At 62.6% G+C, this 113,113-nt stretch carries 105 protein-coding genes and 1 riboswitch (1 of these 106 cut by a window edge); of the genes, 56 read left to right on the forward strand and 49 right to left on the reverse strand.

The features are described 5' to 3' along the window. Positions 1-69: 69 nt before the first annotated feature. Positions 70-1,086: a tryptophan--tRNA ligase gene (gene trpS / locus J7392_RS07580; protein ID WP_209217007.1), complete on the reverse strand. Its 1,017-nt coding sequence runs from the start codon at positions 1,084-1,086 to the stop codon at positions 70-72. Between the two features lie 75 nt (positions 1,087-1,161). Between trpS and J7392_RS07585 the strand changes: the two genes are divergently transcribed. Then, entirely contained in the window at positions 1,162-1,848 is a 687-nt protein-coding gene (locus J7392_RS07585) for a rhomboid family intramembrane serine protease (RefSeq protein ID WP_209217008.1), read from the forward strand. Here J7392_RS07585 and murJ read toward each other — a convergent pair. From murJ to J7392_RS07605, 4 genes are all read right to left on the reverse strand, one after another. Further along, the gene (murJ, locus tag J7392_RS07590; RefSeq protein ID WP_209217009.1) at positions 1,845-3,386 is read right to left on the reverse strand and encodes a murein biosynthesis integral membrane protein MurJ; all 1,542 of its coding nucleotides are present in this window, start codon (positions 3,384-3,386) and stop codon (positions 1,845-1,847) included. The genes J7392_RS07585 and murJ overlap by 4 nt on opposite strands. 109 nt (positions 3,387-3,495) lie before the next feature. Further along, entirely contained in the window at positions 3,496-4,047 is a 552-nt protein-coding gene (locus J7392_RS07595; protein ID WP_247744501.1) for a CHAP domain-containing protein, read from the reverse strand. A gap of 124 nt (positions 4,048-4,171) precedes the next feature. Beyond that, complete coding sequence (locus J7392_RS07600) at positions 4,172-7,054, reverse strand: [protein-PII] uridylyltransferase (RefSeq protein WP_247744502.1); 2,883 nt, start codon at positions 7,052-7,054, stop codon at positions 4,172-4,174. Continuing rightward, complete coding sequence (locus J7392_RS07605; RefSeq protein ID WP_067265323.1) at positions 6,954-8,135, reverse strand: penicillin-binding protein activator; 1,182 nt, start codon at positions 8,133-8,135, stop codon at positions 6,954-6,956. The genes J7392_RS07600 and J7392_RS07605 overlap by 101 nt, the downstream gene beginning before the upstream one ends. Before the next feature lie 87 nt (positions 8,136-8,222). On the opposite strand from J7392_RS07605, the gene rsmI reads away from it, so the two are divergent. The 4 genes from rsmI (at position 8,223) to J7392_RS07625 (ending at position 11,456) form a co-directional block, all read left to right on the forward strand. Further along, positions 8,223-9,080 carry a 16S rRNA (cytidine(1402)-2'-O)-methyltransferase gene (gene rsmI / locus J7392_RS07610; protein WP_209217010.1) on the forward strand — a complete coding sequence of 286 codons (858 nt, stop codon included), beginning with the start codon at positions 8,223-8,225 and terminating at the stop codon, positions 9,078-9,080. 22 nt (positions 9,081-9,102) lie between these two features. Next, a complete protein-coding gene (locus J7392_RS07615; protein ID WP_209217011.1) occupies positions 9,103-9,501 on the forward strand; it encodes a YraN family protein in 399 nt (132 codons plus the stop codon). Between the two features lie 105 nt (positions 9,502-9,606). Then, positions 9,607-10,542 carry a glutathione synthase gene (gshB, locus tag J7392_RS07620; protein ID WP_209217012.1) on the forward strand — a complete coding sequence of 312 codons (936 nt, stop codon included), beginning with the start codon at positions 9,607-9,609 and terminating at the stop codon, positions 10,540-10,542. Then, on the forward strand, positions 10,539-11,456 hold the full coding sequence (locus J7392_RS07625; protein ID WP_348540691.1) for an alpha/beta hydrolase: 918 nt from the start codon (positions 10,539-10,541) through the stop codon (positions 11,454-11,456). Before gshB ends, J7392_RS07625 begins: the two co-directional genes overlap by 4 nt. Here the strand turns inward: J7392_RS07625 and J7392_RS07630 are convergent. From J7392_RS07630 to cobU, 3 genes are all read right to left on the reverse strand, one after another. Beyond that, a complete protein-coding gene (locus tag J7392_RS07630; protein ID WP_209217013.1) occupies positions 11,419-12,936 on the reverse strand; it encodes a YifB family Mg chelatase-like AAA ATPase in 1,518 nt (505 codons plus the stop codon). The genes J7392_RS07625 and J7392_RS07630 overlap by 38 nt on opposite strands. 72 nt (positions 12,937-13,008) lie before the next feature. Beyond that, complete coding sequence (locus J7392_RS07635) at positions 13,009-13,590, reverse strand: histidine phosphatase family protein (RefSeq protein ID WP_209217014.1); 582 nt, start codon at positions 13,588-13,590, stop codon at positions 13,009-13,011. Further along, positions 13,587-14,108, reverse strand: coding sequence for a bifunctional adenosylcobinamide kinase/adenosylcobinamide-phosphate guanylyltransferase (gene cobU / locus J7392_RS07640; RefSeq protein WP_209217015.1), 522 nt, complete (start codon positions 14,106-14,108; stop codon positions 13,587-13,589). The genes J7392_RS07635 and cobU overlap by 4 nt, the downstream gene beginning before the upstream one ends. A gap of 98 nt (positions 14,109-14,206) precedes the next feature. Between cobU and J7392_RS07645 the strand changes: the two genes are divergently transcribed. The 5 genes from J7392_RS07645 to J7392_RS07665 all read left to right on the forward strand — a co-directional run bounded on the left by J7392_RS07645 (position 14,207) and on the right by J7392_RS07665 (position 19,920). Continuing rightward, complete coding sequence (locus J7392_RS07645; protein WP_067265311.1) at positions 14,207-15,085, forward strand: RNA polymerase factor sigma-32; 879 nt, start codon at positions 14,207-14,209, stop codon at positions 15,083-15,085. Between the two features lie 81 nt (positions 15,086-15,166). Then, on the forward strand, positions 15,167-16,360 hold the full coding sequence (gene coaBC, locus J7392_RS07650; RefSeq protein ID WP_209217016.1) for a bifunctional phosphopantothenoylcysteine decarboxylase/phosphopantothenate--cysteine ligase CoaBC: 1,194 nt from the start codon (positions 15,167-15,169) through the stop codon (positions 16,358-16,360). Positions 16,361-16,369: 9 nt separating this feature from the next. Continuing rightward, a complete protein-coding gene (gene dut / locus J7392_RS07655; protein WP_209217017.1) occupies positions 16,370-16,822 on the forward strand; it encodes a dUTP diphosphatase in 453 nt (150 codons plus the stop codon). Next, positions 16,822-17,859, forward strand: coding sequence for a molybdopterin-synthase adenylyltransferase MoeB (moeB, locus tag J7392_RS07660; protein ID WP_209217018.1), 1,038 nt, complete (start codon positions 16,822-16,824; stop codon positions 17,857-17,859). The genes dut and moeB overlap by 1 nt, the downstream gene beginning before the upstream one ends. Positions 17,860-17,907: 48 nt before the next feature. Continuing rightward, positions 17,908-19,920: a M3 family metallopeptidase gene (locus tag J7392_RS07665; RefSeq protein WP_209217019.1), complete on the forward strand. Its 2,013-nt coding sequence runs from the start codon at positions 17,908-17,910 to the stop codon at positions 19,918-19,920. A 19-nt stretch (positions 19,921-19,939) separates the two neighbouring features. Here the strand turns inward: J7392_RS07665 and J7392_RS07670 are convergent, their stop codons facing one another. From J7392_RS07670 to J7392_RS07695, 6 genes are all read right to left on the reverse strand, one after another. Then, positions 19,940-20,878, reverse strand: coding sequence for a glyoxylate/hydroxypyruvate reductase A (locus J7392_RS07670; protein WP_209217020.1), 939 nt, complete (start codon positions 20,876-20,878; stop codon positions 19,940-19,942). 3 nt (positions 20,879-20,881) lie between these two features. Further along, the gene (gene rodA, locus J7392_RS07675; protein ID WP_209217021.1) at positions 20,882-22,021 is read right to left on the reverse strand and encodes a rod shape-determining protein RodA; all 1,140 of its coding nucleotides are present in this window, start codon (positions 22,019-22,021) and stop codon (positions 20,882-20,884) included. Then, the gene (gene mrdA, locus J7392_RS07680; protein ID WP_209217022.1) at positions 22,018-23,967 is read right to left on the reverse strand and encodes a penicillin-binding protein 2; all 1,950 of its coding nucleotides are present in this window, start codon (positions 23,965-23,967) and stop codon (positions 22,018-22,020) included. Before mrdA ends, rodA begins: the two co-directional genes overlap by 4 nt. 15 nt (positions 23,968-23,982) lie before the next feature. Then, entirely contained in the window at positions 23,983-24,522 is a 540-nt protein-coding gene (locus tag J7392_RS07685; protein ID WP_209217023.1) for a rod shape-determining protein MreD, read from the reverse strand. Next, complete coding sequence (gene mreC / locus J7392_RS07690; RefSeq protein WP_209217024.1) at positions 24,519-25,421, reverse strand: rod shape-determining protein MreC; 903 nt, start codon at positions 25,419-25,421, stop codon at positions 24,519-24,521. Before mreC ends, J7392_RS07685 begins: the two co-directional genes overlap by 4 nt. 71 nt (positions 25,422-25,492) lie before the next feature. Then, positions 25,493-26,539 carry a rod shape-determining protein gene (locus J7392_RS07695; protein WP_040700660.1) on the reverse strand — a complete coding sequence of 349 codons (1,047 nt, stop codon included), beginning with the start codon at positions 26,537-26,539 and terminating at the stop codon, positions 25,493-25,495. Between the two features lie 189 nt (positions 26,540-26,728). Between J7392_RS07695 and J7392_RS07700 the strand changes: the two genes are divergently transcribed. Continuing rightward, the gene (locus J7392_RS07700) at positions 26,729-27,310 is read left to right on the forward strand and encodes a VOC family protein (protein WP_209217025.1); all 582 of its coding nucleotides are present in this window, start codon (positions 26,729-26,731) and stop codon (positions 27,308-27,310) included. Between the two features lie 221 nt (positions 27,311-27,531). Here the strand turns inward: J7392_RS07700 and J7392_RS07705 are convergent, their stop codons facing one another. Then, positions 27,532-29,100 carry a 2-isopropylmalate synthase gene (locus J7392_RS07705; protein ID WP_209217026.1) on the reverse strand — a complete coding sequence of 523 codons (1,569 nt, stop codon included), beginning with the start codon at positions 29,098-29,100 and terminating at the stop codon, positions 27,532-27,534. A 296-nt stretch (positions 29,101-29,396) separates the two neighbouring features. Between J7392_RS07705 and J7392_RS07710 the strand changes: the two genes are divergently transcribed. Together J7392_RS07710 and J7392_RS07715 are read left to right on the forward strand one after the other, a co-directional pair. Further along, a complete protein-coding gene (locus J7392_RS07710; protein WP_209217027.1) occupies positions 29,397-30,065 on the forward strand; it encodes an SDR family NAD(P)-dependent oxidoreductase in 669 nt (222 codons plus the stop codon). Next, the gene (locus J7392_RS07715) at positions 30,059-31,588 is read left to right on the forward strand and encodes a cryptochrome/photolyase family protein (protein ID WP_209217028.1); all 1,530 of its coding nucleotides are present in this window, start codon (positions 30,059-30,061) and stop codon (positions 31,586-31,588) included. The genes J7392_RS07710 and J7392_RS07715 overlap by 7 nt, the downstream gene beginning before the upstream one ends. On the opposite strand, the gene J7392_RS07720 is transcribed toward J7392_RS07715, so the two are convergent. Next, the gene (locus tag J7392_RS07720) at positions 31,585-33,015 is read right to left on the reverse strand and encodes a nitrilase-related carbon-nitrogen hydrolase (RefSeq protein WP_209217029.1); all 1,431 of its coding nucleotides are present in this window, start codon (positions 33,013-33,015) and stop codon (positions 31,585-31,587) included. The genes J7392_RS07715 and J7392_RS07720 overlap by 4 nt on opposite strands. Before the next feature lie 205 nt (positions 33,016-33,220). Between J7392_RS07720 and J7392_RS07725 the strand changes: the two genes are divergently transcribed. Together J7392_RS07725 and gltX are read left to right on the forward strand one after the other, a co-directional pair. Continuing rightward, positions 33,221-34,765, forward strand: coding sequence for a 2-isopropylmalate synthase (locus J7392_RS07725; protein WP_209217030.1), 1,545 nt, complete (start codon positions 33,221-33,223; stop codon positions 34,763-34,765). A gap of 65 nt (positions 34,766-34,830) precedes the next feature. Then, positions 34,831-36,168 carry a glutamate--tRNA ligase gene (gene gltX, locus J7392_RS07730; RefSeq protein WP_209217031.1) on the forward strand — a complete coding sequence of 446 codons (1,338 nt, stop codon included), beginning with the start codon at positions 34,831-34,833 and terminating at the stop codon, positions 36,166-36,168. Positions 36,169-36,273: 105 nt separating this feature from the next. Here the strand turns inward: gltX and J7392_RS07735 are convergent, their stop codons facing one another. Next, positions 36,274-36,864: a gamma-glutamylcyclotransferase family protein gene (locus tag J7392_RS07735; RefSeq protein ID WP_209217032.1), complete on the reverse strand. Its 591-nt coding sequence runs from the start codon at positions 36,862-36,864 to the stop codon at positions 36,274-36,276. A 98-nt stretch (positions 36,865-36,962) separates the two neighbouring features. Next, a riboswitch (glycine riboswitch) is annotated at positions 36,963-37,049 on the forward strand. 149 nt (positions 37,050-37,198) lie between these two features. On the opposite strand from J7392_RS07735, the gene gcvT reads away from it, so the two are divergent. From gcvT to gcvP, 3 genes are all read left to right on the forward strand, one after another. Beyond that, on the forward strand, positions 37,199-38,332 hold the full coding sequence (gene gcvT / locus J7392_RS07740) for a glycine cleavage system aminomethyltransferase GcvT (protein WP_209217033.1): 1,134 nt from the start codon (positions 37,199-37,201) through the stop codon (positions 38,330-38,332). 21 nt (positions 38,333-38,353) lie between these two features. Beyond that, positions 38,354-38,713, forward strand: coding sequence for a glycine cleavage system protein GcvH (gcvH, locus tag J7392_RS07745; protein ID WP_209217034.1), 360 nt, complete (start codon positions 38,354-38,356; stop codon positions 38,711-38,713). A gap of 107 nt (positions 38,714-38,820) precedes the next feature. After that, positions 38,821-41,667 (forward strand): aminomethyl-transferring glycine dehydrogenase, encoded by a 2,847-nt coding sequence (gene gcvP / locus J7392_RS07750; protein ID WP_209217035.1) that lies wholly within the window; start codon positions 38,821-38,823, stop codon positions 41,665-41,667. A gap of 34 nt (positions 41,668-41,701) precedes the next feature. On the opposite strand, the gene J7392_RS07755 is transcribed toward gcvP, so the two are convergent. Together J7392_RS07755 and J7392_RS07760 are read right to left on the reverse strand one after the other, a co-directional pair. Continuing rightward, complete coding sequence (locus J7392_RS07755; RefSeq protein WP_209217036.1) at positions 41,702-44,233, reverse strand: FtsX-like permease family protein; 2,532 nt, start codon at positions 44,231-44,233, stop codon at positions 41,702-41,704. Continuing rightward, positions 44,230-44,898, reverse strand: coding sequence for an ATP-binding cassette domain-containing protein (locus tag J7392_RS07760; RefSeq protein ID WP_209217037.1), 669 nt, complete (start codon positions 44,896-44,898; stop codon positions 44,230-44,232). The genes J7392_RS07755 and J7392_RS07760 overlap by 4 nt, the downstream gene beginning before the upstream one ends. A 50-nt stretch (positions 44,899-44,948) precedes the next feature. Between J7392_RS07760 and J7392_RS07765 the strand changes: the two genes are divergently transcribed. Continuing rightward, positions 44,949-45,605, forward strand: a complete 657-nt coding sequence (locus J7392_RS07765) for an arylesterase (RefSeq protein WP_209217038.1) — start codon at positions 44,949-44,951, stop codon at positions 45,603-45,605. 49 nt (positions 45,606-45,654) lie between these two features. On the opposite strand, the gene J7392_RS07770 is transcribed toward J7392_RS07765, so the two are convergent. Beyond that, positions 45,655-45,861 (reverse strand): cold-shock protein, encoded by a 207-nt coding sequence (locus J7392_RS07770; protein WP_209217039.1) that lies wholly within the window; start codon positions 45,859-45,861, stop codon positions 45,655-45,657. A 331-nt stretch (positions 45,862-46,192) separates the two neighbouring features. On the opposite strand from J7392_RS07770, the gene J7392_RS07775 reads away from it, so the two are divergent. Then, on the forward strand, positions 46,193-47,524 hold the full coding sequence (locus J7392_RS07775; protein ID WP_209217040.1) for an NAD(P)-dependent oxidoreductase: 1,332 nt from the start codon (positions 46,193-46,195) through the stop codon (positions 47,522-47,524). A gap of 25 nt (positions 47,525-47,549) precedes the next feature. Next, positions 47,550-48,863, forward strand: a complete 1,314-nt coding sequence (preA, locus tag J7392_RS07780; RefSeq protein ID WP_209217041.1) for an NAD-dependent dihydropyrimidine dehydrogenase subunit PreA — start codon at positions 47,550-47,552, stop codon at positions 48,861-48,863. Positions 48,864-48,887: 24 nt separating this feature from the next. Here preA and J7392_RS07785 read toward each other — a convergent pair whose 3' ends face one another. Both J7392_RS07785 and J7392_RS07790 read right to left on the reverse strand, forming a co-directional pair. Beyond that, the gene (locus J7392_RS07785) at positions 48,888-49,100 is read right to left on the reverse strand and encodes a hypothetical protein (protein ID WP_209217042.1); all 213 of its coding nucleotides are present in this window, start codon (positions 49,098-49,100) and stop codon (positions 48,888-48,890) included. 99 nt (positions 49,101-49,199) lie between these two features. Next, complete coding sequence (locus J7392_RS07790; protein ID WP_209217043.1) at positions 49,200-49,838, reverse strand: TetR family transcriptional regulator C-terminal domain-containing protein; 639 nt, start codon at positions 49,836-49,838, stop codon at positions 49,200-49,202. Between the two features lie 156 nt (positions 49,839-49,994). Between J7392_RS07790 and J7392_RS07795 the strand changes: the two genes are divergently transcribed. From J7392_RS07795 to J7392_RS07820, 6 genes are all read left to right on the forward strand, one after another. Beyond that, on the forward strand, positions 49,995-51,245 hold the full coding sequence (locus tag J7392_RS07795; RefSeq protein WP_209217044.1) for a Zn-dependent hydrolase: 1,251 nt from the start codon (positions 49,995-49,997) through the stop codon (positions 51,243-51,245). Between the two features lie 72 nt (positions 51,246-51,317). Next, positions 51,318-52,778 (forward strand): dihydropyrimidinase, encoded by a 1,461-nt coding sequence (gene hydA, locus J7392_RS07800; RefSeq protein WP_209217045.1) that lies wholly within the window; start codon positions 51,318-51,320, stop codon positions 52,776-52,778. A 74-nt stretch (positions 52,779-52,852) separates the two neighbouring features. Further along, complete coding sequence (locus J7392_RS07805; RefSeq protein WP_209217046.1) at positions 52,853-53,638, forward strand: ABC transporter ATP-binding protein; 786 nt, start codon at positions 52,853-52,855, stop codon at positions 53,636-53,638. Next, positions 53,638-54,498: an ABC transporter permease gene (locus J7392_RS07810; protein WP_209217047.1), complete on the forward strand. Its 861-nt coding sequence runs from the start codon at positions 53,638-53,640 to the stop codon at positions 54,496-54,498. The genes J7392_RS07805 and J7392_RS07810 overlap by 1 nt, the downstream gene beginning before the upstream one ends. Then, entirely contained in the window at positions 54,498-55,337 is an 840-nt protein-coding gene (locus J7392_RS07815; protein WP_209217292.1) for an ABC transporter permease, read from the forward strand. Before J7392_RS07810 ends, J7392_RS07815 begins: the two co-directional genes overlap by 1 nt. A 27-nt stretch (positions 55,338-55,364) precedes the next feature. Next, positions 55,365-56,345, forward strand: a complete 981-nt coding sequence (locus tag J7392_RS07820; protein WP_209217048.1) for an ABC transporter substrate-binding protein — start codon at positions 55,365-55,367, stop codon at positions 56,343-56,345. Positions 56,346-56,588: 243 nt separating this feature from the next. Here J7392_RS07820 and J7392_RS07825 read toward each other — a convergent pair whose 3' ends face one another. Together J7392_RS07825 and J7392_RS07830 are read right to left on the reverse strand one after the other, a co-directional pair. Continuing rightward, positions 56,589-57,140 (reverse strand): L,D-transpeptidase, encoded by a 552-nt coding sequence (locus J7392_RS07825; RefSeq protein ID WP_067265327.1) that lies wholly within the window; start codon positions 57,138-57,140, stop codon positions 56,589-56,591. 141 nt (positions 57,141-57,281) lie between these two features. Beyond that, entirely contained in the window at positions 57,282-57,488 is a 207-nt protein-coding gene (locus J7392_RS07830) for a cold-shock protein (RefSeq protein WP_067265226.1), read from the reverse strand. A gap of 374 nt (positions 57,489-57,862) precedes the next feature. Here J7392_RS07830 and J7392_RS07835 point away from each other — a divergent pair, with 374 nt between their 5' ends. Further along, the gene (locus J7392_RS07835) at positions 57,863-58,840 is read left to right on the forward strand and encodes a response regulator (RefSeq protein ID WP_231886370.1); all 978 of its coding nucleotides are present in this window, start codon (positions 57,863-57,865) and stop codon (positions 58,838-58,840) included. Positions 58,841-59,121: 281 nt separating this feature from the next. On the opposite strand, the gene ettA is transcribed toward J7392_RS07835, so the two are convergent. Further along, complete coding sequence (ettA, locus tag J7392_RS07840; protein WP_209217049.1) at positions 59,122-60,777, reverse strand: energy-dependent translational throttle protein EttA; 1,656 nt, start codon at positions 60,775-60,777, stop codon at positions 59,122-59,124. Between the two features lie 353 nt (positions 60,778-61,130). Between ettA and J7392_RS07845 the strand changes: the two genes are divergently transcribed. From J7392_RS07845 to J7392_RS07855, 3 genes are all read left to right on the forward strand, one after another. Next, complete coding sequence (locus tag J7392_RS07845) at positions 61,131-61,568, forward strand: universal stress protein (RefSeq protein WP_067265219.1); 438 nt, start codon at positions 61,131-61,133, stop codon at positions 61,566-61,568. A gap of 11 nt (positions 61,569-61,579) precedes the next feature. Beyond that, positions 61,580-63,127 (forward strand): alanine/glycine:cation symporter family protein, encoded by a 1,548-nt coding sequence (locus J7392_RS07850; RefSeq protein ID WP_209217050.1) that lies wholly within the window; start codon positions 61,580-61,582, stop codon positions 63,125-63,127. An 82-nt stretch (positions 63,128-63,209) separates the two neighbouring features. Beyond that, positions 63,210-63,803, forward strand: coding sequence for a nicotinate-nucleotide adenylyltransferase (locus J7392_RS07855; RefSeq protein WP_209217293.1), 594 nt, complete (start codon positions 63,210-63,212; stop codon positions 63,801-63,803). Here J7392_RS07855 and J7392_RS07860 read toward each other — a convergent pair. Continuing rightward, the gene (locus J7392_RS07860) at positions 63,795-64,628 is read right to left on the reverse strand and encodes a DMT family transporter (protein ID WP_209217051.1); all 834 of its coding nucleotides are present in this window, start codon (positions 64,626-64,628) and stop codon (positions 63,795-63,797) included. The genes J7392_RS07855 and J7392_RS07860 overlap by 9 nt on opposite strands. Before the next feature lie 100 nt (positions 64,629-64,728). On the opposite strand from J7392_RS07860, the gene dacB reads away from it, so the two are divergent. Next, complete coding sequence (gene dacB / locus J7392_RS07865) at positions 64,729-66,342, forward strand: D-alanyl-D-alanine carboxypeptidase/D-alanyl-D-alanine-endopeptidase (protein WP_247744503.1); 1,614 nt, start codon at positions 64,729-64,731, stop codon at positions 66,340-66,342. Positions 66,343-66,349: 7 nt separating this feature from the next. On the opposite strand, the gene J7392_RS07870 is transcribed toward dacB, so the two are convergent. Next, positions 66,350-66,772, reverse strand: coding sequence for a tellurite resistance TerB family protein (locus J7392_RS07870; RefSeq protein ID WP_067268129.1), 423 nt, complete (start codon positions 66,770-66,772; stop codon positions 66,350-66,352). A gap of 122 nt (positions 66,773-66,894) precedes the next feature. On the opposite strand from J7392_RS07870, the gene J7392_RS07875 reads away from it, so the two are divergent. The 3 genes from J7392_RS07875 (at position 66,895) to J7392_RS07885 (ending at position 71,386) form a co-directional block, all read left to right on the forward strand. Next, a complete protein-coding gene (locus J7392_RS07875; RefSeq protein WP_209217052.1) occupies positions 66,895-68,475 on the forward strand; it encodes a lysine--tRNA ligase in 1,581 nt (526 codons plus the stop codon). A 60-nt stretch (positions 68,476-68,535) separates the two neighbouring features. After that, positions 68,536-68,949 carry a DUF4864 domain-containing protein gene (locus J7392_RS07880; protein WP_209217053.1) on the forward strand — a complete coding sequence of 138 codons (414 nt, stop codon included), beginning with the start codon at positions 68,536-68,538 and terminating at the stop codon, positions 68,947-68,949. A gap of 148 nt (positions 68,950-69,097) precedes the next feature. After that, entirely contained in the window at positions 69,098-71,386 is a 2,289-nt protein-coding gene (locus tag J7392_RS07885; RefSeq protein WP_209217054.1) for a glycosyl hydrolase family 28-related protein, read from the forward strand. A 59-nt stretch (positions 71,387-71,445) separates the two neighbouring features. On the opposite strand, the gene J7392_RS07890 is transcribed toward J7392_RS07885, so the two are convergent. Both J7392_RS07890 and J7392_RS07895 read right to left on the reverse strand, forming a co-directional pair. Beyond that, positions 71,446-72,117, reverse strand: a complete 672-nt coding sequence (locus J7392_RS07890; protein WP_209217055.1) for a hypothetical protein — start codon at positions 72,115-72,117, stop codon at positions 71,446-71,448. Between the two features lie 128 nt (positions 72,118-72,245). Beyond that, positions 72,246-72,431 (reverse strand): PLDc N-terminal domain-containing protein, encoded by a 186-nt coding sequence (locus tag J7392_RS07895; RefSeq protein WP_067268122.1) that lies wholly within the window; start codon positions 72,429-72,431, stop codon positions 72,246-72,248. Between the two features lie 181 nt (positions 72,432-72,612). Here J7392_RS07895 and J7392_RS07900 point away from each other — a divergent pair, with 181 nt between their 5' ends. Next, complete coding sequence (locus J7392_RS07900) at positions 72,613-72,969, forward strand: PRC-barrel domain-containing protein (RefSeq protein ID WP_209217056.1); 357 nt, start codon at positions 72,613-72,615, stop codon at positions 72,967-72,969. Between the two features lie 233 nt (positions 72,970-73,202). Next, on the forward strand, positions 73,203-73,472 hold the full coding sequence (locus J7392_RS07905) for a GlsB/YeaQ/YmgE family stress response membrane protein (protein WP_209217057.1): 270 nt from the start codon (positions 73,203-73,205) through the stop codon (positions 73,470-73,472). Positions 73,473-73,532: 60 nt separating this feature from the next. On the opposite strand, the gene uvrB is transcribed toward J7392_RS07905, so the two are convergent. Both uvrB and J7392_RS07915 read right to left on the reverse strand, forming a co-directional pair. After that, positions 73,533-75,737, reverse strand: a complete 2,205-nt coding sequence (gene uvrB / locus J7392_RS07910; protein ID WP_280634603.1) for an excinuclease ABC subunit UvrB — start codon at positions 75,735-75,737, stop codon at positions 73,533-73,535. Between the two features lie 87 nt (positions 75,738-75,824). Continuing rightward, positions 75,825-76,109, reverse strand: a complete 285-nt coding sequence (locus J7392_RS07915) for an antifreeze protein (RefSeq protein ID WP_209217058.1) — start codon at positions 76,107-76,109, stop codon at positions 75,825-75,827. 141 nt (positions 76,110-76,250) lie between these two features. Between J7392_RS07915 and J7392_RS07920 the strand changes: the two genes are divergently transcribed. Further along, complete coding sequence (locus tag J7392_RS07920; RefSeq protein ID WP_067268114.1) at positions 76,251-76,562, forward strand: ETC complex I subunit; 312 nt, start codon at positions 76,251-76,253, stop codon at positions 76,560-76,562. A gap of 463 nt (positions 76,563-77,025) precedes the next feature. Then, complete coding sequence (gene map / locus J7392_RS07925) at positions 77,026-77,775, forward strand: type I methionyl aminopeptidase (RefSeq protein ID WP_209217059.1); 750 nt, start codon at positions 77,026-77,028, stop codon at positions 77,773-77,775. 185 nt (positions 77,776-77,960) lie between these two features. Here the strand turns inward: map and J7392_RS24435 are convergent, their stop codons facing one another. The 4 genes from J7392_RS24435 to J7392_RS07945 all read right to left on the reverse strand — a co-directional run bounded on the left by J7392_RS24435 (position 77,961) and on the right by J7392_RS07945 (position 80,111). Continuing rightward, complete coding sequence (locus J7392_RS24435) at positions 77,961-78,146, reverse strand: ferric reductase-like transmembrane domain-containing protein (protein WP_348540692.1); 186 nt, start codon at positions 78,144-78,146, stop codon at positions 77,961-77,963. Between the two features lie 162 nt (positions 78,147-78,308). After that, on the reverse strand, positions 78,309-79,166 hold the full coding sequence (locus J7392_RS07935; RefSeq protein ID WP_209217060.1) for an NAD(P)H-binding protein: 858 nt from the start codon (positions 79,164-79,166) through the stop codon (positions 78,309-78,311). A 63-nt stretch (positions 79,167-79,229) separates the two neighbouring features. Continuing rightward, on the reverse strand, positions 79,230-79,640 hold the full coding sequence (locus J7392_RS07940) for a nuclear transport factor 2 family protein (RefSeq protein WP_209217061.1): 411 nt from the start codon (positions 79,638-79,640) through the stop codon (positions 79,230-79,232). Between the two features lie 186 nt (positions 79,641-79,826). Continuing rightward, on the reverse strand, positions 79,827-80,111 hold the full coding sequence (locus tag J7392_RS07945; RefSeq protein ID WP_209217062.1) for a DUF2218 domain-containing protein: 285 nt from the start codon (positions 80,109-80,111) through the stop codon (positions 79,827-79,829). A gap of 95 nt (positions 80,112-80,206) precedes the next feature. Between J7392_RS07945 and J7392_RS07950 the strand changes: the two genes are divergently transcribed. Next, positions 80,207-81,091 carry a LysR family transcriptional regulator gene (locus tag J7392_RS07950; RefSeq protein WP_209217063.1) on the forward strand — a complete coding sequence of 295 codons (885 nt, stop codon included), beginning with the start codon at positions 80,207-80,209 and terminating at the stop codon, positions 81,089-81,091. A 4-nt stretch (positions 81,092-81,095) separates the two neighbouring features. Here the strand turns inward: J7392_RS07950 and J7392_RS07955 are convergent, their stop codons facing one another. Further along, complete coding sequence (locus tag J7392_RS07955; RefSeq protein WP_209217064.1) at positions 81,096-82,001, reverse strand: bestrophin family ion channel; 906 nt, start codon at positions 81,999-82,001, stop codon at positions 81,096-81,098. A gap of 40 nt (positions 82,002-82,041) precedes the next feature. Further along, on the reverse strand, positions 82,042-82,911 hold the full coding sequence (locus tag J7392_RS07960) for a LysR substrate-binding domain-containing protein (RefSeq protein WP_209217065.1): 870 nt from the start codon (positions 82,909-82,911) through the stop codon (positions 82,042-82,044). Positions 82,912-83,073: 162 nt separating this feature from the next. Here J7392_RS07960 and J7392_RS07965 point away from each other — a divergent pair, with 162 nt between their 5' ends. Continuing rightward, a complete protein-coding gene (locus J7392_RS07965; RefSeq protein ID WP_348540696.1) occupies positions 83,074-84,192 on the forward strand; it encodes an S-(hydroxymethyl)glutathione dehydrogenase/class III alcohol dehydrogenase in 1,119 nt (372 codons plus the stop codon). Positions 84,193-84,259: 67 nt separating this feature from the next. On the opposite strand, the gene tcuB is transcribed toward J7392_RS07965, so the two are convergent. Genes tcuB through J7392_RS07980 form a run of 3 tightly spaced genes read right to left on the reverse strand, consistent with a single transcriptional unit; the run spans position 84,260 to position 87,379 of the window. Beyond that, positions 84,260-85,327 (reverse strand): tricarballylate utilization 4Fe-4S protein TcuB, encoded by a 1,068-nt coding sequence (gene tcuB, locus J7392_RS07970; RefSeq protein WP_209217066.1) that lies wholly within the window; start codon positions 85,325-85,327, stop codon positions 84,260-84,262. Beyond that, complete coding sequence (tcuA, locus tag J7392_RS07975; protein WP_209217067.1) at positions 85,317-86,702, reverse strand: FAD-dependent tricarballylate dehydrogenase TcuA; 1,386 nt, start codon at positions 86,700-86,702, stop codon at positions 85,317-85,319. Before tcuA ends, tcuB begins: the two co-directional genes overlap by 11 nt. Continuing rightward, positions 86,699-87,379, reverse strand: a complete 681-nt coding sequence (locus tag J7392_RS07980; RefSeq protein ID WP_209217068.1) for a GntR family transcriptional regulator — start codon at positions 87,377-87,379, stop codon at positions 86,699-86,701. Before J7392_RS07980 ends, tcuA begins: the two co-directional genes overlap by 4 nt. A gap of 89 nt (positions 87,380-87,468) precedes the next feature. On the opposite strand from J7392_RS07980, the gene J7392_RS07985 reads away from it, so the two are divergent. Beyond that, positions 87,469-88,515: an AbrB family transcriptional regulator gene (locus J7392_RS07985; protein WP_209217069.1), complete on the forward strand. Its 1,047-nt coding sequence runs from the start codon at positions 87,469-87,471 to the stop codon at positions 88,513-88,515. Here J7392_RS07985 and J7392_RS07990 read toward each other — a convergent pair. From J7392_RS07990 to J7392_RS08015, 6 genes are all read right to left on the reverse strand, one after another. Further along, the gene (locus J7392_RS07990; RefSeq protein WP_209217070.1) at positions 88,490-89,464 is read right to left on the reverse strand and encodes a D-2-hydroxyacid dehydrogenase family protein; all 975 of its coding nucleotides are present in this window, start codon (positions 89,462-89,464) and stop codon (positions 88,490-88,492) included. The two genes, J7392_RS07985 and J7392_RS07990, sit on opposite strands and share 26 nt — an antisense overlap. A gap of 9 nt (positions 89,465-89,473) precedes the next feature. Next, entirely contained in the window at positions 89,474-89,629 is a 156-nt protein-coding gene (locus J7392_RS07995; RefSeq protein ID WP_209217309.1) for a hypothetical protein, read from the reverse strand. A 10-nt stretch (positions 89,630-89,639) separates the two neighbouring features. Next, positions 89,640-90,455 (reverse strand): universal stress protein, encoded by an 816-nt coding sequence (locus tag J7392_RS08000; protein WP_209217071.1) that lies wholly within the window; start codon positions 90,453-90,455, stop codon positions 89,640-89,642. A gap of 1 nt (position 90,456) precedes the next feature. Further along, positions 90,457-91,545 carry a 4-oxalomesaconate tautomerase gene (locus J7392_RS08005; protein ID WP_209217072.1) on the reverse strand — a complete coding sequence of 363 codons (1,089 nt, stop codon included), beginning with the start codon at positions 91,543-91,545 and terminating at the stop codon, positions 90,457-90,459. 11 nt (positions 91,546-91,556) lie between these two features. Beyond that, complete coding sequence (locus J7392_RS08010; RefSeq protein WP_209217073.1) at positions 91,557-93,587, reverse strand: tripartite tricarboxylate transporter permease; 2,031 nt, start codon at positions 93,585-93,587, stop codon at positions 91,557-91,559. 73 nt (positions 93,588-93,660) lie between these two features. Continuing rightward, positions 93,661-94,737 carry a tricarboxylate transporter gene (locus tag J7392_RS08015; RefSeq protein WP_209217074.1) on the reverse strand — a complete coding sequence of 359 codons (1,077 nt, stop codon included), beginning with the start codon at positions 94,735-94,737 and terminating at the stop codon, positions 93,661-93,663. A gap of 149 nt (positions 94,738-94,886) precedes the next feature. Between J7392_RS08015 and J7392_RS08020 the strand changes: the two genes are divergently transcribed. The 6 genes from J7392_RS08020 (at position 94,887) to J7392_RS08045 (ending at position 103,473) form a co-directional block, all read left to right on the forward strand. Further along, entirely contained in the window at positions 94,887-95,558 is a 672-nt protein-coding gene (locus tag J7392_RS08020; protein ID WP_209217075.1) for a response regulator transcription factor, read from the forward strand. Next, the gene (locus J7392_RS08025; RefSeq protein WP_209217076.1) at positions 95,555-96,925 is read left to right on the forward strand and encodes a sensor histidine kinase; all 1,371 of its coding nucleotides are present in this window, start codon (positions 95,555-95,557) and stop codon (positions 96,923-96,925) included. Before J7392_RS08020 ends, J7392_RS08025 begins: the two co-directional genes overlap by 4 nt. Positions 96,926-97,539: 614 nt before the next feature. Continuing rightward, positions 97,540-98,670 carry an efflux RND transporter periplasmic adaptor subunit gene (locus J7392_RS08030; RefSeq protein ID WP_247744505.1) on the forward strand — a complete coding sequence of 377 codons (1,131 nt, stop codon included), beginning with the start codon at positions 97,540-97,542 and terminating at the stop codon, positions 98,668-98,670. Continuing rightward, positions 98,667-101,756, forward strand: a complete 3,090-nt coding sequence (locus J7392_RS08035; protein ID WP_209217078.1) for an efflux RND transporter permease subunit — start codon at positions 98,667-98,669, stop codon at positions 101,754-101,756. Before J7392_RS08030 ends, J7392_RS08035 begins: the two co-directional genes overlap by 4 nt. A 219-nt stretch (positions 101,757-101,975) precedes the next feature. Beyond that, a complete protein-coding gene (locus J7392_RS08040) occupies positions 101,976-102,299 on the forward strand; it encodes an RcnB family protein (RefSeq protein WP_209217079.1) in 324 nt (107 codons plus the stop codon). A 595-nt stretch (positions 102,300-102,894) separates the two neighbouring features. Continuing rightward, on the forward strand, positions 102,895-103,473 hold the full coding sequence (locus J7392_RS08045; RefSeq protein ID WP_209217080.1) for a YceI family protein: 579 nt from the start codon (positions 102,895-102,897) through the stop codon (positions 103,471-103,473). A 75-nt stretch (positions 103,474-103,548) separates the two neighbouring features. Here the strand turns inward: J7392_RS08045 and J7392_RS08050 are convergent, their stop codons facing one another. After that, the gene (locus J7392_RS08050; protein WP_209217081.1) at positions 103,549-104,730 is read right to left on the reverse strand and encodes a cytochrome b/b6 domain-containing protein; all 1,182 of its coding nucleotides are present in this window, start codon (positions 104,728-104,730) and stop codon (positions 103,549-103,551) included. 494 nt (positions 104,731-105,224) lie between these two features. On the opposite strand from J7392_RS08050, the gene J7392_RS08055 reads away from it, so the two are divergent. The 5 genes from J7392_RS08055 to J7392_RS08075 all read left to right on the forward strand — a co-directional run bounded on the left by J7392_RS08055 (position 105,225) and on the right by J7392_RS08075 (position 107,702). Beyond that, entirely contained in the window at positions 105,225-105,884 is a 660-nt protein-coding gene (locus J7392_RS08055) for a TetR/AcrR family transcriptional regulator (protein ID WP_209217082.1), read from the forward strand. Then, complete coding sequence (locus J7392_RS08060; RefSeq protein WP_209217083.1) at positions 105,881-106,303, forward strand: SRPBCC family protein; 423 nt, start codon at positions 105,881-105,883, stop codon at positions 106,301-106,303. Before J7392_RS08055 ends, J7392_RS08060 begins: the two co-directional genes overlap by 4 nt. Positions 106,304-106,371: 68 nt before the next feature. After that, positions 106,372-106,635, forward strand: coding sequence for a VOC family protein (locus J7392_RS24195; protein WP_348540693.1), 264 nt, complete (start codon positions 106,372-106,374; stop codon positions 106,633-106,635). 211 nt (positions 106,636-106,846) lie between these two features. Beyond that, the gene (locus J7392_RS08070; RefSeq protein ID WP_209217084.1) at positions 106,847-107,383 is read left to right on the forward strand and encodes a hypothetical protein; all 537 of its coding nucleotides are present in this window, start codon (positions 106,847-106,849) and stop codon (positions 107,381-107,383) included. Further along, a complete protein-coding gene (locus tag J7392_RS08075) occupies positions 107,376-107,702 on the forward strand; it encodes a hypothetical protein (RefSeq protein ID WP_209217085.1) in 327 nt (108 codons plus the stop codon). Before J7392_RS08070 ends, J7392_RS08075 begins: the two co-directional genes overlap by 8 nt. A 311-nt stretch (positions 107,703-108,013) precedes the next feature. Here J7392_RS08075 and J7392_RS08080 read toward each other — a convergent pair whose 3' ends face one another. Together J7392_RS08080 and J7392_RS08085 are read right to left on the reverse strand one after the other, a co-directional pair. Then, positions 108,014-109,270, reverse strand: a complete 1,257-nt coding sequence (locus tag J7392_RS08080; RefSeq protein ID WP_209217086.1) for a glycerate kinase — start codon at positions 109,268-109,270, stop codon at positions 108,014-108,016. 8 nt (positions 109,271-109,278) lie between these two features. Beyond that, positions 109,279-110,409, reverse strand: a complete 1,131-nt coding sequence (locus tag J7392_RS08085) for a tartrate dehydrogenase (protein WP_209217087.1) — start codon at positions 110,407-110,409, stop codon at positions 109,279-109,281. Positions 110,410-110,516: 107 nt separating this feature from the next. On the opposite strand from J7392_RS08085, the gene J7392_RS08090 reads away from it, so the two are divergent. The 3 genes from J7392_RS08090 to J7392_RS08100 form a co-directional block, all read left to right on the forward strand. Further along, complete coding sequence (locus J7392_RS08090) at positions 110,517-111,431, forward strand: LysR family transcriptional regulator (RefSeq protein ID WP_247744506.1); 915 nt, start codon at positions 110,517-110,519, stop codon at positions 111,429-111,431. A gap of 80 nt (positions 111,432-111,511) precedes the next feature. Then, a complete protein-coding gene (locus J7392_RS08095; RefSeq protein WP_247744507.1) occupies positions 111,512-112,519 on the forward strand; it encodes a TAXI family TRAP transporter solute-binding subunit in 1,008 nt (335 codons plus the stop codon). 95 nt (positions 112,520-112,614) lie between these two features. Continuing rightward, positions 112,615-113,113: the 5' portion of a TRAP transporter permease gene (locus J7392_RS08100; protein WP_209217088.1), read on the forward strand. It continues 1,700 nt past the right edge of the window; 499 of the gene's 2,199 nt are visible here — the first part of the coding sequence; its start codon is at positions 112,615-112,617; its stop codon lies off the right edge, out of view.

Genomic DNA, 113,113 nt, shown 5'->3' on the forward strand with positions numbered 1-113,113 from the left:
TCGTGGGCTCGGAGATGTGTATAAGAGACAGGCCCTAGCGCCTTTGGGGGGCGCTAGGGGTTTTGGTGGTTAGCCGACCATGCCGACGATCTCATAGGTGCGTTTGAGGATCGGGGCGGTGATCTCGCGCGCCTGTTCCGCGCCGCGGGCGAGGATGCGGTCGATCTCGGCCGGGTCGGCCATCAGGCGCTGCATTTCGGCGGTGATCGGGCCCATTCTGGAGACGGCCAGCTCCGCCAGCGCAGGCTTGAAGGTGCCGAATTGCTGGCCGCCGACCTCCGCCAGCACCTGATCGACCGATTGGTCGCTGAGGGCGGCGTAGATATTGACGAGGTTGCGCGCCTCGGGACGGTCCTTCAGGCCCTCGGCCTCGGACGGGAGGGCGTCGGGGTCGGTTTTCGCCTTGCGGAACTTCTTGGCGATCGTGTCGGCATCGTCGGTCAGGTTGATGCGGCTCGCGGGCGAGGGGTCGGACTTCGACATCTTCTTGGACCCGTCGCGCAGGGACATGACGCGGGTGGCCGCGCCTTCGATCACCGGTTCGGTGAGCGGGAAGAAATCGACACCGTAGTCGTGGTTGAACTTCGCGGCGATGTCGCGGGTCAGCTCTAAGTGCTGTTTCTGGTCCTCGCCCACCGGCACATGGGTGGCGTGGTAGATCAGGATGTCGGCGGCCATCAGCGCGGGGTAGGCGAAAAGCCCCAGCGAGGCGGCTTCGGCGTTTTTGCCGGCCTTGTCCTTCCACTGGGTCATGCGGCCCATCCAGCCCATGCGCGCGACGCAGTTGAAGACCCAAGCCAGCTGCGCGTGCTCAGGCACTTGGCTTTGATTGATCAGGATGGATTTTTCGGGGTCGATGCCCGAGGCGATGAAACCGGCGCAGAGCTCGCGTGTGCTTTTCTTCAGGTCCGCCGGGTCTTGCCAGACCGTGATCGCATGCAGGTCCACCATGCAGTAGATCGATTGCACGCCCTTTTCCTGCGCATCGGCGAACCGTTTCAGCGCGCCGAGGTAGTTGCCCAAATGCAGGTCGCCCGAGGGCTGAATGCCGGAAAACACGCGCGGGGTGAATTGGGTCTCGGACATCTGGAGGCACCTCTGGGCTGGAAAGTCTTGCGCGGCAGGCTTACTTCTGGCCGCGAACCCCGTCAAGGAGCGCCCATGCAAGACCCAGACCTCCAGCCCCCCGTGAACCCGTTGCCGCCCGCGGTTGTCATTCTGTTTCTGGCCATCGCCGGGGTCGAGGTGGTGCTCTCTCTGGCCGAGGCCGGGCTGGTGGGTGGCCCCGCTGCCGTAGGCTGGCGACTGGCGCTGGTGCGCGACTTTGGCTTCTCGGGGCTGATTTTTGACGCGATGATTGGCGCAGGCCAGTACCCGATCGAACATATCTGGCGGGTGGTGACTTACCCCTTCATCCATCTGGGCTTTACCCATGCGATCTTTGCCGTGGTGCTGCTATTGGCTCTGGGCAAGATGGTGGCCGAGGCGATGGGGCAATTGGCGTTTGTGGTGATCTTCGTGCTGTCGGGCATTGGCGGGGCGCTGGTTTACGGGGCGCTGTTGAACGATCCGGTTTGGCTCGCCGGGGCCTATCCCAATGTTTACGGGCTGATCGGCGGCTATAGTTTCGTGATGTGGCGGCGGCTGCTGGGTTCGGGCGGGCCGCAGTATCAGGCCTTTACGCTGATCGCGCTGCTGATGGGGTTGCAACTGTTCTGGGGAATCTTTTTCGAGACTGGTTTTCTCTGGGTGGCGGAGCTCGCCGGGTTTATCTGTGGTTTCGGGCTGAGCTTTCTTGTCGCGCCCGGGGAATGGGCGCGACTGCGGGCGCGGTTGCAGCAGCGTTAACCGCGCCGCATTGCCGATTTGAACTCCGACAGGCGGAATGCGCCGATCAGCTGGCCGACACCGAAGTAGCTGACCGCAGCGATGATAAGCAGCAGCACCAGCGCCAGCCCGCGCCACCACGGCAGGCCAAGCATCGGTTGCAGCGCGGCATTGCCCAGCCAGAGCGCGCCGCCCATGGCGGCGGAGGCGATGAGGATGCGCCAGATGCGTTTGTGAAACCGCGCGTCGAATTTAACGGCGTCGCCAAAGCGCCGCGCGCCGATGGCGAGGCATGCAAACATCGTCCAGCCTGCCAGCGTCGTGGCGACCGCCGGGGCGATCCAGCCGATGAAGGGGGCAAGGCCGATGGCGAGCGCCGCGTTCACCACCATGGCGATCAAGGCGAAATGGAAGGGGCGGCGGGTGTCTTCGCGCGCGAAATAGACCGGTTGCAAGATTTTTTGCAGCACGAAGGAGGGCAGGCCGAGGCCGTAAACCATTACCGCCGTGGCAATCGCGGCGGTGTCATCGACGCCCGAGGCGCCGCGCTCGAACAGCACGGTGACCAGTGCGAAGGGGATCACGATCAGCGCGACCGCCGAGGGGATCGTCAGTGCCAGCGAAATCTCGGCGGCGCGGCTGAGCGCGGTTTGCGCGCCTGCGTCGTCTCCGGCCCGCAGGCGGCGCGACAGGTCGGGCAGCAGCACGATGCCCACGGCGATGCCCACCACGCCCAAGGGAAGTTGATAGAGCCGGTCGGCGGCGAAGAGCCATGAGACGGCCTTGTCATATTGGCTGGCCACCAATTGCCCGACCACGAGGTTGATCTGCATCACGCCCGAGGCCAGCGCGGCGGGCAGGGCGATGACGATCATCGCGCGCATGTCGGGGGTCCAGCGCGGGCGGGAGGGGCGCAGCGGGAAACCCGCTTGGGCCGCGGCGCGCCATGTCAGCGCCAGCTGTGCCACACCGGCGACGGGGATCGACCAGATCAGCCAAAGCGCCACTTCGCCCCCGGTGAGCGCGGCGAAGGTCATGGCGGCGATGACGAAGATGTTCAGCAGCACCGGTGCTGCGGCGGCCACGGCAAAGCGTCCGGTGGCGTTGAGGATGCCCGAGAACAGCGCCGACAGCGACATGCAGAGGATATAGGGAAAGGCGATGCGGCCAAAGGCGACCGTCAAGTCGAAGCGCGGGTCTCCGACGAAACCTTCGGCTGTCAGCCAGACCAGACCGGGCATGAAGATCATGCCCAAAGCGGTCAGCGCCAGCACCACCAGCGATAGGCCGTTGAAGGCATCGCGGGCGAATGTCCCGGCGCCTTCCTCGCCCTCCAGCTTTTTGGCGAACATCGGCACGAAGGCCGCATTGAACGCGCCTTCGGCAAAGAAGCGGCGGAACATGTTGGGCAGGCGGAAGGCGGCAACGAAAGCGTCCATGACCGGGCCGGGGCCAATGAGCGACAGCAGCAGCACTTCGCGCAGGAAGCCGAGCACGCGGCTCAGCAGGGTCCAGACCCCGACAGTGAAAAAGCCGGACATAAGACGGATAGGTTTCATCGCAGGAGCCTTAAATTGCGCTGCGGTGATCCCTAGCGCGGGCGTTCACCCGGTGCAATCGCGGTGAGCGGCAGGAAATGCCTTGCCACCCGCCGGGGCAAGGCGGCGCTTATCCCCCCGTGGGGTAGATGAACCCATTGATCGGATAGGTGCTGCCAAAGGCGCCCGGCTGGCTTTCCAAGCGGACGGCGGACCAGTCGTTGTCGTCGGAGACGTCGATCACCGCCATTTTGAGCGAAACCTCGTTGCGCTTCCAATTGGCGTGATCCACCCGGATTTCGCGGGGTGAGACGATATCGGAAACCACAGCGATATGGCCCATCGGCATGGAGCGGGTGGCGCTGAAGGCCATCACAGCACCGACGACGGGATCATCGCCGCGCGGGTAAAGCCCCTTGGCCTTGCCCCACCATGTTTCCGCATTGCCGCGAATCTGGATGCCGCTGACATTGCGGGCGAAGGGCACGCACCAAACGCGCTGGCCCTTGGCGCGCATGTCTGTGGCGGTCTGCACGGCCATGAAATGCCGCTGCGGGTCGATGCCGCCGAAATCATAGGTCTGCGGGATGTCAGGCGCTTTGGCGCAGGCTGCCGTGAGAAGAAGTGTGGCGCAAAGGGCCATCAGGCCCCGGTTCGGCAGTGCGGCGCGTGTCACGCTCATATGTCCCTCATTCATGGAATCCCGTCTCAGCGACGGGTTGAAGAGATTTTGAGGATCTGATGCGCAAAGCAAAGCGGCCAAAGAGCGGGTGGCGAAAACCCGCCGATGAGGCGGAGGCGGGGGGCTAGCCCTCCGCCCGCTCCACCCCTGCGGCAATCGCTTCGCGCAGGCGTTTCTCCAAGGTGCGCTGCTTGGCCTCGGTATAGTATTTCAGCCCGAACATATCCTTGACGTAGAAGGTATCGACCACCTGTTCGCCATAGGTCGCAATCACCGCATTGGCGATATAGACATTAGAGGCCGCCAAGGTGCGCGTCAGGTCATAGAGCAGACCGGGCCGGTCGCGGGTGTCGACCTCGATGATCGTGTAGATTTCCGACCCTTCGTTGTCGAAGGTGATATGCGTGGGCACTTTGAAGGCGCGTTCGCGTTTCTTGACCTTATCGCGGGATTTCAGCGCATCGCGGGCAACGATCTCGCCGCGCAGGGTCTTGAGGATCATCTCGCGCAGCCGCGGCAGGCGGCTGGCCTCATAGGGTTGATCTTCGCTGTCTTGAATCCAGAAAGCGTCGGTGACGAAACCGTCCTTCGTGGTGTAGCTGCGCGCATCCACCACATTGGCGCCGACCAGCGCCAGCGCCCCGGCGAGCCGGGCAAAGATGCCGGGGTGATCGGCCATGACGAAACAGGCCCGCGTCGCGCCGCGGTCTTCGTCGGGGTGCAGATCAATGCGAATATCGTCATTGCCGATGTCGCGCAGCAGTTCCGCAAAGGCGATATGGGCGGTGACATGCAGACCCTGCCAATAGGGCGGATAATGGCGGGCCGTCTCACGCTGGAGACGTTTGCGCGGCCAATCGGAGAGCGCGGCGCGCAGGGCTTTCTTGGCCTCCGCGCCCCGGTTTTCACGGTTTAGGTCTTCGAGCCCGGTTTCCAGCGCCCGCTCGGTCTGGCGATAGAGCGCGCGGATCAGCACCGCTTTCCAGTTGTTCCATGTATTCGGCCCGACGCCACGAATGTCGCAGACCGTCAACACGCAAAGCAGGTCGAGCCGTTTGACCGTCTGCACCGCCTTGGCAAAATCGCGCACTGTGCGCGGATCGGCGATGTCGCGTTTCTGGGCCATGTCGGACATCAGCAGGTGATAGCGCACCAGCCATTCCACCGTATCGACCTCATCGCGTTTCAGCCCCAGCCGCGGTCCAATGCGCCGCGCCAGTTTCGCGCCGATGATGGAATGATCCTCGGGCCGCCCCTTGCCGATGTCATGCAGCAGCAGCGCGACATAGAGCACCTTGCGGTTCACCCCGCGTTTCAGGATCGAGGAGGCAACGGGCAGTTCCTCTTCCAGCTCGCCCTTCTCGATCCGGGCGAGGTTGGCGATACATTGGATGGTGTGTTCGTCCACCGTGTAGGAATGATACATGTTGAACTGCATCATTGCGACGATCGGCTCGAACTCAGGGATGAAGGCGCCCAAGACGCCCAATTCGTTCATCCGCCGCAGGGAGCGTTCGGGGTTACCATGCTTCAGCAGCAGATCGAGGAAGATGCGCCGCGCCTCGGGTGTGCGGCGCATGTCGTCGTCGATCAGCGCGAGGTTGGCCTTGATCAGACGCATAGCATCGGGGTGGATCAACATTCCCGTGCGCAGGGCCTCTTCGAAGATGCGCAACAGGTTCAGCTTGTCTTGTAGAAACTCCTCGTCGTCCTTCACCGCGATGCGGTTGTGAACCACCTGAAACCCCTCGCGGATTTTCGGGCGGCGGCGGAAGATGCGTTCCAGCAGCGGTTCGGCCTTCATATGGGACGCTTCAAGCCCGCTGACGAAGATGCGCGTCAGATCCCCCACCGCGGTGGCATGGCGGAAATAGGCCTGCATGAAGATCTCGACGCCCCGCCGGCCGCCGATGTCCTGATAGCCCATGGCTTGGGCGACCTGCACCTGCATGTCGAAGGTCAGCTGTTCCGTCGCGCGCCCGGCAATCAGGTGGAGGTGCCCCCGCACGGCCCAGAGAAAGGCCTCGGCCTCGCGGAAGGTGTCATATTCATCGGCACGGAAAACGCCCAGATCGACCAGATCCGCGACCCGGTCCACGTCATGGATGAATTTGGCGATCCAGAACAACGAATGCAGATCGCGCAGCCCGCCTTTGCCTTCCTTGACGTTGGGCTCGACCATATAGCGCTCACCCTGTTTCAGGTGGCGATTGTCGCGCTCCTCCAGTTTCGCTTCGATGAAATCCTTTCCCGCGCCTGAGAAAAGTTCGTTCTTGAGCCGTTCGGAAAGCTCTTGCGCAAGGGACACATCGCCGTCGATGAAACGGTTTTCCAGCAGGGCGGTCTGAATGGTGAAATCATCCGCTCCCAGCCGCAGGCAGTCTTCTATCGTGCGGGTGGCGTGGCCGACCTTCAGCTTCAGATCCCACAGGATATAGAGCATCGATTCGATCACGCTCTCCGACCATGCGGTGGCCTTGTAGGGAATGAGGAACAGCAGATCGACATCGGAAAAGGGCGCCATCTCTCCCCGGCCATAGCCGCCGACGCCAATCATGGCGAGCCGTTCACCCTCGGTCGGGTTCGGGTTGGGGTGCAGCACCTGCGTGGCAATCTGCAAGACGCAGCGCAGCAGTTGGTCGGTGAGATAGGTGTAGGAAGAGGTCATCGCCCGGGCATCGAAGGGCGATTCAGCAAAGCCCGCCGCGATGGCTTTGCGGCCCGCCTGCTGGGCTTCTTGGATCAGGGGAACGATCTCGGCCCTGAGGGCCGCGCCCTCCAGCGTGCTGTCGCGCTGGGAAAGGGCCTGCCAGATGGCTGTGTCGTCAAAGATTTGCTCGGGCGCGCAAATCAGGCGCGGGTGTCGACGCGCGCCTGATGTTGTTGTCGGTTTCGCGAGGTCCAATTCAGAAACCAGCCCCGCCAAAGCCGCGCGGTGCCGGGTCGAGCACGACGACGCGGTTGTCGCGGATCGTGGCCACGGCCAGCGCACGTTCGTTGGTGCCATCGCGCCGCAGGCGGAAGATGCCGCTGGCGCCTTGGAAGCCCGCCCCTTGGGTCAGCGCGGCCCCGGAAAGCGCGTTGGATTTGCCGCCCTTCACCAAGGAGCCGATCGCCGCGATCCCGTCAAAGGCCAGCCCGGCCAGAGGGTGCGGATCACTGCCATAGGCCGCGGTGTAACGGTTCGAGAAGGCACCGCTCGCCGCCGTGTCGGGCAGGGCGAACCAGCCGCCCTGAACGCCGGGCAGTTCCAGCGTTTGGGCGGGGATGTCCCAACGGGTCAGACCGACATATTGTGTGGTCGCCGATTGGATGCCGGCCTCGGGCAGAAGCTGCGCGAAAAGCGGCAGGGCACTGGCCGAGGAGGTGGTGAGGAAGAGCGCATTGGCGCCGCTGCCTTCGATGGTTGCTTTGACGCGCGGCACGGCGGCCACGACCGACTCTTGGCTCAGCGCGTAATCGACGGTGCCTGCCAGCGTCGCGCCATTGGCGCTGATCGCCTGAACGATCGCGTCACGGCCCAACTGTCCGGCAAGGTCCTGACCATGCAGCACGACCATTTTGTCTTTGCCGTTGCGCTTGGCAAAGCTCACCAACCGGTTGGCGGTATTGGCAAAGGTCGGCCCGAGCACGAAAACATTGCCACCCGCGATGGTCGGGTTGTTCGAGAAGGAGATCACGTTGACCCCGGAGGAGGCCACGGCCACCCCAGCCGCATTGGCCGCTTCGCCGTAAACCGGGCCGAGGATGATCTTAGCCCCTTCATTCACCGCCTGCGCAGCGACGGATGCGGCTGTGCTGGCATTGCCCGCGGTGCCATAAACGCGCAGGTCGATCTGGACGCCATCCAGATCGCGCATCGCAAGGCGCGCGGCGTTTTCGAGGTTCTTGGCCAGCAACTCATCACTGGCCGTGCCGCCCCGCGGAACCAAGAGCGCCACGGGGACGGGGGCCGCAGGGTCGATGCGCGGGCCGCCGGAATTGGCGCCGCCCGTGGCGACAGGCTGACAGGCCGCCAGCAGGACCGCGAAGAGCGGCAGCAAGAGCAGGTGCATCTTCTTGCGGATGGCGCGGAAACAGGCAATCATTTGTATTCACTCCCCGGTGGTGGCAAGACGACGATGGTCGCCGGAACATGGCCGCGATCATAGTGACTGCGAAAGGCGGGTCCAGCGTTGAAATTTGACAAGACAGAGCTAGCCCCGGGACTTTATTTCGTGGGCGTCCCCATCGGCACCGCACGCGATATCACCCTGCGCGCGCTCGACACGCTGGCCTCGGCAGATCTGCTGGCGGCAGAGGACACGCGCAGCCTGCGGCGGCTGATGGAAATTCATGGGGTGCCGCTTGATGGACGCAAGGTGCTGGCGCTGCACGATCACAGCGGCACATCGGTGCAAGAGCGGCTGATCGCGGCCATCCGCGAGGGCAAATCAGTCGCCTATGCGTCGGAGGCGGGCATGCCGCTGATCGCCGATCCGGGGTTTGAATTAAGCCGCGCCGCGGCCGAAGCGGGCGTGATGCAGACCTGCGCGCCGGGACCATCGGCCGTGCTGACCGCGCTGGCCTTGGGCGCCCTGCCGACGGATGCATTTTTCTTTGCGGGTTTCCTGCCCAATAGTAAATCGGCACGCATCGCGGCGCTGGAAAAGCTGCGCGACGTGCCGGGGACACTAGTTTTCTACGAATCGCCCAAACGGCTCGGCGCCATGCTGCGCGATGCGGCAACGGCATTGGGCGCGGGGCGCAAAGCGGCAATGTGCCGGGAGTTGACCAAGAAATTCGAAGAGATCCAGCGCGATACCCTAGAAAACCTCGCCGGGCTTTATCAAGCGAAGGCACCGAAAGGCGAAGTGGTCGTGCTGATTGATCGCAGCCGTTCAGACTCTGTTAATCACCTTGACCTAGAAACAGATTTGCAACGGGCGCTTACAGATATGTCGATGCGTGACGCTGTCGATTTGGTGGCGCAGGCCCATGGCCTGCCGCGGCGGCAGGTCTATCAAGCGGCATTGGCGCTCGGCAAAGGTTAGAACACGGGTCGGAGCAATGAAAATGGCGCAGGGTGATACGGGGATACGAACTGCGACCAAGCGCCAACGGGGGCGCATGGCCTATCACGCTGGGATTGCTGCCGAGAACCGCATCGCGCAAGACTATGAAAGGCGCGGTTTTGCCATCGCGCGCCGCCGTTGGCGCGGCCGCGCTGGTGAAATTGATTTGATCCTGCGCGATGGGGCTGCCTTAATCTTTGTCGAGGTGAAACAAAGCCGTAGTTTCGCACGGGCCGCCGAAAGCCTTTCGGCCCGACAGATGCAGCGCATCTACCGCTCCGCCGAGGAATTTCTTGCTGGCGAACCTGCAGGAAGCCTGACCGAGGTGCGCTTTGACGTGGCGCTTGTCGATGGGCAGGGGGCCACCGAAATCATCGAAAACGCCTTTGGCCACGGCTGACCCATTGCGCATAGGCCCCTGCTGCGCCATCTAAGAAGCGATCCCGAAAGCCTGCACCGTCGGTCCGGGTCGGATCACGACAAAGGTAAGCAGCGGGGGACGCCGATGAAAATCGCCTTTCAAATGGACCCGATCGGGGACGTGAACATCAATGCCGACAGCAGCTTTCGGCTGGCCGAAGAGGCGCAGGCGCGGGGGCATGAGCTGTTCTTCTACACGCCCGATCATCTGGCGTACCAAGAAGGGCGGATCACTGCGCGGGGCTATGACTTTACCGTGCAGCGCGTGCAGGGCGATCATGCCCGGTTCGGAGAAGAGCGCGAGGTCGATTTGGCGGATTTCGACGTGGTCTGGCTGCGCCAGGACCCGCCTTTCGACATGCATTACATCACCTCGACCCACCTGCTGGACCGGCTGAAAGAAACCACCTTAGTGGTCAACGATCCCTTTTGGGTCCGCAATTACCCCGAAAAACTTCTGGTTCTCGACTTCCCCGATCTGACGCCGCCCACCACGATTGCGCGCGACCTTTCGACCATCAAAGCCTTCAAGGCGAAGCATGGCGATGTGATTCTGAAACCCCTTTACGGCAATGGCGGGGCCGGTGTGTTCCGGCTGGACGCCAATGACCGCAACCTCACCTCGCTGCATGAATTGTTCACCGGCTTCTCGCGTGAGCCGCTCATCGTTCAGAAATTCCTGCCTGCCGTGTCCAAGGGTGACAAGCGCGTCATCCTCGTGGACGGGGAGCCGGTGGGCGCGATCAACCGCGTCCCGGCGGAGGGCGAGACACGGTCGAACATGCATGTCGGCGGGCGGCCTGAGAAGGTCGGGCTGACCGAGCGCGATCTGGAGATCTGTGCGGCCATCGGGCCATTGCTCAAAGAAAAGGGCCAAATCTTTGTCGGGATCGATGTGATCGGCGATTATCTGACCGAGATTAACGTGACCTCTCCCACCGGCATTCAAGAGCTGGAACGGTTCGATGGCGAGAATATCGCCGGAAAAATCTGGGAGGCGATTGAGGCCAAGCGCGGGTGAGCCTGCGCCAGCATCTTCTGAACCGCTACCTGCGTCTGACAGAGAAACCTTTGCTGGCGCATGCAAACCCGCAGTTCCTGCGGGCCACGATGGAGATGCAGGCGCGGCTCTTTTTCAAAGGGCCGCGCGAGGTGCATGCAGAATGGCGTGATCTGCCGGGGGCGGGATCGGCGCTTTGGCTTACGCCGCCGCAGGCCTCCCAAGGGCGTGTGATCCTCTACGTCCATGGCGGCGGGTTCGTCTTTGGCAGCCCGGAGACGCACCGGGCGATGGTCGCGCGCCTAACCCTGCTGACCGGCGCGCGGGCGGTGCTGCCGCGCTATGCACGCGTGCCGGAAGCGGCCTTTCCCAAACCTGCGCAAGACATCCGCGCGGCGTGGGATGCGCTGAGTCAAATGGGCTTCGCCGCGAGGGACATCGTGATTGGCGGCGACAGCGCGGGCGGCGCGCTGGTTTTCGATCTTATGGCGCAGCTTTGTCGCGAGGGGGCGGCGCTGCCTGCTGGCGCCTTTGGGCTTTCCCCATTGTTGGACCTGACGTTTTCCGGCCCGAGTTTCACGCAGAATGCCGAAAGCGACGTGTTGTTGCCCGCCGCCCGCGCGACGGAAATGGCGCGGCTCTATCTTCAGGGGCAGGATGCGGAGAGCCCCCGGGCGAGTCCCATTCTCGCCGATTTCAAAGGCGCACCGCCCGTCTGGCTCACCGTAAGTGACAGCGAAATCCTGCGCGATGACAGCCGCCGATTGGCGGCCCGTCTGCGCGAAGCGGGCGTGTCGACCAGTTTGCAGGAGCTCCATGACCTGCCGCATGTCTGGCCGCTGTTTCAGAACCACCTACCCGAGGCGCGGCAGAGCCTTGCGGCCCTCGCCGATTGGATCAATGCCCTGCTGCCGGATCGGGCAGGCGAAAGCTGATCGCCTCGGCCATATGGGGGCGGCGGACCTCGGGTTCCCCCGCAAGATCGGCGATGGTGCGCGCGACACGCATGACCCGGTGATACCCGCGCGCCGACAGGGAAAACCGTTCTGCTGCGCGCAGAAGCAGCGTGCGTGCTTCGGCATCCGGGCTGACGACAGTTTCAAGCAAGTCACCCGCCGCATCGGCATTGGCCGAAATCCCGTCATGCGGCGCGTAGCGCGTGGATTGAAGCGCCCGCGCGGCGGCGACCCTTGCTGCGACCTCGGCCGAGGTCTCACCGTTGGCGGGCAGGTTGAGATCGCTGTAGCTGACGGGCGGCACGTCGACGCGTAGGTCGAACCGGTCCATCAGCGGGCCGGAGATGCGGCCGAGATAGTCTTCGCCGCAGGCCGGGGCACGGGCGCAGGCGCGGGCCGGGTCGGGCAGGTAGCCGCATTTGCAGGGGTTCGCCGCCGCGACGAGCATGAAGCGGCAAGGGTATTTCACATGGGCATTGGCCCGCGCGATCATGACCTCGCCAGTCTCGATCGGTTGACGCAGGGTTTCGAGGACCGTGCGGTTGAACTCGGGGAACTCATCCATGAACAGCACGCCGTTATGGGCGAGAGATGCTTCCCCCGGTCGCGCTTGCCGACCGCCTCCGATGATCGCGGCCATAGAGGCCGTGTGATGTGGCTCGCGAAAGGGACGGCTGCGGGAAATGCCGCCCTCATCCAGCAGCCCGGCGAGGGAGTGGATCATCGAGGTCTCAAGCGCCTCGGATGCCGTCAGCGGCGGTAGGATGCCGGGCAGCCGCGCGGCCAACATGGATTTCCCCGACCCCGGCGTGCCGACCAGCATCAGGTGATGCCGCCCGGCGGCGGCGATCTCCAACGCGCGTTTGGCGCGTTCTTGGCCTTTGACCTCGCGCAGGTCGCGGCCCGGCAATGTGAGGGGCACCTCGCCCGGCTCGGCGGGGATGATCGGCACTTGCCCAGTGTAATGGCGCACCACGTCGCCCAGATTGGCGGCGGCGATGACCTGTGTCTTGCCCACCCAGGCGGCCTCCGCCCCCGACCCTGCGGGGCAGAGCAAGCTGCGGTCCTCGGCGGCGGCGGCCATGGCGGCGGGCAGGGCGCCGACCACGGGCATCAGTGTCCCGTCGAGCGAAAGCTCCCCCAAGGCCACCACATTCTGGGTGATGTCATCCGGCAGGATATCCAGCGCTGAGAGCAGTGCCAGCGCGATGGGCAGGTCGAAATGGCTGCCTTCCTTGGGCAGGTCGGCGGGGGAGAGATTGACGGTGATGCGTTTGGACGGCAGCGCGATGGCCAAGGCGCTGAGCGCCGTGCGCACCCGGTCGCGGGCTTCCGACACGGCCTTGTCCGCTAGCCCCACGATGGAAAAGCCCGGCAGCCCGGCGGTGACCGCGCATTGCACCTCGACGATGCGCGCGTCGACCCCTTGAAATGCGACCGTATAGGCCCGCGACACCATTACCCCTGCTCCGTCTTGCTATGGTTAATCGGTAGGCAAGACGGGTTTAGGAATGGTTAACGGCGCTGTGGGTCAGGGCGTGTGATTGATCCCTTCGACCCGCCATTGGCCGTTGTCGTGGGACAGATGCGTCACCGAGAGGTTGTCGATCTTATGGGCCATCGCCTCCAGCGGGCCGCCGCCTTGGGCCTGCTGCACCTGCGTGAGGATCACGCCGAAATGGGCCACGGCGATCACATGGGCATTGGGGTGGGCCGCGTTGATCCGTGCTACAACTCGGTCGACGCGCGCCTTGGTCTGGTTCCAGCTTTCGCCCTCGGGGGCCATGACATCGCCGGGGGTCTCCCAATAGGCGCGGCTGAGGTCCGGGTCACGCGCGGCGACTTCGGAGAAATGCAGCCCGTCCCAAGCGCCGAAATGCAGCTCGCGCAGCTCATGCTCATGGGGCAGGCGGCGGCGGGAGGGCTGGGCCAGCGCATCCGCCGTATGCACAGCGCGGATCAGGTCCGAGGAGACAAGCAGCGCCTCATCCGGCAGATGCAGATTCAACCGCGCCAGTCGGGGCGCATCGGAAAGGTCCGCCGGGACATCGCGCCAGCCGACGAAGTTCTTCTCATGGGTCGGGCCGTGGCGCACCCAGTGCCAAATGGTCATGGCATCTCCCCTTTCAGCAGTTGCGGCAGGCCGACGACGACCTGCACCACCGTATCCGCCTCGGCGGCCAAGGCGATGTTAAGCCGCCCCTGCGCCTCGCGGAATTGGCGGGCAATGGCGTTCTCGGGCACGATCCCTTGGCCGACCTCGTTCGAGACCACGACCCAATGCGCGGCACAGCCCCGCAGAGCCTGCAAAAGCTGCGTCTGCGCGGCCTCCAGATCGCTGCCTTCCATCAGGTGATTGCTCAGCCACATGGTCGCGCAGTCGATCAGCACGATTTCGCCGGCGGGCAGTTTCGCCAGCGGTTCGGTCAGATCGAGCGGGCATTCGACGGTGCGCCACCCCGCATCGCGCCTTGCTTGATGCTTGTTCACGCGTTCTTGAACTTCGTCATCCCAGATGCGACCGGTGGCGAGGTAAGTCTTTGACATGCCGCTGGAATTTACGAGGGCCTCTGCCCATTCCGACTTGCCCGAGGCCGCCCCGCCTAGGGCAAAGGTAGTTCTAGGCAACATCTTCTCACCAAATATTTGAACCAAATGGCATGTCTCTGCGTATCTCCACCAAAGGCCCATCACAAGGTGCGCCGCGCATTTCTCAAGGGGGATACCAAATGTCATTGCAGACCGCTCGCGAATTTTCACTCACCCGCACCGCAATGAAGGCCGAATTGCTCGATGCCGAGACGGAGTTGGAATTGGCCTATGCGTGGCGCGATCACCGGGATGAGGCAGCGTTGCACCGTTTGATCACTGCTTACATGCGTCTGGCGATTTCGATGGCCGGCAAGTTCAAGCGCTACGGCGCGCCGATGAACGACCTGATTCAAGAGGCCGGTCTGGGCCTGATGAAGGCCGCCGACAAATTTGACCCCGACCGCGGTGTGCGTTTCTCGACCTATGCGGTTTGGTGGATCAAGGCGAGCATTCAGGACCATGTGATGCGCAATTGGTCAATGGTGCGGACGGGGTCGACCTCCTCTCAGAAATCGCTTTTCTTCAACATGCGCCGCGTGCAGGCTCGGTTGGAGCGTGAGGCCACGGCCATGGGCGAGACGCTGGACAAGCACCAGCTGCGCCAGATGATCTCGACCGAGATCGGCGTGCCGCTGCATGATGTCGAGATGATGGAAGGCCGTCTGTCGGGGTCGGATTACTCTCTGAACGCCACGCAGAGCGCCGAGGATGAGGGCCGCGAGTGGATCGAAGCGCTGGCTGATGAAAGCGCGCAGGCGGCGGAGCGTGTCGAGGAAGAGCATGACACGGCGCAGCTGCGGAACTGGTTGCTGGCGGCAATGCAGGGCCTGTCCGAGCGTGAGCAATTCATCGTGCGCGAACGTAAACTGCGGGATCCTGCGCGAACTTTGGAAAGCCTTGGCGATGAACTCAGCCTCAGCAAAGAGCGGGTCCGCCAGCTTGAGGCCGCGGCCTTTGGCAAGATGCGCAAGTCGCTTGAGATGCAATCGCGTGAGGTCTTTGCCTTTCTGGCCTGACCCCGCATCGCGATCCCTTCCGGGGCTGGCAGATTTCCCCGCCCCGGATTAAGGTCTCCCCAACGCAAACGGGGGGTCTTTATGCTGTCGGGCAAACATATTCTGCTGATCATCGGCGGCGGCATTGCCGCCTATAAATCCCTTGATCTGATCCGGCGTCTGCGCGAGCGTGGAGCCAAGGTGACACCGGTGCTGACCCGCGCGGGCGAAGAGTTCGTCACCCCGCTTTCCGTATCCGCCCTGACCGGCGTGAAGGTCTTTCGCGATCTTTTCGACCTCGGCGATGAGGCCGAGATGGGCCATATCCAACTTAGCCGCGCGGCGGACCTTTTGGTGGTCGCCCCCGCCACGGCAGACCTGATGGCCAAGATGGCGCAGGGGGCGGCGAATGATCTGGCATCGACCTTGCTTTTGGCCACCGATACACCAGTGCTGCTGGCACCTGCGATGAACGTGCGGATGTGGCAGCACCCCGCGACGCAGCGCAACATCGCCACCCTGCGCGGCGATGGCATCGCCATGGTCGGACCGAACGACGGTGATATGGCCTGCGGTGAATACGGGCCGGGACGGATGGCCGAACCGCTTGAGATTGTCGCGGCAGTCGAGGCGCGGCTGGGGCAGGGGCCGCTTGCGGGCAAGCGCATCCTCGTCACCTCGGGCCCCACCCATGAGCCGATCGACCCGGTGCGCTATATCGCCAACCGCTCTTCCGGGGCGCAGGGCACGGCCATCGCGCGGGCGCTGGCGGTTCTGGGGGCTGAGGTCGTCTTTGTCACCGGCCCCGCCGAAGTCGCCCCGCCCGAGGGCGTCGAGGTGGTGCCGGTGCAAACGGCGCAAGAGATGATGCAGGCGGTAGAGGCTGCTCTGCCCGTCGATGCCGCCGTCTTTGCCGCCGCGGTGGCCGATTGGCACGTGCAGGGGGCAGGGGACCGAAAGCTGAAGAAATCGAAAGACGGGCTGCCCAGCCTGTCTTTCGCGGAAAACCCCGACATCCTGAAAACCGTCAGCCAGCGCGGCGACGGCCGCCCGCCGCTCGTCGTGGGCTTCGCCGCCGAGACTGACGACGTGCTGGCCCATGCCACCGCGAAACGCGCGCGCAAGGGCTGTGACTGGATCGTCGCTAATGACGTCTCCCCCGCCACCGGCATCATGGGCGGGCGCGAGAATGCCGTGACACTGATCACCGAGGCCGGGGCGGAGGATTGGCCGCGCATGGGCAAGGATGCCGTGGCCGCCCGTCTGGCCGAACGTATCGCCGCAGCACTTGCCTGAGGGGGCGCTATGACCACTATCAAACTCTGCTGGGCCGATGGCGCGGACCGCAGCCTGCCATTGCCCGCCTATGAAAGCGCCGGGGCGGCGGGGGCGGACCTGCGGGCCAATCTGCCCGGCGGCGCTGTCACACTGGCCCCCGGCGCGCGGGCGCTGATCTCCACCGGGTTGCAGATGGCGATCCCGCAGGGGTTCGAGGTGCAGATCCGCCCGCGCTCGGGTCTCGCGCTGAAGCATGGGATCACCCTGATCAACAGCCCCGGCACCATCGACAGCGATTATCGCGGCGTGGTGGGGGTGATCATGGGCAATATGGGGGCGGAGGCCTTCACCGTCGAACATGGCATGCGCATCGCGCAGATGGTCGTGGCTCCGGTGGTGCAGACGGGCTTCGAGCTGGCCGCGCGCCTTGATGAGACCCCGCGCGGCGCGGGCGGGTTTGGCTCGACGGGGGCGCGGTGATGCTGGCTGTTTTGATTATCGCGGCGGCGCTTTGGTTCGGCGGCGGCTTCCTTGGCCTGCCGCGCGGGCTGCGCGCGGGGCTGATCGGGCTGATGTATCTGGCGCTGGTCGCGCTGCATCTGCTGTTTCCGGCCACCCATCCGCTGCGGCTCGCCACCGGCGGCAGCGCCGCGCCTTGGCTGCTCTTGGGCGGTTTCGTCGTGCTGGTGTTGCTCTACCGGCAGGGGCTGGCGACCCTGCGCGCGCGCGCCACGCCGGACGCGCCGACCGAAGCCCCCACCGCGGGACGTTTTTCGGAGAGTGAGTTGAACCGCTACGCCCGGCACATCGTTTTGCGCGAGGTCGGCGGCCCCGGGCAGAAGGCGCTGAAGAACGCGAAGGTGCTCGTCATCGGCGCGGGCGGCCTCGGCGCGCCGGTGCTGCAGTACCTCGCCGCGGCGGGCGTGGGCTCCATCGGGGTGATCGACGACGACGCGGTCGAAAACGCCAACCTGCAACGGCAGGTGATCCACAAGGACAAAGCCATCGGCACGCCCAAGGTCTTTTCCGCGCAGGCCGAGATGCTGGCGCAGAACCCCCATGTCACCGTCCGCCCCTACCACCGCCGCCTGACCGATGAGATCGCCGAGGAACTCGTGGCCGACTATGACCTCGTGCTCGACGGGACCGACAATTTTGACACCCGCTACCGCGTGAACGCGGCCTGCGTCGCGACGGCCACGCCGCTCATCTCGGGCGCGCTCAGCCAGTGGGAGGGGCAGCTCAGCGTCTTTGACCCCGCCCGCGGCGCGCCTTGTTATCGCTGTATCTTCCCCGAGGCGCCGGCCGCGGGTCTGGCACCATCCTGCGCCGAGGCCGGGGTGATCGGGCCGCTGCCCGGCGTGATCGGCACGATGATGGCGCTGGAGGCGGTGAAGCTCATCACCGGGGCGGGCAGCGTGCTGCGCGGCGAGATGATGATCTATGACGGGCTCTATGGCGAGACCCGCAAGATCGGCCTCAAACGCCGCGCGGGCTGCGAAACCTGCGGCGGGTGATTGCAAGTCACCCCGGCGCGCCCCATCTTGGGCGCAAAGGAGACCTGCATGACAAACCCGCTTCTGACCGAATGGGAGACTCCCTTCGGCATCGCCCCCTTTGACCGCATTTCCGACGATGATTTCGCCCCCGCTTTGGAGGAGGCGCTCACCGCCCACCGGGCCGAGATCGACGCCATCGCCGACAATCCCGAGGCCCCCAGCTTCGCCAATACCATCGAGGCGCTGGAATCCTCCGGCGCGGCGCTCGACAAGGTTCTGAGCGTCTTCTTCACCGTGGCAGGCGCGGACAGCAACCCGGCACGCGAGGCGTTGCAGCGCGACTTCTCGCCCAAGCTCGCCGCGCATCAATCGGCGATCTCGGGCAACACGAAGCTCTTCGCCCGCATCAATGCCGTTTGGGAGGGGCGCGGCAGGCTCGACCTCAGCGAGGAACAGGCCCGCGTGCTGATGCTGACGCACCGTGGCTTCGTCCGCTCAGGCGCTGCGCTGACGGGGTCGGAGGCCGAGCGCATGAAGGAGATCAAGGCGCGGTTGGCTGTGCTGGGCACTCAGTTCACCCAGAACCTGTTGGCGGATGAGCGTGACTGGTTCATGCGGCTGTCCGAGGACGATCTGACCGGCCTGCCAGATTTCGTGATCGTCTCCGCCCGTGCCGCGGGCGAAGAAAAGGGCGCGCAAGGCCCGGTGGTCACGCTCTCGCGCTCGCTCATCACGCCCTTCCTGCAATTTTCGGACCGGCGCGACCTGCGCGAAAAGGCGTTCCGCGCGTGGGAAGCCCGCGGGGCGAACGGCGGCGAGACCGACAACCGCGAGATCGCGGCGGAGACGCTGGCCCTTCGCAAGGAGCGCGCCGAACTCCTCGGTTACGACAATTTCGCCGCCTACAAACTGGAAACCGAGATGGCGAAGACCCCGCAAGCCGTGCGCGACTTGCTGATGTCAGTCTGGAAACCGGCCAAGGCGCAGGCCGACGCCGATGCCGAGGTGCTGACCGCGCTGATGAGCGAGGACGGCGTGAACGGGGCGCTGGAACCTTGGGACTGGCGCTACTACGCCGAGAAGCGGCGCGCGGCGGAGCATGACCTCGATGAGGCGGCACTAAAACCCTATTTCCAGCTCGCCCGGATGATCGACGCGGCCTTCGACTGTGCCAATCGGTTGTTCGGGCTGGAGTTCGCAGCCCTCGACGCGCCCCTCTACCATCCCGATTGCCGGGCGTGGGAAGTGACGCGGGACGGCCAGCATGTAGCGGTCTTCATCGGCGATTATTTCGCGCGCGGCTCGAAACGGTCGGGCGCGTGGTGCTCGGCGATGCGCGCGCAGGCGAAGTTCCCGCGCGAACAGGCGCCCGTGGTGATCAACGTCTGCAACTTCGCCAAGGGCGATCCGGCGCTACTGTCCTACGACGATGCGCGCACGTTGTTTCACGAGTTCGGCCATGCCCTGCACCAGATGCTCTCGGACGTAACCTATGAAAGCGTCAGCGGCACCTCGGTGGCGCGCGACTTCGTGGAGTTGCCGAGCCAGCTTTTTGAGCACTGGTTGGACCAGCCCGAGGTGCTGCAGAAATTCGCCACCCATGCCCGCACGGGCGAGGCGATGCCGCGTGAGATGCTCGACAAGGTGCTGGCCGCCGCGACCTTCGACATGGGGTTCCAGACAGTGGAATATATCGCCTCCGCCCTTGTCGATCTGGAGTTCCACGACGGCGAACCGCCTGCCGATCCGATGGCGAAACAGGCCGAGGTGCTCAGCAGCATCGGCATGCCGCAGGCGATCCGCATGCGCCACGCCACCCCGCAGTTCGCGCATGTGTTTTCGGGCGATGGCTATTCCAGCGCCTATTACAGCTACATGTGGTCCGAGGTAATGGACGCCGACGCCTTCGCCGCCTTCGAGGAAGCGGGCGGGGCTTTTGACGCCGAACGTGCCGAGGCGTTGGAGGAGCACATCCTTTCGACCGGCGGCAGCCGTGATCCGGCGGAACTTTACACCGCCTTCCGGGGTCGTCTGCCCGGGGTCGAAGCGCTGCTCAAGGGGCGCGGGCTGGCGGCCTGAGATTGGCCGCGTCCGGGGGTCAATATCCCCGGTCGCGGTCCACCAGATGCAGCAGGGGCTCCCCGGCCTCGCTGCGGCGGATGTTTTCCGCGATGACTTCCGAGGCCGTGTCGTTGCGCGTGGCCGCCGCGATATGCGGGGTCACGGTCACCTTCGGATGCGCCCAATAGGGGTGATCTTCGGGCAACGGCTCCACCCGGAAGACATCCAGCGTGGCATGGGCGATCTGCCCGGTGTCGAGCGCTGCCAGCAGAGCGTCGTCGTCGATCAGCGGCCCGCGACCGGGGTTGATGATAAAGGCGCCCTTAGGCATCTGCGCCAGCGTCTCGGCATTCAGAACGTTCTGCGTGGCGGGCGTGTCGGGCATCAGGAGCACGGCGATCTCGGCGCGTTTGAGCGCTCCCGTCAGACCTTCGTCGCCATGCAAACAGCGAACGCCCTCAATCTGCTTTTCGCTGCGCGACCAACCGGTCACGTCAAAGCCCAGACCCACTAGCGCCTCGGCAACGGTCTGCCCAAGCGCACCGATGCCCAGCACTGCGACGCTGCGCTCGCGCGCCAGCGGTGGGGTGCGCGGCTCCCATTTGGCATCCTTGCGCAGGATGTCGGTATCCATCCCCAGATGATGGCGCAGCACATGGCCGGTACACCATTCCACCATGCCGTGGGTCAGGCCGAAGTCGACCATCCGCGCCAGCGGGATCTTCAAGGTTTCGTTGCCGGTGATCGCCTCCACCCCGGCCCAGAGGTTCAGCACCGCCTTGGCGCGGGTATAGGGGGTGAAATCCTGCAAGTCGCTGTTGGGGGCGTAGACGATATAGTCGACCTCCTCGGACGGCAGGTCGGTGGCCAGCGTGAAATCCTGCCCCGGCAGTGCCTTGCGCAGCGCTTCGTTCAAAGGCTGTTCGTAGCCGTCCCAGCGTTCGGCTTTGGCGGCGAAGAGAATGTTGATCGTCATGAATTACCTCGGTCTATGAACATGCGCCGATTGCACCAAGCCGAAGGCCAGCAGCAGCACCAGCATGGCCGAGCCGCCATAGCTCACCATGGGCAGCGGCACGCCGACCACGGGGGCCAGCCCCATGACCATCGACATGTTAACGGCGAAAAAGAGAAAGAAGTTAAGCGCGATGCCAAGGGTCAGCAGGCTTGAGAAGCGGTCCTTGTTCTTCACCGCCGAGGCCACGCAGAACAGGATGATCAGCGCGTAAAGCCCCAGAAGAGAGACGCCGCCGACGAAGCCGAACTCTTCGGCCAATGTGGTGAAGATGAAATCGGTGTGTTTCTCGGGCAGGAAGTTCAGCCGCGACTGGGTGCCTTGCATATAGCCGCGCCCCGACCAGCCGCCCGAGCCAAGCGCGATCTTGGACTGGGTGATGTGATAGCCCGCGCCAAGCGGGTCCTGGCTGGGGTCGAGAAAGGTGTCGATGCGGCGGTATTGGTAGTCTTTCAGCAATTGCCACGGTGCCCCGCGCGACTGGAAGACGGCGGTGACCAGCCCGATGGCGGCGGTGATGACGGCGGCGAAATAGGCCCAGTGCACGCCCGCGAGGAACATCAGCCCGCCCCCGGCGGTCAAGAGCAGGATCGAGGTGCCGAGGTCGGGCTGTTTCAGCACCAGCGCGGTGGGGATCACGATGATCAGGATGGGCACCAGCACCCAGAAGGGGCGCGAGACCTTCTTGACCGGCAGCCAGTCGTAATAGGCGGCCAGAAACAGGACCAGCGTGATTTTCATCAGTTCCGACGGTTGCAGCCGCATGAAGCCGATGTCGATCCACCGCTGCGCGCCCATGCCGACAGAGCCGAAAAGTTCGACCGCGACCAGCAGCACCAAGGTCGCCCCATAGGCCACGCCCGACAGGTTGCGCCAAAGCCAGATCGGCACCATCGCCACGGTGAACATAATCGCCATGCCCATGGCAAAACGCTTCATCTGCGGTTCGGCCCAAGGGGAGAATGACCCGCCCGCGACCGAATAGAGCATGAGAAAACCGACGCCCGCGACACTGGTCAGCAGGATCGCCAGCGGCCAGTTCATAAAGAGGATCTTGCGCAGTCCTGTGGGGACGGATTTGACCGTATGCTCAAGATAGCTCATGCCTGATCCTCCCCCTCCAGATTGGCGGTGGTCTCGGGCGTGGTGTTGCGCAGTTCCTCTTGCTGAGTGGCGATGCGGCCCCGGTCGGATTTGGGGTAGGCTTCGAGCGGCGGCTCGCCGCCCGCCATGGCCTGCAACATCACGTCGCGCGCGATCGGGGCCGCCGCGGTCGACCCGCCGCCGCCGTGTTCCACCAACACGCAGGCTGCGTATTTCGGTTTGTCATAGGGTGCAAAGCAGACAAAGAGCGCGTGATCGCGGCGTTCCCACGGCAGGTCGGCGTTGCTGGTCACGCCGCGGGCGCGTTCGGCGGCGGTGATGTTGCGCACCTGACTGGTGCCGGTTTTGCCTGCCATGCGCATCGTGTCGTCGATGATGCGGCTGCGGTAGCCGGTGCCGCGGCGGTCGTTCACCACGTCATACATCGCCTTGCGCAATTGGCGCAGGTTGTTCTCGTTCAGCCCCATCGGTTCGCCCGCGCCGCTGGGTTGCTCTACCCCGTCGATGGATTTGATCAGCCGCGGCGTCACCGCGCGGCCCGTGGCGATCCGCGCGCTCATCACCGCCAATTGCAGCGGGGAGGAGAGGGTGAAACCCTGCCCGATAGAGGCGTTGACCGTGTCACCCACGACCCAATCCTCACCCCGGGCCGAGCGTTTCCACTGTTTCGTGGGCGCAAGCCCGCCCGCGACCGAGGACAGCGCAAGATCATGTTTGATCCCAAGGCCAAAGCGGTTCGCCATGGCGGTGATCTTTTCGATCCCGACCTTTACCGCCAGATCGTAGTAATAGACGTCGCAGGATTGTTTCAGCGAATGTTGCAGATCGACCCAGCCGTGGCCGGCGCGTTTCCAGCAGTGGAACCGCCGCCCCGCGACTTCCAGATGGCCGGGGCAATAGACCGTCTCATCGGGGGTGACGATGCCCTCTTCGATGGCGGCAAGTGCCACGATCATCTTGAATGTCGAACCGGGCGGGTAGGTGCCCTGTATGGGTTTGTTCACCAAGGGGCGGTATTTGGAATTGAGCAGCGGGTTGTAATCCGCCGAAGAGATGCCGCCGATAAAGAGGTTCGGGTCGTAGCTGGGCGAGGATGCAAGCGCGGCCAGATCGCCATTCTCGCAGTCGATGATGACCACGGCGGCGCTTTCCTCGCCCAGACGGGCCTGCACATAGCGTTGCAGATTGGCGTCCACGGTCAGTTGCAGATCGGCCCCGGCCTGCCCCTCGCGCCGTTCCAGCTCGCGCATCACGCGGCCCGTCGCGTTCACCTCCACATGTTTGGTGCCCGCCGCGCCGCGCAGCAGGTTTTCGGCGCGGGCTTCGACGTTGATCTTGCCGATTTGAAACCGCGGGATGCGCAGCACCTGATCGGGGTTCTCCAGCGCGTCGAGATCGGCTTGGCTCACCCGGCCCACGCGGCCCACCACATGGGCGAAATCCGCGCCGCGAGGATAGACGCGGGTCAGGCCCACTTCGGGCGTGACGCCGGGCAGTGCGGGGGCGTTGACGCTGACCTTGCTCACGACTTCCCAACTCACGTCATCGACGATGGTGACGGGCAGGAAGGGGGCAGAGCGCGACATTTCGGTCATGGCGCGTTCGCGGGTCTCCTCGTCGATCTCGATGACTTGGGCGAGCCGCTCCATCACCGCTTCCACGTCGCCCGCATCTTCGCGGACCATGACGATCCGGTAGGAGGGCACGTTATCGGCAAGCTGTACGCCGTTGCGGTCGAAAATCTCACCCCGGGCGGGGGGGATCAGACGGATGTTGATGCGGTTCTCTTCGGCCAGCAGGCGGAACTGGTCGGCTTGATCGACCTGTAGATAGCGCATGCGCGCGGCCAGCCCGCCCATGAACAATAGCTGCGCCCCGCCCAAGAGGGCGGCGCGACGCGTCAGGCGCGTGTGGGTTGCATCATTGTCGGCGCGGCTCCGTCTCATCTCATCGCTCTCCGATCACACCCGTTTGCCAAGCGCATCCAGATCGCCCGGCGCGGTCTTGCGCACGCCCATGATACCATGGGTCACCGCCACGATCAGCGGATAAGCGAGCGTCGTCAGTGCCAATTCCGTGAGGTTCAGCGTCAGCGAAGGCGTCGGCACCAGCGCAAGGCTCAGCAGAATGCGATAGGCAAAGATCACCATGGTCAGGATCACGGCCACGGTCAGCCATTCGGCGGCAAAGCTCGCATCTCGCAGGTGCCGCCCCCGCGATTTGAGGTTCTCGACCCCGATCAGGGCCAGCACCGCCCAAAGACCGGGCGGGCGTTGCAGCAACAGGTCCGCCAGCAGAAAGACCAGCGCCAGAAAAAGCGAGGGCACGTATTCGGGCCGTCGGAGCCCCCAAGCACAGGCAAAGCCCAGCAGCAGGTCCGGCCCGGCCCAAGCGCGCGGGGTCGTCTCAAGCGGGAGGAGGTGGAAGAACAAGATCACCAGCGCCAGCGCGACAAAGCTCAGGCGCATGACCCAGAGACGGCTGCGCGACAGGTCGGTCATGGCTGCACCCCGACCGGGGCTGCCGGTTCGGCCAAGGGGCCGTCGGAGGTGATGACATGGGCGGTGTCCGGCACGGTTTCATTGCCGTGATGGCGCAGCACGCGCAGGAATTCCAACCGCTCGTAATCCGCCGCCAGCCTAACGCGCAGCCGCCCGCCCGGATCGGCGGCGACCTGACCGATCAGGATGCCCGCCGGGAACACGCCGCCATCGCCCGAGCTGATCACCCGGTCGCCGGGGCGGACCAGCTCGCGGTTCTCGATGAAGTCCAAGGGCGGCGCGGCGCTGTTGTCGCCCGCCACGATGGCACGTTGTCCCGAAGGCTGGATCGTCGCCGGAATGCGGCTGGAAGCATCGGTCAGCAGGATCACCCGCGCGGTGTTCTTGCCCACGCCCGCGATGCGGCCCACAAGCCCGATGCCGTCCATCGTGGCCCAGCCTTCGACCAGCCCGTCGCGCGCGCCGACGTTCAGAAGCACCGACTGGCGATAGGGCGAGCCGCTGTCGGCCAGCACCGTGCCGGTGATGAAGGTCAGCCGCGGGTCGAGCCGCACGTTGTTGAGGTCCAGAAGCCGGGCGTTCTCTTGCTCAAGCTGAAGCGCCGCCTCTTTCCACGCCTGCATTTGCCGCAGTTCCGAGCGCAGCTCGCGGTTCTGCTCGCTCAGGCGCTGGTAGCTTTGGAAGTCGCGCAAGAGGTTAATGGTGCCGGTGACCGGGGCCATGGCCCAGTCGAGATTGGGCACGAAACGATCCGTCACCTGCGCGCGAAAGCGTTCAACGCGGGGGCTGTCGATGCGCCACAGAAGGAAGATGCCGGTCAGCGCCAATACCAACACGACCAGCAGCAGCCGCCGCAGCGGGCCGGTGAAATCACTGGAACTGGAACGGTCCTTGGCCATCTGTGCCGAAACTCCCACCCGGTCAGGCGGGGCGGTGTCGCCGCGTGCCGGGTCTGGCTAACTTGCCAGTGTTAACTGTCGTAGTCGATCGCGTGGCGCAGCTGTTTCTCGTATTCCAGCGCCTTGCCGGTGCCGAGGGCCACGCAGTTGAGCGGCTCATCCGCGACCGAGATCGCAAGGCCCGTCTGTTCGCGCAGCGCAAGATCGAGATCACCCAGCAGCGCGCCGCCGCCCGTGAGCATGACGCCGCGGTCAACGATGTCGGCGGCAAGGTCGGGTGGCGTGGTTTCCAGCGCGGTCATCACCGCTTCGCAGATCTGCTGCACCGGCTCGGCCAGCGCCTCGGCGATCTGGGCTTGTGTCACTTCGATCTCTTTCGGAACACCGTTCAGAAGGTCGCGGCCGCGGATCTGCATCGAGGTGCCGCGCCCGTCGTCGGGCATCCGCGCCGTGCCGATGGAGGTCTTGACCCGCTCGGCCGTCGTCTCCCCGATCAGCAGGTTCTGCTGGCGGCGCAGGTAGCTGATGATGCCCTCATCCATCCGGTCACCGCCGACGCGGACCGAGCGGGCATAAACGATGTCGCCCAGCGACAGCACCGCCACTTCGGTCGTACCGCCGCCGATGTCGACGACCATGTTGCCGGTGGGGTCGGTGATCGGCATGCCCGCGCCGATGGCCGCGGCGATGGGCTCGGCAATGAGTCCGGCGCGGCGCGCGCCTGCCGACAGCACCGACTGGCGGATCGCGCGTTTCTCAACCGGGGTGGCGCCATGCGGCACGCAGACGATGATCTTGGGTTTCGAGAAGGTCGAGCGCTTGTGCACCTTGCGGATGAAGTGCTTGATCATCTCTTCGGCGGTGTCGAAATCCGCGATGACACCTTCGCGCATTGGGCGGATCGCCTCGATGCTGCCCGGGGTACGGCCCAGCATGAGTTTCGCATCCTCACCCACGGCGAGCACTTTCTTGACGCCGTCCTTGACGTGATAGGCCACAACCGAAGGTTCGCTCAGCACGATGCCCTTGCCCTTGACGTAAACCAGCGTGTTCGCGGTGCCGAGGTCGATCGCCATATCAGAGGAGAACAGGCCGCGGAATTGATCGAGGATGGACATAGAGTAGCGGAGCCTTGCAACTATTCGGACAGGCCCGCCTGCATGGGTCCACGCGCGGGCTATTGGCTCTTATAGGGCGCACGGGGTCAGGGTGAAAGGGGCAAGACCGCAAAGGTGGCGCGATATTGCCGCCGCGCTATCATAGAGCGGTATATTTAGGGCGCAGCACAGGCGGAGGTCGGCGATACCATGCGGAAGATACAGACACTTGGAGTGCATCACATCACCCTCACCGGGGCGGACCGGCAAAGCTCGATCGACTTTTGGGAGGGGGTGTTGGGGATGCCCTTCATCTTTGACCAGCCCAATCTGGATGACCCGGACGAGGGGCATTTGTATTTCGATCCCGGCGATGGTCGGCTGATCACGATCTTCACCAATGAGAACCGCAAGCGGGTGCACAACCGCACGCCGATGGACCCGGGCTGCGTGCATCATCTGGCCTTTGAGGTGGACCGCGCGATGTTCGATCAGGTGCCCGCGCGGTTGGAGGCGCGGGGCATCGGGCATTCCGGCGTGAAGGACCGCGGCTTCATGCATTCGATCTATTTCAAAGACCCGTTGGGGCTGTTGATCGAACTGGCCTGCTACACTTTCATCCCGCCGCGCGGGTCGAGCCATGCCGAGGTGATGCTGGAGGCGCATAAGCTGCGGGTTGCGGCGGGGGATGATCATATCCAGCGGCAGCATTTGGCAGATGCAGTGGTGAAGATCGTGGAGCGGGGGCAGGCGTCGCTGAGTGACGATCGCGGGGCGAAGAATCCGTATTGAAGTTGCCACCGGGCCCGGAATCAAGCCGCAGGCGCCGGGCATCGCCTGCCCGCCCGGACGGGGAGGCGATTTAGTGAGGCTGGGTGTGCCATTTTGAGGGTGCGCCATGGCAGATCAATAAAGTGGTATGAACTAAGGTTTGGATCGCCACCCCGCGGGCAGGCGATGCCCTACTTCCATACTGTATACGTAAAAAGGCGGGGTTGCCCCCGCCCTATAATTCAACTCACATCTTTATAATTAATCTCGCGCTTGTCCGTGCCGCCCTTCTCGCGCCGCACCAACAGGCGGTTCAGCGCGTGGATATAGGCCCGGACACTCGCCACCACGGTATCGGTATCCGCCGACTGGCCGGTCACGATCCGGCCCTCTTCCTCCATCCGCACGGAAACCGTCGCCTGCGCGTCGGTGCCCTCGGTCACCGCATGCACCTGATAAAGCTGCAACCGCGCGGAATGCGGCACCAGCGCCTTGATGCAGTTGAACGCCGCATCGACGGGGCCGTCTCCGGTCTGGTCGGTGGTCTGCTCCGCACCGTCGATCTCAAGCACCATGTCGGCGGTCTGCGGGCCATCGGTGCCGCAAACGACCTTGAGCGATTTCAGGCGAATGCGGTCTTCCTCGGGGTCCGTCGCGGTCCGCATCAGCGCAATGAGGTCATCCTCGTAGATTTCCTTCTTGCGGTCGGCCAATTCCTTGAACCGCACGAAAACATCCTTGAGCTGGTTGTCGCCCAGTTCAAACCCGAGGTCTTCGAGCTTGGAGCGCAGCGCGGCGCGGCCCGAGTGTTTGCCCATAACGATGTTGGTCTCGGTCAGACCCACATCCTCAGGGCGCATGATCTCGAAGGTCTCGGCATTCTTCAGCATGCCGTCTTGGTGGATGCCGCTTTCGTGGGCGAAGGCGTTCTTGCCGACGATGGCCTTGTTGAATTGCACGGCAAAGCCCGACACGGCGGCGACACGGCGCGAGATGTTCATGATCTTGCGGCTGTCGATGCGGGTCTCATAGGGCATGATGTCATTGCGTACTTTCAGCGCCATGACGACCTCTTCGAGCGCCGTATTGCCCGCGCGTTCGCCCAGACCGTTGATGGTGCATTCGATCTGCCGCGCGCCAGCCTCGACGGCGGCGAGGCTGTTGGCCGTCGCCATGCCGAGGTCGTTGTGACAATGGGTGGCAAAGACGATCTCATCCGCACCGGGCACGTTTTCCAGAAGCTTCGCGATCAGATCGGCGCTCTCGCGCGGGGCGGTGTAGCCCACGGTGTCGGGGATGTTGATCGTGGTGGCACCCGCCTTGATGGCGATCTCCACCACCCGGTAGAGGTAGTCAAGCTCGGTCCGCGTGGCGTCCATCGGGGACCACTGCACGTTGTCGCAAAGGTTGCGGGCATGGCTCACCGTCTCATGGATGCGGTCGGCCATCTCGTCTTGGGTGAGGTTCGGAATGGCGCGGTGCAGGGGGGAGGTGCCGATGAACGTGTGAATGCGCGGCTGGGCTGCGTGTTTCACCGCTTCCCAGCAACGGTCGATATCGCCCAGTTGCGCCCGGGCAAGGCCGCAGATCACGGAATTCTGGCTCTGCCGCGCGATCTCGGAAACCGCTTTGAAATCACCCTCTGAGGCGATGGGAAAGCCGGCCTCGATGATGTCGACGCCCATCTCATCCAGCAGCGAGGCGATCTCAAGCTTCTCGGCATGGGTCATCGTCGCCCCGGGGGATTGTTCGCCATCCCGCAAGGTGGTGTCAAAAATCAGCACACGGTCCTGTTTCGTCATATCTGTCATCCTGGGTTCTTTCTTTGCTGGTATCCTTGGCGCGCAACACATCCCTCTGAGCGGGCGCGCCGAAGGGCACGCTCAGAGGCGGATTAGGTGCAGCAAGTTGGCGCGCAGCAGGCCCGCGCAGTTGCGCGGCAGGGTCGGGATATGGACGGCCTGTGTCATGGGAGTAGTTATACGCCCGTCTTTTCAAATGAAAAGGGGGTGTTGCGGCTTTTGTTTGCCCCTGCGTCAGCGCCGCCTATCTGCCTATAAGCAAGGGAGATCAGGATGCAGCGACAAGTGATACCATGGGTGGCGGCATGAGCGCGCGGGTGCTGGTAATTGGGGCCAGCGGCGGGATCGGCGCGGCGCTGAGTGCGGCTCTGCACGCCCGCGGTGATACCGTGACGGCCCTGTCCCGCGCGGGCGATGGGCTGGACCTGACGGATGAGGCATCGGTCAATGCCGTGCTGGAGGGGTTGAGTGGCCCTTTCGACGCGGTGATCGTCGCCACCGGCGCTTTGGAGATCGACGGGGCCACGCCAGAGAAATCGCTGCGCGCCGTTACGCAAAAGGCGATGCTGGATCAGTTCGCGCTGAACGCGGTCGGCCCGGCGCTGGTGCTGCGCCACGCGGCCCGGCTTTTGCCCCGTGACAGCCGCGCGGTTTTCGCCGTGCTCTCAGCGCGGGTCGGCTCCATCGGGGACAACCGTCTGGGCGGGTGGATCAGCTATCGCAGCGCCAAGGCGGCGGTGAACCAGATCGTGCATACCGCCGCGATCGAGCTGACGCGCTCTCATCCGCAGAGCATCTGCGTCGCGCTGCACCCCGGCACGGTCGAGACGCCCTTTACCGAGAAATACCTTGGCCGCCATCCCGCCGTCCCACCGGAGGAGGCGGCGGGCAATCTGTTGCGGGTAATCGACGGGCTGACGCCGGAGGAGAGCGGCGGGTTTTTTGACTGGGCCGGAAAGGCGGTGCCGTGGTGAGCCGTTTGATCTTGGTCTTGGGCGATCAACTCTCGCTGAACCTGTCGTCCCTGCGCGAAGCGGATAAGGCGCGCGATGTGGTGGTCATGGCCGAAGTGGCGCAAGAGGCGGAATATGTCCGCCACCATCCTAAGAAAATCGCACTGGTCTTTGCCGCAATGCGCAAGTTCGCGCGTGCGTTGAAGAAAGACGGCTGGACGCTGCGCTACACCCCCTTGGACGACCCCGAGAATGCGGGTTCTATCGTGGGCGAATTGCTCCGCCGTGCGGAAGAGACGGGCGCGGGCGAGGTGATCGTGACCGAGCCGGGGGAGTGGCGGCTGATCAACGCGCTGACCCACGCGCCGATCCCCACACGGCTCGTGCCGGATGACCGCTTCATCGCCAGCCGCAAACGGTTCGAGGATTGGGCCGAGGGGCGCAAGGCGCTCAGGATGGAATACTTCTACCGCGAGATGCGCCGCGAGACGGGGTTGTTGATGGAGGGCGACGACCCCGCAGGCGGCAAGTGGAATTTCGACCACGACAACCGCAAACCTCCGAAGGAAGGGCTGGATATCCCCGACCCGCTGGCCTTCGCCCCCGATGCCGACGTGGAGGCGGTGTTGGACCTTGTGGGCGCGCGCTATGGCGACAACTTCGGCGATCTGCACCCCTTTGACTTTGCCACGACGCGCGCGGAAGCCTTGCAAGTGTTGGCGCATTTCATCGCCCACGCCCTGCCGCGTTTCGGCGACTATCAAGACGCGATGCTAGAGGGGCAGCCCTATCTCTTTCATGCGCTGATCTCGCCCTATCTCAACCTCGGGCTGCTGGACCCGTTGGAGGTCTGCCGCGCTGTCGAGGAAGCGTGGCAGGCGGGAGAGGTGCCGATCAACGCCGCCGAAGGGTTCATCCGCCAGATCCTCGGTTGGCGCGAATATGTGCGCGGCATCTATTTCCTCGAAGGGCCGGACTATGTGGAGCGCAACGTGCTGCGCCACGACCGGGAACTGCCCGCCTTCTACTGGGGGGCCGCGACGCAGATGAATTGCTTGCGGCAGGTCGTGGGGCAGACCCAGAAACACGCCTATGCCCACCATATCCAACGGCTGATGGTGACGGGCAATTTCGCCCTGCTGGCGGGGGTCGATCCGCATCAGGTGCATGAGTGGTATCTGGAGGTCTACGCCGACGCCTATGAATGGGTCGAAGCGCCCAACACGGTGGGCATGAGCCAATTCGCCGATGGCGGGGTGATCGCCTCAAAGCCCTATGTCTCCTCCGGGGCCTATATCAACCGCATGTCGGATTACTGCAAAGGGTGCAGCTATAGCGTCAGCACCAAGGCGGGGCCGAAGGCCTGCCCGTTCAACCTGCTCTATTGGCATTTCCTTGACCGTCACCGCGAGCGGTTTCAGGGCAATATGCGGATGAAGAACATCTATGCCACTTGGGATCGTATGGACGCCAACCGGCGCGAGGCGGTTCTGCGCGATGCGGGTAAATGGTTGCAACGGTTGGACGCGGGCGAGACGGTCTAGGCCGTCTCTGCTTTCAAACGCGGGCCGGGAACGGTTGGCCCCTTGCGCGCCTTTGCCGCCGCGATGCGCTCTGCAATCCTCTGCGCGCTCTGCGGTGCATGGCCCGCCGCCACGCAGTCATCAACGTTGCCGCCGTCCTCCAGCAGGATGCGCAGGATGGCGTCCTCGGCGCGGGCCTCTTCCGTGTCGGGGGTCGGGCTGGGCGCCGGTCCCTGCATCCATGCCCGCACCGTTTTGCTGCGCCAGTCGCAAAGCGCTTGCACCTCGGTTTGGTAAAGGTCTTTGACCGGGTTGAAATTCCCCATCAGGGCCGCAATCCCCATGGCGGCGGCGGATTTGTTGTGTGCGGTGAGCAGCATTTCCCCCGCGTCATCGGCCAAGGCGCGCAGCATCAGGCCGCGCAGGGGAGGGGTGAGCGTCTCGGTGCTGACTTCTGCCCCGAGCGCAGCCAGTTCATCCCGCAGTGCGGCGCGCAGATGTTCTGACATCGGCACGGCAATCTGGCGGACATTCTCGGCCCCCAAGGCATCCCGCGCGATTGCCCCCGCGAGTGCGGTGTCGTTCCCCTCGGCCTGTTCGATCAGCACCTTGGAAGCGCCGGTTTTGGCAGCGTAGTCCCGCAGCCCCACGACCAAGGCGCGGTAGTCCCGTTCCAGCGCCTTCGGCTGCGGCGCGAAGGCGCTTTCAACGATCCGCCAGCCTTCCGGCCCGCGCTCCAGATCAACATGGGCAAGCGCTGTGTCGAAGGCGGGCATCTGCAATGCCAGCTTGCCGCCGGGGTTCAGCGCGAATGTGGCGCCGTCGAAAACGGTCTCACCCTCGCCGCCGGTCATGTTGAGGTGGATCACCGGCAATTCCGTCTCGATCACCCGCGCGACCATGTGGTTGAGGCGCCGCTCCATCGCGCCGCGCTGATGGGGCGCGGCATGGGGGATCAGCAGCAGTTCGGCCCCCGTCTCGGCCTGCGTTTCGGCCACGTCGCCCGTCTCACCATCCGCGCCGATGGGAGAGCCGATGCGCAGCCCCGCCACCGCATAGGGGCCGCTGATCGGCGCGGGATCGAAGGGCATGCGCGGTCGGGGCGCGTGTTGCAGCACCCTTTGCGCGATCTTTCCGCCTTGCAGGATGACGTAAGCGTTGTGGAGCTTGCCGGCCTCAATCCAAGGCGCGCCAAGTGCCAAGGCGGGGCCGTCAGCACAATGCGCGGCCAGCGCCTCAAGCTGCGCCAAGACATCGCGCTGAAAGGCGGGGCTTTGCGACAGCCCTTGCGCGTCATGCCCGGTCAGGAAGAGTTCGGGCAGGGCGACCATCTGCGCGCCTGCGTCGCGCCCGGCCTGCCATGCGTCGCGGGCCAATGCCGCGTTGCCGGTCAGATCACCGGCGGTGGGGTTCAACTGCCCGAGGGTGAGGCGGAAACGGTCTGACATGGCAAGGCTCCGGGCTGGCTGGCATCGGGTGGGTCTAGCAGATCGGACCGGGGGGGAAACCCCCGTGCGCAGACCTGACCCGCAGCACCGGGTGCGCGGGATCCGCCCAAACCGGCGTGCCCCTCTTGCAAACACGTTGCCTCTGCCCTCTATCACCCGTAACCTCAGGCCAAATGCCACTTAACGAGATCGGGAATTTCCGCCCATGTTGCACCGCAGCCTGCCCCTCTGTCTGATCGCCCTTCTGGCCACGCCGCTTGCGGCGCAGGACGGGCAGGTGCTGACCAAGGAATATGACGACGGCGGCATCTATGAGGGCACCTTTCAAGGCGGTCTTCAGCACGGCACCGGCACCTATAAGCTGCCCAATGGCTATGAATACTCCGGCGAATGGGTCGAGGGGGAGATCAAGGGCGAAGGTGTCGCGCGCTTCCCCAATGGCTCGGTCTATGAGGGTAATTTCGCCAAGGGCAAACCGGACGGTCTGGGCAAGATCACCTTTGCCGATGGCGGCACCTATGAGGGCGAATGGGAAGCGGGCGCGATCATGGGGCAAGGCGTGGCGATCTACGCCAATGGCGTGCGCTATGAGGGCGAGTTCCGCAACGCCAAACACCACGGCAAGGGCGTGATGCAAAGCCCCGGTGGCTATGAATACAAGGGCGATTGGGTCGATGGCGTCAAACAGGGCGTCGGCACGATCACCTACCCCGATGGCGCGGTCTATGAAGGGGAGATCGAAGCCGGCAAACGCAGCGGCGAAGGCACGCTGACCATGCCCGACGGGCTGGTCTATGTGGGCAAGTGGAAAGACGGCCAGATCGACGGCACCGGCACGCTGACCCAACCTAATGGCGATGTTTACGAAGGCACCTTGGTCGCGGGCCGCCGTGAGGGCAAGGGCAAGGTCACCTATGAAAACGGTGACACCTATGAGGGCGATTTCAAGGGTGACCGCCGCGACGGGCAGGGCACCTTCACCGGCACCGATGGCTATGTTTACACCGGCTCTTGGGTGGCTGGGCAGATCGAAGGCGAGGGGCAGGTGACCTATCCCGACGGATCGGTCTATGTCGGCACCTTCCGCAATGATCTGGCCGATGGCACGGGCAAAATCACCTATCCCGATGGATCGACCTATGAGGGCGCTTGGGTGGCAGGTGTGATCGAAGGCGAAGGCATCGCGACCTATACCAATGGCGTGGTCTATGAGGGCGAATTCAAAGATGCCCGCAACCACGGCCAAGGCGTGATGACCTATGCCGATGGCTACCGCTATGAGGGCGGCTGGCAGGACGGCCAGCGGCACGGGCAGGGCAAGGCGACCTATCCCGATGGCACCGTTTACGAGGGGGCCTTTAGGAACGGCCAGCGCCATGGGCAGGGCAAGATCACCATGGCCAGCGGTTTCGTCTATGAGGGCGAGTGGACCGAGGGCGAGATCGAAGGGCAGGGTGTTGCGACCTATGCCAATGGCGATGTCTATGAGGGCACCTTCAAAGCGGGCAAGCGGCAGGGCAGCGGAACCATGCGCTATGCCAGCGGCGAGGAAGCCTCGGGCGAATGGGAGAACGGCGCGCTGAGTGATGAGACCGCCGGAGCCGAAACCTCGGAAGCGGCGGAGGCGGCTTCGGAAGAGGCTGACGGTGAAGAAGCGGCCACCGAAACACCCGCGCCCGAAGACAGCACCGACGCGGATACGTCAGAGGCTACGCCCGCGCAGACCGGCACCGCAGCAGACGGGGGCTGACCCCCGCCTTTGCTGGACAACGCCCGCGCCCTGTGGCAAGCCCGCGCGCAACAGGAGTACGCCAGATGTCCAACCCCACAATCACCCGTTTCGCCCCGTCCCCCACTGGCTATATCCATGTGGGCAACCTGCGCACTGCGCTGATGAACTACCTCATCGCGCGCAAGGCGGGCGGCACTTTCATCCTGCGCATCGACGACACTGATCCCGAGCGCAGCAAGGAAGAATATGTCGACGGCATCAAGCAAGACCTCGAATGGCTGGGTCTGGAGTGGGACCGGGTCGAACGTCAGTCCGAGCGGCTGGATCGCTACCACGCCGCCGCCGATGACCTGCGCGAAAAGGGCCGTTTCTACGAGGCTTTCGAGACGCCGACGGAGCTGGACCTCAAGCGCAAGAAACAGCTCAACATGGGCAAGCCGCCGGTCTATGACCGCGCCGCGCTGAACCTGTCGGGCGAAGAGAAAGCCGCCCTGCGCGCCGAACGCGGCGATGGGGTCTGGCGCTTCAAGCTGGATCACGCGCGGATCGAATGGGATGACGGTATCCTTGGCGATATCTCCATCGACGCGGCCTCGGTCAGTGACCCGGTGCTCATCCGTGGCGACGGGCAGATCCTTTATACATTGGCGAGCGTTGTGGACGACACCGAGATGGGCGTGACCCATGTGGTGCGCGGCTCGGACCATGTGACCAACACCGCTACGCAAATCCAGATCATGGAGGCGCTTGGGCAGGGTAATGTCCCCTCCTTCGCGCATCACTCGCTGTTGACCGGCCCGCAGGGCGAAGCGCTGAGCAAGCGTTTGGGCACATTGGCGCTGCGCGATCTGCGCGAGCAGGGCGTCCAGCCCTTCGCGCTTCTGAGCCTGATGGCGCGGCTCGGGTCCTCCGATCCGGTGGAACTGCGCACAGATATGGCAGAGCTGATCGACGGCTTCGACATCAACCGCTTCGGCTCGGCCCCGACGAAATTCGACGTGGCCGACCTCTTCCCGCTGACGGGGCGCTACTTGCAGCAATTGCCGCTGGAGGCCGTGAAAGACGACATCACAGCGCTTGGCGTGCCCGAGGATAAGGCCGCGCAATTCTGGGCCGTGACGCGCGAGAATATCTCGACCTTGAAGGACCTCGGCCCTTGGTGGGCCATGTTCCGCGACGGGGCGGAGCCGGTGATCGCCGAAGAAGACCGCGAATTCGTGGCACAGGCCATGCTGCTGCTGCCCGAAATGCCTTTCGATGAGACCACTTGGTCCAGCTGGACCGCAGCGGTCAAGGAAGCCACGGGTCGGAAGGGGCGCGGGCTGTTCCGGCCACTGCGTCTGGCGCTGACGGGGCAGGAGCATGGGCCGGAGATGGCGCAGGTGATGCCGCTGTTGCAGGTGGTGAAGGCGCGCGGCTGATTGGCGGGCTTGGGGGCTTGAGGCAGCTTCCCGGGGGCGCTGCCCCCGGACCCCCGAGGGTATTTGAGAAAGGATGAAGGAAGTTTTGGGGGCGTGTTTTCGCCCTTAGAAGTTCCTTGCGGCGAAGGTTGTTTCGGCGCGTTCTTTAATCTGCACTGACAGGCGTTCCATGTGGTGGTCGACCACGGCGGTTTCCGCCTCTGTCAGCGTTTGGTGGCGCGGGTAGAGGGGGGCTGCGCGGTCATCGAGGATGGGCGTGTCCCAGCCGTCGGTCGTGTCGAAAAAGCGTGCCGCGCCCTCGGTGCCGAATTCGCGCAGGAAGCCTTGGACCACCACATCGAGGTAGCTGAGCAGGATGACGTGATCGCCGTGGGTCACCGCGATGTCGGCGGGGATCGCGTAATGGGCGATGTCGGGGGCGGGGGTCAGGTCATGCACCACCGCGCCGCCTGAGGCGTGGCGTTCGTAGCTGTATTCGCGTTTGTCCAGCGCCGCCCAATCCGCGCCCGGCACGGCGGCGATCAGCCCGTCGATGCGGGTAGCGGTGTGCTGCACCACGGAAAGATAGACGATATCGCGGCCTTCGGTGCGGACCCATTGGCGGCGCCAGCCGTCGAGCTGCGCCGGGCGGGCGTCGGGGTAGCTATGGGTGTTGCGGTTCACGAGGCTGCCGTAGCCGAAAAAGTAGGGGGTCATGCGCGAAAGGTCCTGTATTTGTCGCGCGCACCAAAACATGTGTTGCATCGGCTCACAAGCATGCTTGACGCAGAGGTATGCCCCAGCATACGAAAGGCCCAATCGTCACGGGAGAATCGGTTAACACCGATGCCGAAGGAGCAACCGCCCCGGAAACTCTCAGGCCCCAGGACCGTGATGTGACCAAGACTCTGGAGAGGGGCGCGGATGCGCACGCCGAAGGGATAACGATCTCAGGCGGAAGGACAGAGGGGGCATCAGGCGCAGCATTTGCGGCGCCAAGGTGCCGGCATGGTCAAAAGGTCATCCGGAAGCGACAGGAAAGGCGAACCGGATGAGCGATCTCAAGCAGACGGCATTGCATGATTTGCATGTGGAATTGGGGGCCAAGATGGTGCCCTTTGCGGGCTATTCCATGCCCGTGCAATACCCTCTTGGCGTGATGAAGGAACATCTGCACACCCGTGCCGCCGCCGGGTTGTTCGATGTGGGCCACATGGGGCAGGTCGTCGTCCGGGCGAAGTCTGGCAGCTATGAGGATGCGGCTTTGGCGATGGAGCGGCTCGTGCCCGTCGATGTGCTGGGCCTTGGGGAGATGCGCCAGCGCTATGCCATGTTTACTGATCCCAATGGCGGTATTTTGGATGACCTGATGTTGGCCAATCTGGGCGATCATCTGTTTGTCGTGGTGAATGCCGGGTGCAAGGATGATGACATCGCCTTGATGCGCGCGAACCTGTCGGAGACCTGCGAGGTCGAGGTGCTGGAGGACCGCGCGCTGCTGGCGCTGCAGGGGCCGCAGGCCGAGGCCGCGCTGGCGCGGCTGCAGCCCTCGGTGGCGGATATGAAATTCATGGATGTGGCGCGGGACGTCGATCTTGACGGGATCGCCGTCACCCTGTCGCGGTCGGGCTACACCGGAGAGGATGGCTACGAGATTTCCGTGGCCAACGGTGACGCGGTGGCGCTGGCGCAGAAGCTGTTGGCGATGGAGGAGGTCGAACCGATCGGCCTTGGGGCGCGCGACAGCCTGCGGCTGGAAGGCGGGCTTTGCCTTTATGGTCACGACATCGACACCACCACCACGCCGGTCGAGGCGGCGCTGAACTGGGCGATCCAGAAGGTACGGCGCGAGGACGGCGACCGCGCGGGCGGCTTCCCGGGCGCGGGCGTGATCTTGCAACAATTGGCCGACGGCGCGCCGCGCAAGCGCGTGGGGTTGCTGCCCGAGGGGCGCGCGCCGATGCGCGAGGGGGTCGCCATTTATGATGCCGCCGAGGGTGGCAATGAGGTTGGCCGCGTGACCTCGGGCGGCTTTGGCCCGACGGTTGGCGGCCCGGTTGCCATGGGATATGTCAGCGCCGAGCATGCAAAGGTCGACACCGCGCTTTGGGGCGAGGTGCGCGGCAAGCGCTTGCCACTGACTGTCACGAAAATGCCGTTCGTCGCGGCGAACTTCAAACGCTGAATCTACACAGGGAACTCCATTATGAAATTTACCGAAGAGCATGAATGGCTGCGCGTCGAGGGTGACGAAGTGGTCGTGGGCATCACCAACCACGCTGCCGAGCAGCTGGGCGATGTCGTATTCGTGGAACTGCCCGAGGAAGGCACCACCGTCAGCAAGGACGACGAGGTCGTCGTGATCGAATCCGTGAAGGCGGCGTCGGACATCCTCGCGCCCATCGATGGCGAGATCACGGAAGTGAACTCTGCGCTGACCGACAACCCCAGCATGGTCAACGACGACCCGCAGGGCGAGGCGTGGTTCTTCAAGATGAAGATCTCTGACGCCAGCCAGATGGACGACTTCATGGACGAAGCCGCCTATCAGAAATTCATCGGCTAAACCGCCGCGCGCGCCGGGGCTCCGGCGATGCTGATCACCTGCGTCGCCCCATGGGCGGCGCGCCACAAAGAGGGGGCGCCCTGCCGCGCCGTGACGAGGAACCCGACATGAGCTTCAAGCCCACCGATTATCTGCCCTATGATTTCGCCAATCGGCGTCACATTGGCCCGTCCCCTTCCGAGATGTCTCAGATGCTCGATACCGTGGGCGCCGAGAGCCTTGATGCGCTGATCGACGACACGCTGCCGAAAGCAATCCGCGCGAAAGAACCGCTGGATTTCGGCAAGGCGATGAGCGAGCGTGAGGTGCTCGAGCACATGCGCCGCGTCGCGGGCAAGAACAAGGTGCTCACCAGCCTGATCGGGCAGGGGTACCATGGCACCGTCACGCCCCCGGCGATCCAGCGCAATATCCTTGAGAACCCGGCGTGGTACACGGCCTATACGCCCTATCAGCCCGAGATTTCGCAGGGCCGTCTGGAGGCGCTCTTGAACTTCCAGACCATGGTGAGCGACCTCACCGGGCTGGAAATCGCGAATGCCTCGCTGCTCGACGAGGCCACTGCCTGCGCCGAGGCGATGACCATGGCGCAGCGCAGTTCGAAATCGAAGGCCAAGGGTTTCTTTATCGACGTGAACTGCCACCCGCAGAACATCGCCGTGATGAAGACCCGCGCTGAGCCTCTGGGCATCGAGGTCATCGTTGGTGAACCCGAGGAGATGGAGGCCGAGAAGGTCTTCGGTGCGATCTTCCAGTATCCCGGCACCTACGGCCATGTGCGCGACTTCACCGATCACATGGCGGCGCTGCACGAGGTCAAGGCCGTGGGCATCGTCACCGCCGACCCGCTGTCGCTGACCCTACTGAAAGAGCCGGGCGCCATGGGCGCGGACATCGCCGTGGGCAGCACCCAGCGGTTCGGCGTGCCCGAGGGCTACGGCGGCCCGCATGCCGCCTATATGGCTTGTAAGGATTCCATGAAACGTGCCATGCCGGGGCGGATCGTGGGCGTCTCCATCGACGCGCACGGCAACCGCGCCTACCGCCTGTCGCTGCAGACCCGCGAGCAGCACATCCGGCGTGAGAAGGCCACGTCGAACGTCTGCACCGCGCAGGCGCTGCTGGCCGTGATGGCCTCGATGTATGCCGTGTTCCACGGGCCGGAAGGCCTCAAGGCCATCGCGCAGCGCATTCACCGCAAGACCGTGCGTCTGGCCAAGGGGCTGGAGGCCGCGGGCTTCGAGGTGCAGCCGGCTGCCTATTTCGACACGATCACCGTCGAGGTCGGCCCCCTGCAGGCCGCGGTGATGAAATCCGCCGTGGACGAGGGCATCAACCTGCGCCGCGTGGGCGAGACCCGCGTCGGCATCACGCTCGACGAGCGCACCCGCCCTGACACGATCGAAGCGGTCTGGCGCGCCTTCGGCATCCGTCAGGCGGATGATGATTTCACGCCCGAGTACCGTCTGCCCGAGGGGCTGCTGCGCACGAGCGATTACCTCACGCACCCGATCTTCCACATGAACCGGGCCGAGACCGAGATGATGCGCTACATGCGTCGCCTCGCGGACCGTGATCTGGCGCTCGACCGGGCGATGATTCCGCTCGGCTCCTGCACCATGAAGCTGAACTCGGCTGCCGAGATGATGCCGGTGACATGGCGCGAGTTCTCGCTCATCCACCCCTTCGTGCCCGCTGATCAGGCGCTCGGCTATCAGGAAATGATCGACGATCTCTCGGACAAACTCTGCGAGATCACCGGCTATGACGCGATTTCCATGCAGCCGAACTCCGGCGCGCAGGGCGAATACGCGGGCCTGCTGACCATTGCCGCCTATCACCGCGCCAAGGGCGAGGGGCACCGCAACATCTGCCTCATCCCGATGAGCGCCCACGGGACCAACCCAGCCTCGGCCCAGATGGTGGGCTGGAAGGTCGTGGTGATCAAGACCGCCTCTAACGGTGACATCGACCTTGAGGATTTCCGCGCCAAGGCCGAACAGCACAGCGAGAACCTCGCCGGTTGCATGATCACCTACCCTTCGACCCACGGCGTTTTCGAGGAGACCGTGCACGAGGTGACCAAAATCACCCATGACCACGGCGGGCAGGTCTATATCGACGGGGCCAATATGAACGCCATGGTGGGTCTCTCGCGCCCCGGCGATCTGGGCGGCGACGTGAGCCACCTGAACCTGCACAAGACCTTCTGCATCCCGCATGGCGGCGGCGGCCCCGGCATGGGGCCCATTGGCGTGAAATCGCACCTGATCGCGCATCTGCCGGGCCACCCGAACGAGGAAGGCGCCGCCGTTTCGGCCGCGCCCTACGGCTCGCCCTCACTGCTGCCGATCTCTTGGTCCTACTGCCTGATGATGGGCGGGGACGGTCTGACGCAGGCGACCCGGGCGGCGATCCTCAACGCCAACTACATCGCCAAGCGGCTCGAAGGGGCTTACGACGTGCTCTACAAAGGCCCCTCTGGCCGGGTGGCGCATGAATGCATCATCGACGTGCGCCCCTATGAGGAGACGGCGGGGATCACCAACGAGGATGTCGCAAAGCGTCTGGTCGACTGCGGCTTCCATGCGCCGACCATGTCTTGGCCGGTGGCGGGCACGCTGATGGTGGAGCCGACCGAGTCCGAGACCAAGGCCGAGCTGGACCGTTTCTGCGATGCGATGCTGGCGATCCGCGAGGAGATCCGCGAGATCGAGGAGGGTCGCATGGACCGCGCAAACAACCCGCTCAAGAACGCGCCGCATACGGTGGAGGATCTGGTGGTGGAATGGGGCGACCGGCCCTACAGCCGCGAGCAGGGCTGCTTCCCGCCCGGTGCCTTCCGCGTCGACAAATACTGGCCCCCGGTCAACCGTGTCGACAACGTGCACGGCGACCGCAACCTGATCTGCACCTGTCCGCCGCTGGAGGATTACGCCGAAGCGGCGGAGTAAGGTTCAGACCCAGACAACACCTAAGGGCGCGGGATCATTCCTGCGCCCTTAGCATATCCGCGGGCCGCGCGTTCAGTGCCTTCAGCGCAAAGCCCAGACCGGCCAGCACCGTGGCCAATACCCCGCCCGCGATGATCAGAAGCGCATTGGGCCAGACCACGGCGAAATCAGTCTCCATCACGAAATGGCTCACGGCCCAGCCGCCAGTGATCCCGGCCAGCAGCGCCACCGCTCCGGCAAAGAGACCGAGCAGCGCGGCGCGCAGCACAAAGCTGGTGGCGATGGCGCGGCGCGAGGCGCCCATGGTTTTCAGCAGCGCCGCCTCATAGCTGCGCGCGCCGGTGCCTGCGGCGGCGGCCCCGATCAGCACCATGAACCCCGTCGCCAGCGTGGCCAAGGCGCCAAAGGAAATGGCAGAGGCGAGCCCGGCCAGCACCGCCGCCACCCGGTCGATCGCATCGCGCACGCGGATGGCGGTGATGTTGGGGTATTCGCTGGCAAGATCGCGCAGAATGGCCGCTTCGGCTTCGGGTTCGGCATAGACGGTCGAGATGAAACTATGCGGCGCGCCTGCAAGGGCGGCGGGGTTCATCGTCAGCACGAAACCGATCCCGGCGGTCGAGAAATCAACCTCGCGAAAGCTGGTGATCGTGCCGGTGATGTCGCGGCCAAGGATGTTGACGCTGAGCGTATCGCCCAGTTCCAGCCCGATCTCTGCGGCCTCTTCGGCGGCAAAGCTGATCTGCGGATCGCCGCTGTAATCCTGCGCCCACCATTCCCCCGCCGTGATCCGCGTGTCTTCGCCCGGCTGCGCGGCATAGGTCACCCCGCGGTCGCCGCGCACGACCCAGTGATCGCCCGCAACCTCACGCGCGGGGCGTCCGTTGATCTGGGTGATCACACCGCGCAGCATCGGGGCGCTTTCGATGCGCGACACGGCCGGATCGCCCTCAAGCCGCGCGGTATAGCCGGGCATCTGGTCTTTCTGGATGTCGACGAAAAAGTAGGAGGGCGCCACATCAGGCAGGTTGCCCGAGATTGCCCGGCGCAGGTTGCCATCGATCTGCCCCACCGCGGCCAGCACCGAGAGGCCGAGGCCAAGCGCCAGCACCACCGCCGTCGCCCCTTCGCCGGGGCCGCCGATGGCCGCCAGGGCCCACCGCAGGCGCGGATGGCCCCGCGCCCGGCGGGCCGCAGCACGGGCCAGCAGACGCAAGAGCGCCGCCGCCAGCGCCAGCACCACCAGCGTCACGGCCAAGCCGCCCAGCGTCCAAAGCGTGAGCGACCACGAGCCGTTGAACCAACCCGCCAGCGCAAGCAGAGCGGCCAGCAGCAGCGCCATCGCGACGAGGTAGGGCGCGGCGGGCCAAGGTGATTGCCGTTGCCAGTCGTCGCGGAATAGGGTCGCGGCGCGGACATCGGCGCTGCGCGCGAGCGGCCAGAGGGTGAAGAGAGCGGCGGTCAGCAGCCCGTAGAGCGCGGCCTCAATCAGCGGGGCGGGGTAGATGGTGAAACGCGCGGGCAGGGGCAGGCTTGCCTCGATCAGCGGCGAGAGCAGCAAGGGCAGTCCCGCCCCGATCAGCAGGCCAAGGGCGACCCCGACCATGGCCAGAATGCCGACTTGGATGAAATAGGTCTGAAAGATCGTCGCTCTCGACGCCCCCATGGCGCGGAAGGTGGCGATGACGGCGGTTTTGCGTTGCAGATAGGCCCGCACCGCTGCCGCCACGCCGACCCCGCCGACGGCGAGGCCCGAGAGCCCGACGAGCACCAGAAAGGCGCTCAGCCGTTCGACGAAACGCGCCACGCCCGGCGCGCCGTTGCGCGCGTCGGTCCAGCGCATCCCGGCATCGGCAAAACGCGCCTTGGCCTCTGCTTCGAGCGGGGCGAGGGCGGTGCCCTGGGGCAATTCGAGACGGTATTTGCTGTTGAAAAGCGTGCCGAGGGCAAGCAGGCCGGAGCCTTCGAGCGCCGCGCGTTTGACCAGTGTGCGGGGCCCAAGGGAAAAGCCGCTGGCGGCGGAATCCGGTTCGCGTTTGATCAGCGCGGTCAGGGTGAACTCCGCCTCGCCAAGCGCGAAAGTGTCACCGGGGGAGAGGGCCAGCCGATCCGCCAGTGCCCGCTCCATCACCGCGCCGGGCAGGGCGGCGGCGGTGGGTGAAAGGGCTTCTTCCAACGGCAAAGCGGGGTCCAAGACCATCTCGCCGATCAGCGGATAGAGGTCATCGACCGCCTTGACCTGCGTGAGCGCGCGTTCGGAGGTCTCGCCCCCGCCGGTGACCGCCATGGAGCGGAACTCGACGATCTCGGAGACGCGCGTGGCGCGTTCGGCCATCCAGTCGCGCTCTTCGGGGGTGGCGAAACGGTAGGTGAAATCTAGCTCGGCATCGCCGCCCAGAAGGGCCGCGCCCTCGGCCTCCAATCCGGCTTCGATCGCCGCGCGGACGGTCCCGACAGCGGCCAGCGCGGCCACGCCGAGCGCGAGACAGGCCAGCAGCAAGCGAAACCCCCGCAGGCCCCCGCGCATTTCCCGGCGGGCGAAACGGGCGGCAAGGCGCAGGCTCATGCGAGACGCCCGTCGCGAAGTTCCACCACCCGGTCGCAGCGCTGCGCCAGATCATCGGCGTGGGTGACCAACACCAGCGTCGCGCCATGGCGGTCGCGCAGTTCAAACAGCAGGTCCATGATCGCGGCCCCGTTGCGGCTGTCGAGGCTGCCCGTCGGCTCATCCGCCAAAAGGATCGCGGGGCGGGGTGCTGCGGCGCGCGCGAGTGCCACGCGCTGTTGCTCGCCCCCCGACATCTGCGCGGGGTACTGGTTGATCCGGTGGCCCAGTCCCACGGCCTCAAGCTCGGCCCGGGCGCGGTCAAAGGCATCATCGGCGCCGGAAAGCTCCAGCGGGGTGGCGACATTCTCAAGCGCGGTCATGGTGGGGATGAGGTGGAAAGACTGAAAAACAATCCCCATGCGCCCCTGCCGGAACTGTGCCAACCCATCCTCGCGCAGCGCGCTGAGGTCATGGCCAAGGGCCATCACCGTGCCACAGGTTGCCCGCTCCAGCCCGCCCATGACCATCAGGAGCGAGGATTTGCCCGACCCGGAAGCGCCGGTCAGCGCGATGCTCTCCCCTTGCTGGACCTGCAACGAAATGCCGCGCAGAATATCGACGGGGCCGGCATTGCCCTTGAGGCTCAGCGTGACATCTTGAAGGTCATAGACAGGGTCGCTCATCGGGTCGCCTTTGGCTTGGGATACGTGATGGATATGGAGGTCCGCGAAGGATGCGCAAGGTATTGATCTGTTTTGCCTTTATTTTAGGCAACGCGGCGCAGGCCGAGGAGGTGGTGATTGCAGCGCTCGGCGACAGCCTGACCCAAGGCTACGGGCTGCCCGCCGAGGAGGGGTTCGTGCCGCAATTGCAAGGCTGGCTGGACGCCGAGGGGGTCGAGGCCAAGATCCTCAACGCGGGCGTGTCGGGCGATACCACCGCTGGCGGGCTGGCGCGGGTCGACTGGACCCTGACGCCCGAGGTGGACGCGATGATCGTGACGCTGGGGGGCAACGACCTGCTGCGCGGGCTGGACCCGGCGCAGGCGCGCGGCAACATCGATGGCATCCTTGCGGCTGCAAAGAAGGCGGAGGTGGAGGTGCTCTTGGTCGGCATGAGCGCGCCGGGCAACTACGGGGCAGGCTATAAGGCGGAGTTCGAAGGGCTCTACCCCGATCTGGCCGAAGCTTACGGCACGCTGTTCTACCCGGACTTCTTTAACGGCCTGCTGGCCGAGGAAAAGAATGCCGCCAGCGCGCGGAGCGAGACGGTGCAGCGCTATTTCCAAGGCGACGGCATCCACCCCAATGCCGAAGGCGTGGCGCTGATCGTGGAAGACATCGGCCCCGCGGTGGCAGAGCTTGCCGCCCGCGCCGCCGAGCGCCGCTAACAAAAACGGACGCCGCAGCGTCCGTTTCGATCCTCATGATGTGGCCCGTTCAGGCCAGCGCGATGTTGCTCGCGCTTTCGCGGCCATCGCGGCCCGCTTCGACGTCAAAAGTGACCTTTTGGTTGTCGGCCAGCCCGGTCAGGCCTGCACGCTCCACTGCGGAAATATGGACAAAGATGTCTTTGCCGCCCGCATCCGGTGCGATGAAGCCGTAGCCTTTTGTCGTGTTGAACCATTTTACGGTGCCAGTAGCCATGCCCCGTGTCTCCCTTTCTTTGATCTGCCCGCAACATGCGGCAGCGCGGCTCGGTCGAATTCGTGATCGCTGGAGCCTTAGGGCAGCCGGGTCGAAAAGTCTTCGCGTCGCAGTTGTGATATTGGAATCTCTATTTTTAAAATCAAGGATTTTTACGGGGCGAGGGGCCGCAAGCAAGGAAGCGCCCATGAAATATAACCTGCCTGTTACAAAACTGGCAGGCATCTCGGGATTTTCCGGAAGGCGCGGTTTTCAAAAATTTACCAGTTGATAAAAAAATGATTCCATGAGAGCGTTTTCAAAACACCAAGAAAACGACAGGGATTTTGATATGGCACGAGATGTGTTTGAGCCGGGGATCGTTCCGGGGCGGTTAGAACCGCAGAGCTATGCCGAGGGGTTTTCGGATCTTCATCCGCCCTTGGACGAACATGAGGCACTGGTCGCGGCGGACCGCTGTTACTTTTGCCACGACGCGCCCTGTATGACGGCCTGCCCAACCGACATCGACATTCCGCTCTTCATCCGGCAGATCGCCACCGGCACGCCCGATGCGGCGGCCAAGACGATCCTGAGCCAGAACATCCTTGGCGGCATGTGCGCCCGGGTCTGCCCGACAGAGACGCTCTGCGAAGAGGTCTGCGTGCGCGAGGTGGCTGAGGGCAAGCCGGTGTTGATCGGCCAGTTGCAGCGCTATGCGACGGATCATTTGATGGCGCAGGGCGTGCATCCCTTCGAGCGGGCCGCAGCCACGGGCAAGCGTATCGCAGTGGTGGGCGCGGGGCCGGCGGGCCTGTCCTGCGCGCACCGTCTGGCGATGCTGGGCCATGATGTTGAGATCATCGACGCGCGGCCCAAGCCCGGCGGGCTGAACGAATATGGCATCGCGGCCTATAAGACCCCGAACGGCTTCGCGCAGGCCGAGGTGGATTGGCTGATGCAGATCGGCGGGATCACCTTCCGGCATGAGGTTGCCGTGGGCCGGGATGTCACTCTCGATGAGCTAAAGGCCGATTACGATGCGGTTTTCCTCGGGATGGGGCTGGTCGGCGTTAATGCCCTCGGGGCCGAGGGCGAGGATAAGGCCGGGGTTGCCAATGCGGTCGATTTCATCGCCGAACTGCGGCAGGCCAGCGATATCTCCGGCGTGCCGATTGGCCGCGATGTGGTGGTGATCGGCGGCGGGATGACGGCGGTGGACGCGGCGGTGCAGGCGAAACTGCTTGGCGCGTTGAATGTGACGCTGGTCTATCGCCGCGGGCGCGACCGGATGAACGCGAGCGTGTTCGAGCAAGACCTCGCCGCCTCCAAGGGGGTGCGGATCGTGATCCATGCGGTGCCGATTGCGGTGCATGGCAACGGGTCGGTGCGCGAGATCGAGTTTGAATATGTCGATGAGGCGATGAAGGGCACCGGCCAAACCCTGCGTCTGCAAGCGGATCAGGTGTTCAAGGCTATCGGTCAGACGCTGTTGGGCGAGGGGCTGCCCGAACTCGACGGGCGCAAGATCAAGGTCGACGGCACCGGGCGCACCAGCCTCGACGGGGTCTGGGCCGGGGGCGACTGCGCCGGCGGCGGCGATGACCTGACGGTGACCGCCGTGGCCGAGGGCCGCGACGCGGCGGTGGACATTCACACCACATTGATGGGGGCGGCAGGCTGAGGCCGCGCCGAGAGGGAGACATAACATGGCTGATCTGAGAAGCGATTTCATCGGGATCAAATCCCCCAACCCGTTCTGGCTGGCCTCCGCCCCGCCGACGGACAAGGAATACAACGTGCGCCGCGCCTATGAAGCAGGCTGGGGCGGGGTGGTCTGGAAGACCCTTGGCTCCGAAGGGCCGCCGGTGGTCAACGTCAACGGCCCGCGCTACGGCGCGATCTGGGGCGCGGATCGGCGGCTGTTGGGCCTCAACAACATCGAGCTCATCACCGACCGCCCGCTGGAAGTGAACCTGCGCGAGATGAAGGTGGTGAAACGCGACTATCCGGATCGCGCGCTCATCGCCTCCATCATGGTCCCTTGTGAGGAGGAGGCGTGGAAAGCCATTCTGCCGCATGTGGAGGAGACCGGCGCCGACGGGATCGAGCTGAACTTCGGTTGCCCGCATGGCATGGCCGAGCGGGGCATGGGCTCTGCCGTGGGGCAGGTGCCGGAATATATCGAAATGGTCACCCGCTGGTGCAAGATGTACACCCGCATGCCGGTGATCGTGAAGCTGACGCCGAACATCACCAACGTGATCTACCCTGCCGAGGCCGCCAAGCGCGGTGGTGCGGATGCGGTGAGCCTGATCAACACGATCAACTCGATCACCTCGGTCGATCTGGATCTCTTCGCGCCTGAGCCCACGATTGACGGCAAGGGCACCCACGGCGGCTATTGCGGCCCGGCGGTCAAACCCATCGCGCTCAACATGGTGGCCGAGATCGCCCGCAACCCTGAGACCCACGGTCTGCCGATCAGCGGCATCGGCGGCGTCACCACATGGCGCGACGCGGCGGAGTTCCTTGCCCTTGGCGCGGGCAATGTGCAGGTCTGTACTGCGGCGATGACCTATGGATTCAAGGTGGTGCAAGAGATGATCTCGGGCCTGTCGGAATATATGGACGAGAAGGGGCTGACCTCGGTCGACCAACTGGTGGGCCGCGCGGTGCCGAATGTCACTGACTGGAACCAGTTGAACCTGAACTACGTCGCCAAGGCGAAGATCGATCAGGACCTCTGCATCTCCTGCGGTCGTTGCTTTGCAGCTTGCGAGGACACCAGCCACCAAGCCATCGCCATGTCGGAGGATCGCACCTTTACCGTGATCGAAGAGGAATGCGTCGCCTGCAACCTCTGCGTCAATGTCTGCCCGGTCGAAGACTGCATCTCGATGGAGGAACTGGCGGCGGGCACCACCGACCTGCGCACGGGCAAGACGGTGACGCCGGATTATGCCAATTGGACCACGCACCCCAATAACCCCTCCGTCCACGCGGTCGAACCGGCGGAGTAAGACAAGACCCGCCGCGCCCCGCGTTCAGGACTTTCTGCGCGTCGGGGCGGCGGTATCGGCAGCGGGGGGCGGTATCTCTGCCACCTCCCGCCGCGCCACGATCAGTGCCATGGCCGCATCCCGGGCCATCTCTTCGCGGGTGACGGGCGGCGCGCCCACTGGTTCATCGGACGCTGCCGGATTTGCGCCCTTCGCATCCCGCGCAGCCCCTGCGCCCTTTATATCGCCTACATTCATCACTGCCCCTTTACCTTGGAAGGAGCCCGCACCCGCGGGTAGACTGGGGTGTCATGTGTTAACGGGGGATTAAACGCAGGGCGCCACTGGCCGTTATGGTTAACCGTTTGGCGCTGGCGCGGGCTGGTCCAAAAGCGCGCCGAACATCGCCTGAAGATGGGCCTGCGCGCGGGGGCGGGGGTCGGTCTCGGCACCGAGCAGGATTTGCGCCTGCGCCTCGAAATCCGCGTAGTGCTGGGTCGTCGCCCAGATCGAGAATATCAGGTGCTGCGGGTCCAGCGCGGGCAGTTTGCCCGCCGCCACCCAGCCCGCGATCACGGCGCATTTCTCATCGAACAGAGGTTTGAGATGGCTGTGCAATTCCGGCTCGATCCGCGGGGCACCTTGCAGGATTTCATTGGCGAAAAGACGGCTCTCGCGCGGCAATTCGCGCGACATGGTCAGCTTGCGTTCGACATAGTCCAAAATCTCGCGCCGGGGGTCGCCTTCGGGGTCCAGTTCCACCAGCGGGTCGAGCCATGTTTCCATCAGCTGCGACAGCAAAGTGACGTGAATGTCTTCTTTGCCATTGAAGTAATAGAGAATATTCGGTTTGCTCAGCCCAGCCTCGGCGGCGATTTGGTCCAGCGTGGCACCCCGGTAGCCGTGTTTGGAAAAGACTTCGAGCGCGGCATCCAGAATCACCCGGCGGTTGCGTCGTTGGATGCGGCTGGGTTTCTTGGCGGTGCTTTCGGGCAAGGCAATGATCCTTGGTGCTGCTAAAAAAGGCGTTTGCCGGATCGGCGGTGGGTTGTTTCAAACCAGTTCTTGACAGAGCCTAACCTAATCGCAATCGTGGATTTACCAAATGGTAAAAAAACAACACGGCCCAAGCCGATGACAGAGGAGTGACCTATGCCCGCGCCCGGAGAGAACCTCAAGATTGATCCCGACCGTCTGTGGGATTCCTTGATGGAAATGGCCAAGATCGGCCCCGGCGTGGCGGGGGGCAACAACCGCCAGACGCTGACGGATGAAGACGCGGAAGGCCGCGCCCTGTTCCAGAAATGGTGCGAAGCGGCGGGCTGTACCATGGGGCTCGACCAGATGGGCAATATGTTCGCCCAGCGGGATGGCACCGACCCCGATGCGCTGCCGGTCTATGTGGGCAGCCACCTCGACACCCAGCCGACGGGCGGGAAATACGATGGCATCCTTGGCGTGCTCGGCGGGTTGGAGATCATCCGCACGATGAACGATCTGGGCATCAAGACCAAACACCCGATCGTCGTGACCAACTTCACCAACGAAGAAGGCACCCGTTACGCCCCCGCGATGCTGTCGTCGGGGGTTTTTGCCGGCATCCACACGCAAGACTGGGCTTATGCGCGCACCGATGCTGAGGGCAAAAGCTTTGGTGACGAATTGCAGCGCATCGGCTGGCGCGGCGAGGAGGAAGTCGGCGCGCGCAAGATGCATGCCTTCTTCGAGTTGCACATCGAACAGGGCCCGATTCTGGAGGCCGAGGGCAAGGACATCGGCGTCGTCACCCACGGGCAGGGCCTGAGCTGGACGCAGGTGACGATCACCGGCAAGGACAGCCACACCGGCTCCACCCCCATGCCGATGCGCCGCGACGCGGGGCTGGGCATGGCGCGCGTGCTGGAAAAGGTGAACGAGATCGCGCTCAGCCATGCGCCCCATGCGGTCGGCGCGGCGGGCCATATCGAAGTCTATCCGAACTCGCGCAATGTGATCCCCGGCAAGACGGTCTTTACCGTCGATTTCCGGTCGCCCGAACTGTCGGTCATCGAGGATATGGAGGCCCGTCTGCGCGAAGAGGGTCAAAAGATCGCCGACGATATGGATGTGCAGATCGAATTTGAAAAGGTCGGCGGCTTTGATCCCGTGGCCTTTGACGAGGGTTGCGTGACGGCTGTGCGCAACGCCGCCGAACGGCTGGGCTACAGCCATATGAGCCTGATCTCTGGCGCGGGCCATGATGCCTGCTGGATCAACCGCGTGGCCCCCACGGCTATGGTGATGTGCCCCTGCGTCGATGGTCTGAGCCATAACGAGGCCGAGGAGATCACCAAGGATTGGGCCAAAGCGGGGGCGGATGTGCTGCTCCATGCGGTGCTGGAGACAGCGGAAATAGAGGGCTGAACACTCGGGCGGAGGTCGGGGGTGCTGCCCCGGCCCCCCGATGTGAACAGCCAGAAAGATGGGGAGAGAAAGATGAGCAAGGTAATCAAAGGTGGCATGGTCTGCACGGCGGACCGGACGTGGAAGGCCGACGTGCTGATCGAGGGAGAGAAGATCAAGCGCATCGGCGAGGACCTTACGGGTGACGAATACATCGACGCGGAAGGCGCCTATGTGATCCCCGGCGGGATCGATCCGCATACGCATCTGGAGATGCCCTTCATGGGCACCACGGCGGCTGAGACCTTTGAGAGCGGCACATGGGCCGCGGCGGTGGGCGGCACTACGATGGTGGTCGATTTCTGCCTGCCCGGCGCCGATGGCAGCATCAAGAACGCGATCAACGAATGGCACCGCAAGTCGGCGCCGCAGATTTGCAGCGACATCGGCTATCACATGGCCGTCACCGGCTGGGACGAGACCGTCTTTAACGAGATGAAAGACGCGGTCGACATGGGGGTGAACAGCTTCAAGCACTTCATGGCCTACAAGGGGGCCTTGATGATCGAGGACGACGAGATGTTCGCCTCTTTCAAGCGCTGCGCAGAACTGGGCGCGTTGCCGATGGTCCATGCCGAAAACGGCGATCTTGTCGCCGAGTTGCAGCAGAAGTATTTCGATCAAGGCATCACCGGGCCGGAGGGCCATGCCTATTCCCGCCCGCCGGAGCTTGAGGGCGAGGCCGCGAACCGGGCGATCACCATCGCCGACACAGCAGGCGTGCCGCTCTATATCGTGCATGTTTCCTGCGAGCAGACCCACGAGGCAATCCGCCGGGCGCGGCAAAAGGGGATGCGGGTCTATGGCGAGCCGCTGATCCAATTCCTGACGCTGGACGAGTCTGAGTATTTCAACAAAGATTGGGACCACGCCGCGCGGCGCGTCATGTCGCCGCCCTTCCGCTCGAAAGACCACCAAGACAGCCTTTGGGCCGGGTTGCAGGCGGGCAGTTTGCAGGTGGTGGCGACGGATCACGCGGCGTTCAGCACCGAGCAGAAGCGTGCGGGCCGCGATGATTTCCGGATCATTCCCAACGGCTCAAACGGGCTGGAAGAGCGTCTGGCCGTGCTCTGGACCGAAGGGGTGGAGACGGGTCGCCTGACACCGAATGAGTTCGTCGCCGCAACCTCGACCAATATCGCCAAGATCCTCAACATCTATCCGCAGAAGGGTGCCATCGTCGAAGGGGCGGATGCCGATATCGTGGTTTGGGATCCGAAGATCACCAAGACGATCAGCCCGGCGAACCATCATTCGGTGCTGGATTACAACGTTTTCGAAGGCTTCGAGGTCAAGGCGCAGAGCCGCTATACCCTGAGCCGCGGCGAGGTGATCTGGGCCTGGGGTCAGAACAGCCAGCCGCAGCCCGGCCGAGGCCGTTTCGTGCCGCGCCCGGCCTTCCCGAGCGCCAATGTCGCCCTCAGCAAGTGGAAGGAACTCAACAGTCCCAAGATGATCAAGCGCGACCCGCTGAACATCCCGGCGGGGATCTGAGCGATGTAGAACCGCCACGACAACCGGGTAAAGTGCCGCGCTAAAAGCGGCCGACCAACAGGGAAGTAAAATACGTGAATGACAGCCAGAGCGTGATCAGCGCCAGCAATCTTGACCTGACCTTTCAAACCAATGACGGGCCGGTCCACGCGTTGAAAGACGTGAACCTTGAGATCCACAAAGGGGATTTCGTCAGCTTCATCGGCCCCTCGGGCTGCGGCAAGACGACCTTTCTGAGGGTCATGGCCGACCTCGAGCAGCCCACGGGCGGCAGCGTGACCATCAACGGCGTCTCGCCCGAGGAAGCGCGTAAATCGCGGGCCTATGGCTACGTCTTTCAGGCGGCGGGGCTCTACCCATGGCGCACCATCGGCGGCAACATCCGCCTGCCGCTTGAGATCATGGGCGTGCCCCGGGCCGAGCAGGCCGAGCGGGTGAAACGGGTGCTCGACCTCGTGGAGCTTTCGGGGTTCGAGAAGAAGTTTCCCTGGCAATTGTCGGGCGGGATGCAGCAGCGTGCCTCCATCGCGCGGGCGCTGTCCTTCGATGCCGACATCCTGCTGATGGACGAACCCTTCGGCGCGCTCGACGAGATCGTGCGCGACCACCTCAACGAGCAGCTCTTGAAGCTCTGGGCGCGCACCGAAAAGACCATCGCCTTCGTCACCCATTCGATCCCCGAAGCGGTGTATCTTTCCACCAAGATCGTGGTGATGAGCCCGCGTCCGGGCCGGATTGCCGACGTGATCGAAAGTCCGCTGCCGCGCGAACGGCCTTTGGAGATTCGCGAGACGCCGGAATTCCTCGAGATCGCGCACCGCGTGCGCGAGGGGCTGCGCGCCGGGCATGGGGACGATTGATGCGTAACATTATCCCCGTTCTCACGGTCGTGGGTCTGTTGATCGTCGTCTGGTATGGCGCGGCTGTCGCGCTCAACGCGCAATGGGCGCGGGATGTGGCGGCACGGGCCGATAAAACGCTGACATTCTCGGAATTGGTGGCCGACACCTGGTCGCAGGAGAAACCGAAACTCCCCGCGCCGCATCAGGTTGGCGCGGAACTGTGGAAGACCACGGTGGAGAAAAAGGTCACCTCGAAACGCTCGCTGATCTATCACACATGGGTCACCTTCAGCGCGACCTTTCTGGGCTTCGTCATGGGCACCGCGCTCGGCACGCTTCTCGCCGTCGGCATCGTCTTCAACCGCACGATGGACATGAGCGTGATGCCTTGGGTGATCGCCAGCCAGACGATTCCGATCCTCGCCATCGCACCGATGATCATCGTGGTGCTGAATGCCGTGGGGCTTTCGGGCCTGCTGCCCAAGGCGATCATCAGCATGTATCTGTCGTTCTTCCCCGTCGTCGTGGGCATGGTGAAGGGGCTGCGCAGCCCCGACCAGATGCAGCTTGACCAGATGCGGACATGGAACGCGAGCGGCTGGCAGACCTTCTGGAAACTGCGGCTGCCGTCCTCGATGCCCTATTTCTTCACCTCGCTGAAGGTGGGCGTCGCGGCCTCGCTGGTCGGGGCCATTGTGGGCGAGATGCCGACGGGGGCTGTCGCGGGCCTCGGCGCGCGGCTGCTCGCGGGCAGCTACTACGGTCAGACCGTGCAGATCTGGAGCGCGCTTCTCATGGCCGCAGCCCTTGCGGCGGCCATGGTGGGGCTTATCGGGCTGGTGCAGCGGCTGACCTTGAAACGGATGGGGATGGCATGATGGGCTGGGTTCTTTTTGCCATCGTCGCATGGGTCGCGGGCCTGTCGCTCAACGTCTGGCTGGCGCGGCAGCGGCCTTCGCGCGGCGCGTCGCTGGCGGCACCGCTGGTCTTTGGCATCACGCTGATCGCCGTTTGGGAGGGCGTGGTGCGCGGGTTCGAGATCAACCAAGTGCTGCTGCCTGCGCCCTCGGTCATCGCGGCGCGCATGGCCACGTCGCTCGATATCCTGTGGATCGACTTCGTGCAGACCGTGATCAAGGGGGCGCTGAGCGGTTACATCATCGGCTGCGGCGCGGCCTTCCTGATCGCGCTGGCCATCGACCGCTTCCCCTTTCTGCAACGTGGCTTGCTGCCGGTGGGCAACTTCGTGGCTGCGCTGCCGATCATCGGCATGGCGCCGATCATGGTGATGTGGTTCGGCTTCGGCTGGCAATCGAAAGCGGCGATTGTCGTGGTCATGGTGTTCTTCCCGATGCTGGTGAACACGGTGCAGGGGCTGCAGGCCAGCGACGCGATGCAGCGCGACCTGATGCGCACCTATGCGGCGGGCTATTGGCGGACGCTTCTGAAGCTGCGGCTGCCCGCGGCGATGCCCTTTGTCTTCAACGGGTTGAAGATCGGCACCACCCTTGCCCTCATTGGCGCCATCGTTGCTGAATTCTTCGGCTCTCCGGTGCTGGGGATGGGCTTTCGCATCTCCACCTCGGTGGGTCAGCTTGCGCTTGATCTGGTCTGGGCCGAGATTGTTGTCGCGGCAATAGCCGGATCGGCGTTCTATGGTATCATGGCCCTTATCGAAGGACGGGTGACCTTCTGGCACCCCAGCCAAAGGAACTAGAGACGACCAACCAACAGGGAGATAAAAATGAAAACCATCACGAAGATCGCCGCCGGGGCCGCCTTGGGCCTCTGGGGGGGCGTGGCGCAGGCCGCCGACGACCTGACGCTACAGCTCAAATGGGTCACGCAGGCCCAGTTCGCGGGCTATTATGTGGCCAAGGACAAGGGGTTCTATGAAGAAGAGGGGCTGGACGTCACGATCAAGCCCGGCGGCCCGGACATCGCGCCGGTGCAGGTGCTCTTGGGCGGCGGGGCTGACGTGATGGTGGACTGGCTGCCCTCGGCGCTGGCCGCGCGGGAGAAGGGCGCGCCGATCGTGAACATCGCGCAACCTTTCGCCAAATCGGGGCTGATGCTGACCTGTCTGAAAGAGCATGGCATCGAGAGCCCCGAGGATTTCCCCGGCAACACGTTGGGCACTTGGTTCTTCGGCAACGAGATCCCGCTGATGAGCTGGATGGGCAAGCTGGGCTATCCCACCGATGGCTCCGACGGTGGGGTGACGATCCAGAAGATCAACTTCAACGTCGACCCCCTACTGCAAAAGCAGGTCGAATGCGCCACCACCATGACCTACAACGAATATTGGCAGGTGATCGACGCAGGGCTGACGCCCGAGGATTTGGTGGTCTTCAAATACGAAGACGAAGGCATCTCCACGCTGGAGGACGGTCTTTATACCACCGAGGAGAACCTCGAAGACCCCGAGATGGTCGACAAACTGGCGCGTTTCGTCCGGGCCTCCATGAAAGGCTGGAAATACGCCGAGGAGAACGTCGAAGAAGCCGCCGACATCGTGCTGGAAAACGACCAGACCGGCGCGCAGACCGAAAAGCACCAGACCCGCATGATGGGCGAGATCGCGAAGCTGACCGAGGGCAGCGACGGGCGGCTGGACGAGGCGGCCTTTGATCGCAGTGCGGCGATCACCATGGAAGGTGGCATGATCACCAAGGAGCCCGAGGGCGCTTGGACGCATGACATTACGGATAAAGCGCTTCAGTAAGCTCTGGCGTCCATGATGAGGGGAGGGGCCGGCGCTGCGCTGGCCCTTTTTCTTGGTGGGAAGGGCCAGCGCCTGCACGCGGGTCGGCGATCCGACGGAGCCTCGTGCCGCTTTATGGCTCAGTCGTGACGCGCCTTCGCAATGGCGCACCCGAACTCACTAAATCGCCTACCCGTCCGGGCGGGCAGGCGATGGCCCGGCGCCTGCGGCTTGATTCCGGGCTGGGTGTTGTCGAAAGGGGCCCTAGAGCACCGTGACCTTTGTCCCAATCGGCACCCGCTGGTACAGGTCGATCACATGCTCGTTCAGCATCCGGATACAGCCGTTCGACACGGACCGCCCGATGGAGTTCGGCTGCGTGGTGCCGTGAATGCGGAAATAAGTGTCCCGCCCGTTTTGGAACAGATAGAGCGCCCGCGCGCCCAAGGGGTTGCCGGGGCCGCCGGGCTGGGCGTCGGTGTTGCCGATGAAGCGTTTGTAGGCCTGTGGGTCGCGTTCGATCATCTCATTGGTTGGCCGCCATGTGGGCCATTCCTTTTTCACGTCGATGGTCGCGGTGCCGGTGAACTCCAGCCCCGCTTTGCCGACGCCCACGCCATAGCGCATCGCTTGGCCCGGCGACGTCACGAAATAGAGATAATGGCTCCGCGGCAGGATCAGCAATTGCCCGGGCGCATATTGCGCCTTGACCGGGACCATCTGCGGGGCGGGGTCATAGGCGGCGGTGCGGGCCTGCGCCATCAGGGGAAGGGCGGCCGCGGCCACGGTGCTGGTCAAAAAGGTACGGCGGCGCATGGCAGGCTCCATCAAAATAATGCGTTTCGCCCGCATTTTGCCATGGGAGGCCATTTTAGCAAGGCCGGACATAAAAAAACCGACCTGCCGGTGTCAGCAGGTCGGTTCGAATTCTTGCATCAGGGCCGAAGCCCCCGGGCCTTAGGCCAGCGCGAGGTTGGTCGCGGATTCACGGCCGTCACGGCCTGCTTCGATGTCGAAGGTCACTTTCTGGTTGTCGGCCAGGCCGGTCAGGCCAGCGCGCTCAACAGCGGAAATGTGCACGAAAACGTCTTTGCTGCCGCCATCGGGAGCAATGAAGCCGAAGCCTTTAGTTGTGTTGAACCATTTTACGGTGCCAGTGGCCATATCCGTAGTCTCCATATTTATGCCATCCGCGTTGGTGCGATGGCCCGGCGTGGTTGGTCTGGATCGATAGACTGAGCGCCGTATGAGGGAGACAGTGGGTCGAAAAAGATAACGTCTGCACCGTCTATATTGCACTCGGGGGGGATTCGTTCAAGGGGCATCGCATTTTGGCGGGTTTCGGCGCGCTTTGCCGCGTGGTTTTCGGCAAATTCCCGCCACGAAGTTTCGCGATCCCCATATTTTGCGGGAAACACGCCAATTTGCACCGTCCCGAGTTTGCCGCAAACCGGTCTCATTACTGCCCGGCGCAGGTGGTTTTTTGCCAGAAAGCCCCAAGTGCGCCTGCCAGCGCCCCCCATGTGGAGTAACGAGACATGATGCGTATCCTTGCCGTAGACGATGACCCGGTCATCCTTGATCTGCTCACAGGTTGCCTGACCGAAAATGACAATTACGAGCTGACCTGCTGCGAAAGCTCGGAAGAAGCGCTGGAGATCATGCAGGAGTCGAACCGGCCCTTCGATTCCTTCCTGCTTGATATCATGATGCCGGGCATCAACGGGATCAGCCTGTGTGAGATGATCCGCGATGTGCCCTTTTACCGCGCCGTGCCGATCATCATGATCACCGCCAGCAAAGAGCCTGCGATGATGCAGCGGGCATTTGATGCGGGTGCCACGGATTTCCTTTGCAAACCATTGGATGGTGTCGAACTCAGCGCGCGTATCAATGCCGCCAGCATGCTCAACGCGTCTCTGCTGCGCGAGCGCGAGGCGCAGCATACGCTGGCCGAGTTGACGCAGATGATGCAGATCCGCTTTGACGAGGATTTCGATCTCGATGTCTCGGCCTGTAGCAATGTCTCCGCGCTTGAGAATTACCTGCTGCGCCTGCCAAGCGGCTGTTTCTCGATGAGCCTGTTTTCGATCTCGGTCGAGGGGGCGCGCGGCATCTATCGCGCGGTCAAGGCGCCGGCCTTCCGCCGCCAGATGGAGCAGGTGGCCCGCGCTTCGGTACATTCGCTGGAGGGCATGCGTTTTCATCTGGCCTATGCAGGCAGCGGGCGTTTCATCGGCGTGGTGATGAGCCGCGCGCGGTTGAACACGGCCTCTATGGCCGAGCGGATGCGCGAGCATCTGGAGAAGAACTGGGACGGCAAGGGCATGAACGGCGGGCTGGCCCCGTCCTTGCAGGTGCATTCGGTGACCGAACAGCGCCTCTGGTCGGGCCTGTCGGCCAGCAACAAACTGCGCGAATATCTGCAAAGCTGGGATCCGCTGCATGGTTTGGTGCGGCATGATGAGGATAACCTCTTTGCCCAGCTGGAGACGGCGATCGACGACGAACGCTAAGGGCAGGAGCCTTTGAAGGGATAGACCCGTCCGCATTGCGGGCGGGTTTTTGCGTTCATGTGCTGAGGGCGTCGCCCTCCCTGGGGGCGATCCGCAACGGCGCTGTTTGGCGGGGCGCTGCAAGATGTGGAGGTCTGGCAAGCTGTTGCAGCGTTGCAAAATCGCCCTCCGGGGGGAGGGAGGGCGATGCCCGGTGTACCACCGGGCGGCCCAGTGGCAATGGAGCGCACGAAAAAGGGCGCCGGAAATCCGACGCCCTTTAGATCGCTAAGTCGCAATCCTTACCGCGCGAACTTCTTGTGCTTCAGGCGCTTGGGCTCCAGCGCATCGGCACCCAGACGGCGCTTCTTGTCTTCTTCGTAGTCCTCGAAGTTGCCCTCGAACCATTCGACATGCGCCTCGCCCTCGAAGGCCAGAATATGCGTACAAATCCGGTCGAGGAAGAAACGGTCGTGCGAGATGACCACGGCGCAGCCCGCAAAATCCACAAGCGCGTCTTCGAGAGCGCGGAGGGTTTCGACGTCCAAGTCGTTGGTCGGCTCATCGAGCAGCAGCACGTTGCCGCCCTCTTTCAGCAGCCGCGCCATGTGCACGCGGTTGCGCTCACCACCCGACAGGAGGCCCACTTTCTTCTGCTGGTCGCCGCCCTTGAAGTTGAAGGACGAGCAATAGGCGCGGGAGTTCACCTCGGCGTCGCCGAGCTTGATCAGTTCCGCACCGCCCGAGATCGCCTGCCAGACGGTGTCCTCTGGGTTCAGGTCGTCGCGGCTCTGGTCGACGTAGGACAGCTCGACCGTGTCGCCGTATTCGATGCTGCCCTCGTCGGGTTTCTCGTGCCCGGTCAGCATCTTGAAGAGCGTCGATTTACCCGCGCCGTTGGGGCCGATCACGCCGACGATGCCACCGGGCGGCAGCGAGAAGTCGAGCCCGTCGATCAACTGCTTGTCGCCCATGTGCTTCTTCAGACCTTCGACCTCGATCACCTTGTTCCCGAGGCGCGGACCGTTGGGGATGACGATCTGGGCGCGGGAAAGCTTTTCGCGTTCGGACTGTTCGGCCATCTCGTTATAGGCCGCGATACGGGCCTTGGATTTCGCCTGACGGGCCTTGGCGCCTTGGCGCATCCATTCGAGTTCGCGCTCCAGCGTCTTTTGCTTGGACTTGTCCTCGCGGGCTTCTTGGGCCAGCCGCTTGGCCTTCTGCTCCAACCAGTCGGAGTAGTTGCCCTCGTAAGGAATGCCGCGGCCGCGGTCGAGTTCGAGGATCCAGCCGGTGATGTCGTCGAGAAAGTAACGGTCGTGGGTGACGCAGAGGATGGTGCCCTTGTAGTCGATCAGGTGCTGCTGCAGCCAAGCGATGGTCTCGGCGTCGAGGTGGTTGGTCGGTTCATCGAGCAGCAGCATGTCGGGTGCTTCGAGAAGCAGCTTACAGAGCGCCACGCGGCGCGCCTCACCGCCCGAGAGGTTTTCCGGCATCGCGTCGTCCGGCGGGCAGCGCAGCGCCTCCATCGACACGTCGATCTGGCTGTCGAGGTCCCAGAGGTTCTGCGCGTCGATGTCGTCTTGCAGCTTGGCCATCTCCTCGGCGGTCTCATCCGAGTAGTTCATCGCCAATTCGTTGTAACGGTCGAGGATCGCCTTCTTCTCGGAGACGCCCTCCATCACGTTTTCGCGCACGGTTTTTTCGGGGTCGAGCTTCGGCTCCTGCGGCAGGTAGCCGACTTTCGCGCCCTCGGCGGCCCAGGCCTCGCCCGAGAAATCCTTGTCGAGCCCGGCCATGATCTTGAGCAGGGTGGATTTACCCGCGCCGTTGACGCCGACGACACCGATCTTCACGCCGGGCAGGAAGTTCAGGTGGATGTTTTCGAATGTCTTCTTGCCCCCGGGATAGGTCTTGGAGACGCCGGACATGTGATAGACGTATTGATAGGCGGCCATTGGAGAATCCTTGCAACGCGTTTTGGGGTTTGCAGTCCAATATCGCCCGGGCGGGGCAATATCAAACACTCTGTACCGCGCAGGCACCTTGCCCGGCGGCGGTTTGCGTGGCGTGCCTGTGGCGCGCGCAGGCGGCATGGCTGGGCAGGCTATTGGATGGTTTTGCAAGGGTTTGGCAGGCGATCCGCGCAGTCGATCAGTGAAATTCGGTCGACTTTTCTGCCGTTTTCGCGCTAGAATTTATTCAATCTGCGGTTGGACGGTAAAAACCGCCTACCGCAGAGTAGGGAGGTTGAAGGCGGTTCTCACCGTTCGCGGTGCGCCGGTTTCAGCGCAACAACAGGGAAATACTCATGACAAAATCCACCATCGTTGTGGGTCTGGACGGGTCGGAGGCCGGCGCGCGAGCCTTGGCGTTTGCCCAGTCACAGGCCAAACAGATCGGGGATTGTTCGATCACCGTTTGCTTTGTGATCGAATGGTCGCCTTTCACCTTTCAGACCAAGGAAGAGAACGAGCAGCGCCACAAGCGGCGCGAGCAGGAGTTGCAGCGTGCCCATGACGTGGTGCTCGACCCTGCCGTGGCCGAGGCCAAGGCCGCAGGTGTCGAGGTCGAGGGACTCGTGCGGCATGGCGACGTGGCCGACATCCTCGAAGCGGTGGCCAAAAAGCGCGGCGCGGTTCAGATCGTCGTCGGGCGGGTTGGTGAGCGGGGCCTCAAGCGGCTCTTTGGTGGGGTGACGGGCCGGTTGGTCGCAGGCTCCAGCGTGCCGGTCACGATCATTCCCTGAAAGGAAACGCCATGAACAAGTTACTGACCTTTGCGATGGCGGCCTTTGCGTCATTGCTGCCGGGCCTTGCCGCCGCGCAAGAGGCTGCGGGCATCGACCAACGTATCAACCAGATCTTTGCCGATTACACCGGTTGGTATGTGTCATTCATCTTTGCCCCGCTGCCGGGGACGAATTTCTCTTGGATCGCGCTGTGGCTGGTCGTGGGGGCCGTGGTCTTCACCGTCTATTTCGGGGCCATCCAGCTCAAAGGGTTCTGGCATTCGATCCAGCTTGTGAAGGGGGATTACTCCGATCCCGACGATGCGGGCGAGGTGAGCCACTTTCAGGCGCTGGCGACGGCGCTGTCGGGCACCGTGGGTCTGGGCAATATCGCGGGCGTTGCGGTGGCGGTCAGCATCGGCGGGCCGGGGGCGACCTTTTGGATGGTGATCGCGGGCCTCTTCGGCATGGCGACCAAGTTCACCGAATGTACGCTCGGGGTGAAATACCGCAATGAATTCCCCGACGGCCATGTCTCGGGCGGGCCGATGTATTACATCGTCAAAGGATTTTCCGAGCGGGGCCTGCCGCTGGGGGGCTTCATGGCGGTGCTCTTTTCGATCTTCACCATCCTCGGCGCGCTTGGCGGCGGCAATATGTTCCAAGCCAACCAAGCCCATGCGCAGCTTGCCGGTGTCTTGGGGGACTATCCGGGCTGGATCACCGGGGTTGTCCTTGCGGGCGTGACCTTTGCGGTGATCGCGGGCGGTCTGAAATCCATCGCGCGGGTGACCGAAAAGATCGTGCCTTTCATGGGTATCTTCTATGTGCTGGTCTCGATCCTGATCCTGATCATCAACTGGGATATGATCGGCTGGGCCTTTGGCCAGATCTTCATGGGCGCCTTTACCGGTCTGGGCGTTGTCGGCGGCTTTACCGGCGCGTTGATCCAAGGCTTCCGCCGTGCGGCGTTCTCAAACGAAGCGGGCATCGGCTCGGCGGCCATCGCCCACTCGGCGGTGCGCACCAAAGAGCCGGTGACCGAAGGCTATGTCGCCCTTTTGGAGCCCTTCATCGACACGGTGGTGATCTGCACCATGACCGCGCTGGTCATCGTAATCAGCGGTGTACTCAACCAAGACCCTGAAACCGGTCTCTACATCTGGAACGCCGAGGCAGGCCGGATCGCGACTGAGGGCGACGTGAGCGGCGTGGCGCTGACCTCGGCGGCCTATGCGCGGGCCTTCTCGTGGTTCCCGGTGCTCTTGATGGTGGCGGTGGTGCTCTTTGCCTTCTCGACCATGATCAGCTGGTCCTACTACGGGCTCAAGGCATGGACCTATCTCTTTGGCGAAGGGGCGGCGAAGGAGCTGACCTTCAAGGTGATCTTCTGCCTCTTCATCGTGATCGGCGCGGCGGCGAGCCTTGGGCCGGTGATCGACTTCAGCGACGCCATGCTCTTCTCCATGGCGATCGTGAACATCATCGCGCTCTACTTCCTGATGCCGATCGTGAAGCGAGAGCTGAACAGCTATGTCGCGCGGCTGCGTTCGGGCGAGATCGTGAAGCACAAGTAAGGGCTTCGCATTGACAAAGGGCTGCAATGCCCCTCCTTTGGCCCCTGATTTCGGATCGGGGGCCATTTTCTTGCGCAATACCATGCCATTCGCCACCAAAGGGCAGGTCGTGGGCCTGTTGGGCGGGTCTTTTGACCCGGCGCATGAGGGGCATGCGCATATCACCCGCGAGGCATTGAAACGGTTCGGGCTGGATCGGGTCTGGTGGCTGCTGAGCCCCGGCAATCCGTTGAAAGAGCATGGCCCGGCGCCGATGGCGCAGCGCATGGCGCGGGCGCGGGCGGTGATGGATCACCCCAAGGTTGAGATCACGGGTATCGAGGCGCAGCTTGGCACGCGCTACACCGCACAGACGCTGGCGGCGCTGCGGCGGCACTATCCCGGGGTGCGGTTCGTCTGGCTGATGGGGGCCGACAACCTTGCGCAGTTCCATCTGTGGCAAGACTGGCGGCAGATCATGGAGACGGTGCCGGTGGGCGTGCTGGCGCGGCCCGGGCAGCGCATCTCGGCCCGGATGAGCCGGGCGGCGGCGCTTTATGCGCCCTACCGGATCGCGGGGCGGAACAGCCAGTTGCTGGGCCGCGCCACGGCGCCTGCGTGGTGTTTCGTCAATGTGCCGATGGTCGATGTCTCTTCCACCGCATTGCGCGCGGCGGGGGGCTGGCGTTCAGCGTAGCCGGGCCGAGGTGATGCCCGCGGTGATGATCACCGCAAGCCCCGCCCAAGTCAGCGCATCGGGCAGGGTGCTGAACAGGAACAACCCCAGCAGCACCGCCGCGATCAGTTGGAAATAGACCAGCGGCGCCAGCCGCGTGGCAGGCGCCCGGCGGTAGGCATAGAGCAGCAGCAGATTGCCCAGCATCGAAAACAGCGCGCTCGCGGTGGCCAGCCCCGCCACGGGCAGGGTGGCTGCGGGTAGGTTCATCAGCCCCAGAGGCAGCAGCATCACCGCGCTCATCGCCAGTTGGGTGAAGGTCAGCGCTAGCGGCGGGGCGAGGTCCGACAGCCAGCGCGACATGGTGAGAAAGACGCCGTAGAACAGCCCCGCCGCCACGGCAAAGAGCAGCCCCGGCCCGCCAGTGCCACCGCCCAACCCCGGGCGCACCACCAGCAGCACGCCGCAAAAGCCCATGAGGATCAACGCGCTGCGCAGCAGGCTGATGCGCTCGCGCAAAAAGATGGCGGCCAGCAGGTAGCTGATCATCGGCCCGATGAAGAAGGCGGCGAAGACATTGGCAATCGCCTCGGTCCTGAGCGCGGTTTGAATGCAGGTGATCCCCAAGGCCAAGGTGCCCGCCCGCAGCCAGAGCCGCCAATCGCGCATCAGCCCCCATGTGCCACGGGGCAGGAACGGCAGCACCATCAGCGCCCCGATGGCAAAGCGCGACCATGCCACGAAGACCGGTGCCACCCCCATGCCAGAGGTCAGGATTTTACCCGCGCTGTCCCCTGCGGGGATCAGTGACATGGCGATGAACATGATCGGAATGGCGCGTTGCATGACGTTGGGTTAGCAGGTCGGCGGTTTTGTGCAACCGCGAAAGCTCCACCCTTGTCAGACCGGTTGTGGCCGAACGCCGCTTGGGGTTTATATCAAGCCCATGAGCCAGAGTTTTTCACGACGTTTCACACGCCGCATTTTCCTTGGGACGGCTGCCGCTGCACTGGCGGCGGCCTCTGCTTGGGCCGAGCCGCCGACCACTTCGTTGCGCCCCGTGGGGCGCGATGCCGACCTGTATAAACAGGCCATTCCCAATGTGTCCGAGATCATCGCCGACAGCGGGATCACCGGCACGGTGGCCTTTGCCGTGGTCGATGTCGACACTGGCATCTGGCTGGAGGCGTCCAACGCCACCGATGGCATCCCGCCCGCCAGCAGCATCAAGGCGATCACCGCGCTTTATGCGCTGGATGAGCTGGGGCCGGATCATGTGTTCGAGACGCGCCTGTTGGCGACCGGCGGTGTCGTCGATGGTGAGGTGCAGGGCGATCTGATCCTCGTCGGTGGGGGGGATCCGACCCTCGACAGCGACAATCTGGGGCAGATGGCCGAAGACCTGAAAGAGGCGGGCATCATCGGCGTGAAGGGCGGTTTCAAGGTCTATGAGGGCGCGCTGCCCGCGACCTTTGCGATTGACCCCGAACAGCCTGACCATGTCGGCTACAACCCCGGCGTCTCAGGCATCGCGCTGAACTACAATCGCGTGCATTTCGAGTGGAAGCGCAGCGGCGACGGTTATGACGTGACGATGGAGGGCCGCGCGGCGCGCTATGCCCCCGCCGTGCGCGTCGCCACGATGGAGGTCGTGGACCGCAGCGGGCCGGTTTATACCTACGAGAACCGGCCTGAGCGCGATGTCTGGACGGTCGCGGAAGGGGCCTTGGGCTCTGGCGGGGCGCGTTGGCTGCCGATCCGGCGGCCCGGTGTCTATGCGGGCGACATCTTTGCCACCATCGCCCGGAGCCATGGCATCAAACTGGGCGATGCAGAGCTGATCGAGACGCTGCCAGAGGGCGAGACCCTCGTTACCCACCGCAGCACCAAGCTGCGGCCCATCCTCAAGGACATGTTGAAATACTCCACCAACCTCACCGCCGAGATGGTCGGCATGGCTGCCAGCGCCAAACGGTTGGGCACGGTGCCGAGCCTGCGGGCCTCTGCCGCCGAGATGAACAAATGGGCGATTGAGGAACTGGGCATGGAAAACCCGGCGATGATCGACCATTCGGGCCTTGGCGACGACAGCAAGATGACCGTGCATGACATGGCCGGGGGGCTGGCGCGCATCCACGGCACGGGGCTGCGGCCGATCCTGAAACCGGTCTATCTGCGCGATGATCGGGGCCGCCCCGAGCGTGACAATCCGATTGAGATCGACGCGAAGACCGGTACGCTGAACTTCGTCTCGGCGCTGGCCGGGTTCCTGACCACGCCCGAGGACCGGGTGCTGGCCTTTACGATCCTGACCGCGAATATCGAGGAACGGGCCAAGATCAGTCGGGCCGAGCGAGAGCGTCCGCCGGGGGCGAGGGCTTGGAACGCGCGGGCCAAACGTGTGCAACGCGGGCTGCTGGAGCGGTGGGGCCTGTTGTATAACGTCGCCGTAAAGCCCGAGCCGGAGGGCGAAGCCGCGCCTAAGACGCCAGCGGCGCCCGACCCTGATGCCGAAGCCGAGGTCGGGGCCGAGCCGGAAGTCGCGCTGGAAGAGTCCTAACCCGCGCTCAGGTCAGGTGCCGCGCCCGCGCGCCGCGTTCGATCGCGGCGGCGTGGAGCCGGTCTATGTTAAGCTCATAACGGATCTCTTCGAGCAGCCGCAGCTCGGCCTCGTCCAGCGTGCCATCGGCGGCGGCCACGTCGCAGGCCAGCGCATAGGCCGTTTCATGCAAACGCTCCGGCAGGGCCTCGCGGATCAGGCCAAAGAGGGCATCCAACCCATCCTCCTGTTCAAACAGGTCAAAGACCGTTTTGCCAATCGTCGAGACGCGATCATTGTCATAGCCCGAGAAGACCGGCAGCAGGTTCAGCGCGGATTCGATTTTGACCAGTTCGGCGGTGCGGATGTCCTCATCCGAGGCCGAGACCGCGATCATCAGCGCGACAAGACTGTCTTGGGCGCTGAGCGAGAGGGAAGACGTGTCGGGCATCGCGGTATCCTTTGCACAGGTATGTTGCGGTGCAGAATATTGACCCTCAGGGAGTGACGCAATAGGAACGGGCGACCCCGTGCGCATTGGGCGCAGGGACGCCAAAAGATGGATGATCTGACATGTCCGAGACCCGAGACGCGGCACTCAGCAGCAAAGCATGGCCCTTTGAAGAAGCGCGCCGGGTGCTCAAACGCTATGCCAAGAAGCCGCCAGAGAAGGGTTACGTCCTGTTCGAGACGGGCTATGGCCCCTCGGGTCTGCCGCATATCGGCACCTTCGGCGAGGTGCTGCGCACCACGATGATCAAGCGCGCCTTTGAAGAGATCAGCGACATCCCGACCAAGCTGGTCTGTTTTTCGGACGACCTCGACGGCATGCGCAAGGTGCCGGGCAACGTGCCGCAGCGGGAGATGCTGGCCGAGCATATGCACAAGCCGCTGACCTCCGTGCCGGACCCCTTCGGCACGCATGAGAGCTTTGGCCATCACAACAACGCCATGCTGCGCCGGTTCCTCGACACCTTCGGCTTCGAGTACGAGTTCTATTCCGCGCGCGAATTCTACCGCTCGGGCCAGTTCGACGAGGTGCTGCTGCGCGCCTGCGAGAAGTACGACGAGATCATGGCGGTGATGCTGAAATCGCTACGTGAAGAGCGCGCGCAGACCTATTCGATCTTCCTGCCGATCCACCCCGAAACGGGCCGCGTGATGTATGTGCCGATGAAGGAGGTCAACGCCAAGGACGGCACGATCACCTTCGACGACGAGGACGGCAACGAGATGACCCTGCCGGTCACCGGCGGCAACGTGAAGCTGCAGTGGAAGCCCGATTTCGGCGCCCGCTGGGCCGCGCTCGACGTCGACTTCGAGATGTACGGCAAGGAACACGCCACCAACACGGCGATCTACGACCGTATCTGCGAGATCCTCGGCGGCAAGAAGCCCGAGCATTTCAGCTATGAGCTGTTCCTCGACGAGAACGGGCAGAAGATCTCCAAGTCTTCCGGCAACGGCATCTCGATCGACCAATGGCTGACCTATGCCAGCACCGAAAGCCTGTCGTATTTCATGTTCCTCAAGCCGAAGACGGCCAAGCGGATGTATTTCGACGTGATCCCCAAGGCGGTCGACGAGTATCACCAGCAGCTGCGCGCCTATGAGACACAGGACGTGAAGGCGCGGCTCAACAACCCCGTGTGGCACATCCACGGCGGCGATGTCCCGAAGTCGGACATGGTGGTGCCCTTCTCGATGCTCTTGAACCTCGCCTCCGTGTCGAGCGCCGAGGACAAGTCGCAGCTTTGGGGCTTCATCCAGCGCTACGCGCCCGAGGCCACGCCCGAGACCAACCCCGGCATGGATGCCGCGGCGGGCCACGCGGTGCGCTATTTCAACGACTTCGTGAAGCCCACGAAGGTGTTCCGCGCGCCCACCGAGTTGGAACGCGAGGCGCTGGAAGACCTGCGCGACCGGCTCAAGGTCTGGGACGGCGGGCTGGATGCCGAGGCGCTGCAGAGCATGGTGTTTGCCGTCGGCAAGGAGCGTTTCGACCCGCTGCGCGACTGGTTCAAGGCGCTGTACCAAGTGCTGCTGGGCGCCGATCAGGGGCCGCGGTTTGGTGGCTTCATCGCGCTTTATGGCGTGGAAGAGACCGTCACGCTGATCGACGACGCGCTTGCGGGCAAGCTGACCGGCGCGTGAAACTTTTGCCTCTGCCCTTGCGTGACTTAGATCATTCAGCAAGGACAAGGGGGAAAGGCAATGCGCAAAGGGATGTTCACGTTTTTCGGAGGGCTGGTGCTATCGGCCCTCCTGAGCTTTGGCGCGATGGCGCAGCAGGCTGAGATCGAAGAGACGATCAACCGCCAGTTCGACGCTTTTCGCGCTAATGATTTCGCCGCCGCATTAGAATTCGCCACGCCGAATTTGCAGCGTTTTTTCCAAACCCCTGAAAATTTCCGCAGCATGGTGAGCAATGGCTACCCGATGGTGCAGAACCCGGCGGAGGTGCGGTTCCTCGACCGGCGCGCGGATGGGGCGCGTTTTTATCAGGTGGTGCAGGTGGTTGATCCTCAGGGGTTCACGCATCTGCTGGGCTATCTGATGGAACGGACGGAGGCGGGCTGGCGCATCGGCGCGGTGCAAATCCTCGACGCGCCGGGGGCCAATGTCTGAACATTGTTGCGCCACCCCCGAGCGGCGGGCCAAGTGTGGGTTAATACATCGTTGATACTTCCCTGACCTCGCGGTTCGGCCCTCGCCGAGCCTGAGCAGTTGAGCGGCGCGCCCCGGTGGGAGGTGCGGACCGGGGAAAGGAAAAGCGATGAACAAGGCGATTACCGATGGCGTGGTGTTGATGCCCACCCCCTTTGCGGCGGGGCTGGATGTCTGGTCGAGCGGCGACGGCACGCCGGGGTCGGACACCTATGAGAACGCGGCCAATGCCGCTTTTGTCCCCGCGGATCAGGACTTTGGCGGGGCGTTGGAACTGCTGAAGACGCAGGCCACGCAACGGCTGCGCTACATGGGGCAGACCCCGCTGCTGCCGGGCTGCTATCTGCGGGTCACGGCGCGGGTAAAGGCGGTGAGTGGCAACCTGCCGACGGTGCGGATCGCGGGCTATCCGGCGCAGGCGGGCGCGGGCCGGGTGAGCGGCGTGACGGAGGCCGGGCCGGCGGTCACGCTGAGGGCCTATGGCGAGGTGGTCGAGGTCAGCGCGATCATCGGCAGCGGCGACCGCGGCGGGGTCGATATGGTCTGGGGCGCCGGTGCGGTCCATGGGCACTTCGGGCTGGACCTGACCGGGCCGACGGGCGGCGTGGTGCGGATCGACGATATCGTGATCGAGGATGTCACCTCGGTCTTTCTGCGGGACATGCTGGCGCAGGTCGATGTGCGCGACTTTGGTGCGGTGGGCAACGGGGTGAGTGACGATACCGCGGCCTTCGAGGCGGCAAATGCCGCGGCGGCCGGGCGCACGGTACTGGTGCCTGCGGGGAACTACCTGCTGAACGGGGATGTGACCTTTGACACGCCGGTCAAATTCGAGGGCCATGTGACCATGCCGGTGGGGGCGGTGCTGCTGCTGCGCCGCAATTTCGATCTGCCCAGCTATATCGAAGCCTTCGAGAATGAAGAGACCGCTTTTCTGAAAGCGTTTCAGGCGCTTTTGAACAACGCGGATCACGACTCGCTCGATATGGGGGGGCGCAAGGTGAATGTGACCGGGCCGCTCGACATGCAGGCGGCGGTTTCGGACAAGACCAGCTATGCCACCCGTCGGGTGATCCGCAACGGCCAGCTTGAGGCCGCGTCAAGCAGCGCTTGGGACACGGTGGTGGTGACGTCGCAGGCGCGCTACGCGGCCGCGGACGCGCGCAAGCTGACCAATGTGACCAATATCGCCAATGTGCCGGTGGGCGCGCTGGTCGAAGGGGCCGGGGTGGGGCGCGAGATTTATGTGCGGTCCAAGAATGTCGCCACGCAGGAGATCACGCTCAACGCGCCGCTTTACGACGCGGAGGGGACGCAGAATTTCACCTTTCGCAAGTTCCAATACATGGTGGATTTCAGCGGCTTCGCCTCGCTGTCGAAATTCGTGCTCGATGATATCGAGTTCCAGTGCAACAACCGGTGCAGCGCGATCAACCTCGCGCCCTCGGGGCTGATCTTTCACCTGCGGGACTGTTTCGTCAGCCGCCCGAAAGACCGCGGCGTCACCTCGATCGGCGGGGGCTGTCAGGGCATGTTGATCGACCGCTGTCAGTTCCTGTCGGCGGAGGATGCGCTGACGGTGCCGAACCGGACCTCCATCGCGCTTAACACCAACGCCAACGACGTGAAGCTGCGCGACTGCCGCGCCACCAAGTTCCGCCATTTCGCGCTGCTGGCGGGGGGCAACAGCATCGTGACGGGCAATCACTTCTTTCAGGGGGATGCGGTCGACAACGGTGTGCGCTCGGCGGGGCTGATCCTTGCTTCGGCCCATACCAGCGCGGTGGTGACCGGCAATTACGTCGACAATTGCTTTATCGAATGGACGAATGAGCAGGACCCGACCCCGGCCTTCACCACGGGCTATTCGTTCAGCGCGCTCAGCATCAGCAACAATATCTTTCTGTCTGGTGAGGTGGCCCCTTGGTTCAGCTACATCGTGGTGAAACCGCATGGTGCGGGGCATTTCCTGAGCGGGGTGAGCATCACGGGCAACCGTTTCCGCAGTCTCAACGGCAGCATCGACCGGGCCGAGCGGGTGGATACGACCTTTGCCGATCTTGACCTGTCGCGGTGCAAGAACGTGGTGATGAAGGGCAATTCCTTCCATGCGGTGACCACGCAGGTTGAGAATATGGCCGAGATCGAGTTCACCCAGTCGACCCCGTCAGAGACCTGGGTGATCAATACCGCCGGGCATCTGCCGTTCGAGGGGCAAGCGCTCAACAGCGACGCGGTAGTGGCCCATGGGGCGATCCGCAACGGCAACAACGTGGCGCAGTTCGACATGCCTTATGTGAAACACGCCGAAGGGCCAGACCGGGATCAGTTGCATGTGGTTTGGCCGACGCCGGTGAAGGGCAAGGTCTCTGTCATGGTGCGGATGGACAACCGCTGACCGTGGCGCTGCGCTGAGGTGTGAAGAGGCCTTGCCGGAGATCGGCGGGGCCATTTGACTTAGAACTCCCGCCAGAGGCTGAGGGTAAGGGCCGAATTTTCTGGCGCGTCGAAGGGGATTTCGCTGCCCAACTGCAGGCGGTATCTGGTGAAGCTGGGTGACAGAACGATGGAGGGGGCGAATTTGGCATAGGTCTCACCCGCGGTGTAGGTGAGAAAGACCTGCGCCATTCCGGTGGTCACGGGGGTGAAGTCGAGCCCCACGGTGCTGTCGATCTTGATGACCTCTTGTGAAAAGCCGAACTCCCACCTCGCGGAGGCATCGACGGTCAGCCAGCCATTCCGTTCGCCCAAGGTGAAGCCGCGGCCCCAAGACAGCCCGGCCCTGAGGTGGGGGGAGATGAATTCCCCCGACCAGCTTGCCCCGGCGCCGATATCGTAAGCCCAGCGACCCGTCTCGCTCGGCTCTCCCAAGGGGAAACGCAGGAAAACGGTGGCATGGCCGCTTTGCAGGCCAAAACGGCTTTGCGCGGTGTTGAGGTCGAAGCCGAGGGTGAGCCGCTCGCGCAGCCCGTATTCGATATAGGTGCTTTGGGAGAGGTCGTAGAAGTAAGTCGCCGAGAAGGAGCTTGAGATGAAGGTCGTGCCTTCCTCGCGCAGCCACGGCCCGGCGTGGGCGGCGGTGGGGCTGAACTGGCAGGCCAGTAGGGTAAGGCAAAGGGCAGATCGCATGGCAGGCTCCTGCTGCGATCTTGGTTAATAGCGGTTAACAAATCGTTGCTTGACGGGAGGAACGTAAAGACCCGGCGCCGAGGGCACCGGGTTTTGCTGTTGCTATGTCAGGGTCGCCCGGCGTGGGCTCAGACGTGGGCCTTGTTACCGCGGGGGCCTGCGATGAGCCAGACGATGAAGCCCAGCACCGGCAGGATGATGATGCCCAAGACCCATGCGATCTTGGCCGCGCCCGAGGCGCTGGAGGTGACGACCTGATAGATAGCGTAGATGTCGGCGATGAGGATGATGAGCCCTAAAAGTCCATATTCCATTGTTTGATCCCTCTCGAATGCGTGCGTTTCTATTGAGTGATCAACCCAAGCGCGCGCCAGTTTGTTCCCGGACCGCGCCGCACCGGGGCTAAGCCGATCCCCGCCAGTCTGCCCGTATTGCGGGAACCGGCACCGCCCGACTTGGGTTTTGTCGGTACAGCAATCATGAGAGGAACAAGCCATGACTGACACGACAGCACCCGCATCGCTGGTTTCTTCGGACAACGTGAACGGCACCGCCGTTTTCGGCGCGGATGGGACCGAAATCGGCCATATCGACCACCTGATGATCGACAAGAAATCCGGCAAGGTTGCCTATGCCGTGATGGGCTTCGGCGGCTTTCTGGGGCTCGGGGAAGAGCATTATCCGGTGCCGTGGAACGCGCTAAACTATGACCCCTCGCGCGATGGTTTCATGACCAACATCGATGAGGCAACGGTCAAAGGCGCGCCGGAACGGACCGAGCAGTGGCACAGCGACCGCGTGTGGCAAGAGCGGACGTTCGATCACTACGGCGTGCCTTATTACTGGATTTGATAGGCGCTCCAAGTGGTTAGGGGAGGCGATGACGCCTCCCTTTCGCTGTGGCGATAGTTTGCGCAGCCCATTGTTTTCGCGCAGCGGATCGGGTCTGATGAGAGTGCGGCTGGTTTGGCCGTGATTGGAAAGGAAACCCCGATGCGCCGAATGATCGCTCTCGGCCTGCTGCTGACCCTTGGGGCATGCGGCGTGCCATTCGTACCCTTCATTTGATTTAGGAGAACCCTTCGATGGAAGCCTTTCTTGATACGCTTGGCGCGGTGGCGCTGATCGCGCTCGTGGTGGTCGGGCTTGCCGCCGGGGCCATTGCCGGGGCCGTGGCGGGCCGGAACCGTATTCTTTACCTTGTTCTGGGGGTCGTCGGCGCCGTAGCGCTGCCCTTCATCCTTGCCGCGCTGGGCGTGACGGTGGTGGCCGCGGGGGGCTTGCTGTTGCTGCTGGTCGTCGCTGCAATCGGTGCTGCGCTGGTGTTGGCCTTGGTGGCGGCGCTGCGACGGTAGCTGCGGCGTTTTAGGGTTGGATTGTGTAAGGGCCACCCCGAGTAGGGCGGCCCTTTTTCTTTAGCGTTTACGGCGTTTTACATTGCCGCCACGCATCCCGCCGCGGCCTGAGGTGCTGCGGCCTGAGGCTTGCTGCGCGGCATCGACGGCGCGGTCGACTGCCTGCTGGCGCGCCATCGGATCATCGGCGACGGCAAGGTCCACGGCCTCCAGCCGCTTGACCTCGTCGCGCAGGCGCGCGGCCTCTTCGAACTCTAGGTTCTCGGCTGCCTTGCGCATATCGGCGCGCAGCCCGTCGAGCACGGCTTGCAGGTTGCCGCCCGCCATCGGCTTGTCGACCTTGGCGGTGACGCGGTTCATGTCCACATCGCCCTTGTAGAGCCCGGCAAGGATGTCTTCGACGTTCTTCTTGACCGTGGCCGGGGTGATGCCGTGTTCTTCGTTATAGGCGATCTGCTTGAAGCGGCGGCGCTCGGTCTCGCCCATGGCGCGTTCCATCGAACCGGTGATGCGGTCGGCATACATGATCACCCGGCCTTCGGCGTTGCGCGCGGCGCGGCCGATGGTCTGGATGAGCGAGGTTTCCGAGCGCAGGAAGCCTTCCTTGTCGGCGTCGAGGATGGCGACCAGACCGCATTCGGGGATGTCGAGCCCCTCGCGCAGCAGGTTGATCCCGATCAACACGTCGAAGGCGCCGAGGCGCAGGTCGCGCAGGATCTCGATCCGCTCGATCGTGTCGATGTCGGAGTGCATGTAGCGCACGCGGATGCCCTGTTCGTGCATGTATTCGGTGAGGTCTTCGGCCATGCGCTTGGTCAGCACGGTGCAAAGCGTGCGGTAACCGTCGGCGGCCACTTTGCGCACCTCATCAAGCAGATCGTCGACCTGCATCTCCACGGGCCGGATCTCCACCTTGGGGTCCAGAAGGCCGGTGGGCCGGATGACCTGTTCGGTGAAGACGCCGCCCGATTGCTCGATTTCCCACGCCGCCGGGGTGGCAGAGACAAAGACCGATTGCGGGCGCATGGCGTCCCATTCCTCGAACTTGAGGGGTCGGTTGTCCATGCAGGACGGCAGGCGGAAGCCGTGTTCTGCAAGTGTGAACTTGCGGCGGTAGTCGCCTTTGTACATGCCGCCGATCTGCGGCACCGAGACGTGGCTTTCATCGGCGAAGACGATGGCGTTGTCGGGGATGAACTCGAAGAGAGTGGGGGGCGGCTCGCCCGGGGCGCGCCCCGTCAGATAGCGCGAATAGTTCTCGATCCCATTGCAGACGCCGGTGGCCTCCAGCATCTCGATGTCGAAGTTGGTGCGCTGCTCCAGCCGCTGCGCCTCCAGAAGCTTGCCGTCGGCGACAAGCTGGTCGAGCCGGGTGCGAAGCTCCTTCTTGATGCCCTGAATGGCCTGCTGCATCGTCGGCTTCGGCGTCACATAGTGGCTGTTGGCGTAGACCCGGATCTGGTCGAACGTGTCGGTCTTCTCACCGGTGAGCGGGTCGAACTCGGTGATGCTCTCCAATTCCTCGCCGAAGAAGGACAGCCGCCATGCGCGGTCGTCGAGGTGGGCGGGGAAGATTTCAAGGCTGTCGCCGCGCACCCTGAATGAGCCGCGCTGGAAAGCCGCGTCGTTGCGCTTGTACTGCTGGGCCACCAGATCGGCGATGACCTTGCGCTGATCGTACATACCGCCGGTCTTCAGGTCTTGGGTCATCGCGCCATAGGTCTCGACGCTACCGATGCCGTAGATGCAGGAGACCGAGGCCACGATGATCACGTCGTCACGCTCCAAAAGCGCGCGGGTGGCGGAGTGGCGCATCCGGTCGATCTGCTCGTTGATCTGGCTTTCCTTCTCGATGAAGGTATCCGACCGCGCGACATAGGCTTCGGGCTGGTAGTAGTCGTAGTAGGAGACGAAGTATTCGACCGCGTTGTCGGGGAAGAAACCCTTAAACTCACCGTAAAGCTGCGCCGCCAACGTTTTGTTGGGCGCGAGGATGATCGCCGGGCGTTGCGTCTCTTCGATGACCTTGGCCATGGTGAAAGTCTTGCCAGTACCGGTGGCGCCCAGAAGCACCTGATCGCGCTCGCCCGAGTTCACCCCTTCGGTCAGTTCCTTGATCGCCGTGGGCTGGTCGCCCGCCGGGTCGAATTCGGTGACCAGTTTGAACTTATGGCCGCCCTCCAGCTTGGGGCGGTTGCGCACGTCTGGTGCGGGGTTTGCCAGCATCGGCATCCCCTCGGTCTTGTCGGAATGGGCATAGGGCATCGCGGGTATCCTTCGTCAAGCTTCCCATAGGTGCCCTCTTTCACGCGGGGTTCAAGGGGCAGGGGGCCGCGAAGGGCGCTTTTGCCGCTACTTCATCAGCCGTTTGCGATTCTGTCGCACCTTGCGGGCCAGAGGGGCGAGCGAGGCGTCCATGATCTGATCGGGGCGTTTGCCCAGCATCATGGCCTGCGTCCCGGCGGTGAAGGCTTTGACCATGGCCGGGCCTTTCTCGGCCACCATGCGGTTGTTCTCACCGGGGCGGGCGGGCAGCGCGCCCGCCATGCCCAAGAGGCGCAGCGACATCACGATCTGGGTTTCCACCGCAAGGGCGGCGATCTGGCTTTGTAGGGCGAAGAGGGCGAAGGGGGTCATATGGAACACTCCAATGGGGTGGTCTTGATCTAGTCTCTGCACCGCAGCATGGTAGGGTTTATTTGCGCGGGCCTGCATTCCCTTGCCCCTTGGCACGGAATATTAGATAAAGCCCAAGGTTATTGAAGCGAGAGTCCCGAAATGCGCGCACGTATCTACCAACCCGCCCGTACAGCGATGTCCTCCGGCACGGCCAAGACCCGTGTCTGGCTGCTTGAGTTTTCGCCCGCGGAAGCGCGCAGGGTCGATCCGCTGATGGGCTGGACATCTTCCGATGATACGCAAAGCCAAGTGCGCTTGCAGTTCGACACCCGCGAAGCCGCCGAGGAATACGCCCGCGATCATGGCATCGACGCGCAGGTGCAACTGCCCAACAAGCGCAAGCCCAACGTCCGCCCCGGCGGCTATGGCGAGAATTTCGCGACCGGCCGCCGTGGGGCGTGGACGCACTGAAGGTGTGTGTAGAACATACCTAAGATTCTCCCATGGGAGGCTAAGTTTTTCCCGAGCTCTACATATGGTATGGCGGCGTCAATATCTGGCGGGACGCCTTTTGCGACTGGTCACGTTCTCAGGCGGTAGTATTCAGTGATGAGTTATGTCAAGCCATTGACCGCCTGGTGTAGGAGCGCAAACAGATTTCATATGAGCGCCAAGTTCTTTTCCGTCTCGTTTTGCCTTGTTCCCAATACGCTGTTTGGGGCTAGAGAATCTGCCTAGGTTTTGGGAGGCGCATCGCCGACGCGAACGGCCCACAGCGGCCTTTGGGCTCCCACTATGATACTGCGTTGCAGCGACACCAAACTGTCCATTCGTCGACTACGCAGAATTGTTCAAAGGGCCTTTGGAACACGCGGGAGAAGTAGGTCACAAGCCGGTACGATGCCGAACAGATTGACCAGCCTGAGGACATCCTATGACGATCACGCACGAAGATGAGCTCAGTGGCCTAAGAGAAATCGGCAGGGTTGTCGCGAATACGATGCACAGGATGGCCGCGGCGATGGAGCCGGGCATGACGACGCGTGAGCTTGACGACATCGGTCGCGCGCTCTTGGACCTTGAGGGGGCCGCGTCGGCTCCTGAGGCCGTTTACGATTTCCCCGGCGCGACCTGTATTAGCGTGAATGAAGAAATTGCCCACGGCATTCCCGGTGAGCGTGTCATTCGGGCCGGGGACTTGGTCAATATCGATGTGTCGGCGTCAAAGAATGGCTTCTTTGCCGATACCGGCGCGACCTTCCGTGTAGGGGCGGTCAAACCTTCGCTGGATCGCCTATGCAAGGATGGTAAACGCGCAATGGAGATTGGAATCAGGCAAGTTGGCAGCGACAAGCCACTTGCAGGCGTTGGAAAAGCTGTGGGAAAATTTGCGTCGGACCGTGGCTATACACTTATCCAAAATCTCGCCAGTCACGGTGTCGGGCGATCGCTCCACGAATACCCCTCTGAAATCGCGACTTGGCCCACGCGGGGTGACAAACGGCGTATAAACAAGGGGCTGGTGTTAACGGTTGAACCGTTCCTGTCCACAGGCGGCCTTAGGGCAACGGAGCGCGAGGACAAATGGACACTTTATAGCGAGCCCGCCGCGCCTGTCGTCCAATATGAGCATACGGTCGTCGCGACAGATCGTGGACCGATTGTCGTGACGCTGCCATACTGAGCTAACTGCTCACCGGACAGAGCAACGAGTTCGGCCCAGAGCCGACCTTGGCTATGAGTGTGGACGCCGCAACGCAGTTTTCCCGAAGCTGCCATTTATGCTGAGCGCAGCATTTTCGACGGGCGGACGTCGGCTAAGCGGACAAATTGCTGAACCTATTTCCATGATCGCCGAAGACGGCGCACCTATGCTTCGTTCGAGGGTATGGCCAATGGCACGAAGATCAGAAAGGCGATCCAACCCGTCCAGATGTAAAGCTTTGAGTATTCCCCTACCGTTAAGGCTAGGGCACCCTTATCGAGCAAGTAAATCACCGTGTGAGCAAGCGCGTAAAAGAATGCGGTCACGCCACGATAGTGCCGGCGCTTCATCAGCTAGCGCGACCAGCTTGCATGGCGAAAGAGCATCATTAGCGGGGTGATCATTATTGCGATAATCATGAACCGCGCGGCGAACTCACCCGTGGGATGCTAGAGGCTGCTGACCGCGTCCGGTGCGCCGAGGTTGGTCGTTCTACGCGGGTCGCCTCCCCCTCACCGTCGCGATGAGCGCGAGAGCGAGGTGAAATAATCTTTCCAGCTTTGATGCGGGCGTCCGGTCGCGGCTTCATAATCGCCGGGGGTGTCAAAGGCGCCGCGGCGGATGCCGTCGTAGATTCCGCCGATAATCGGGCCGATGAAATCGCCAAGCTCAGCAGTGCGGTCAGCGACGTAGTCTTCGGCAGTCATGCAGCGATAGGTAAGCGCGGTGCCAAAGGCGGCGTTCATATACTGCGTTAGTTCCGTCTGAGTGATCGGCGTGCCATTCAAATCAAAGGTTTGGCCGTTTAGCTCGTCCCGCATCAGCAAAGCGGCATAGGCATGGGCCAATTCGGAACGGGTCGTGTAGCCGCATTTGCCGCCCCCCGCGCTGTTGGCGATCTCGCCCTTGGCGCGGTAGCTGTCGATATACTCAACGTCAGGCTCGATGTAGATGCCGTTGCGGCCGATGGCCCAGTCCAGACCGCTGGCGCGGATGTCGGCCTCGGTCTTGCGGTTGCTCTGCACGACGGGCGAAAAGGCGGTCCCGACCTCGGGGCCCTGAATGCTGGTGTAGATGATCTTGCAAACGCCCGCGGCCTTTGCCGCCTCGATCACATTGCGGTGCTGGCTGATGCGGTCTTCAGGCGGGGCCATGCCGGAGACGAGCACGAGCGCATCGACGCCTGCAAGGGACGTCCGCAGGTCGTCCGGCTTGTCATAGTCGCCGGGGCGCACCTCGATCCCTAACTCGGTGGCATTGCCCGGCGTCCGGGCGAGGCCGATGACCGTGGCGTGATCTGTTCGTTCTATGAGTTTGCGGGCAATTTCTCGACCGAGTTGTCCTGAAACGGCGGTGACAGCATAGCGCATCGGGCTCTCCTTTGACTGGGGTCTCGTTGGCAGGGCCCGACGGGCCATGCCAATTCACGAATGTTACCCGTGGTAGGCTTGGCTGACGGCAAAGCTGTCTTCGTACCAGTGCCACAATACCACCTGACCGTCGCGGACCTTGGCCCGGAGCGCAAAGGTAAACGGCCCCGTCTCTCTGCCGGACTTCGTGGTGATGCCGCTCATCTTACCAAAGACGGCAACGGTGTCGCCTGCGGCAAAGGCATCTGTGTTGTCCCAAGCGGTTGTCTGAAAATTCTGGCCAAAGACGCCAAGAAAGTCGAAGACTGCTTCCTTGCCGCGTGCCTCACCGATCCACGGCAGGCTTTCGTCGCCCTCGTTGTGCCAGACCATATCCTCGGCCATCAGGGCCCGCATTTTCTCCATATCTCCTGAACCCATAGCGCCCATGAAGGTCATTACGGTGTCCAAGCTTTCTTGTGTCACTGTGTCCATGTCTTTTGCTCCTGCGTGTTGACCGAGAATGATGGCCAGAGATGCGCCGAGTGAAGTTTTCAGAAGAGTTCTGCGTTTCATGTGTCGCTCCATATCGGGTGCCCCGAAGGAATGGGGCCTTGGTTAAGTTCAAGATTTCGGGTGCCCCTCCGCGCGGCACCCGAAAAGCTCGGGCCAGCTGAGCTCTCACGCGACGTAGGTCCAAGTGAGCTTGGGGTCTTCGCGGAAGGCAAAACGCTCGAGGTGGCTCGTAATGACCTGCACGACCTTATCGAGCGCGGCTCGGTCATCGGCTGTCGCGCTCAGTGACAACTGGCCCTTTGCTGCGGCCAGTTCACATGCCCCGAAAGGCAGTTCGATATGGCCGTTTTGGCGCGTGTGGGTGACGGGCACCTTGTGGCCGAAATGTTTGCAGAGCGTGCCCAGATAACGCTCTGCGCTTTCGGTGTTGAAATGAGTGGTCGCTTTCATGGCGGTGTTCCTCGTGTTGCAAGGAACATCTATCCCCGGCGCATTGATCGGGGTATTCACGGAATCCAGAAGTGATAGTTCCGGCAGGCCGAACAATGATCGACCATCTAAAGCATATGGCCATCTTCGCCCGGGTGGTGGACGAAGGCTCGTTCCGGGCCGCGGCGAAAGCCCTTGGCGTCGCACCGTCGCGGGTGAGTGAAACCGTCTCCGAACTCGAAGATTTCCTTGGCGTGACACTGCTTTACCGCACGACCCGCAAGATCGCGCTCAGCAACGAGGGGCGCATGTTCTACGCCCGGGTGACCGACATGCTGCGGAGCGCCGAAAGCGGGTTGAATGACCTCAACGCCCTGTCGTTGGAGCCTGTGGGCGCACTTAGGGTGTCGATCCCCGCCTTTATGTCGACCTCGGCCCTGTCGACGGCCATCGCCGAATTTTCCCGCCTTCATCCGCAGGTCGCCCTGTCGCTAGCTTTTTCGGATCAGAGGATGGACCTTATCAACGATGGTTTTGATGTGAATATCCGGGCGGGCTGGCTCGACGACAGTGCGATGATGTCGCGCAAGCTGGGCGAAAGCGCACGCGCCTTGGTGGTCGGCACCGACTATGCCGCAACGCGCCCGGCCCCCGAACATCCTTGCGATCTGGAAGACTGGGACTGGGTGCGCTACCGACATCGCTCAGACTATACCCGCCTTAGCGGCCCCGGTGGGGAAGAGGCGAAAGTTCTGGGCCAAGCCCGGCTGGAAGTGGACAGCGTGGATGCCCTCTACCATTTCGCCTGCAAGAACCTTGGCGCCACGGTTCTGCCCGAGCATCTCGCCGCCCGGGGGGAGGCGGAGGGTAAACTGAGCCGCCTGTTCCCCGATTGGCGGCTGAAACCGTTGGGGATTTTTGCCGTCTGGCCAGACACCTCGCGCCGCGAGAACCTCACGCTTTTGTTCGTGCGGTTCTTGGCAAAGGAGCTTGATCAATAGGGTTTCAAGTCAGGACATAGTTGTTCAAGGTTCTCATCGGGGGCGGCTCTTGGCCCAAGCCTTCACAGGCTGAAATCTCGATCACACGACACATTGCGTCGAGGGCCAGGCCGTTCTGGACGTTGCGAAACGGATGTTCCAATTCGTTGGTGACGGCTTGCAGGCCAAAGAACACATAGGCCACCACCGCCGCGAAGATCGGTGCGAACCAGCTCGTCGCCTCGATAAGTGCAAAGGGCAGTAGCCAGCAATAGAGGTATGTCGTACGCCGCACCATGAGCGAGTAGACGAACGGCAGTGGCGTCGTGGCAATGCGTTCGCACCCAGCTTGAGATCGCGCCAATGAGGAGAGCGTGTCGGAAATGGTCATCTGCCCGAAGCCATTGATGGCCCCGCTCTCGGCAAGCGCCCTGATCCGATCAGCCATCGTTCTGAGAGCCGCATCTGCCGGGTTGGCCTGCGCGGTGAGGGCTTTCGACTGCGTTTCGCCGATCCAGCCGGATATCTCGGCGCTTACGTCTACATCTCGCAGGTAGCCCCGGTGCAGATGGCTGAATGCCACGCCGAGAGATACGATCTCTGCCCGGTCCTCGCTCCTTTGGACGAAGATGCTGAGATGACGGCCCAAGTTCCGAAGGTCAGCGATCATCGCGCCCCAGAGTTTGCGTGCCTCCCACCACCGATCGTAAGCCGCATTGTTGCGAAAACCGAGAAACAGCGACAGCGCGACGCCGAAGATACCCATGGCGGCGATGGAAATGCGCGGCAATGCGATAACGTGCTGATCCACCAGCAGCACAATCGCTGTCAGCAAAGCCACCCCAACAATCCTGCCGGTGATCTTTGGAACGATCGATCCCTGCATGACAAAGAATAGCGTCAGCGCGCTTGGCGGGTCTCTCACGATCATCGGGCCTTCCTTTCAAATGCTGAGGCGATGATTTTGTAGATTATCGCAATCCTTTTCCGAGGTGATCAAGCAGCAGCCGGACCCTTGGTGAAAGATGCCGGTTCTGCGGATAGATCGCCCAGATGCCATCGTCCGGCGCGCGATACGTATCCAAAACAGAGATCAACCGCCCGGCCCGAAGTTCCGCCTCGACATAATAATCCGGCAGCTGGATGATCCCGAGGTTTTTCAATGCCGCATCGACCAGCGACGCGCCACTGTTGCAACGTAGATTGCCTTTCACTCGGACATGGCGGGTGGTCCCATTTTCTTGAAACCGCCAATAGCCCAAAGTGCCTTGCAGACAGTTGTGGGCGTCAAGTTCGGACAGAGTGTGCGGGGTTCCGTGAGTGGAAAGGTATTCGGGTGCCGCGCAGGTGTAGTGCCTGCGAAAGGCCAACCGCTTTGCCATCATGGAACTGTCTTCCAACTCTCCCAGCCGGATTGCGAGATCGTAGCTTTCCGCTACAAGATCGAGCAGCTGATTGGTCAGTCTGAGGTTGATCTCAAGCTCAGGATAACATTGCAGGAAATCGTTCACCAAGGGTGCGATGCGGTTCTCGCCAAACGTCACCGGCGCTGTAAGGTTCAGGCGTCCTTTTGGGCTCTGATGCAGATCGGTAATCGCGCGTTCGGCTTCGGCCAGACCATCAAGCACCTGCCGGCAATGGTTGTAATACACCTGACCCGTCTCGGTGATCGTGACCTTGCGCGTGGTGCGGTAGAACAGCTTGGTGTCCAGTCGCGCCTCAAGTGCGCCGACTTGGCGGCTGACCTGAGCCGTTGAAATCCCCAAGCTGTTGGCGGCAGCGGTAAAGCTCTGGGCTTCGGCCACGGCGACAAATTCGGAAACCCCCTCCCAAGTCAGCATGATGTTCCTTTCGATCTTAGTGGCGGTAGAACTATTGCCAATGGGTAACGGTGTTTTTCAGCTATCCCGGATTATCGCAGGCGAGAAACAGTGTAAATAACAGTCCATACAACGTCACCCGCCAAAATTAGTCCGAACCGCGAAGTGAGACCCATGACCGATATCATCAAATGCAAAGCGGCCGTCGCCTGGGCCGTTAACGAACCTCTCTCGATCGAGGAAATCGACGTAATGCCGCCTAAGGCTGGCGAAGTGCGCATCAAAATTATCGCCTCGGGCGTTTGCCATACCGATGCTTTCACTTTGTCAGGCGAAGACCCCGAAGGCCTGTTCCCGGTCATTCTGGGCCATGAAGGGGGCGGGATTGTCGAATCCATCGGCGAGGGCGTCACCAGCGTGGCGGTGGGTGACCATGTGATCCCGCTCTACACGCCAGAATGTGGCGAGTGTAAGTTCTGTAAGTCTGGCAAGACCAACCTCTGCCAGAAGATCCGGGAAACCCAGGGGCGCGGTCTGATGCCCGACGGCACCAGCCGGTTCTACAAAGATGGTCAGCCGATCCTTCACTACATGGGCTGCTCCACCTTCTCGGAATACACAGTGTTGCCCGAAATTTCGCTCGCCAAGGTGAACCCTGAAGCGCCGCTCGAAGAGGTCTGCCTTCTGGGCTGTGGCGTGACCACCGGCATGGGGGCTGTGATGAACACCGCGAAGGTTGAAGAGGGGTCGACCGTTGCGATCTTCGGCATGGGCGGCATTGGCCTGTCCGCCGTGATCGGCGCGACCATGGCCAAGGCCAGCCGGATCATCGTGATCGATATCAATGAAAGCAAGTTCGATCTGGCGCGCAAGCTGGGTGCCACCGATTTCATCAACCCAAAAGATCACGACAAACCCATTCAGGAAGTGATTGTTGAGATGACCGACGGGGGCGTGGATTATTCGTTCGAGTGTATCGGCAACGTCAATGTTATGCGCTCGGCGTTGGAATGCTGCCACAAGGGCTGGGGCGAATCCGTTGTCATCGGTGTCGCCGGGGCAGGGCAGGAAATCTCTACCCGTCCGTTCCAGTTGGTCACGGGCCGTGTCTGGCGGGGGTCGGCCTTTGGCGGGGTCAAGGGGCGCTCCGAGCTACCTGACTATGTCGAGCGTTATATGAACGGCGAATTCAAGCTGAATGATTTTATCACCCACACCATGGGGCTGGAACAGGTAAACGAGGCGTTCAACCTCATGCATGAAGGCAAGAGCATCCGTTCAGTCATCCACTTCGGCGAATGATCTATTCCCGGTCGCGCTGCCTGTAGGCGCGGCCGGGGTCGTTTGGAAGCGTTGCTGGAGCGCAGCATCAGACCCTCTCCTGCCGCTGCGCATCTCTGACCAGTGCGGCCATTCGGTAGAACCCATGGGCCATCTTGGTGAAAGGCGTGAGCAAGAAAAACGCCAGCACCGCGCCGAGGTGTATGACCAAGAGCCCCGGCATCCAGCCGGTGCCGCCTGCCGCATAAAGCAGCAGACCAGACAGGCCGACAAACCCCAGCAACCCGGTAAAGGCAGTCTCACCGCCGAAAGCGTTGGTCGCGCCGAGCGATTTGTCGGACCGCAGCTTGAGCCAGACCATCTTGCTACAGCCCAAGACCAGCAGAACACCGCCGGAAAGGCCGAGGATCTTGGGGGCGGAGAACAGCCCGTAGGGGGCGGGCATATCGAGCAGGTAATGCATCAGCGTCGCCACGCTGGTCGAAGCAAAGCACAACAGGAACCCATACATGATCGCCTGATGCGCATAGCGGCGGGCGTGTGTAAATCGGTCTTCGTCCTCAAAATTGCAGCCATCACCGTGCCCGCCTTTAAGGTTGCGCATATTCGCGACCGAGGCGATGGCCTCGCGCAGATGCGACAGGCGCACCGAGCCGCCGCCCACGGTTTGCCAGTAGCGGCGCAGGCCGATGGCAATGCTTAGCAACGGAAACAGAAAGGCAGGCAGAAAGATCGCCACCATCGCGTTGTGGGACAGCACCGCATAAAACCCCTCACCCCCCGCAGCGGCCAGCGCACGGGCGGCCCAAAAGAGCAGGGCAAAGCCCAACACGGTGGCGAGCACGATGGCGAGGCCATTTTTCTGAAAGGCTTTCCCGGCGGCGCGGGGAAAGGCAAAATCTTCCCAACTGTCTTGGCGCAGATCGGCCAGGGCTTGGGGCAGGTTCAGGTCAAACTCATGCGGGGCGGTGTATTGGCAGGCGTAGTAGCAGCCCCGGCAATTGTGACAGAGGTTCGCCAGCTGCGTCAGGTCCCCGTCCGAGAAGGCGCGTTCGGCTTGCAGGGCCGGGAAGACCGAGCAGTAGCCCTCGCAATAGCGGCAGGCGTTGCAGATTTCGGCCTGACGGCGGGCCTCTTGAAGTAGATCAATTTGCATGGGCTGCGGCCTCCTTGCCTGCGATACGTCCGAAAACGGTGCCGATGGTCATGCCGAAACCGGCGAGGTAGCCTTGGCCCAAGATCGACCCGGCCATGGTTTCGCCCGCCGCCCAAAGGTTGCTGACAAGGCGGTCATCGATGGAACATTGTGCGTTTTCGTCCACCTTCAGTCCGAGATAGGTAAAGGTGACGCCGGTGCGCAGCGAATAGCCGTAGAACGGCGGTTCGGTGATCGGCCGCGCCCAGTTGGTCTTGGGTGGGGTGAGGCCGGATGTCGCCACGCCATCAAGTTCAGTGGGGTGAAAGCCGCTTTGATCGCCGCAGGCTTCGTTGAACACGGTCACGGTCTGCTCTAGCGCCTCACCGGGCAGGCCCATTTTGTCTGCCAGTTCCGCCAGCGTGTCGGCTTTGATTGGCGGGAAAACCGAAGGCATAAAGAGGTCCAGCGATTTCGCGTCGATAATGACATAGCCGACCTGATCGGGCTGGGCGGCCACCAGTCGGCCCCAGATCGCATAGCGTTTCGGCCAGACATCCTCGCCCTCATCATAGAACCGCTGCGCATCTTTGTTGACGACAATGGAGAAGGGCACGCAATCAAGCCGCGTGACGATCCCGCCATCGAATTTCGGTGCCCGCCCATCAATGGCGACGGCGTGACATTGGGTCGGATCGCCAACCTGTGCGATGCCTTGATCCAGCAGGTCTGCCAGCACCACGCCGCGGTTATAGGGCGTGCCGCGGATCAGGAAATTCTTTGCCGCGGGCCCCCATGCGCGTGCCAGCCAATCGGTGTCGGCCTGAAAGCCACCAGAGGCCACGACGACGGATTTGGGCGAAAGGCTCTTGGCGGCCCCTTCATGGGTATAGTCCACCCGCGTCACCCGGTCGCCTTCCAGTTCGAGATGGGTGACGGCAGCCTCATAGAGCACATCCACGCCCAGTCCTTCGGCGGTGCGATAATAGGCGTTTACAAGGCTCTTGCCGCCGCCGCGAAAGAAGGCGTTGGTGCGCGCCAGTGACAGGGTGCCCGACAGCGAGGGTTGAAACCGCACGCCATGGGCTTCCATCCACGGCAGGCATTCCTCGGAAGAGCGGATGGCGAGACGTGCGAGATGTTCATCCGTCTTGCCACCCGTCACCTTCATCAGATCGGCGAGGTATTCCTCTTCGGTGTAGCTTTCGACCAATGGGCCCAAGGGGCCATGGTGCATGCAGCGGAAGTTGCGGGTGTGGCGCGAATTGCCACCCCGGTAGGGTTTCGGCGCGGTCTCAAGGATCAGCACGCGGGCGCCGGTCTCGGCGGCGGTGATTGCGGCGCAAAGCGCCGCATTGCCGCCACCGATCACGACGATATCGTAGGTCTCGGTCACAGCAGGTCTCCGTCATAGGTGTCATCGCGCGAGGGCTGTGCGCGCAGGGCGCGTACCCGGACCCGTTGGGCCGCTTCGATATGGGCGCGCATCGCCGCTTCGGCGCGGGCGGCATCACGGGCCTTGATCGCATCCAGAACGCCAAAGTGTTCCTCCACCGCTTTCTCGGCGCGATCCGGATCAGTCAGCGTCGTTGGGCCGAGGATCATCAACGTCTTTTGCAGCGTATGGATCGAGCGGGTCAGAAAACGGTTCTTCGCCGCGTCCAGAAGGGCTGCGTGGAACTGGCGGTTGAGTGTGAAGGCTTCGGGCACATTGCCCAGGGTGGCAAGCTGCTGGTTCATGTCCTGTAACTCTTCGATCTCGATGTCCGAGGCAGCGCGGGCGGCGAGCCGCGCGGCGGTGCCCTCCAGCACTGCGCGCATCTCGTAAAGTTCCATCACCTCGGCGTAGTCCAGCGTGCGGATGCTCGCCCCTTGGCGAGGGATGTGGGCCACGACGCCGTCCGCTTCTAGCTGGCGGATCGCTTCGCGCACGGGGGTCCGGGAGACGCCCAAGCGCTCGGCCAACTCCGTTTCACGCAGGCGGTCACCGGGGTTGAGCCGTCCGGCGCGAAGTTCATCCATCAACTGATTGTAGGCAGAGTTGCCCTGCGGTGTGCGGTCTTCTTCGCTCATGGAAACCCCCTCCGATAGGTATTGCATACAGGTGGATACAATCGTATCCAGAAAGGGTCAAGCCCGGAAGAAGAAGTGAGTTGAACCCTATGCGCCTCTCCCAACCGACCCGCCGTCGTGCGCTGACCTTGATCCTCGCCGCGGCTGGAACTTTGCTCTTTTGGGGGCTCGACCTGCCGCTGCCTTTTCTGTTCGGGCCGATGGCGGCCTGTCTCATCGCGGCGCTGTCGAAAGTGCCAATCAAAGGCTTCGGTCAGGTCTCGGTCGCAGCGCGCACGATCCTCGGGGTGGCGGTTGGCGCTTCGATCACGCTCGACCTGTTTCACCAGCTTCCGCAAATGGCGATGTCCGTGGCCTTGGTGCCGGTTTTCATCGCTCTTATCGGGGTGATCGGCGTGCCATTCTTCCGCCGTGTCTGGGGGTTCGACGCGCCCACGGCCTATTACGCCGCCATGCCGGGGGGGCTGCAGGACATGGTGATCTTTGGTGCCGAAGCGGGGGGCGATCCGCGCGCGCTGTCGCTTATCCATGCCACGCGGGTGCTGATTATTGTCACCCTCGCGCCTGCCTTCCTGACGCTGGCTTACGGGGCGGGGCTGACCAATCCCATCGGCGCGCCGGTGACGGAACTGCCGGTGGGGGAGATGGCCCTGATGGCCGCCGCCGCCCTGATCGGCTGGAAGGGGGGAGAGCGGATTGGCCTGTTCGGCGCGTCCATCCTTGGCCCCATGATCGTGACCGCCGTTCTATCACTGGCCGGCCTGATCCACAGCCGCCCGCCAGCCGAGGCCATCCTTGCCGCGCAGTTCTTCATCGGCTGCGGGATCGGCGTGCATTTTCTGGGCGTGACGTGGAGAGAGCTGACGCGGGTGGTGCTGGCGGGCATCGCCTATGTGCTGGTGCTCGCCGTCTTGGCCGCAGGTTTCACCGGGCTCGTCACTTGGGCCGGGTTGGGCGATCCGGTCGAGGCATTCCTTGCCTTCGCGCCGGGCGGGCAGGCCGAGATGACGGTGCTGGCCATCGTGACCGGTGCGGATTTGGGCTTTGTCATCACCCACCATCTGACCCGCATCGTGCTGGTGATCGTCGGCGCACCGCTGGTCGCGGGGCTTATGGCGCGTAGACGGAAGGGTTGATCGTATGGATTGGTGCGCCTGCTGCATAGGCGTTCACCTGCTCGAAAATATCCGTGAATTGCTTGTCGAACTCATCTTCGGTGACAAAGCCGATATGCGGGGTGGCAATCAGCTTGGGGTGGGACAGCAGCGGGTCGTTGGGATCGGTCAGCGGCTCCTTGTCAAAGACATCCACCGCCGCTGCGCCCAGATGTCCGGCGTCGAGCGCTTGCAGCAAGGCGCCCTCGGCAATCAGCCCGGCGCGGGAGGTGTTCACTAATACCGAACGCGGCGGCATGGCACCGAGGTCGTCGGCGGTGACACTCCCGCGCGTCTCAGATGTAAGCCGCAGATGCAGCGAGACTACGTCGCATGTCCCGAAAAACGCCGCGCGGCTCTCGGCGACGGTCTCGCCATCCGCTTGCGCCCGCGCGCGCCCGGCCTCGGAACTCCACCAGATGACCTCCATCCCGAAGGCGCGGGCATAGTCAGCCACCACACGCCCGATGCGCCCATAGCCATAAAGCCCCAGCCGCCGCCCGCGCAGGCTGCGGCCGACGCCCATCTGCCAGCTGCCCGCTTTCACGCTGGCCATCTGCTGCGGCAATTGCCGCATGGCCGCGAGGATCAGCGCAAAGGTCAGTTCCGCCGCCGCGTGGTTGGCCCCATCCGCGCCTTTGTTGGAACACAGCAGCACGCCCTGATCGGTGCAGGCCGCGATATCCACATGCGGATAGGCGCCGCGTTGCGAGATCAGGCGCAGCTTCGGCAGGCGCTCCAGCAGCCCCCGTGTCACCTTGGTCCGCTCGCGAAAGAGCACGACGCAATCGGCATCCTGCAAACGCGCCGCCAAAATCGCCTCATCGGGCTGATGGTCCGTCCAGACGGTGACATCATGCCCCGCCAGCAGGTTAAAGCAGGGCAGCCCGCGCAGCGTGTCGAACCAGTCGTCGAGGATATGGACCTTCATCCCGGGCTCCTATGCGGAAAGCGCATTGATTGCTTTGCTGACCCGTTCGTGCAGGATCAGCAGATCGGGGTCGCGGTCTTTCTGCGTGCCGAGGCTGGCGATCAGCTCGGCGCGCAGATTCTCAAGATCTCGGCGGGCGGTGTGGATTTTCTCGTAATTGGTCATCATTGGCTTCTCAGTGGGACAGCAAAACGGGGATCTTGATTTTCTCAAGCACTTGGGCGGTCACACCCCCAAGGAAATCTTCGCGAAACTTGGAATGTTCATAGGCACCTAGGACCAGCAGCGAGGGATCGTGCCTTTCGCAGTAGGACAGTAGCGTCTGCGCCACAGGATGGGAGGTGGGGAAGTTCTCATGCACCGCTTCGACGCCGTGGCGATCGAGATGGGTCATCAGATCGGTAATCGGCCAAGCGGTGCGTTTGCCCACTGTCAGAACGCTGACCCGGCCATCGGCCTCAAGCAAGCGCAGGCTGTCCGACAGCGCCCGCGCGGCGGCCCGACCGCCGTCCCATGCCAGTGCCGCGTGGCTGTGCTGCGCACCCGCGTCATAGCCTGCGGGCACGACGATCACCGGACGCCCGGATTGCAATGCAATACGATCTGGGTGGTGGGTCACATGGGCGTCATCACTCTCGGTCCGGGCACCGACGATCAGCATATCATAATAGCGCGCGCCTTCGGAAAGCAGCGTGTCGACGCGGCCCGTCTCTTCGCGGAAATCCAGCGCGTCGCCCAGATCAAGTTCGGGCCGCAAGTCTTCGAACCGGCGGGTGACTTCGGCCAAGATTTCGCTATTGGCGGCCTCCAACAGGGCGCGGGCCTCTTCGGGGATCCAGCGCGAGCGGCGGTCGATCACATCATGCGCGGTATGCGCAAGGATCGCCGTTACATGTGCGCCACGCCGCTTCGCGAGCGAGGCCGCATAGCGCAAGGCGGCGACCGAGGCGTCGGACCCGTTGAAGGCGACAAGCAGGTTCATCACGGGCATATCAGCGGCCCTCCCAAATGTGCGAGGGGACAAAGACACAGCCATCTGCCAGTTTGCGCGCCGTCCGCAGCAGCCCGGCGGAGTTCAGCGCGAAGCCGTCCGACGTGTCGTAATCCACCAGCACGTCGATCGTCCCCGAGGCATGTTCAAGTACCACATCGGCGGGGCTTTGGCCGGGACGCTTAAGCAGACCGTCTGCAACACTGCCGGGGGTGAGCGCGCAGGAAGCAAGGCATTGCGCCCCGGTCACCGCCATGGAGGGGTGCGTGTTCCACGGCATGAAATAGCGCGTCGCGATGGTGCCGCCGTTTCGGGCCGGGGCGAGCAGACCGAACTTCGGCGTAACGGATTTTGCCACGTCTCCCATGCCCATGGCGGCCCCGGCCTGAAGGCGGATGGCCTCCATCCGCGCAAAGAAATCCTTGTTCGCATCGAGCTCGGCGACGCTTTCATACCCCGTCAGGCCAAAGTCCGCCGCACGGGCGATGACCATCGGCATGGCCACATCCATGCAGGTGACGTCGATCCCGTCAAAGGTATCGCGGATGTTGCCCGTGGGAAGGAAGGCCCCGGTCGAAGAGCCGACCACCCCCATGAAGTTTAGTGCCACGGCGGCCCCGGCACCGGGCACACCCGCGATCTCGGTGTCGCCGTCATAGGTGAGCACGCCGCCCGGAGTCAGCACTTTGGAGAGCACCTTGGCCCCGGTGTTGACGGCATGGATCTTCACATCGGTCACATCGCCACTGGGTTGGACGAGGCCCAATTCCACTGCCGCAGGGCCGACACCCGATAGGATGTTTCCGCAAGTCGGTTTGAAGTCGACCAGCCGATCCTCGACCGAAACTTGGGCAAAGAAATAGTCCACATCGGCCCAAGCGTCGTCCGAAGGCGATAGCATCGCGACCTTGGTGGTGACCGCCGCGCCGCCGCCGATGCCGTCGATGTTGAGCGGATGGCCCGAACCCACCACGGCGAGCAGCACTTCGGCCAGAGTTTCGCGGTCTTGGGGCAGATCCGCGCGGTTGAAGTATGGCCCCCGCGAGGTGCCGCCGCGCATGAAGAGATAGGGGATAGCTGTCTGTGTCATCTCTAAGCTCCTCAGTTCAGCGGCCAGGGCAGATCGACTGCGCCTTGCAGCAGACCTGGTGGGAAATCACGGTTGAGTGCCCCGGCCATGACGCACATCAGCGCGATGCCGCAGGCGGTCAGGATCAGTGTTTTCGGCCAATGCGCCTGTGCGCGGACCCGCAGGAAGCTGATTAAAAAGCCCAAGAGCGCGAGGATGAAGCCGACGAAGTAGGTGGCGACGATCAGCCCGACGAACCAAGCCAGCGTGCTCCAGAGGCCATAGGGCGCATCCGCGTCCTCGCCCGAGACTTCCTTGTCAGCAAAGATGGGATCGCTTTCAGGCCGCAGGATCATCTGCGCCAGCAGGATCAGCAGGGCGGCCAATGCCACCCCTCCCACGACTAGCGGCACGATCTTGTCGGTCATGTTGTAGTCAGGGATCAGTGAGGCATTGATCAGTGCGGCCACGACGTAGCCCATGAGGGCCAGCAAAAAGACCAATGGCGCGCGTTTGGAGCCGGACTGCACATCGCCTTCGGCCATGATCGACTTGGCCTGCCGCAGACCCAGCACGACCGAGATCACGGTGATGATCAGCAACACGATGACGATGGGAGAGAAGATGTACTCCATGCCTTCCTCAAAGGATTTGCGGAAGCGGAAAGACGCGATCTGGAAGGCTTGGTTCGAGAACTTCTCGACCGGGTTCGACAGCACGAAGCCGATCAGAAAGGCCGGGCGCGACCAGTCGAAGCGGCGCAGGAAGATGCCGATCAGGCCAATCACGAAGAGCGCGAGGATGTCTTCGAAGTTCTGCCCGGACTGGAACGCCGCGAAGGAGATCAGCATGAAGAGGAACGGCGCGAGGTAGGTGAAGCGGATCGTGGTCAACTTGGCGATGCCGCCCGAAGCCGCGATGCAGACCAGCGTGCCCACCACGTTTGCCAGCGCCAGCAGCCAGACGATCGAATAGGTAATGTCAAGGTTGTCGCGCAGCATCGAGGGGCCGACTTCGATCTCGCCAGAGCCCAAGAGCGCGATGGCACCGATAAAGATCGCCATAGAGCCGGAACCGGGAATGCCGAAGAGCAGGGTAGGGACCAAACCGCCGCCCTCTTTCGCGTTGTTCGAGCTTTCCGGCCCGATCACGCCGCGCACTTCGCCTTTGCCGAAGTTCGATTTGTCTTTCGTCGTTTGAACCGCGTGCCCATAGGCGATCCAGTCAACGACCGATCCGCCGAGCCCGGGGATGACGCCCACGACCACGCCGATCAACGAGCAGCGCACCGACAGCCATTTGTTGGCAACCCAGTCGCGCACGCCTTCGCCCCAGCCCGCGCCGAGTTTGGCTTCTTTAGAAATCGCCCTGTCTTGGCGCAGAAGCGATACGATCTCTGGCACGGCAAAGATGCCAAGGCCGACGATCACCAGTTTCAAGCCGTCCGTCAGGTAGGGGATGTCATAGGTCGCCATGCGCAGGGAGCCGCCCGCGTCGGCCTCACCGATGGTGCCGATCAGCAGGCCGAGGCCCGCCGCCGCGAGACCTTTGAGCGCCACGCGACCCGCGAGTACCGCCACCATCGATAGGCCGAGGATCGAGATCATCAGCATTTCGGGCAGGCCGAAGGACAGGACGATGGGCCGCGCGATGACGATGAACATCGTCAGGAACGCCGCGCCGACCAAGCCGCCGAAGAGCGATGACGTGAAAGCCGCAGAAAGCGCCCGCGCGGCTTGCCCCTTTTTGGCCATCGGAAACCCATCGAGCACCGTGGCTTGGCTGGCCGAAGAACCGGGGATGCCCATCAAGACCGAGGCGAAAGTGTCAGAGGTCGGCACCACCGCGACCATGCCGATCATCAGCGCCAGACCCAGCACAGGGTCCATGCCGAACATGAAAGGCAAAAGTAGCGACAGCCCCGCGATCCCACCGAGACCGGGAAAGACCCCGACAGCGAGGCCCATGACCACGCCCAGCACCAGATATCCCAATACCATAGGTTGCAGAATGAGAGCCCATGCCTGGCCAAGCGCAGGCAGAGCGGTTGCGAACAGATCCATCGCACCGACCTCGAAATGTTAGATTAAAGGGGAGGGGTGGCCCCGGGGCACGCCGGGGCCGTGGGGGTCTCGCTTACTTCAGCGAAACGCCATAGGCTTCTTGCAGCCAGTTCGTGACGAAGGCCTTCGCCTCATCAGAGACGGTCGTGCCGCGCTCGGTCGCCTTGGCCGCGCCTTGGCCGACGAAGACAGGGTACTTCCCGACACGTTTTTCGGCGATCTGGGCAAAGTCGTCGCGGTTGCGCACCGCGTCGAAGGCCGCCGTGTAGGTCGCGATCACGTCATCGGGGGTGCCTGCGGGCAGGAAGGCGATCTTTTGCACCGGGAAACCGGCGATGAAGAAGGCTTTCCACGCGTCCCAAGCCTCGCCCTCGGTCTCGCAGCCTTCGGTGGCTTCGCAGACTTCCTTGAAGGTCGGAATCTCGGGGAAGGTGGGGTCGCGGACGATATTGCCGTCCTCGTCCAGCGCGCCCCATGTCATCATCGGCACGGCTTGACCCTTTTCCACCAGATCGGCAGAGGCTCCGAGGTAGCTCGAAGAGGTTTGGTAGTCGATCGTAGCCTCGCCGCGTTCAAACATCAGGCGGCCATCGCCGCGACCCTTGATGCCAAAGACTGGCTCGACATTCATCCCCAGCATTTCCCATGCCAGCAGCGGCACGAGGTCGAGGCGCGTGGCCCCCTGCGAGCCGTAGATGAAGTTGATGTCTTTGAGGTTATTGGCTGTGCCGTCAAATTTCTCCCCGTCGGTGGGGTTGAGATAGGCAACGCCGCCGGTGCCCGAGGCCATGACCGGGCTCCAGTCGCTGTACTCATAGCGCACACGGGGATCATCCAGCAGATAGGGGAACTGCGTCGAGCCGGAGGTGCCGAAGAGCACGGTGCCGTCTTCATGCTCTTGCTCTTGGAACCAGTTGGCGCCTTTGGTCGAACCGGCGCCCGGCATGAACTTGACGACCACGGTGGGGTTGCCGGGCAGTTCTTCGGACAAGAGCGGTGCAAAGAAGTTGGCCCATTTGGCCGAGCCGCCGGTTTCCGAGAAGGGGATAACCCACTCGATGGTTTTGCCTGCAAAATCGACCTCGGCCAGCGCCGGGGCGGCGAGGCAGGCGGCGGATGCAGCGGTGGCGGCGAAATACTTGATAGTCATAGGTGTCCTCCCGTAGACATTCTGTACCGGTCAGACTTTCACGTCTGCCGTCGTTCGGATTTGTTTAGGGAACGAATCCCTCCTCCAACACGGGCACTCTGCCTTTCCAACCTTGCGCGAAACTTGCGCATTAGGATTAAGTTTTAATCATGCGCATTACAGTCATCGAAGACAATGAGGCCCTTGCCCAAGGAATTGCCCATCGCCTCCGCGACCGCGGCCATGCGGTGGACCTGCTGCATGACGGGGAAGACGCCGATGCGTTTCTGCGCCACGAGGGGGCAGATCTGATCGTGCTGGATTGCAACCTGCCCGGTTGCGACGGGCTGGAGGTTCTGACCCGCCTGCGCCGCCGGGGCGATGGCACGCCGGTAATCCTGCTGACCGCGCGGGCCGAGACGTCAGAGCGCGTGGCGGGGTTGGACGCGGGGGCCGATGACTACCTGACCAAACCCTTCGAGATGGATGAGCTTGAGGCGCGGCTCCGGGCCATGGCGCGGCGCAAAAACCTTGAGTTCGCCGCCCGCGACGCGATTGGCCCCTTGGTCTTTGACCGCACGAACCGGCAGTTGTTGGAGAATGAGCAGCCACTTGCCTTCCCCCGTAAAGAACTGGCGACGTTGGAATGCCTGCTTGAACGGCGCGGGCGGATCGTTTCGAAATCACAACTGATCGCCCATGTCTACGGCACCGGGGCCGAGCAGGAAGACAGCGCGATCGAGCCGCATGTCTCGCGTCTTCGCAAACGGCTGGAGCCCTTTGGCATCCGCATCAAAACCGCGCGGGGCCTGGGTTATATGTTGGAGGTCGACAGCGCATGACTTCGATGTCGCTGCGGTCTCGGCTTTTCATGCTGATCCTGCCGCCGCTGCTGCTGCTTTCGATCGTTCTGGGGTTTTGGCGCTTTGAAGTGGCGCAGCGCACCTCTGAAACTCTGTTCGACCGGAGCCTGCTGGCCGCGGCCTTGGCGATCTCTCGCGATGTCGCGATCTCAGGCGGCGACGCCCTCTCTCCCAGCACGCGGGACTTCCTATCGGACGCCGGGGGCGGCGAGCTTTTTTACCACGTCACGGGGCCGGGTGGCATCTACATCACCGGCTACGCCTATCCCCCCGTCTCTGGGGCCCGCGCGAGCGAGGATCGGCTGAACTACACCATGTCCGAATATCGGGGCGAGCCTGTCCGCGTCCTGCGGATGCGGGAAAGCACGACCATCGGCAACCTCACGGGCGACACGATCGTAACCGTCTGGCAAAGAGACAGCGACCGAAACGCCTTCGCCGCCGCTTTGGCGCGCCGGGCGGCGGCTTTGATCGCCAGCCTGATGGCGGCCCTTGCCTTTGTGGTCTGGTTTGGGGTCAAGATCGGCCTGCGCCCCCTGAACGATTTGCAAGACGCGATTCAGCACCGATCCCCCGATGACCTGCGCGATATCCGCCGCGCGGTCCCGGCCGAAGTCTTTGGCATCGTTGCCACCTTGAATCGGCTTTTCGGACAGGTGCGGCAGAGCATTGAAGATCACCAAGTCTTCATTTCCAACGCCGCGCATCAGCTGCGCAACCCTGCATCGGCGCTGTTGTCGCTGGCCGAGGTTTTGCCGGAGGTCAGCGACCCGCAAGAGCGTCGTCTGCGCGAACGCGAATTGATCGCCGCCGCCCGCAAATCGGCGCGTCTTGCCAATCAGTTGCTGTCTCTCGAACGGTTGCGCTACGACGAGACGTCAACATTCGACGCGCTTGAGCTTAACGCTGTTGCTGCCGAACTGTGCAGTGACTTTGCCCCGACGATCCTGTCGCGGGACATAGGCTTTGGCTTTGAGCCATATCCTGGCCCTTTGCCGGTGAATGGCGACAGCGTGCTATTGGGTGAGGCGATCACCAATCTACTCGAAAACGCATTGTCCCATGGAGGTGCAGGCCTCTCCGCGATCCGCGTGAGCACCACGTACGAGGCAGGGTATGCGCTGCTGACCGTACAAGATGACGGCATCGGCATTCCCGAAGGCGGCACGCAGGCCGCTTTTCAAAGGTTCGGTCAATTGAGCGAAGGGGAGGGCAGCGGGCTTGGGCTTGCCATCGTTCAGGATGTCCTGCGCCGTCACGGTGGAGACGTCGAGCTGTTGCCGCAGGAGCGGGGGTTAATCGTGAGGTTGAAAGTTCCGTTGGTGTCGCCGGTCGCAAAGCCCTGACACAAACCGCGCGCCGCTTGCTACTCTGTCGACCGTCATGGTTTGAAGCAGACTTTCTGTTCAAAAGCAAATTCGCCTCCTCGCAGGTATCTTAGCCTAATGCAATTCGATTTTTTGGTCTGCAAGCGGCGCATAGGAAGCGGCAAGCCGACAGAGTTACGACGGTGCGACAAAGCGCGAATGGCCGTTTTGGGCCGTTCGTGTTGAACGGCACTAAAGGGCTCGGAGCGGTCATTAGCTGCGCATCACATGGTGGTCGTCTACGCAGACGCAGCTGCCGCTCGGCGCGGCAACGCGAGTGTCCCCTTTGTGAAGTCCGTTTTGCGGCGCGTCCTTCATCTCGATGATCTGGATCAAATCTCCGCAGGTATCAGACACCCCCACTATTTGACCCGAACGATAATTTATTAGCGACGGAATATTCTTCGCTCTTCGTATCAGAAGCAGCACAAACATCGCAGGGTCTCTCTTTACCGCTAAAATTCGCACCGCCCTAACTGATCATAGCGTAGAAGGTCCCCCCGTTCGGTGGAGATGCTCTGTCAAAATGCGCAGTTCGCAAGAGGCATGAACCTTCGTCCCATCTACAGCGCCTTTCAGGAGCCATGAAAAATTTGAAGAAATTATCTTACGCCGTTCCCTCCCTCCTGATCATTGCAGGGGCCTATGGCTTCGCATTCGGCGTGCCCGATGAGGTTGCGCAACTCTGGGGTGGCAGCGCCACAGAGGCTGTCCAAGCCCCCCAAGACGCGCGTCCCGGGCGGGGGCGCGGTGGGGCGGGGCGGACGACGACGGTCGTTCTGGAACCGCTTGAGGCGCGGTCATACACGCTCATTCTACGCACCGTTGGCAGCGCCGTGTCCCTGCGCAAGACCGAAGTGACCGCGACCGATGCAGGCGAGGTGGTCGAAACCGCGCTTGAGGTCAATACGATGGTGCAGAAGGGCGATGTCCTGTCGAAACTGGACGACCGCACGGAACGGCTGGATCTTGAGATTGCCGAGGCGAACCGGGATCAGGCGCAGGACACCGTCACCCGCTATGAGGGGCTGCGCAGCAATGGCAGTTCCGTGGTGACCGACGTCAGCCTTTCTGAAGCGCGGATCGCGCTGCGACTGGCCGAGGCCAATGTCGGGCTTGCGCAGGTCGCGCTGGATGACCGCACGATCAAGGCGCCGATTTCGGGCCGTTTGGGGCTGAGCGATGTCAGCGTCGGCGACCGTGTGGCGAGCGGTGAGACCATCGTGACCATCGACGACACCACCAGCCTACTGGCCACATTCGAAGTGCCGGAACGCTCCATCGGTCTCCTGGCCGAGGGCAAGCCGGTCCTCGTTTCGACACCCACCTATGCGGGGCGTATTTTCGAGGGCAAGGTCACCGCCTTTGACAGCCGTCTCGACAGCGTGACCCGCAGTGCCACGGTGAAAGCGGAGATCGAAAACCCCGACGGGCTGCTGCTTGCCGGCATGACCTTCGCCATCCGCATGACCGAAGAGACTGATCCGCTGCCCGTCGTGCCCGCAACCGCCATCACATGGGACCGCACCGGCGCGGGCATTTGGGTCGCGGAGGAGGGCAGTACGGCCCGTGTTCCCGTAACCATCCGCTACCGCGAGGGGGATCGGGTCTGGGTTGAAACCGAAGCGCCCATAGGCGCGCAGATCGTGGCCGAAGGTGCCGCGAAACTGCGTGAAGGCGCGCAGGTCACCGCCGCTGGCGCGCGCGGGGGACCGGACGCATGAGCTTTGAGAAAAAGGCGCATAAGGCCGGTTTTGCGGATGTTTTCGTGGCGCGGCCCATTTTCGGGATCGTGTTGAACCTGCTGATCATCATCGCCGGGCTGGCGGCCTTTGCCAGTGTCGATATCCGCGAAATGCCGGATGTTGACCAGCCCGTCATCTCTGTCAGGACCGACTACGAAGGTGCGGTGCCCAGCACGGTCGACACCGAAGTGACCCAAGTCCTCGAAGACGCGCTGAGCGCGCTTGATGGCATGTCCTATATCGAATCCACTTCGAGCATGGGGTCGAGCCGGATTACCATCGACCTTTCGGATGGCACCGATGTGAACGTCGCCGCCAATGAGGCGCGCGAGATCGTATCGGGGGCCTTGCGGTCCTTGCCCGACGATATCGAAGACCCCAGCGTGAGCAAAAGTGACAGCAACGCGGATGCGATCATCCGTCTTGCGCTGCTCGGCGATGCCAGCCTCGACACATTGACCCAACTGGGGGAGGGGGTCGTCTATGAACGGCTTTCCCTAATCGACGGCATTGCCGAAGTGACCCTGCGCGGGGAACGCGCCAATGAGTTCCGCGTGGCGGTGAACATGCCATCTTTGCTGAGCCGTGGCTTGACCATTTTCGATGTCTCCACCGCACTTGCGCAGCTTCGCGACGATACCGCACTGGGCTCGCTTTCCAGCGAAACGCAGACCCTCTCGCTCCGGGTCGGCAGCAAGGATGTCACCGTAGACACCATTAACCAACTGCCGATCAACGATACGACGCAGGTGGCCGACGTCGCCTTTGTCCAACTGATCCCCGAAGACACCAGCGTCTACACCCGCGTGAACGGGGAGACGGCCATCGGCCTCGACATCACACGGCAGTCGGTTGGCAACACGTTGGAAATCTCGCGCGATGTGACTGCCGCTGTTGAGGAATTGCAGACGCAAATGCCTGAGGGCGTGCAACTGTTGATCACGTCAAACGACGGTATCTTCATCGAAGGGTCGATCAACGAGGTCGTCAAATCCATTCTCATGGCCACCGGTATTGTGGTGGTCGTGATCTTCCTGTTTTTGCGCTCTCCTCGGGCGACATTGATCCCCGCCGTCACGATCCCTGTGGCCTTGATCGGGACGCTGGCGGCGATCTGGCTGACGGGATTTTCTATCAATACGATCAGCCTTTTGGCGCTGGTTCTGGCGACGGGGATGGTCGTGGATGACGCCATCGTGGTGGTCGAAAACATCGTCCGCAAACGCAAGTCCGGCATGGGAGCTTTCGCTGCCGCGGCGTCGGGCACGAATGAGGTGTTCTTCGCCGTGATCTCGACCACCGCGACGCTTGCTGCCGTATTCATCCCGATTTCCTTTCTGCCGGGGCAGGCGGGCGGGGTCTTTTCCGAATTCGGCTTTGTGCTGGCCTTTGCCGTCACCCTGTCGTCGATCACCGCGCTGACCCTCGCGCCTGTCCTCTCGGCCCTGCTGGACCCCGGCAAAACTTTGGCCAGCGCGGAAACCGCCGCGCCGGGCGTCTTGGCGCGCGGCTTTGACCGGGTGATGGATTTCGCCATCCGCACGCCGCTGCTGGTTCTGTCAATTGCCATCGGCTTTGCCATGATCGCGATGGGGGCCGCGATGACCCTGCCGTCTACCGTCACCCCGGAAGAGGACAGGGGGTTCTTCCTCGTACAGGCGCGCGGCGCGTCGGATACGACGATCGACTACCTTGATGCGCAGGTCGCGTTGGTCGAAGACATCCTCGCCCCCTATCGGGAGAGCGGGCAGATCGAGACGGTGCAAAGCATCATCGGTGTTGGCGGCGGCACCAGTGCCTTTATCGTCGTTCGTCTGCCGGATTGGACCGAGCGTGACTTTACCCAGCAAGAGTTGATTGGCCAGATCAGTGGGCAGCTGGCCTCGGTCCCCGGTCTGCAGGTCAGTGCGCGGTCGACCAATAGTCTGAACATCCGCGGGGCGGGCGGCGGGCTGAGCTTTGCGGTCACGGGTACGAACCTTGCGAATATGACCGAGGCGGCCGACAGCCTTGTCGCCGCGATGGCGCAGGATAACACCTTCCTGAACCCGCAATTGTCCAACAACAGCGTCAACGCCCAGTTGGAGGTGACAGTGGACGACAGCGCGGCGGGCGATATGGGGCTCAGCGGTTCTGACGTTTCCTCCCTCGTAAGTGCCATGGTGCAGGGCGATGTGGCGGTCAGCGTCTTTTCGGATGACGTCGAAGTGGACGTGAACGTTGTCCCCGGTGGGCCGCCGATCAACGATCCGTCGGATATCGCTTCGATGTCCATCCGGCTCGACAGTGGCGCCTATGTGCCGCTGTCCTCGGTCGCCTCGCTCGACATGGTGGTGAGCGACGCGCAGATCGAGCGTTTGGGCGGTGCCTTGTCCGTCTCCTTGCAGGCCAACCTTGGCGAGGGTGTTGACCTCTCGACCGCGATGGACAGGGTGCAGGCCCTTTCCCAAGAGGTGCTGCCCGACGGAATGGGCATCACCTTCACCGGAGAGGCCGCGACGCTCGACGATTCACAAGGCGGTATCTACATGGTCTTCGGCGTGGCGTTGATCGTGGTTCTGCTGGTGCTGGCCGCCCAGTTCGAAAGCTTCGCCAGTGCGGTCGTCATCATGATGACGGTGCCCTTCGGCCTTGCGGCTGCTTTGTTGGCGATCTCCATGACGGGCGGGTCACTGAACTATTACAGTCAGATCGGCCTTGTGATGCTGATCGGGGTCATGGCCAAGAACGGTATCCTGATCGTCGAATTCGCCAACCAGTTGCGCGAAGCGGGGGAGGATATCGACAGCGCCATCCGAAGCGCGCTGCGCCTGCGCATCAGGCCCGTGATGATGACGATGGTCTCAACCGTCTTTGGCGGACTGCCATTGATCTTGACCTCCGGGGCAGGGGCCGAGGCACGCATCGCCGTCGGCTGGGTCATCGTTGGCGGTTTGGGCTTCGCCACGGTGTTCACGCTGTTCCTGACACCGATCTTCTACCGCTGGATCGCCGTCTGGGGAGCAACACCGGGAGGGGCGGCGCAGAGATTGGAAACAGAGATGGAGGCGACCGCGGGGGCGTAGTGGGACGGTGCCAGTAGTTGCAGCGTTTCCAGATCGCACGCCTAAGTGCCCGGGCGCGATGGAGACACCGATCGCATTTGCATCCCTGCCCCCAGCCGAGACGGGGGCGCCATAGACCACGCGCCACTATGCGGGTGATGGCAAACAATCTCTCGGTTGCAGCGACAGAAACAGGCGCAGCAAACGTTAAATAGCCAGATAGAAATTAGGAGCGACCAAATGCAGAACCGGATGAAACGATGCGCAACTGTTCTCGCCTTGGCAATGGCTACAACTGCTGTCCTGCCGGGCGCCGCAGTGGCAGACAGAACAGTTGTCAATCACAGTGTCGATAAGCACGGCGCTAACGTGAAAATCGTAAAACGGCAACGGCATCGGCATGCAGTCGGCCACCGGTTCAGAAAACAGGAGGTCGTCGTGGTCAAAAATTGGCGCGCTCGCGGCCTTCCGCGCCCCGGTCGCAACGAAATCTACGTCGCCGACGGCGAAAGCATTTATCTTGCGGCAGCAGCAACGCTTTTGGTTAAGGCCCTTATCAAGTGAGTCGCGGTCGATATATCCGCTGATGCGAAGGTGAGTAGCGTTACCTGTCCTTCAGACAAACGATCGGTGATTTGTTTCATGATGCAGGAATGACTGCTTTGGAACGCGATCGTGCAAAGTTTGGTAAATAACTGGGGGTCCGGTAAGGGCCGAAAACGATGCTTTTCTAAGGCATTGGTGCGGTGGTTCCATTTTAGCATGTTGTTGAGCGCGGCAAAGAAGAGATGGCCATATATTCCCGTTAGCCTTTGCGGCAAAGCGAGCCGCTCTATGCGCTTCATCGCCATTCTATCATAAACAGCCTTTCAACCCGACCGCGGAACAACGCCGGGATCGGGATAATGTGCAACCATCCAGGGGTAATTGTTTAATCTATTCAAGACTTGTGAGATTACGGCTTGAGGCGCCATTCGAAGTCTTCGAGATGGAACTCAGGGCTTCTCTGGGCAGATATCTTTGTGCCTGCTGGTAAACATTCCGCACGCTGTTCGATAACGCACAGAGTGTGTTTGAAGGTAGAGAGTTGCGTATTTTCGCGTCTGATTTAGGTGCATCTGACGTGACGTATGCATCTCAAACGGAGAAATAGATTCAGATGAAGAACTTCCTTCTTACGACGGCAATGGGCGCAACACTCGCGACTGCGGCGCAGGCTGAAACGATGACCTATGTGCTCGATCCATCCCATAGCCAGATCGTGTTCAGCTATAATCACTTGGGTTTCTCGACCACCACAGGCATGTTCTCTGGGTTCGAGGGCAGTATCGAGCTGGACCAAGAAGACCCGGCAGCATCGAGCGTCTCTGTTTCATTTCCCGCCAAGAGCCTCATCACCGGCTGGCCCGCCCGCGAAGCGCATTTTCTGAGCGAAGATTTCTTCGGCGCCGAAGCGAATCCCTTGGTGACATTCACCTCAACGTCGATCGAAATAACCGGCGAAGAGACCGGAAAGATCACCGGCGATCTGACCATGAACGGCATTACGAAGTCTGTCGTTTTGGACGCCACACTGAACCAGTTGGGCGATCACCCGATGGAAAATCGCCCCTGGGCCGGATTTGACGCGACAACCACGCTGCTGCGCTCGGATTTCGACATGGGCCAGTTCGCCCCGTTTGTCGGGGATGAGGTTGCGATCGATATCTCGATCGAAGCAATGGTGCCCGCTAAATAATCGAAGCCTCTTACTTTACCACAAGGGTCGCGCGATTACTCGCGCGGCCCTTTTTTCGTCTCGATGGTGCAGGGTCTATTCTGGCTTAGTTGCCACCAGTTCTATCCGGACCTCCACGGCAAACCCGACAGAGCTTTCGTCCGGGTAGGCCACTCCCATGCCGAAGTCACGGCGGTCCAGAACCGTGCCGCCCGAGGCTTTGGCCGTGCGTCCTGTCACCTCGAGATCGAAGTCGAGCGTGACGGGAACACTCTGCCCGACCAGTGTCAGGGAGCCGGAGGCTTGGTGCTTCGGTCCGCCGATTTGCACGATGTCGCCCTGAAACACGGCGGTATCATGGGCGGCGACATAGAAGAACTCGGGGCCTTTCGCCTGGTCCGTCACGGACCCAAGTGTAAGGGAGGTCGTATCGATCACCGTCTTAACGGTGCCTGTACCGGTTACTTCATCATACTTGATCTCAGCCTGCCAATTGGCAAATCCGCCGGTGACCTCGGCCCCCATTTGCTTGATTGTGATCGACAGGCTGCCGTCCTGCACGACCCATCCTTCGGTCTGTTTAGCAGGGAATTGTGACGCGGCTTCCACGTTGTGAGCGGGGGCAAACACGGTCAGGGCGCCGCCGATTGCAAAGGTCCAGATCCCTATTGCGGCGAGAACGGAGGCCGTCTTGCCGGGGTGAGTGGCCGCCTTGCCGGCAGCCCGTCCGTTCCACATGCGGGCCAAGGTGCCATCGCGGTCAATCAGCGCGTGTTTGATTGCGCCGCCAATATGCGCCGCGAGCATCGTTGCCAAAACGATCCCCGCAATCCAGTGAACATTGGCTGCCGCACCGGCCAGGCGCTCCGATTTTGGAATAAACGGCAAGCTTTGGGGGAAGGGCCACCAGATTGGCGCAAATCCCACTTCGGCCGAATGGATCACCCAGCCGGAAAGCGGGAGCACGAAGATGGCGGCGTAGAGCACCCAATGCGCCGTGTCCGCGGCGAAGGTTTCGAGGCGCCGTTCGGGGTGGAGAGGCACGGGACGCGGTTGCGAGATTGCCCAGCCGACCCGCAATACTGCCAAAGCCAAGATCGTCACGCCGATCGTCTTATGGGTCGAATATAACAGCTGAAGGAAAGCAACGGTATCGCCACTGCGCGGCGTGAACTTCCCGATCAATCCAAGTGCTATGTCTGACAGCACCAGGAGCGCGATGCTCCAATGGAAAAAACGGGCGACGCGCCCGTAGCTGGCGGTTGTGTTTGATATCATCGGACCCTCGCATGTCTTGACTGGGTTTCCGATATCAAGACTTCGCCGCCAGCACATTCCGTTGTTTTCACACAACCTCTGTGCGCAGATGGAAAAGCCACGGTTTAGCGAGGCGCAACGCGGAGGGCAGGTGTCTGCATACGCACGTCTTTCGGCCTAATTATCCATTCATGTATGGGTGTTTGCGGGAGCGCAGCGTAATCTTGGCGATAGGTTTCTCTCACGCGGCGTTGCCGAATTGACAGATGGCCGATCTGTTGAAGCCGTGCTGTGGCGTCGAAAGGGGATGTGAGTGTCCGGTTTGGGCTCGAAGCCGCTGTTAGCTGCAACGAGCATGGGGGGGCATGCTGCCCTTCGCCGCTATAGTTGAATAGTCTGCTTCGGACGCGGCCTAATATCGATTTCAAGTCCACAAGCGGCGACCTTTGGCGTCGCCGGGGCTTGTCATGTTTGAGATTATAGATTTCATACCAACCGTATGGTATGCTTGAGATATGCCAAGACCAACCAAACAATCCCCCGAACGCGGCGACGCCCGCACACGCCTTTTGGAAGCCGCGCGGGACGTAATCCGCCGCAAGGGGTTCGCAGCGACCTCAGTAGATGATCTCTGCCAGTCGGCCGGTGTCACGAAGGGTGCGTTCTTCCATCACTTCAAGACGAAGGACGCGCTTGGCGTGGCGGCAGCAAATTTTTGGGCCGAGACAACCAGCGCACTCTTTGCCAGCGCCCGTTACCATGAGCCAGACGATCCACTGGACCGAGTTCTGACCTATCTCGATTTCCGCAAAGAGATCATCGGCGGTGAAACGTTTGAATACACCTGTCTCGTCGGCACCATGGTGCAGGAGGTGCATGATAGCGCGCCCGCGATCCGGGATGCCTGCGCCGCCAGCATTTTCGGCCATGCCGCCACGCTGGAGGCCGACATCGAAGCGGCGCGCAAGCAACATAACATCGACGCTGACTGGACTGCTGAGAGCCTTGCCCGCCACACGCAAGCGGTGCTTCAGGGTGGGTTCATCCTCGCCAAGGCCACCGGAGACCCGGACCACGCCCGCGAAAGCGTTGCTCACCTCATCCGGTATGTGCGCGGTCTGTTCGGGGTGGAACAAAATACCTCTGAAACCAGCTACAAGGAGAAATCAACATGACCAACCAGCGCATCACCGTAGAAACGACAGTTGCCGTCTCCGTTGAAGAGGTGTGGAGCGCCTACACCACCCCAGACGACATCATGCAGTGGAATTTCGCAAACGATGATTGGTGCTGCCCGCGCGCCGAAGTGGATCTGCGCCCCGGTGGCAAGCAGGTCGCCCGTATGGAGGCGAAGGACGGAAGCATGGGTTTCGACTTCGAGGGCACTTACAAGGAGATCACGCCGCACAAGTCACTCATGCTGATCCTTGACGACGGCCGTAAGTCCCGCACAACATTTACCGGAAGCGGCGGAAACACGCATGTCGTGACCACCTTCGACGCCGAGGCGCAGAACCCGATCGAGATGCAGCGCGACGGTTGGCAGGCGATCTTAAACAATTTCAGTACCTACGTCGAAAGCAAGCGCGGCTGAATGTTGATGTGGCCGCCCGGCTTGAAAGCTGAGCCGCCCCAACCACGAGAGCAATGGAGGAATTTTGCATGGAACATGCCTCGAAAGTGCGGACCTGCTTCTGGTTTGAGAAGGGCGGACATGCTGCCGCGCAGGAATACGTAACGTTTATACCAAACAGCAGGATTGAGGCCGAGCGCGAAAACGGCCAACCGGACGACCCGATGGTTGTCGAGTTCACGCTGACAGATGCGCCTATGATGATCTTGACCGCTGGGCCGCATCACAAGCTGACGCCCGCCGCATCGATCTCTGTGCTGACCGAGGATCAGGATGAAACGGACCGGCTCTAGGCCGCGCGGACGGCGAAAGGCGGCGAGGCAGGACGGTGTGGTTGCATCGTAGACCGCTTCGGCGTGTCTTGGCAGATCGTGCCGGAGCGAATGCCGGACCTGGTGGCCAGCGAGGAACCAGGTGTGATGAGCCGCGTGAGCGAGGCGATGATGCAGATGCAGAAGATCGACATTGCCGCCCTCGAAGCGGCTGCCGCGAACGAGCCAACGCATGGGTGAGGCAACACAGATTGGATGTGCCTGTGGCCAGATCCAACTTGAAGTTGAGGGGAGTCCCATCGCAAGCGTCGAATGCTGCTGCAATTCCTGCCGCGAGGCGGCGGGGAGGATGCAGGGTCTTGAGGGCGCACCCCCGACGTTGACCGATTACGGCACGACGCCCTTTGTCATGTATCGCAAGGATCGCGTGCGTTTCCTTGCGGGAGCCGCCAACCTGGCCGGGTTCCGCCTGTCGCCCAAGGCCCCCAGCACGCGGGTGATCGCCACTTGTTGCAACACGCCATTCTATCTGGAGTTTAAAGGCGGACACTGGCCGAGTCTCTACAGTGGACTTTGGCCGCCTGGCACAAAGCCAGAGCCCACGATGCGCACCATGGCCTCCGACCTCCCGGTGGGAGCCACGCTGCCAGACGACATTCCCAACGCAAAGAATCAGAGCCTTGGCTTCTTCGCCAAACTCTTCGGCGCCTGGGTCGCCATGGGGTTCCGCAACCCAAAGACGCCAAACACCGGAGAGATCAATGTCTAACGCTGACAGGAAAATCGAGATCGAGAGCATCACGTTACCGCGTCACGTCCACGGAGTTGACAAGACGAAGTTCGCAGCCATGCGCGATACGTTGCTTCCGGTGCTGCCAACCGAGGCCCCTGATATGTTCGTAGCCGAGACTAAGGCTGCGCTGTTGCCGAACCTGTCACAGGAATTGTTTCCGGGCGGTAAGAGGGCCGGATGGTGGCTGAAGGCAGTGCAGCCCGACCTCGAAGTCAAAGGTGTGTTCGAGCGCAGCGGCGAGGGACCGGTTCAGCTTTTCACTAGAAGGAAATCTCATAATACGATCGGCCGATGAACCCGGTGATTGAAATAGAGACAGGACCATAGCTGACATTCAAGCCACGTGCAGCATTCGTAAGTAGGGGGGAGAACAGCCCTTCGCTGCACTATGAATTGAGGTATGCTAAATGCGAACCTTGCAACCATTTGCTGCGGACGCAGTCTGCATTGCAGTTAAGAATATCTCGGAGGAACGGTGGTTTGCCAACCATTGCCAGACCGCCTACAATTTAACCGGTTTTCTCGCCAGTCATTTCAATATTCGTCAACTTGCAGTTCATCACAAGGGGTCGCTTCAGCGCCGAACCGGCTGCGTTGGACGCTGTTTTAGGTGACCAGCACCGCCCTGAAATCGTTCACATTCGTGAGTGTCGGTCCTGTCACCACAAGCGCGCCAAGCTGCTCGAGGATCGTATAGCTATCATGATTTTGTAGCTGATCACGCGGCGACAGGCCCCTTAATTTCGCTTCGGCTAAAAAGGTTGGCGTGATCAGCGCGCCGGCCGCAGGTTCCGTCCCGTCGATCCCGTCGGTGTCTGCAGCAATTGCGGTGATCTGGGGGTGCCCCTCTAGCGCTATTGCTAAGGACAAAAGAAACTCCATGTTCCGCCCCCCGCGACCCGGGGGCGCTTCCCCGATTGTGACTGTCGTCTCACCTCCAGAGATTACCACCATCGGGGGCGTGAGAGGTCTATGGTGCTTGGCAGCTGATATCGCAATACCAGCCATAGCGATGCCGAGCTCGCGTGCTTCGCCCTCTATCGCATCCCCAAGGATCAAGGCGGATACACCACTTTCTTCAGCGATCTTGGCTGCGGCTTCCAACGACTTTTGCGGGGTGGCGATGAGCCTAAAATCTACTTTCCGCAAAGGAGTTTCCTCGTGACCGCCAGACAATAGCTGCGCTGCCGCGGCTGGTAGTTCTGGACCCAACTTTCCGAGGAGATAGCTTAGATCGCAATCTTGCGTCGGATCGGGGACCGTGGGGCCGGAAGCGATCGCAGAAGGGTCGTCGCCCGGTACGTCCGAAATCGCAAGTGTGACGATCCGCGACTTCCCCGCAGCCCGAGCCAGCCCGCCCCCATGTATGAGAGACAGCCTGCGGCGTACACGGTTCATTTCGTTGATGGACAGCCCCGAAGACAAGAGCCGTTTGTTCACGGTGACCAGTTCATCGAAGGTCAGAGGCGGTTTCGGCATCGGCGTCAGCGCAGAACCGCCCCCGGAAATGAGCGCAAGGATCAGATCATCTGGACCGGCTTCGGCTACCAGTGCCATGATCTCTTCTGCGGCCTTTGCACCTGCGGCGTCGGGAACCGGATGAGCTGCTTCGCGCACCTCTATATGTTCGGTCGGCAAGCTATGGCCGGTACGGGTAACCACCACGCCCGATAGCGGGACATCGGGCCATGCTTTTTCTACCGCGCGCGCCATGCTGGCCGCAGACTTACCCGCGCCGACGACAATGCAGCGCCCTTTGGGCTTTTCCGGTAAATGGGCGGCCAGGACCACGCTGGGATCGGCTGCGGCTATCGCTGCATCTAGCAACCGCCGCAGCAGGCCTTCCGTGTAAATGTCGCTCATCCTCAGGCTCAGATGTTTTCGCCGCGGATCGCGTCGCAGACAGCATCGGTGACCTCTTGGGTGGTCGCCGTTCCGCCGACATCAGGAGTCAGCACACCTTCGGCGCAAACTTTTTCGACCGCACGCATAAGCCGTTTTGCCGCATCATGCTCGCCCAGATGTTCAAGCATTTGGCTTGCTGTCCAAAAGGTCGCTACGGGGTTGGCAATGCCTTTGCCCGTAATATCAAACGCAGATCCGTGAATGGGTTCGAACATCGAAGGGAAACGGCGTTCGGGGTCGATGTTGCCTGTCGGTGCGACACCCAAACTGCCGGCCAATGCGCCGGCGAGATCGCTGAGGATATCAGCATGGAGGTTCGTGGCAACGATGGTATCGAGGCTCCGTGGGTCCTTGACCATGCGGACTGTCATGGCGTCGACCAGCATCTTATCCCAAACCACATCCGGAAACTCTTTAGACACTTCTGCGGCAATCTCGTCCCACATCACCATTCCGAAACGTTGCGCGTTGGATTTGGTAACTACGGTCAGCATTTTTCGCGGGCGCGATTGAGCAAGGGCGAAAGCGTATCGCATTATGCGCGTCACCCCGGTGCGGGTGAAGATTGACACTTCAGTTCCGACTTCCTCGGGCATGCCTTGATGTGTGCGCCCCCCATTACCGGAATATTCACCTTCAGAGTTTTCGCGTACAATCACCCAATCCAGATCACCGGGGCCGACATTAGTTAGCGGCGATGTGATGCCTGGTAAGATTTTCGTCGGTCTCACATTAGCGTATTGATCAAAGCCTTGGCAAATCGGAAGCCGCAAACCCCAAAGGGTAACATGATCGGGCACATCAGGAGCGCCAACCGCTCCAAAAAAGATTGCATCGAAATCCCGGATTTGATCGCGACCGTCCTGTGGCATCAAGGCACCGGTCTTCTTGAAACGCTCAGAGCCCCAATCGAATTCTGTAACGTCCAGGCTGAAACGACCGTCGCGCCGCGCGAGCGCCTCAAGTGCCTGAAGCCCGGCGGCAATTACCTCCGGGCCGATCCCGTCAGCAGGGATCGACGCAATCCGATAGGTCCTGCTTTCCGCCGCCCCGTCCTGTGCCAAAACGGCGACGTCCTTTTCTTGAACTCCGGTCATCCTGGTCCTCTTCCCTCATAGATCATTCACGGAAAAACTATCTGGGAAAGGTTAGACACTACAATTATGGCGTGATTATATACAGATTGGATATAAGGGAGGGGATCATGAATGTGATGCAGTTACGATGTTTCCTTGCAGCGGCCGACACATTGCATTTTGGCAAGGCCGCTCAAAAACTCGATATTCTGCCCGCCACCTTAGGACGTCAGATCAAACAGCTTGAAAGCCATTTGTGCGTCGATCTGTTCCGGCGGACCACGCGCGAAGTTATCCTGACAGAGGCCGGCATCGTCGCATTGGAAGATGCCAAGCAACTTCTCAACCAGGCCGAAGCCCTTGAGTCAAAGCTGCGGAATGTTCGGAACACCGAGGCCCGTGGGCTGCGTGTGGGCGCAATCGATAGCGCCGCCGCTGGGCTAATTCCGCAACTTCTCGCCCCGATGCGCGCGGCTCACCCGCGGATCGAGCTGCAGATGATCGAACAAAAAACTATTCACCTTTTGCCTAAATTGCTTAGCGGTGGACTGGATATTGCTTTTTGTCGTCCTCCGGATACGCGTGATCCTCGTCTTGTCTTTCGAACCCTCTTTCACGAAACTCCGGTGGTTGCCTTGCCCGAGGCCCATCCGTTGGCAGAGCTCCCAAGCATCGAGATCACTGACCTTGCAGATGAACCGCTGATTGTTCCGGACCGCCGTTCGCGACCGCATTCACATGACCTAACAATAAAGCTTTTCCTCGCAGCCGGGTTGACTGCGCGTATTGCGCAGATTGCCGAGGAAAAGCAAACCATTGTTAATCTGGTGGCCGCAGGGGCGGGGCTGGCGATCGTTCCGCGGTGGACATCACGGCTACGAATGGAGGGGGTCCGCTTTATCCCCCTCGTGAAACAAAACGCCGCGCCAGAGGCGAAATTGATACTTGCTGCGGCTTGGGCGCGGGATACACGCGATGAGCAGCGAGACGCGCTTTTAAACGTTTTGGAAAGGGAGTTGAAGGTGCTAAGCGCAACTGCTTGATTGTATCAATTGTGAATATAATGGCCTGTGAATTGAGTTGAGCAGCCCTCTTCGGTCATTTTTCCTGAAGGGAATGCGCCATGCATTGGCGATCCGGGAGGAAAAAGAGGAGGAATCCCATGAAGTTTACGGCATTTATGACTGCGGTCGCCTGTATGGCGGCATTGCCCCTAGCCGCGCAGGATCGCGCCGATTGGCCCAGCAGCATTACCATCGGGACAGGTAGCCAAGGCGGCACATATTTCGGGTATGGCTCAGGCTTCGGCGCGATGATCACCGAAGATCTAGGCATCAATGCGGGCGCGGAAATCACCGGCGGGCCAGTACAAAACGTCACTCTTGTCGAATCTGGTGAGCATCAGCTTGGTTTTGTAACTCTTGGGCCCGCTGATGAAGCGCGTCGCGGGGAGAGCCCGTTGATGCCGGGCGTGCCTCATGAAAAAGTACGCGCCCTCTTCCCTATGTATCAGACCCCGCTGCAAGCGGCTGTTCTGGCCTCTTCGGACATTGAGAACTTCCAAGATCTGCAGAGTAAACGGGTGGGCGTCGGCCCGGCTGGGGGTACATCAGCAACCTATTGGACGCGTTTTTTTGAGAACGCCGAAGGCTACGATGACGTCACTGTATCGAACTCCGGTGGTTCAGATACGGCTGGCCAACTGAAAGACGGGTTGATTGATGCATTCGTTTACGCGGCGGGCCTTCCCACCGGGGCCTATAGCCAGCTTGCAGTTGAGAATGACGTTCGCTTCTTGTCGATGGATGCGGAGACCCTGGGCAAGATGAAAGAGATCGTACCTGCGATGTCAGAGTTTACCATCCCCGCCAATACATATGAGGATCAGCCAGAGCCGCTACAGACAACATCTTTGTGGAATTTTGCCATCGCGCATGAGGACATGCCTGAAACGCTGGCCTATGAGATCACCAAACTGGCGATGGAAAACAATGACCGTATGAAAACCAATCACGCGGCCGCGAAAGACAGTCTGCCAGAGAACGTTCAGTTCAACACGGTTGTGCCCTTCCATCCAGGCGCTGTGCGCTGGTTTGAGGAAAACGGTTACGACGTTCCGACGATCGAATAATCGTCCCTTTGTGACATGACTGGTAGCGGGCGGTGGGCCATTCCGTCGCCCGTTCTCGTTACGCACTATAATTTTGTTGAATGGATGAGAATGCGATGGCCGACAATCGGGATTGGAGCGTGGCAAGCGATGCCGCCCCGTCAAATCTGGAGCAGGAATTGGCGCGTGCCAATGTCGACGCTGATCCCGTCGCTGGCAATCAACGCCTATTCGGGGGTGGTCGCAATGCACTATTTGCTACGCTTTGCGTTGGCTACACGGTGTTCCACCTCCTTGTGATGAACGTTTATCCACTTGAAACATGGACCTATCGGTTGAGCCATGTCGGTGGCGGGCTGGTGCTTGGCTTCTTGCTCTTCAGCTCGGTGCCTTTCGCCGAGGGGAACGCCGTGCGGCGGGGCTATGTGACTTTAGGCAACGCGCTTCTTTGTCTTGCCGGGGCAGGCATCGTTTTTGGTTTTGCGGGGGTGGTCGCTATCTGGGTGAATGGCCTGATCATGGGGGAGATGCTACCGCCAAAGTGGGCGATGTCGAGTTTTGGGCTGCCGCTATGTTGTGGGACGGCGCTGGCAATCCTGCACGGGTGGTTCTTCC

The organism is Sulfitobacter sp. R18_1 (genome assembly GCF_017743915.1).
Lineage (GTDB): Bacteria > Pseudomonadota > Alphaproteobacteria > Rhodobacterales > Rhodobacteraceae > Sulfitobacter > Sulfitobacter faviae.

Bases quoted from the DNA above. Each gene is read 5' to 3' on its own strand.
- trpS (WP_209217007.1), bottom strand. From the start codon at position 1,086: ATGTCCGAGACCCAATTCACCCCGCGCGTGTTTTCCGGCATTCAGCCC.
- J7392_RS07585 (WP_209217008.1), top strand. From the start codon at position 1,162: ATGCAAGACCCAGACCTCCAGCCCCCCGTGAACCCGTTGCCGCCCGCG.
- murJ (WP_209217009.1), bottom strand. From the start codon at position 3,386: ATGAAACCTATCCGTCTTATGTCCGGCTTTTTCACTGTCGGGGTCTGG.
- J7392_RS07595 (WP_247744501.1), bottom strand. From the start codon at position 4,047: ATGAGCGTGACACGCGCCGCACTGCCGAACCGGGGCCTGATGGCCCTT.
- J7392_RS07600 (WP_247744502.1), bottom strand. From the start codon at position 7,054: ATGGCACCAACGAACGTGCGCTGGCCGTGGCCACGATCCGCGACAACC.
- J7392_RS07605 (WP_067265323.1), bottom strand. From the start codon at position 8,135: ATGATTGCCTGTTTCCGCGCCATCCGCAAGAAGATGCACCTGCTCTTG.
- J7392_RS07615 (WP_209217011.1), top strand. From the start codon at position 9,103: ATGGCGCAGGGTGATACGGGGATACGAACTGCGACCAAGCGCCAACGG.
- gshB (WP_209217012.1), top strand. From the start codon at position 9,607: ATGAAAATCGCCTTTCAAATGGACCCGATCGGGGACGTGAACATCAAT.
- J7392_RS07630 (WP_209217013.1), bottom strand. From the start codon at position 12,936: ATGGTGTCGCGGGCCTATACGGTCGCATTTCAAGGGGTCGACGCGCGC.
- J7392_RS07635 (WP_209217014.1), bottom strand. From the start codon at position 13,590: ATGACCATTTGGCACTGGGTGCGCCACGGCCCGACCCATGAGAAGAAC.
- cobU (WP_209217015.1), bottom strand. From the start codon at position 14,108: ATGTTGCCTAGAACTACCTTTGCCCTAGGCGGGGCGGCCTCGGGCAAG.
- J7392_RS07645 (WP_067265311.1), top strand. From the start codon at position 14,207: ATGTCATTGCAGACCGCTCGCGAATTTTCACTCACCCGCACCGCAATG.
- coaBC (WP_209217016.1), top strand. From the start codon at position 15,167: ATGCTGTCGGGCAAACATATTCTGCTGATCATCGGCGGCGGCATTGCC.
- dut (WP_209217017.1), top strand. From the start codon at position 16,370: ATGACCACTATCAAACTCTGCTGGGCCGATGGCGCGGACCGCAGCCTG.
- moeB (WP_209217018.1), top strand. From the start codon at position 16,822: ATGCTGGCTGTTTTGATTATCGCGGCGGCGCTTTGGTTCGGCGGCGGC.
- J7392_RS07665 (WP_209217019.1), top strand. From the start codon at position 17,908: ATGACAAACCCGCTTCTGACCGAATGGGAGACTCCCTTCGGCATCGCC.
- J7392_RS07670 (WP_209217020.1), bottom strand. From the start codon at position 20,878: ATGACGATCAACATTCTCTTCGCCGCCAAAGCCGAACGCTGGGACGGC.
- rodA (WP_209217021.1), bottom strand. From the start codon at position 22,021: ATGAGCTATCTTGAGCATACGGTCAAATCCGTCCCCACAGGACTGCGC.
- mrdA (WP_209217022.1), bottom strand. From the start codon at position 23,967: ATGAGACGGAGCCGCGCCGACAATGATGCAACCCACACGCGCCTGACG.
- J7392_RS07685 (WP_209217023.1), bottom strand. From the start codon at position 24,522: ATGACCGACCTGTCGCGCAGCCGTCTCTGGGTCATGCGCCTGAGCTTT.
- mreC (WP_209217024.1), bottom strand. From the start codon at position 25,421: ATGGCCAAGGACCGTTCCAGTTCCAGTGATTTCACCGGCCCGCTGCGG.
- J7392_RS07695 (WP_040700660.1), bottom strand. From the start codon at position 26,539: ATGTCCATCCTCGATCAATTCCGCGGCCTGTTCTCCTCTGATATGGCG.
- J7392_RS07700 (WP_209217025.1), top strand. From the start codon at position 26,729: ATGCGGAAGATACAGACACTTGGAGTGCATCACATCACCCTCACCGGG.
- J7392_RS07705 (WP_209217026.1), bottom strand. From the start codon at position 29,100: ATGACAGATATGACGAAACAGGACCGTGTGCTGATTTTTGACACCACC.
- J7392_RS07710 (WP_209217027.1), top strand. From the start codon at position 29,397: ATGAGCGCGCGGGTGCTGGTAATTGGGGCCAGCGGCGGGATCGGCGCG.
- J7392_RS07720 (WP_209217029.1), bottom strand. From the start codon at position 33,015: ATGTCAGACCGTTTCCGCCTCACCCTCGGGCAGTTGAACCCCACCGCC.
- J7392_RS07725 (WP_209217030.1), top strand. From the start codon at position 33,221: ATGTTGCACCGCAGCCTGCCCCTCTGTCTGATCGCCCTTCTGGCCACG.
- gltX (WP_209217031.1), top strand. From the start codon at position 34,831: ATGTCCAACCCCACAATCACCCGTTTCGCCCCGTCCCCCACTGGCTAT.
- J7392_RS07735 (WP_209217032.1), bottom strand. From the start codon at position 36,864: ATGACCCCCTACTTTTTCGGCTACGGCAGCCTCGTGAACCGCAACACC.
- gcvT (WP_209217033.1), top strand. From the start codon at position 37,199: ATGAGCGATCTCAAGCAGACGGCATTGCATGATTTGCATGTGGAATTG.
- gcvH (WP_209217034.1), top strand. From the start codon at position 38,354: ATGAAATTTACCGAAGAGCATGAATGGCTGCGCGTCGAGGGTGACGAA.
- gcvP (WP_209217035.1), top strand. From the start codon at position 38,821: ATGAGCTTCAAGCCCACCGATTATCTGCCCTATGATTTCGCCAATCGG.
- J7392_RS07755 (WP_209217036.1), bottom strand. From the start codon at position 44,233: ATGAGCCTGCGCCTTGCCGCCCGTTTCGCCCGCCGGGAAATGCGCGGG.
- J7392_RS07760 (WP_209217037.1), bottom strand. From the start codon at position 44,898: ATGAGCGACCCTGTCTATGACCTTCAAGATGTCACGCTGAGCCTCAAG.
- J7392_RS07765 (WP_209217038.1), top strand. From the start codon at position 44,949: ATGCGCAAGGTATTGATCTGTTTTGCCTTTATTTTAGGCAACGCGGCG.
- J7392_RS07770 (WP_209217039.1), bottom strand. From the start codon at position 45,861: ATGGCTACTGGCACCGTAAAATGGTTCAACACGACAAAAGGCTACGGC.
- J7392_RS07775 (WP_209217040.1), top strand. From the start codon at position 46,193: ATGGCACGAGATGTGTTTGAGCCGGGGATCGTTCCGGGGCGGTTAGAA.
- preA (WP_209217041.1), top strand. From the start codon at position 47,550: ATGGCTGATCTGAGAAGCGATTTCATCGGGATCAAATCCCCCAACCCG.
- J7392_RS07785 (WP_209217042.1), bottom strand. From the start codon at position 49,100: ATGAATGTAGGCGATATAAAGGGCGCAGGGGCTGCGCGGGATGCGAAG.
- J7392_RS07795 (WP_209217044.1), top strand. From the start codon at position 49,995: ATGCCCGCGCCCGGAGAGAACCTCAAGATTGATCCCGACCGTCTGTGG.
- hydA (WP_209217045.1), top strand. From the start codon at position 51,318: ATGAGCAAGGTAATCAAAGGTGGCATGGTCTGCACGGCGGACCGGACG.
- J7392_RS07810 (WP_209217047.1), top strand. From the start codon at position 53,638: ATGCGTAACATTATCCCCGTTCTCACGGTCGTGGGTCTGTTGATCGTC.
- J7392_RS07815 (WP_209217292.1), top strand. From the start codon at position 54,498: ATGGGCTGGGTTCTTTTTGCCATCGTCGCATGGGTCGCGGGCCTGTCG.
- J7392_RS07820 (WP_209217048.1), top strand. From the start codon at position 55,365: ATGAAAACCATCACGAAGATCGCCGCCGGGGCCGCCTTGGGCCTCTGG.
- J7392_RS07825 (WP_067265327.1), bottom strand. From the start codon at position 57,140: ATGCGCCGCCGTACCTTTTTGACCAGCACCGTGGCCGCGGCCGCCCTT.
- J7392_RS07830 (WP_067265226.1), bottom strand. From the start codon at position 57,488: ATGGCCACTGGCACCGTAAAATGGTTCAACACAACTAAAGGCTTCGGC.
- J7392_RS07835 (WP_231886370.1), top strand. From the start codon at position 57,863: ATGATGCGTATCCTTGCCGTAGACGATGACCCGGTCATCCTTGATCTG.
- ettA (WP_209217049.1), bottom strand. From the start codon at position 60,777: ATGGCCGCCTATCAATACGTCTATCACATGTCCGGCGTCTCCAAGACC.
- J7392_RS07845 (WP_067265219.1), top strand. From the start codon at position 61,131: ATGACAAAATCCACCATCGTTGTGGGTCTGGACGGGTCGGAGGCCGGC.
- J7392_RS07850 (WP_209217050.1), top strand. From the start codon at position 61,580: ATGAACAAGTTACTGACCTTTGCGATGGCGGCCTTTGCGTCATTGCTG.
- J7392_RS07855 (WP_209217293.1), top strand. From the start codon at position 63,210: ATGCCATTCGCCACCAAAGGGCAGGTCGTGGGCCTGTTGGGCGGGTCT.
- J7392_RS07860 (WP_209217051.1), bottom strand. From the start codon at position 64,628: ATGCAACGCGCCATTCCGATCATGTTCATCGCCATGTCACTGATCCCC.
- dacB (WP_247744503.1), top strand. From the start codon at position 64,729: ATGAGCCAGAGTTTTTCACGACGTTTCACACGCCGCATTTTCCTTGGG.
- J7392_RS07870 (WP_067268129.1), bottom strand. From the start codon at position 66,772: ATGCCCGACACGTCTTCCCTCTCGCTCAGCGCCCAAGACAGTCTTGTC.
- J7392_RS07875 (WP_209217052.1), top strand. From the start codon at position 66,895: ATGTCCGAGACCCGAGACGCGGCACTCAGCAGCAAAGCATGGCCCTTT.
- J7392_RS07880 (WP_209217053.1), top strand. From the start codon at position 68,536: ATGCGCAAAGGGATGTTCACGTTTTTCGGAGGGCTGGTGCTATCGGCC.
- J7392_RS07885 (WP_209217054.1), top strand. From the start codon at position 69,098: ATGAACAAGGCGATTACCGATGGCGTGGTGTTGATGCCCACCCCCTTT.
- J7392_RS07890 (WP_209217055.1), bottom strand. From the start codon at position 72,117: ATGCGATCTGCCCTTTGCCTTACCCTACTGGCCTGCCAGTTCAGCCCC.
- J7392_RS07895 (WP_067268122.1), bottom strand. From the start codon at position 72,431: ATGGAATATGGACTTTTAGGGCTCATCATCCTCATCGCCGACATCTAC.
- J7392_RS07900 (WP_209217056.1), top strand. From the start codon at position 72,613: ATGACTGACACGACAGCACCCGCATCGCTGGTTTCTTCGGACAACGTG.
- J7392_RS07905 (WP_209217057.1), top strand. From the start codon at position 73,203: ATGGAAGCCTTTCTTGATACGCTTGGCGCGGTGGCGCTGATCGCGCTC.
- uvrB (WP_280634603.1), bottom strand. From the start codon at position 75,737: ATGCCCTATGCCCATTCCGACAAGACCGAGGGGATGCCGATGCTGGCA.
- J7392_RS07915 (WP_209217058.1), bottom strand. From the start codon at position 76,109: ATGACCCCCTTCGCCCTCTTCGCCCTACAAAGCCAGATCGCCGCCCTT.
- J7392_RS07920 (WP_067268114.1), top strand. From the start codon at position 76,251: ATGCGCGCACGTATCTACCAACCCGCCCGTACAGCGATGTCCTCCGGC.
- map (WP_209217059.1), top strand. From the start codon at position 77,026: ATGACGATCACGCACGAAGATGAGCTCAGTGGCCTAAGAGAAATCGGC.
- J7392_RS24435 (WP_348540692.1), bottom strand. From the start codon at position 78,146: ATGAAGCGCCGGCACTATCGTGGCGTGACCGCATTCTTTTACGCGCTT.
- J7392_RS07935 (WP_209217060.1), bottom strand. From the start codon at position 79,166: ATGCGCTATGCTGTCACCGCCGTTTCAGGACAACTCGGTCGAGAAATT.
- J7392_RS07940 (WP_209217061.1), bottom strand. From the start codon at position 79,640: ATGGACACAGTGACACAAGAAAGCTTGGACACCGTAATGACCTTCATG.
- J7392_RS07945 (WP_209217062.1), bottom strand. From the start codon at position 80,111: ATGAAAGCGACCACTCATTTCAACACCGAAAGCGCAGAGCGTTATCTG.
- J7392_RS07950 (WP_209217063.1), top strand. From the start codon at position 80,207: ATGATCGACCATCTAAAGCATATGGCCATCTTCGCCCGGGTGGTGGAC.
- J7392_RS07955 (WP_209217064.1), bottom strand. From the start codon at position 82,001: ATGATCGTGAGAGACCCGCCAAGCGCGCTGACGCTATTCTTTGTCATG.
- J7392_RS07960 (WP_209217065.1), bottom strand. From the start codon at position 82,911: ATGCTGACTTGGGAGGGGGTTTCCGAATTTGTCGCCGTGGCCGAAGCC.
- tcuB (WP_209217066.1), bottom strand. From the start codon at position 85,327: ATGCAAATTGATCTACTTCAAGAGGCCCGCCGTCAGGCCGAAATCTGC.
- J7392_RS07980 (WP_209217068.1), bottom strand. From the start codon at position 87,379: ATGAGCGAAGAAGACCGCACACCGCAGGGCAACTCTGCCTACAATCAG.
- J7392_RS07985 (WP_209217069.1), top strand. From the start codon at position 87,469: ATGCGCCTCTCCCAACCGACCCGCCGTCGTGCGCTGACCTTGATCCTC.
- J7392_RS07990 (WP_209217070.1), bottom strand. From the start codon at position 89,464: ATGAAGGTCCATATCCTCGACGACTGGTTCGACACGCTGCGCGGGCTG.
- J7392_RS07995 (WP_209217309.1), bottom strand. From the start codon at position 89,629: ATGACCAATTACGAGAAAATCCACACCGCCCGCCGAGATCTTGAGAAT.
- J7392_RS08000 (WP_209217071.1), bottom strand. From the start codon at position 90,455: ATGCCCGTGATGAACCTGCTTGTCGCCTTCAACGGGTCCGACGCCTCG.
- J7392_RS08005 (WP_209217072.1), bottom strand. From the start codon at position 91,545: ATGACACAGACAGCTATCCCCTATCTCTTCATGCGCGGCGGCACCTCG.
- J7392_RS08010 (WP_209217073.1), bottom strand. From the start codon at position 93,587: ATGGATCTGTTCGCAACCGCTCTGCCTGCGCTTGGCCAGGCATGGGCT.
- J7392_RS08015 (WP_209217074.1), bottom strand. From the start codon at position 94,737: ATGACTATCAAGTATTTCGCCGCCACCGCTGCATCCGCCGCCTGCCTC.
- J7392_RS08020 (WP_209217075.1), top strand. From the start codon at position 94,887: ATGCGCATTACAGTCATCGAAGACAATGAGGCCCTTGCCCAAGGAATT.
- J7392_RS08025 (WP_209217076.1), top strand. From the start codon at position 95,555: ATGACTTCGATGTCGCTGCGGTCTCGGCTTTTCATGCTGATCCTGCCG.
- J7392_RS08035 (WP_209217078.1), top strand. From the start codon at position 98,667: ATGAGCTTTGAGAAAAAGGCGCATAAGGCCGGTTTTGCGGATGTTTTC.
- J7392_RS08040 (WP_209217079.1), top strand. From the start codon at position 101,976: ATGCAGAACCGGATGAAACGATGCGCAACTGTTCTCGCCTTGGCAATG.
- J7392_RS08045 (WP_209217080.1), top strand. From the start codon at position 102,895: ATGAAGAACTTCCTTCTTACGACGGCAATGGGCGCAACACTCGCGACT.
- J7392_RS08050 (WP_209217081.1), bottom strand. From the start codon at position 104,730: ATGATATCAAACACAACCGCCAGCTACGGGCGCGTCGCCCGTTTTTTC.
- J7392_RS08055 (WP_209217082.1), top strand. From the start codon at position 105,225: ATGCCAAGACCAACCAAACAATCCCCCGAACGCGGCGACGCCCGCACA.
- J7392_RS08060 (WP_209217083.1), top strand. From the start codon at position 105,881: ATGACCAACCAGCGCATCACCGTAGAAACGACAGTTGCCGTCTCCGTT.
- J7392_RS24195 (WP_348540693.1), top strand. From the start codon at position 106,372: ATGGAACATGCCTCGAAAGTGCGGACCTGCTTCTGGTTTGAGAAGGGC.
- J7392_RS08070 (WP_209217084.1), top strand. From the start codon at position 106,847: ATGGGTGAGGCAACACAGATTGGATGTGCCTGTGGCCAGATCCAACTT.
- J7392_RS08075 (WP_209217085.1), top strand. From the start codon at position 107,376: ATGTCTAACGCTGACAGGAAAATCGAGATCGAGAGCATCACGTTACCG.
- J7392_RS08080 (WP_209217086.1), bottom strand. From the start codon at position 109,270: ATGAGCGACATTTACACGGAAGGCCTGCTGCGGCGGTTGCTAGATGCA.
- J7392_RS08085 (WP_209217087.1), bottom strand. From the start codon at position 110,409: ATGACCGGAGTTCAAGAAAAGGACGTCGCCGTTTTGGCACAGGACGGG.
- J7392_RS08090 (WP_247744506.1), top strand. From the start codon at position 110,517: ATGAATGTGATGCAGTTACGATGTTTCCTTGCAGCGGCCGACACATTG.
- J7392_RS08095 (WP_247744507.1), top strand. From the start codon at position 111,512: ATGCATTGGCGATCCGGGAGGAAAAAGAGGAGGAATCCCATGAAGTTT.